A 111,414-nucleotide genomic window follows, 5' to 3' on the forward strand; every position below is an offset into this window, starting at 1 on the left:
CTCGGTCATGGCAGTCTTCCTACCTTCCTTCGTGGCTGCGACCGCCCGGCTGCCGGCTCTCGGCAGCTGCGGCGGACGATCAGGGGACCCGGACGGTCGTACCAGGTGCCCGAGGGGTGTGCGCGGTCGTGGGCGACCGGCGTGCGTGGTGCGGGGACGGGATGCGCCGTCCCCGGGAGGCGGGTCAGCGCTGCGGTTGCAGCGGCCCGATCTCGTAGAGGAACTCCGTGTCGTGCCCATCCGGATAGTCGGCTGGTGTGAACAGGGGAGAGGTGGTGAGCCGGGCGTCGTGGCGCTGTGCGAAGGCGCTGAACAGGCCGATGGAGGCGCTGTTGTCGTCCGTGATGGTGGTCTCCAGGCGGACGGCTCCGGTGCGCGCGGCGAGGTCGTCGAGCATCGAGGCGGCGATGCGGCGTCCGCGGAAGCGGGCGTCGACCGCCACCTGCCAGATCATGAGGGTCTCCGGCGCCTCGGGGCGCATGTACCCGGTGACGAAGCCGGCGGGAGCCCCGCCCACCTCGGCGACGACCGAGGTCCCGGCGAAGTCGCGGCACCACAGGAGGTACGCATAGGAGGAGTTCAGGTCGAGCACCTGCGTGTCACGGGCGAGCGTCCACATGCTCTTGCCGTCGGATAGTGCGGGGGTGCGGATGAGGACGGGTTCCTCGCCGGCCGTCCGGCCGGGGTCGATGGGGGTTGTCTGGGCCTCTGCTTGTGCATGAGTCACGCCATTCAACCTAACGAGCTGAGCGTCGATATCAACCGGGATACGGCGCAGAACCGCCCGGAGACACGCGGATCGCGGGTTCCGGGAGGGATGTCTCCGACCCTCCCGATCCCACAAGGAGACTGGCGAAACGGGGGTTGCGGCGAGTGGCGCAGGCCACCGTCTCCCATCGTTATGCGTTCGTAACATTTGCATGCGGAGCGCAGGTGTGCGGGGTCCGGAATGTGAGAAGCGGCCTGCACGGGATCCCGTGCAGGCCGCCTCTTCGAACTCCGGTGCGCCGTCCGCGGCGCGATCGGGCTCAGCGGTAGTTCGTGAACTGCAGGTCGATGTCCAGGTCCTTGCCCTTGAGGAGCGCGATGACCTCCTGCAGATCGTCGCGCTCCTTGGAGGTGACGCGCAGCTCGTCGCCCTGGATCTGCGGCTTGACGCCCTTGGGCCCCTCGTCGCGGATGATCTTGGAGATCTTCTTCGCGTTCTCCTGGTCGATCCCCTCCTTGAGACTCGCGTCGATCCGGTACTCCTTGCCGGAGGGGTAGGGCTCGCCGGCGTCCAGGGACTTCAGTGAGATCCCGCGGCGCACCAGCTTGGACTGGAACACGTCGAGGACGGCGTTCACGCGGTCCTCGGCCGAGGCGCGCATCTGGATGCCCTCGCCCTTCCACTCGATCACGGCGCCGGTGCCCTTGAAGTCGTAGCGGGAGCCGATCTCCTTGACTGCCTGGTTGAGCGCGTTGTCCGCCTCCTGGCGGTCGATCTTGCTGACGATGTCGAAGCTGGAGTCCGCTGCCATGTCTGCCTCCTGGGCTGTGCGTGCCGCCGTCGCGGCGGCGGGTGATCAGTGCCGGGTGCATCCGCGCGCAGGTGCCCGGATGCGGTGCGGCCATCGTATCGTTCAGTGCTGCGGCCCGATTTTGCACGGCCTCCGAGGACCGTGTATCGTTCTACGAGTGCTCAGCGAGCACAGAGGCAGGTTGCCCGAGCGGCCAAAGGGAGCTGACTGTAAATCAGCCGGCATTGCCTTCATAGGTTCGAATCCTATACCTGCCACCCCTGTGGGTGGAGGCCCCTTCATCGGCGGAAACGCGGATGAAGGGGCCTTCTTCGTGTGCGCCGGCGGCCGGCGCACGGGGTGTCCCCGCTCATCTGCCGTTCATCCCGAGTCCTGCTGCGGCAGGGCGGTGCCGGAGTAGGCTGGCACGCATGCGCTCACCCGTCCAGACGTATCTGAGCGGTCTGCACGCCCGAGTGCGCGCCGCAGATCCCTTCGCCGCCCATCCGACCCCCGGATTCCGCACCGCTTCCGCGGGCAGCCCGGCCGAGGGCCTCAGCGTCCTCTACGGCGGTGATCCGGACCACCTGGGCATCGCCATGACCACAGCGGACGGATTCTCCTACCGCGTGGGGGACGCGTGCGAGGAGTTCTCCATCCAGTCGATCTCCAAGGTGTTCGTCTATGCGCTCGCCCTCATGGACTCCGGGTTCGACCTGGTGGACGGCAAGATCGACGTGGAGCCCTCCGGCAGCGCCTACAACGACCTCTCCTCCGAGGCCGGCAGCGGGCGGCCCAAGAACGCGCTCATCAACATCGGCGCGATCGCCGCGACCTCGCTCGTGCGCCCGGTGGGGGAGGAGACCGCGTTCGAGAGGATCCTCGCAGTGTTCTCCGCGTGCGCGGGCCGGCAGCTGAGCCTCGACGAGGAGGTGCTCCGTGCGGACTACGAGACCGGTGCCCACAACCGCGGTCTGGCCTGGTTCCTGTCCTCCTGGGGCATCATCGAGGGTGATCCCAATCCGGCCTTCGATGACTACACGAAGCAGTGCGCGATCTCCGTGACGGCGGCGGATCTGTCGATGATGGCGGCCACGCTGGCCCACCTCGGCGTGAACCCGGCGACCGGTGAGCGGGTCTTCCCCGAGGACGTGGTGGAGAGGGTGCTCTCCGTCATGCTCACCTGCGGCATGTACGACGACTCCGGGGACTGGGTCACCACGGTGGGCCTGCCGGCCAAGAGCGGGGTGGGCGGCGGCATCATCGCGGTGCTGCCCGGGCAGCTGGGCATCGCGACCTACTCCCCGCCGCTGGACCGGCACGGCAACAGCGCCAAGGGGATCGTCGCCCACGAGGAGATGTCCGCGGACCTGGGCCTTCACATCGTGAGGGCCGGGAAGCCCGGGCGCGCGGTGATCCGCTCGCACACCACCGTGGACCGCGACCACTCCTCGCTGCGCAGGAGCCCTGAGGACGAGGCGGTGCTCGAGGAGCACGGTGACCGCGCGCACATCCTCGAACTGATCGGGGACGTGCACTTCAGCGGCTTCGAAGCGGTCTCCCGGCTCATCGAGGAGCTGGACGAGCCGCAGGTGGTGGTCCTCGACATCGGCAAGGTGGACGAGCTCTCCGGGTCTGCGCTCATGAGCCTCGCGCGGCTGGCGGCGACGATGGACGAGGAGGGGATCGCCGTCGGGGTCGTGGATCCGGATGCGCTGCTGCGCCGGCACGAGCTCAAGCGCGCACTGCTGCGGGAGGCCGCCGAGGCCGGGGTCGTGGACGGCGCGGTTGAGGCCGCGCCCACGGACGGTGCGGAGGGCCAGTCCCGCCTCCCCGTGAGGATCTTCGCCTCGCGTCATGCCGCGCTGGTGTGGGCCGAGGACGCGGTGCTGCTCTCCGAGGAGGATGCGGGAGCGCAGCCGGTCCGGCAGCAGGGCCCGGTGCTGGGCGGTCTGTCGCCGGCGGTGCGCGCGGTGGTGCGGGGTCTGCTCACCGCAGAGACGGCGGAGGAGGGCCAGGTGATCCGGGCGCCGGGTGACGACTTCGACGGGATCCGCTTCGTGGTCTCCGGCGAGGTGCACAGTGTGAGCCCGGACGGGGAGCTGATGGCGGTGCTGCGGGCGGGTGCCACGTTTGGGGAGTACGCGCTGGGCACGGGTGCGGGGCAGCCGTTCGCGGTGATCGCCGCACAGCGCAGCCGCTTCGAGCTGCTCTCCGCGGAGGCGCTGGAACGGATGGAGGCGGAGTCGCCTGCCGCGGCGGCCGCCCTGTGGCGGAGCATCGCCCATGACGGATATGCGCGGCTCGTGCAGGCAGTGCGAGGAGAGGAGCGGACGGAGTGACGGCGGAGCGGATCAGGAACGCGCAGTTCATGCGCGAAGGTGTGGATGAGGCTCCGGGTGAGGGCGACCGTCCCTGGGTGATCGCCCACCGGGGGTACTCGGCCGCGGTCCCGGAGAACACCCTGGCGGCGGTGGACGCCGCCCGGCTGGTGGGCTCGGACTGGATCGAGGTGGACCTCCACGTGACCGCGGACGGCACGCCGGTCGTCATCCATGACCCCACGGTGGATCGGACCACCAACGGCGGCGGGGCGCTGAGCCGCCTCGACGACGACTCCCTCTCCCGCCTGGACGCGGGGCTGTGGGCAGGCCGCGGCTTCGCCGGTCAGCGGGTTCCGCGGCTGGAGACCCTGCTGCGGGAGATCGTGGACTACGGCGGCCGCCTGCTGCTGGAGTTCAAGGGGGACTGGTCCGCGGGAGCCGTCGCGCAGGCGGCCGGTCTCGTCGTGGAGTACGGCGTGGCCGATCGCGTGGTGGCGCAGAGCTTCTCCGTGTCCACGCTGGCGTTGCTGCGGGATATCGCTCCCATGGTCGAGCGGTGCCTGCTGCGCACCATGCCGCGGGAGGACGATCTGCAGTACCTCGACGAGCTGGAGCTGCTGGGCTACAACCCCTCGCAGAAGGGAGTGGCTCTGCGCCGGGGTGTCGTGGACTCGTTCCTGGGCGCGGGGGCTGCGATGTTCGTGTGGACGGTGGACGAGCCGGCGGAGTGGGAGATGCTGCTGGGGGTGGGGGTGCACGGGCTCATCACCAATCAGCCGGGGCGTCTCCACGGCTACCTGGACGCCCGTTTCGCAGCCGTCTGAGGCGTCCGTCACAATGGCCGGATCCGGCTTTGCAATCGCTCCGGGGCCTGTGTAGAGTTACTTCTCGTTCGCCCCAATAGCTCAGTCGGCAGAGCGTTTCCATGGTAAGGAAAAGGTCAAGGGTTCGATTCCCTTTTGGGGCTCAGGTGAACCAGTGTTCGCCCGTGGCGGGGTAGCTCAGCTGGTTAGAGCGCACGACTCATAATCGTGAGGTCGCGGGATCGAGTCCCGCTCCCGCTACAGAAGCAGAAGCCCCCATCTTCGGATGGGGGCTTCTGTCATTCACCAGTTCGTCCCCGGGCAGCTGTGGGGCGGGTGCGCATTCGGGCTGCCGGCGGTGAACCCTGACGAACGTTGCAGGTGTTGCTGGGTTGACTGTGCTGGTATGCAATCACTTTGCGACAGCAGCCCTGGCGTGGTCCGGGCTCATACCGTGGTGGAGAACCTGAGGAGCTCTCTGACGGGCCTCGGGTCCCGTCAAAGGGCGGGACCGCAACCCTGACTTGTGATGGGCCGGGCGAGCTGAACTCGGTGTGCAAAGCCCAGACCATCCGCACCACGGCGACCTTCTGCTCCGCGCTGGAGCGACACGCCGTCGAGTTCTCAGCCTGTCGCTGCTCCCGCATGACCTCATCTTCGCTTCCTGGCTCAGGAGTCCTGACCGAACCCACGATGATGTGCCCATGAGTCCTTTCGGCGGTCGGGAGGGCTCAGCTCAGGGATTGCACACGCACGAGCACCTCGTGCTGCGCACCGCCGGCTGAGGCCACGGCCTCGTGCACCTCGCGCTGAACGTCTTCCACGACGGCGCGCACCGGGCGCGGGCCGGACAGTGCCAGCTCCACCGTAATCAGATGAGCATCGGGATCGATGGTCAGCCCGAACCTGGCACGCTCGGCGCGGCGGCGCAAGCGGGCATCCAGAGTGCGCAGAGTCGTGGCAATTCCCGGCTCCATGCCGCGGATCCCCGGCACGGCCTCCACAAGGCTCACCAGTTGGTCGGCCGGGAGTGCGGGGCCGCGCGGCGTGGATATGTCAGTGCTCATGGCGTTCCTCCTCGTGGAGGTCCTCAATGTGTACATCGATGGGCAGGTCGTCCAGGCCCAGGTGATCGTGGCAGGCTTGCGCCACGGAGCTGCGAACGCGTCGGGCCAGGCTCGGGAGGTCCGACGTGTCCAGCGCCGCGGAAATGCGCACGCGCAGTCGCTCGGGACGTCCGCGGGTGCGAGCACCCTGGGCGGAGACGGCGTGCTCGGCGGTGGTGCGCAGTGCAAGGGCTCCCGGGACGGCGTCGACGGCGGAGCGGACCACTCCGCGCAATGAGGCCTCGGAGACAGTGAACGGGCCAGCCGGCGTGGGAGGCATCTCCACATGAGCACCGTGCCGGGAGTCAGCTCGTACGGCTTCCCGGATGGTGTTCCGCGCTCGGGCGGAGAGCTGGACCCCAGCATCGCCGTCACCCTCGAGGGCTGACCATTCGCGATGCATGGTGCGGATCATATCCAGATACTTGGCCGTGGCGACGTCGTCGTTGGGGTCCGAACCAGATGTGATACTGCTCACCTCACTCACCTCCATTCTTCCATGTGCTCGACGATGTGCGCGCGGGCTCGCGCGATCCGCCCACGCACTGTCGATTCGGTGGCGTCAACGATGACGGCGATCTCCCGATAACTCATGTCGCCGACCTCGCGCAGTACCCAGCAACTGCGCACTGAGGCGTCCAGGGTCTGCAGGATGCCGGCCAGTGCCGTCATCTGAGCCTGCACCAGAGCGGAGCGCTCGGGATTCAGAGGATCCCCCGAGGTCGCCGTGCCGAGAGCCGGGGCCGGGGGCAGCCGTTCGAAGACCTCGCCATCGGTGGCATTCGTCGCACGTCGAGTCGCACGGCGCACCACATCGGTGGCCGCTCGGGTCGTGATCTTCGACACCCAGCCGGAAAATGCTGCCGGATCCTCCAGCAGTCCTAGACGGCGCCAGGCCAGAACCAGGGACTCTTGGACCACGTCCTCGGCGTCCATCCGGTCGTGCAGGATCATGTAAGCGATCCGGAAGAGCCGGCCCTGATAGCGATCGACCAGCATCTCGAACGCCGCTACGTCCCCATCCTGGGCTCGCAGTACGAGGGCGTGCTCGGGGATTGCCGGATTCGGGGTCATCAACGCAGAACCGCTTCGCGAACCGGCGCCCGCTCACCCGCCGAGAGGCCCAGAGCCGCGTTGCGGGACGACCTGCCGGTCCGCAGCCGCACCAGGAGGTCGACAGTCTCGGGGGCGGTGGCCAGAGTGGTCTCCGCATCCCGGACCAGGCGCGCGCGCAGGAGCTGGACCACCCACGCCATCTCGGCCTCCTCGGCCAGTGTGGTGGTCGCTTGCACCCAGGGACTCTGGGTGCTGCCCCCGAAGCGAACATCGACATCGAGGACGCCCGGGACCTTTGTCATGTTCTCGGCCAGGGCGCGCTCGAACACTTCGGGCTCCAAGGAGCCCAGGAGCTTGCCGTCTGCATCGGTGATCCGGAGGACGGCTCGCGCCGGTGGGCGCGGTACCTGGCTCACCAGCAGGCTGATTCCGGCGACCACCGCCACAGCGCCGATCGCCAGGAAAGTGGGCAGCAGCCAGGCCGCGTGGGCAGCAGCGATGCCCGAACCCGTGGATTCCCCGCTGAGCAGTTCGTCCCGGTGCGGTGGAAGCCAATCGCCCAGAGGCGTTGTGATGAGGGCGATCCATGCGGCTGGCAGCATCAGGAGTAGGCCGCCGATGGCCAGGATGACCCGGTTACGGGTGCCGGAAACGGTGCGCATGGCTGATTCCTCCTCGGATGGTGAGTTCGTGTCAGCGTGTCCGGCTGAGATGAACGCGGGAGCGGATGTGAATGACCGGAGTGAGCTCAGCGATGGTCTCCTGCACGGCGGTGCGTACCTGGCGGAGTATTGGCTCGGACTCATCGACCGGCGTGCGCACCTGGACGGAGAGCACGTGGCCGGAGAGTCGGGCCCGTACTGCGGATACGCCGTCCACCTGCTCCACCTGGCGTTCGACCCGGCGAGCGATGTCACGACGCGACATTGCAGTCTGCCCGGGCGTTTCACCGGCCAGGATGGCGAGGTGTCTGGCGGCCCCCGGAACCAGGGCACTGATCAGGAATGCCAGTCCGATGATCGCGAGGATTCCGACGATGATGCGCACCGGCATCCCGTCCAGGCGAAGGCCGCCGATCCGGTGTGCCGCTGAGGCCCCGACCCCGGACCAAGTGCCGTCCAGGAGGCGAGCGCCGATCGTCCAAACCAGCAGGCCGCCGACAGTGATGGCCATGAAGGCGAGGATGATGGCGGGCACCCTGCGGGCGGGGCGGCGCGTCAGAGCTTGGGGGTGAGTGCTCATCGAAGAATCCTCCGTCCGGTCGCGGTGCTGTTCAGCCAGGAGATCTGGACGTCGATGCGCCCTACCTCCAGGCCGCTGAGTTGCTCCACGCGTGCGGCAACGTGCTCGCGAAGCTCTTTCAGCGCATCGCGCAGGGTTGTGGGGAACGCGATGCCGACATTCAGGCGCAGGACCACGATGCTGCCGTAGATCTCCGCCTCGGCGCTCGGGCGTGTGGCGAAGTCGCGACGAGCACCGATTCCCAGCACGCCTCCGGCATTGGAACCGACGCTGGCGACCTCGAAGGCGCACTGCTCGGCGATCCGGGCGACTACCTTGGCCGGCACGGTCGTGCGTCCCCGGTCCTCGGGAGCGCAGGCAGTTGGTCGACGCTCATCCAGGGCGGTCATGGTCATCTCCTCCAGCGGTCGGTCAGACCCCGGATCTCGACGCGACCGTCGATCGTCATGCCCACTGCGAGGCCGATGACGCCGAATACCAGGACGAGGAAGAACTGGCCGAAGCTGCCGAAGGCCAGCACGGCTCCGAGGAAGAGGCCGACCAGAAGGGCGAAGTGGGTGATCTTCATGGATGCTCCTCAATGAGGGGGCGGCACCGGGAAGGTCTCAGACCTCCCCGGTGCCGCCCAGGGATGTCACTTCAGTTCATCGCCGCGCTGGCTGTTCACGGACTCGTCGTCTTCCTGCGGCAGGTGGACGTCGACGACGTTGACGTTGACCTCCACGACTTCCAGGCCGGTGGTGGACTCGACCTGGTCGATGATGTTGCGGCGGATGGCGTTGCCGACCTCGACGATTGAGGCGCCGTACTCCACCACGACCGTGACGTCGACCGCGGCCTGTGTCTCGCCCTTCTCGACACCGATGCCACCGGCGACATTCGTCTGTGAGTTGGGAATGCGATCGGTCACGGCGGAGAAGGCGCGGCGCGCGGCATTGCCCATGTCGTAGACTCCGGGAACCTCGCGGGCGGCCATGCCGGCCACCTTGGCCACGACGGTGTCCTCCAGAGTTGTGATGCCCCGGGTGGTTTGCAGGGGGCCGCGGGGGACCCTTTCCACGGTCTGCACGTTCCGCTCCTCGCGCTCGGACGCCTCGCGCTCCTGCTGACTGCCGGTCCGAGGAATTGACACGTTAGACATAGCCTCTCCTTCACCAGATGACCGGCGAATTCGCCGGTCATGTTTCATGCGGACACAAGGAAGACGTCATGAGTCCGGAGTTCGTCACGAGAGTTGACTGTGATCTGTATCACTATATGGAGTCGTACTGGGCGCTCAGCGTCGCATTGTGCAATGTAGGGGTCCTCCGGGACGCGCGTGCGAGGAAGGCTGCTGCCCTCTGCCGGGTGAGTGCGGCCTGCAGCTGCGGCGTTTCAGCATCACAGCGGGGCTGTCCGGCCGGCTTTGACGCGCGGTGCTGAGGAGCTGCGGACGAGGTGGGGCGGTGCGGCGTTTCGCGAGGAATCGAATGTGCGCACGACTCACAAGCGTGAGGTTGCGGGATCGAGTCCCACCCCCGCTGTAGAAGTCTCCATCTTCGGATGGGGGCTTCTGCGTTCGTCGGCCTGCCCGGAGAGCTCCCGTGAGGGGGCCGCTTCGTGTCCCGGTCGCGCACGGCCGCCGGGGTCCGCCTCCGGTGCCGTAGACTTTCAGTGGGTCCGCAGACGACGGCGACGAGGAGGGGGTGCGGCCGTGCTGGCGACCATCTGGGTCATGGTTCAGCTGCTCCTGTTCGCCCTCGCTCAGTTCGCGGGCTCGTATCCGCAGGTGGACATCCCTGCGGCAGTGCTCCTGGCCGTGGTCGGGATCCTCGCGGTCTCCGCCTTCACTCCGGTCGCGCTCCGCGTGATCGTGCGCGTCCTCGGGCTCGTTCCGCAGCCGAGGTCCCGGCCGGCCCGCGCCTGGGCCGCCCAGCTCCCGGCCCCGCCCTGTGCGCCGGGCTCCCGCGGCACCGTCCGGGTGCGCGCTCCCTCCGGTTCCCCCGCGTGAGCGCCTGAGACTCCTCTCTCCCCTTCCCGGGCGGACCCGCCGCTCCTGCGCGCGTGCAGGGCTGAGCTCCGCCTCCCTGTCGGCATAACTGGGGTTCCCGCCGCGGCGGGTATGACCGTGAGCCGAGGTCCCGCACCCTCCCCTCCTGGTCTCGAGCAGCTCACGCACGGCATCCTGCGCCCTCCGCGCACCTGTCACGCCGCTGCCGCACCCGCCTCCGCCGAGCCCGGACGCACGAACGTCCCCGGCCGGAGCGCGGCCTGCGTCCGAGTCCAAGGACCTCGCACATGAATATCTATGCCTTCCCGCCCATCGCCTTCCTCATCCACGCAGCGCAGTGGGCGCTCACCCACATCAGCGACCTGTTCGTCCCTCTCGCGGGCGGAGCGAGCACCGCCCTCGCCGTCGTGGCGCTGACCGTCCTGGTCCGCGTGCTCCTCCTCCCCGTCGGCATCTCGCAGGTGCGGGCCGCTCTCGCCCGTGAGCGCCTGGCACCGCGCATGCGCGAGCTCCAGCAGCGCCACAGGGGGCGGCCCGAGGAGCTGCAGAAGAGGATGATGGAGCTCTACGCGGAGGAGGGGACCTCGCCGGTGGCCGGCTGTCTTCCTGCGCTCGCGCAGATGCCGGTGCTCATGGCGATCTACGGCCTGTTCATCCTGCCCACCATCGACGGGCTGCCCAACACCCTGCTGAGCCAGACGTTCATGGGGATCGAGCTGGGCTCCGGTTTCGTCGGGCTGCTGCGCACTGGCGGTCTGACGGCCACCACCGTGCTCGTCTACCTCCTCGTCGTCGCCGCCATCGCAGTCGTGGCGCACTTCTCCCGCAGGGCGCTGGCTCCGCAGCTCGAATCGCAGACGGCGGAGCCGCAGCCGGGCATGCCGGACATGCGCGGCGTCATGCGCACCATGAGCTTCATGCCGTTCATGACCGCGGTCATCGCGCTCTTCGTGCCGCTGGCGGCGGCCCTCTACCTCATGACCACCACGGCCTGGAGTCTGGGGGAGCGTCTTCTCCTGCGTCGGTTCCTGACGGCCCGGCGGCCCGGATGACGAAGGTCACCCTCGCTTCCAAGTGCACTTTCAGCCGCAGGGTGCAGAATTGCACTCTGTGGGCGACAGTGCAATCGGTCCGCGTGAGAAGCGCAGACGCGAAACCATCCGGCAGATCGTCGAACTGGCCCGTGCGCGCACGGCCCGCGAGGGTCTGAGCGGGTACACGGTCGAGGAGCTGTGCGAGGCCGTCGGCATCTCCCGGCGGACCTTCTTCAACTACTTCGCCTCCAAGGAGGACGCGGTCCTCGGGATCCTCGTGGCTCCGGGGGAGGAGGAGCTGGAGGCGGCCTTCGTCGCCGGTGAGCGGCCGCATGCGGCCGGTGAGGCCTCTGCCGTCCGCCGGGAGGGAGGCGGTGAGGCGGTGTCGCCCGTGCACGCTGACCGTCCTGGCCCTGGCGGCCTCGGCGCGGGGCTGTTCGACGACTTCCTCGAGCTGCAGCTCGCCCGCTGGCGGCTGGCCGCGCCGCTGGTGACGAACCTCGACTCCCTGCGGGCGGCGGTGGAGCGCGAACCGCGTCTCCACACCCGGATCCTCGAACGCATCCGGTCGAACGAGCAGCGCGACACCGCGCTGATCGAGCGGCGGGAGGGGCTCGAGCCCGGTGACGCCCGTGCGGACACGCTGGTGCATCTCGTCGGCGGTCTCAGCCGTGCCGTCGCCGCCGAATACTTCAGGCGGACGGACCTGGTGGAGCTCGACCCCGACGACCTCGCAGAGAGATTCGCCGAACGGGCGGCGCTGGCCCGCGCACTCCTCGCAGCTCCCTGAGCGGGCGCGGCACCGGCCCGGCAGATTCGGACCGACAGCGCACCGCACGCGCGCCGGTGCCGACGAACTCGGCACGCCGCGCACACCCGCAGATCCGCACCACCCAGAACGGACCACCATGACAGACACCCACTCCGCGCCGTTCCTGCTGACGCAGCGGCGCATCTGGATCATCTTCTCCGCGCTCATCGCGGGCATGCTGCTCTCCAGCCTCGACCAGACCATCGTCTCCACCGCCATGCCCACCATCGTGGGCGAGCTGGGCGGGGTGGAGAACCAGGTCTGGATCGTCACCGCCTACCTGCTGGCGACCACCATCGTCATGCCCATCTACGGCAAGTTCGGCGACGTGCTCGGACGGCGCCGTCTCTTCCTCGTCGCGATCGCGCTCTTCACCCTGGCCTCCGTGGGCTGCGCCTTCGCCGGCGACTTCTGGACGTTCGTCGTCTTCCGGGCCATGCAGGGCCTGGGCGGCGGCGGTCTCATGATCCTCTCGCAGGCCATCATCGCGGACATCGTGCCGGCCAGCGAGCGCGGGAAGTACATGGGTCCGCTCGGCGCCATCTTCGGGCTCTCCGCCGTGGCCGGTCCGCTCCTGGGCGGCTACTTCGTCGACCACCACACCTGGCAGTGGGCCTTCTACATCAACATCCCGGTGGGCATCGCCGCATTCCTCGTCGCGTTCTTCGCCCTCCGGCTGCCGGACAAAAAGGCGGAGAAGCCCATCGACGTCCTCGGCGTCCTGTTCCTCTCCGCGGCGACCACGTGCCTCATCTTCTTCACCGACTTCGGCGGGGACGCAGAGCACGGCTGGTCCTCCGGCGCCACCTGGGCATGGGGTGCGGGCCTGGTGGTCGCAGCCGCCGCGTTCGTCCTCGCCGAGGCGCGTGCGGCCGACCCCATCATCCCGCTGAGCCTGTTCCGCAACCCCATCTTCATCAACGCCACCGCGATCGGCCTGGTCCTGGGCATCGGCATGTTCGCGGCGATCGGCTTCCTGCCGACCTTCCTGCAGATGGCCTCCGGCACCTCTGCGGCGGTCTCCGGGCTGCTCCTCATCCCCATGATGGTGGGACTCATGGGAACCTCCATCATCTCCGGCCTGGCGATCAGCAGGACCGGCAGGTACAAGGTCTACCCGATCCTCGGCACCGTCATCACCGCAGCCGCCATGCTCGCCTTCACCACCCTGAAGGCGGACACGCCCATCTGGCTCATCTGCGCATTCCTGTTCGTGTTCGGCGTGGGGCTGGGCTTCATCATGCAGGTGGTGGTCCTGGTGGTGCAGAACGCGGTGCCGGCGAGCCAGATCGGCACGGCGACCAGCACCAACAACTACTTCCGCGAAGTGGGCGCCTCCCTGGGCACCGCCGTGTTCGGCACGATCTTCACCACCCGGCTCACGGAGAACCTCGTGACCGTGTTCGCCGGCGCGGGCGCGGATCCCTCAGCCGCCTCCAGCGCGGCCGCCTCGATCGAGCCCGCCGCCATGAGCGAGCTGCCGGAAGCGGTGCGCGAGGGCATCGTCAGCGCCTACGCGGACGCCCTCGCCCCGGTGTTCTGGTACCTGCTGCCGTTCATCGGCGCGGCGTTCCTGCTCTCGCTGTTCCTCAAGGAGATCCCCCTGTCCGACACCGCCGGGCTGGTGGAGCGCGGCGAGGCGATCGGCGGCGAGGAGGCGGAGAGGCTGGAGGCGGACCTCCGCGCCGGGAAGCAGCGCGGACGGAGCAGCTCCGAAGCGCTGAGCGGACGGGACGGGGCGGATGTGCCGGCCACGTCCGCCGGCCGGCCCGTGCGGGGCACGGAGGACCCCGCACCCGAGGCCGTCTCCGGCTGAGCGGTCGCCCGCGCCGGCGGGAGCGGCGGAGTGTCGCAGGTGCCCGGCTTCCGGTGCCCTCAGCATGTCAGGTGTGCGCTGCGGGCGCCGTGTCCGTCACCCGGTCCCTCCCGCCCCTGTCCACCCGCCTGAGGATCTCAGGCACCGCGGTCGCGCGGGTGACGAGGCGGGCCTCGGGCCACTCCTCACCGGGTGAGAGCTCGCCACCGGCGAGCACGCGGGCACGCAGCTCCTGCCAGCGCCTCCAGTGGGCCTCGAACGCAGCGGGACGCACCACTCTGCCGCGTGCGTGCTGTCCGGCGAGCGCCTCCTCCCGCCCGATGTCGATGCAGAGAATTGCGGGCAGCAGGCCCCGCCGCAGAGCCAGCCGCAGAATGAGCCGCCGGCTCCATCTGCGCGTCCCCGGATCGTGGATCACCAGCGGGGTCCCGCTGGGTCTGAGGAGCTGTGTGAGCACCGCGAGGTGGGCGAGGGTGTGGACGATCGGCCTGGCCGCGGAATAGGGCAGTGCGGGTGCGAGGCGGGACAGCCGCAGGCGCATCCGGTCCGGGTCTGCGAGGCGGACCTCGGGACGTGCGCGTGCGATCACCCGCAGGGCGCGCGACTTCCCGGCGCCGGGGACGCCGGCGAGGAGGACCACGGGCGTGGCGGGCCTGGACATGGACCGATTGTGTCCGGCCCTGCCGTCAGAAGACTGCGGGCGGGCCCGGAGTTCGCCGTGAACGGCCGGCTCCGCGTCCCTCGGCCGCGCCCGGGGAAGCCGCCCGCGCGGTGGGTGTGCACGTGGGCGGCCGCCTCCGTTCCGTCCGCTTAGTGGGTGAGCACGGTGATGCCGAGCACGCAGAAGACGATGCCGAAGACGAGGTCCAGCGCTGCGGACCGGCGGGGATCTGCGAGCAGCCGCCCGATCCTCACCGCCAGCAGCGTCGTGAGGGACAGGACCAGGAGGGTCGCGACCGCGGGAGCCGCCGCCAACAGGGCGAAGTCCGCGGGCCCGGGCCGCGGCGGGACGAATCCCGGCAGGAGCGCGAGGAAGAAGAGGCCGGTCTTGGCGTTCGTGAGCGAGCTGATGACCCCCGTCCTGAAGACCGCGCCCGAGGCGGCCGCGCCTCGCCGGTCCCTCCGCACCCCGGGCGCCGTCGCGGAGGGCTCCCGCCGCGCGGATCGCAGCAGGAGGGCCGCCGGGACCGCGGCCCGGACGCCGAGGAAGCAGAGATACGCGCCCCCGGCGATCCTCACAGCGGCGAAGGCCGCGGGGGAGGCCTGCAGCGCCGCCGAGACCCCCGTCAGTGCCAGCACCGCCCACAGGAGGATGCCCAGGCAGACGGCCGCGGCGTAGACGAAGCCTGCGCGATTCCCTGCGAGCGCGAACCGGAGCGTGAGGAGGGTGTCCTGACCGGGGACGAGCGCGATGACCGCGCTCGCGAGAAGGAAGGGGCCGAGGGTGTCAGTCGTCACGGTGCATCTCCATGCATCCAGACTGTCCTGCTCATCCATCAAGGTAAAGCAATGAATCCTCCACAACCGTCCGCCTTAGCTTTACAGTGGATGCATGTGGGATCTCAGACGCCTGCGCGCGTGGCGGGCCGTGGTGGCGAGCGGCAGCGTGCAGGGCGCGGCGCGCAACCTGAACTTCTCGCCTGCCGCGGTGAGCCAGCAGATCATCGCCCTGCAGCGGGAGGTCGGGATCCCGCTCTACGAGCGCCGCGGTCGCGGCCTGGAGCCCACTGCGGCCGGGCTGCGGCTCGCGGAGGAGTCGGCTGAGCTGTTCGCCGGGGCACGGCGCCTCGATTCGGTCGTCGAGGACCTGCGCGGCGACCCGGCCCCGCATCTGGCGATCGGCTGCTTCTCCTCCGCGGCGCGGGAGTGGATGCCGACCGTGGTGCGCGAGGTCCGCGCCGGCTTCCCGGACATGCGGTTCGAGGTCAGCGTGAACGAGCCGTTCCCCGGGCCCGGCCGGCGGCCCAGCGACATCGAGATCCACAACGAGGTCCCCGCCGAGGGCCGCGTCCGCCTGCGCGGCTACCGGAGGTCCGCCTCTGCAGACGATCCCTGCGTGGTGGTGATGGGCGAGGCGCATCCGCTGGCCGCCGAGGCCGTCCTGCCCATGCGCGCGCTGGGCGAGGAGCCGTGGGTGGACCACGACATCTACGACAGTCCCACCGGCAGGGTGATCGCACAGGCCACCCGCGCCGCCGGGTTCGAGCCGCGCCACCTCGCGCGGTCCGATGACCACGATGCCGTGCTCGCGATGGTGCGGGCGGGGATCGGGGTCACGGTGCTGCCCGCGCTCGCCGCCCGGAGCCTCCCGGACGGCCTGCGCGCCGTCCCCCTGGAGAATCCCACCCCGGTGCGCCGTGTGGTGCTGCAGATCCGCGAGGCCGCCGAGCACCGACCGTTCGTGGCCGCGGCGGAGGAGGCGATCAGGACGGTGGCGGGCATGACGGCCGTGCGCACCGGGTCGTAGGCGCGTGAGTCGCGGCACAGTCCGTGCTTCGCCCCGTGTCCGCGGGCGCGGATACACTGGCCCCGCAACCGACCGACGCGGGGATCCGCACCTTCAGGAGGCGCACACATGGCCGTGAACACAGATCTGCAGGGAGCCGCGTACTCCCTGCCGCAGCCCTACGAGGTCAGCCGTGAGGCCATCGCGGAGTTCGCCCGCGCGGTGGGTGCGGAGAACCCCGCGCACTTCGACGCCGCGGCGGCCCGCGCGCTGGGCTACGACGACGTCGTGGCCCCGGCCACCTTCCCGGTGATCCCCTCGCAGCGCTGCGAGGCCCTCTACATCTCCAGCCCGGACGCGGGCATCGACTACTCCCGCGTGGTGCACGGACAGGAGCAGTTCGACTACGTGCGGCCCGTGGTCGCCGGTGACAGGCTCGCCGCCACCACGCACGTCGACGGCCTCCGCGAGGCCGGCGGCAACGCCATGATCACCACGCGCACGGAACTGTCAGACGCCGCGTCCGGTGACCTCGTCGTCACCGTGACATCGACCATCGTCGTCCGCGGCGAGAAGTGAGGGAGAGAGCCTTGACCGCAGAGAACACCGCCTCCGCACGCCCCGCCCTCGCGGACCTCGAGGTGGGGCAGACCGTCATCGAGACCGCGATCCCCGTCTCCCGTGCGGATCTCATCGCCTACGCGGCGGCCTCGGGGGACCACAACCACATCCACTGGAACGAGCGCTTCGCCCGGGAGGTGGGCCTGCCGGACGTCATCGCCCACGGCATGCTGACGATGGGCTCCGTCGTCGCGAAGATCACCGACTGGGCAGGCGACCCGGGCGCGGTGGCGGACGTCCGCACCCGCTTCACCAGCATGGTCGTCGTCCCGGACGCGGAGTCCGGGACGCCGGACCAGCCCACCGCGCAGCTCGACCTCACGGCGAAGGTCGGTGCCCTCGACCCGGAGAACGGGGTCGCCCGGCTGGACCTCGAGGTCGCGTCCGCCGGGGAGAAGGTCCTCGGCCGCACGCAGGTGAAGGTCCGCCTGCGGTGAGGCTTGCGGATCTCACCACCTTCCGCGTGGGCGGCCCGGCCGCAGACGTCACGGTGGCTGCCACGGCGGAGGAGCTGCGCGCGTTCGTGCGCAGCCACCCCCTCCGCGCGGCGCAATCACCCGCGGAGCTGGCACAAGGACCGGCTGGTCCGGACGTCCTGTTCGTGGCGGGCGGATCCAACCTCCTCGTCGCGGACGAGGGGTTCGCCGGCCCGGTCTGTGTCATCCGCACCTCCGGCCTCGAGTGGGAGGAGGCGGACGGCGGTGACCTCGTTCGCGTCACTGCGCAGGCGGGACACACCTGGGACGCCCTCGTGGCGGAGACGGTGGAGCGCGGGCTCGCGGGCCTCGAGGCCCTCTCCGGGATCCCCGGCTCCGTGGGCGCCTCGCCCGTGCAGAACGTGGGCGCCTACGGTGCGGAGGTGGCGGACACCCTCGTCTCCGTGCGCGTGCTGGACCGGATGACCGGGGAGGAGCGGGAGCTCGCCCCGGAGGAGCTGGGATTCGGGTACCGCACCTCCCTGCTCAAGCGTTCGGCCGCGCAGCTGGGCGCTGTCCGGTACGTCGTCCTCGCGGTGACCTTCGCCCTGCGGGCAGGCGGTGCTCAGGGAGGCGCGCCTGTGCGCTACGGCCAGCTCGCGGGCGCCCTCGGCGTGGAGCTGGGCGCGCGCGTGGAGGTCGCCGCTGTGCGCGAGGCCGTCCTCGCCCTGCGTGCGTCCAAGGGCATGGTGCTGGACCCCGCGGACCACGACACCTGGTCGGCGGGGAGCTTCTTCACCAATCCGATCCTGCCGCTGCCGGTGGACGAGGACGGCGGGCGCGCGGCGCCGGAGTCCGTGCTGCCGGCCGGGGCTCCCGCCTATCCGGCCCGCGACCCGCTCACCGGTGAGCCGGACCCGGCCGTCGTGAAGACCTCGGCGGCGTGGCTCATCGACCATGCGGGATTCACCAAGGGCTATGCACTGCCGGGCGGCCGCGCCGGCCTGTCCGCCAAGCACACCCTGGCGCTCACGAACCGCGGCGGGGCCGCGGCGGCGGACATCCTCGACCTCGCCGTGCACATCCGTGACGGCGTGGAGCGCGCGTACGGCATCCGCATGGAGCCGGAGCCCAATCTGGTGGGCCTCACCCTGTGAACGGAGGGGGCGTGCCCCGGCCGGCTCCCCGGACCCTCCCGCCCCTCGCGGCGGGTGGAGGGGCGCCCGCCTCACCTCGACCGAACCCTTGAACCCGCTCGCTCCGCCCTGCGAATGACGGGGCCGCACCCACTGGAGCCGCACTCACCGGAATGCAGACCTCGGACCACACCCGCACCGCAGCGAACACGACCACCCGCCCTGCCGCGGACGCGGCAGGGACCGCAGCCGGACGGGGGCCCTGGATGCCCCGCCTGCGCCGTGCGCTGCGCATGCTCGCCGCCCTCGTGCTCTGCTGTCTCGTCGCCGCGCCCGTCGCGGTGCTGACGGCGCGGGCGCAGTCGACCTTCGGCCCGCACGAGGCCGTCTACTCCGTGACCACGGACGGAGCGCTGGAGGCGGACTTCGGCCCTCTGGGGTCACTGGTGCTTCCCGCCGGAGATGTCCTCCCGGGCCGTCTCGGCGTGCACATCGAGGTGGGTGAGATACCCGCGGAGTACGGGATGGAGGACGCCACCGTCGATGCTCTGGGCGGGGACGCGGCCGCCTACGCGGCGCTGTTCGCGGACCCCGGGGCGCAGGGGCGCGTCGTCGCCGCCGCGCTGCTCCGGGACGCCGCTCTGCGGACTGCGGTGATGGGCGGTGCCCTGTTCGCGGTGGGAGCAGCCGTCCGTCTGCTCCTCGGGGGAAGCCGCCGCCGCGGCCTCCTCACGGCGATTCCGGCGGACGGCAGTGCGCTGTCCCGGCTGCCGTCCGGGGTGGTGGAGGCTTCGCCGCGGCTGCGGCTGGGGGCCGCCGCGACCGTGGCCGCCGTGGTCCTGGGCGGGGCGGTGCTGCCGATCGACCGCGACAGGGAGATCCGTCCGGATCCGGTGTTCGAGGACACCCCGCTCGCCGGAGCGCAGGTGACCGGGCGGCTCTCCGGCATCATCGACGAGGCCGCCAAGGCGGTCGCGGACATGCTGGGCGACACCGATGCCTTCTACTCGGAGGTGCGGGCCGGCCTCGCGGCCGCATGGCCGCAGAGACCGCTCAGTCCGCGCTGGCGCAGCGGGGAGGACGGCGTGCCGGGGCCGGCCGCGGCGGCCGGCCCCGCGGAGGGAGGGGCCGGGGGAGAGGACGCCCCTGCGGCACCGCCCGCAGCGCCGGAGGACACGGACGTCGCGACGCTCGTGTGGACGAGCGACATCCACTGCCAGACCGGCATGTCGCGAACCATCGGCGATGTCATCGCGTGGTCGGGTGCGGACCTCCACATCGACGGCGGGGACGTGACCATGACCGGTACGGAGGCGGAGAACGTCTGTGTGGACTCGGTGGCGCGCTCCGTCCCGGACGGTGTGCCCACGGTCTTCGTCAAGGGCAACCACGACTCCGAGGACACCGTCGCACGAGCCAAGGAGGTGGGCTGGACCGTGCTCGAGGGCGAGCCGGTGGAGGTCGCGGGACTCACACTGCTCGGCGACAGCGATCCGCGCCGCACCGTGTTCCCCTCGGGGGACGTGCTGGAGCGCGGAGAGACGGGCGAGGAGTTCGCGGCCCGGATGGCTGAGGCCGCGTGCGCTGCGGACGAGGACCTGTTCGTCATCCACGACCCGCGGCAGGCCGAGGACGCCCTGGGCCGAGGCTGCGCGGACCACGCGCTGAGCGGCCACTGGCATCGGCGCGTGGAGCCGGAGCAACTGGGACGCGGCGTCCGCACCGTGGGCTCGACGACGGGAGGGGCCCTCGCGGACGCGCTCACCCCGGGGCCGCTGAAGATGCCTGCGGAGATGTCGCTCATCCGGGTGGACCGGAGCACGGGCGCCCCCATCGACGTGCAGTACATCACGGTCGGCATGGACGCCGCCGTGGAGTTCTCCGAGTGGATCCCCTTCCCGTCGCCGCGTCCGCTGGTGGAGACGGAGCCGGAGGACGCGGACGGGAGCGAGGACTGAGCCCGGTCGGCGGGCGGGGCGCCGGCGGAGGATCGGTTCGACGTCCACCCGCACCTCGTGTATGCTCGTTCCTCGGCGGTGCTGATGTCACCGCTGAAGGGGTGTGGCGCAATTGGTAGCGCAACGGTCTCCAAAACCGTAGGTTGCAGGTTCGAGTCCTGTCACCCCTGCTCGTCCAGCCGGTCCGCACGGTCCGGGTGTGAAGCCGAGGAGTGAGTGAGGTTGCGTGGCTGAGTCCTCCGCCCCTGCAGAGGGCAAGAAGATCGGCGTCTTCGGCCGGATCCTCCGCTTCTTCCGCGAGATCATCGCGGAGCTGAGGAAGGTCATCACTCCCACGCGCAAGGAGCTGATCAACTACACGATCGTCGTCCTTGTCTTCGTGGTCATCATGATGCTGCTGGTGACGGGCCTCGACTTCGTCTTCGGCAGGCTCTCCGCCTGGGTCTTCGCGGGCACTCCGCTCTTCTGATCCCCGCGGCTGCTGCCCGCCCGTTCAGATCTCAACCGCCACCGCGCACAGCCCCAATCGCAAGAGGAGACCACGTGTCCGAATCCACCCCGGAAGAGCTGACCCCGGAGCTCGACGAGCTCAGTGCCGCCCCGGCCGAGGCCGATTCCGCCACTGATGAGCCCGCTGCGGTTGCCGATGCTCCCGAGGTCGAGGACGCGGCCGAGGAGACCCCCGCGCAGGCCGCGAGCACGGACGCGCCCGGTGACGGCGAGGCGGACGCGGAGGGTGCCTCCGAGGACTCCGCCGAAGACGACGAGGGTGAGCTCGATCCCGCCGCGGCCGCCGCGGAGGACTTCAAGTCCGAGCTGCGCATGCAGGACGGCGACTGGTACGTCATCCACTCCTACGCCGGCTACGAGAACCGTGTGAAGGCCAACATCGAGTCCCGCTCGGTGAGCCTCAACATGGAGGAGTTCATCTTCGAGGTCCAGGTCCCGATGGAGGACGTGGTCGAGATCAAGAACGGCCAGCGCAAGCAGGTCCGCCGCGTCCGCATCCCCGGCTACGTGCTGGTCCGCATGGAGCTCACGGACGAGAGCTGGGGCCTCGTGCGCCACACCCCGGGCGTCACCGGATTCGTGGGCAATGCCTACGACCCGGTCCCGCTCACGGTCGACGAGGTCTTCCAGATGCTCCAGCCGGTCTTCGAGGAGAAGCAGGCGGAGGCCGCGGAGCAGGGCCGCGCGGAGGCCACGGGTGCAGAGCAGTCCTCCTACGTGGTCGAGTGGGAGGTCGGCGAGTCCGTCCTCGTCAAGGAGGGCTCGTTCGAGGGCCACCCGGCGACCATCCAGGAGATCCGGCCGGAGACGCAGAAGCTCACGGTGCTCCTCTCGATCTTCGAGCGCGATGTGCCCGTGGAGCTGGGCTTCGATCAGGTCTCCAAGATCTGACACACGCTTCATCGCGGACCCGCGCAGGGCCGCCACGGATTCCCAGTCCGCGAACCCCGCAGCACCTGGTGCGCGATTCCTCACAGGATTCGCCTCCGGGTGCTCGTTCGTGGAATACTGGTGGGGTTTGGTCTGACTCCTCATCGGAGAGTCGGACCGGACCCGTCCCGCGCGAGATGCGCGCGGGTCACGGCAATACGGAAGAAAAGGACCGAACATGCCTCCCAAGAAGAAGGTCTCCGGTCTGATCAAGCTGCAGATCCAGGCAGGCGCCGCCAACCCGGCTCCTCCGATCGGCCCGGCGCTTGGTCAGCACGGCGTCAACATCATGGAGTTCTGCAAGGCGTACAACGCCGCGACGGAATCCCAGCGGGGAAACGTCATCCCCGTGGAGATCACCGTCTACGAGGACCGCTCCTTCACCTTCATCACGAAGACCCCGCCCGCTGCGGAGCTCATCAAGAAGGCCGCCGGCGTGAAGTCCGGCTCGGCCACCCCGCACACCAGCAAGGTGGGCCACCTGTCCGCTGACAAGGTGCGCGAGATCGCGGAGCAGAAGCGCCCCGACCTCAACGCCAACGACGTGGACGCGGCGATGAAGATCATCGCCGGCACCGCACGCTCGATGGGCATCACCGTCGACGTCGAGGGTTGAGTCCAACCCCACCTCAACCACTGTGGCAGGGTCCGCGCGACCCGCACCACTACTGCTAGGAGAATAAGCAGATGGCAAAGCGCTCAAAGGCCTACCGGGCCGCCGCTGAGAAGATCGCGGCAGACACGCAGTACGAGCCGGCACAGGCGATCGCCCTGGCCCAGGAGACCTCCGTGGCGAAGTTCGACGCCACCGTCGAGGTCGCCCTGCGCCTGAGCGTCGACCCGCGCAAGGCCGACCAGATGGTGCGCGGCACCGTCAACCTCCCCAACGGCACCGGCAAGACGGCCACGGTCCTCGTCTTCGCCGCAGGTGACAAGGCGGAGGCAGCTCGCGAGGCAGGTGCCGACTACGTCGGTTCCGATGACCTGCTGGAGAAGGTGGCCGGCGGCTTCACCGATTTCGATGCAGCCGTCGCGACCCCGGACATGATGGGCAAGGTCGGCCGTCTGGGCAAGGTGCTGGGTCCCCGTGGCCTCATGCCCAACCCCAAGACCGGCACGGTGACGATGGACGTGGCCAAGGCCGTCTCCGACATCAAGGGCGGAAAGATCGAGTTCCGCGTGGACAAGCACGCGAACCTGCACTTCATCATCGGGAAGACCTCCTTCTCGACCGAGCAGCTGCAGCAGAACTTCGATGCCGCCCTTGAGGAGATCAACCGTCTCAAGCCGTCGTCGGCGAAGGGCCGCTACATCTCGAAGGCGACGATCACCACCACGAACGGTCCCGGCATCCCGCTGGACGCCTCCGCTCTGCGCGCGTGATCCGCTGACCTGAGGCCTGTGAGCCTCGGTCGCACCGGCCCCTCCTGCCACCCGGCAGGAGGGGCCGGTGTCGTTCCAGAACCGTCACCGTCGTGAGCGCTTCGGCACGTGGGCCTTTGGAATACTGGACCGCATGAATCCCTCTGCGCCCTCCCCGTCCTTCGCGCCCGTGCCGGAGGACGACAGCCAGACCCCGGACCCAGCGCGGACCCAGGCCGCGGCGGCGGCGCTGCTGGAGCTCTACGGCGACGATCTGCGCCGCACGGGTCTCGCCGTGGATCCCGGCCTTGCCGCGTGGCTCCCGGAGGACTTCACGGCGAAGGTGCGGGCGGCGACGGGCGGCGGCCCGGTGCCCGTCGCCGTGCTCGTCCACTACGGGTTTCCGGCACCGGCCGTGAGACAGAACGTCACGTACCCGGTCGATGTCATGCAGCGCGTGGCCGCAGAGCTGTTCGCGGACGGTGAGGGCGTGCTCGCGGCCTTCGCCGTCGACGGCGGAACGCCCGACCCGGCGGTGCACGCCGTCGGCGCGCGCGGAGTGAGTGACCGGCTGTTCCGGCTGGGCGAGGCCCTCGAGGTCGAAGCGGACTTCAGAGTGCGTCCCGAGCCCTATGTCGAGTACGCGGCAGCCGCAGGGCGGGCCTGGCTGCGCAACGAGAGCCCGCCTGACCTGGGTGACTACGTGTCCCGGCGGATCGAGGCGGGCACGGGCCGCTTCTTCGAGACCCACACCCCTGGAGGCGCCGACGGTCTGGTGGCCAGTACGGCGGCGGTGGGCGGTGCCGCAGCGATCACGTGGGCCATCGCCCGGAGGACGCGCGCTGAGCGGGAGGCCTCCGGCTCAGCGCGGACCACCGCCGCGAGCAGCCTCGGCACCGGGCGGGCGAAGCGTCTGCTGTCCGCCCTGCACACGCCGCCGCGGCTGCCGGACCCTGATGCTGCGGACGGTCCCGAGGCTCTCGCTCCTGCCGAGCGCCTGCGGGAGCTGGGGAGAGCGCGGGAGCGGCTCGTCTCCCGCATCCTCGCGGCAGCGCCGTCTCTGGACGATCCTCAGCTGAGCCCGACCGAGGCCCGGCGGGTGTTCGCGGAGCGGGTGCCGGTCACGGACTCCGCCGCCCTCCATGCGCTGGACGCCCAGATCGCAGCGCAGCGGGGTGCGAAGACGCGGTCGGTGCTCTCGCCGCTGTGCTTCTTCGATCCCTTCCACGGTGAGGCCGTCGCGACGGTGCGGCTCGATGCCCGGGGCCGCCGCGTTGACGCTTTCGATGTACCCGCCTGCCGGGACTGCCGGCGGCGGGACGCCGTCGGTGAGCGTCCGCACGCTCTCACGGTGCCCGCTCGGGGCAGGCGGGCGGGCGCACCCGTCCCGTACTGGGAGCTTGACGATGCCTATGCCCGCTGCGGCCTCGGCACGCTGTCTCCCCTCACGGAGGTGGTCGCCGCCCAGCCGTCAGGAGGCGGAGCCTCACCGGCGGGTGCGGCGGCGCTCGCTGCCGGACGCACGGGGTCCTCCCATACGGCCGCGGGTGCCGAATCCCTCGGCCTGCGCGGGATGGAGAGGGGAGAAGCGGTCGTCCGGGGTCTCGCGGTCCTCGTCCTCACGGTCTTCGCGGCGGTCCTGGGCGGGGCCGCGTCCGTCGTCATCCACGAGTACGAGGAGCCGCAGCTGTTCGGCTATCAGCAGGGACCGGAGACGCGGGCCGACTACGACCGGACCCGGCCGCAGGAGATCGCGGCGGAGCTGGACGAGACGGGCTTCCACATCGACCCGATGCTTGCGCCTGCACTGGACTCGGAGCGGGTCGCCGCTCTCGCAGAGGCCGCAGGCGAGGCCGAGCACGTGTCCGTCGCGGTGCTGCAGTCCTCGGGGACGGACGCCTCCGATGCGCCGGAGGTCTTCGCCGCCCGCATCGCTGCGGAGCTGAGCGAGCCGGGCGCGGTCATCGCCGTCTTCGAGTCGGAGAACGCCGTGGCGGCCGCGGGCATGACCCTGCCCGAGTACGCGGACATGTGGCGGCCGTGGGACGAGTATCGGTATGAGCGGTACGAGCGGTTGGCAGGCGGAGACCTGAGCGGCTGGTCGACGTCGGGGGAGCACACGGGGCTTGAGGACACGCAGAGGGAGGTCGCGGAGCTCGATGCCCGGTTGGTCCCGGATCCCGAGGTCGTCCCTGACACGCACGAGGAGAGGAGTGCGGAGGAACCGGCGCTCGGTCCCGCCGTCCTGGGCTATCCCCTGGGCAACTGGGTGAGGGGAGCGCTCATCGGGGCCCTCGGTGCGGTGACGGTCGGTGGGATCACCGGTGCCCTGATCCGCGGCGTGCGCCACACCCGGAGCGAGAGAGGGAGCCGGTCATGACACCGCTGGAGTACGCCGGTGAGATCGCGGCCGGGCTGGAGGACGGCCAGGTGTGGATCGATCCGGGGGTGGAGTACCTCGTACCGCAGGCCGCCCGCGAGGAGCTCGAGGAGCAGGCCGAGGCCGTCGACTGGCCCGTGTACGCGATCGTCACGGGCAGGGACCAGCGCGACCTGGATCTTGCGACCCTCGTACACGGCCAGCTGGGCGCGGAGGAGGGCATCTATCTCGTCGTCGAGCCGGGCAGCTCCTTCGTCACGAGCAAGGTGGAGCTGGACGATGCGGCGCTCAGCCGCGAGGTCCACCAGCGCATCGAGGCCGGCGACCGGGGTTCCGGCACGGGCAACGAGGGCGTGAGCCGGCTGCAGGGCGTGCTCAATTCGCTTGCGGACGAGGACTTCGAGGTGACTCAGCGCGGCACGGGCCAGGAGCACGCTCCGGTGCCGGCACCGCGCACGGAGTACGTGGGGCTGGGCACGGACCTCGTCTACGCTCTCGTCATGGTGCCGCTCGTGCTCGCGGCTGCGATCGCCGTCGCCCTTGGGGCGCGGCGCCGCCGGCGGAAGCCGGTGCCCCGATATGAGCTGCCCGCCTCCCTCCTCCGCAGCGCCTCACGGGTCCGGCGGGAGGAGATGCGCCGGGAGCTCTCGGCCGACAGCCTCGACATCGCACGGCGGCTGTCCGAGCTCGACACCGTGAGCCTCGAACCGGAGCTGTCGGCCCGGGTGACCCACGGGCTCGACGCGTACGCGCTCGCGGGCCGGATCGTCGACGATCCGGAGGCGAGCCGTGCGGATCTCGCGGGCGCACTCGTGCTCCTGCGCACCGCGGCGCACGACATCGCCGAGGTCGAGGCGGCGGGAGGGAGGAGAACCCTCGGCAGCGGTCGCCGCAGGGCCGCGGACCCGCCCCGGCTGTGCGTGATCGATCCCGGTCACGGTCCGGCGGCGACCGTGGCCGAGGCACCTGTGGAGGGCCACCGCGGTGCGCGCATTCCGGTGTGCGCCGACTGCGCCGCCGCTCTGCGCGCGGGACGGGAGCCGGCCTGGCTGCTCGAGGACGGGGTGCCGTACGTGCGCGGGGACAGCGTCTGGGCGCGGACGCTCTTCGGCGCGGTGGGCGGGGACCTCGTCGAGCTCATCGGTACCGACAGGGGAGAGCGGGCGCGCTGAAGGACTGTGCGGCGACCTCGCGGATCCGCTCAGCGCCGGTGGACCAGCCGGTCGCTGAGGCGGGAGAGCAGCGGGCTCAGCAGCAGCGAACCCCCGATCGCGATCCCCACGGCCGCCCACATGGGCAGCGGCAGCCAGCGGGCGGAGAGCCAGCCGAAGCCGGCTGAGTAGGCCGTCCAGACGACCCCGGCGATGAGGGTCAGTCGCAGCCAGCGGGCAGGCTCCATCGACTCACCACCGGCGAGCAGGGCCAGCAGTGTGCGGCCCAGAGGGATGAAACGGGCGACGATGCTGATGAGGATGCCTCCCTCAGCCAGGCGCGCGGAGAGCGCGTCGAGGCGACGGGAGTTCGACGGCGAACCCACGACCGGCCACTGCCGGAAGTCGCGGTGCCTGCCCAGCAGGTAGACGACGTGGTCGCCCAGGACGGAGCCCACTGTGGCGAACGCCACGAGGAGGAGGAAGTGGGGGCTTCCCGTGTGTGCGTTCACGGCTCCCAGAGCCACGATGAGGGCACTCGAGGGAACCGGGGGAATGGCGGCGGACAGGGCGATGACCAGGGCGAACACCGGGTAGAGCCAGAGGGACCCCACCATGTTGAGGACCGTGTCCTGGATCTCGTGCATCCGACCACCCTAGCCCCGGCACCCTGCACCCCGCGCCCGGACCCCGTGTGCGGGGCTCCGGGACCGGCCTCGGCTTGCGCGGGCTCGTCGCGGATGCGTATAGTGAGTGCTTGCCCAAGACCGTCGGTCTCTGCGGGCGTGAGTCCTCTGGACGAACGCCGGTGGACGAAGACTCATGAGAGTGGCCCGCGCAGGTGAATGACATTCCGCTCGATGCCACGCATCGAATCGTGTGAGCGTCTCATGCCTGTGCGTGAGGCGCTTTTCTCATGCGTCCGGGGCGCCGACACAGACGAAAGGAATGCCATGGCGAGGCCTGACAAGGCAGCCGCGGTAGCGGAGATCAAGCAGGAGCTTGAGTCCGCCGACGCCGCCGTGCTGACCGAGTACCGCGGGCTCACCGTTGCGCAGATGAAGGATCTGCGCAATGCACTGGGCGACAACGCGACCTACGCCGTGGTGAAGAACACGCTGACCGCCATCGCTGCCAAGGAAGCAGGGATCGACGCCTTCGACGGACACCTCAATGGCCCCACCGCCATTGCGTACGTCAAGGGCGAGCCCTCCGAGGCCGCGAAGGCTCTGCGTGACTTCGCCAAGGCGAATCCTCAGCTCATCATCAAGGCCGGAGTCTTCGAGGGCTCCGCTCTGTCCGCTGAGGACATCAACAAGCTCGCCGATCTTGAGTCCCGCGAGGTGCTGCTTGCGAAGGCAGCCGGCGCCATGAAGGCAAGCCTCTACCAGGCTGCCTACATGTTCACCGCCCCGCTGGTCAAGGCCGTGCGAACCGTCGATGCTCTGCGCGAGAAGAACGGCGGCGCCGACGAGGCGCCGGCGTCCGACGCCTGAGTCTCCACACCCCATACCCCCTTTGGCCGCGCTCGCGTGAGCACGGCCACCAACGGAAGGACAGCCACTATGGCTAAGCTCACCCCGGCAGAGCTCATCGAGGCTTTCAAGGAGCTCTCGCTCATCGAGCTCTCTGACTTCGTCAAGCAGTTCGAGGAGACCTTCGAGGTCGAGGCCGCCGCTCCGGTCGCCGCCGTCGCCGCTCCCGCCGCAGGCGGAGGCGCAGGCGAGGCCGCCGCCGAGGAGAAGGACGAGTTCGACGTCATCCTCGAGTCGGCCGGCGAGAAGAAGGTCCCGGTCATCAAGGAGGTCCGCGGACTCACCTCGCTCGGCCTCAAGGAGGCCAAGGACCTCGTCGACAGCGCTCCGGCCGCTGTCCTCGAGGGCGCCAACAAGGAGACCGCGGAGAAGGCCAAGGAGGCCCTCGAGGGCGCCGGCGCCACCGTCACCCTCAAGTGATCTCCCCTGCGGGTACTGGAGGCCTCCAGGTTCCGGCCGCATGACATGAGCGGTGCCCGCAGGAGCGCTTCACGAGCGAAGGCCCCCGTCCCAGCAACTGGGACGGGGGCCTTCGCGCGTCTCCGCACGCGGCCGCGCGGCTCCGGGAGCGCTGCGCCGTGGGCCTGCGCAGCTGCGCAGGCGTGCCAGCGCGCATCCGCGACGAGTGCCCCCGGCGGTGAACCGAGCCGCGGGATCAGAGGAGCCGGGTGATCGCGATGCCGAAGACCTCGTGCGCGGACGCCTCGGCGGCGCCCACGGCGCGGACGGGCAGCTCCGCCTCCTCGTCCTCGCGGGCGGCGTAGGCGGCCAGGTCCGTGAGCTGGGTCCGCACGAAGGAGCGGGGGACGGGCCTTCCGTGGCCCGGGACGAAGACATCGGCGTCCGGCAGTGCGAGGAGGCGCTCGAGGGAGCGGGTCCAGGCCACGGGCGTGGAATCGGTTCCCACGGACGGCGGCGCCCCCTCCTCGAGCAGATCCCCGGCCACGACGACGGGGCCGGCGCGCACCGCCAGGTCCGTGTCCGTGTGCCCCGAGAGGACCAGGAACTCCGCCTCGAGTCCGCCGAGGTCGAGCGTCTCGCCGTCGCGCACGGCCGCGGCGTCCACCAGCAGCCGGTCCGGCGCGGGGAGCTCGAGCTCGTGCTCGGAGGCCTCGGCGTGCTGCAGCCAGGCGGAGCCCGCGGCGTCGCGGACGAAGGCGGGGGAGGCGAGGAACTCCGTGACCCCGGCCTCGGCGAACAGCGCGTTGCCGAAGAAGTGGTCCCAGTGGTCGTGGGTGTTGACCACGGTGAGGGGGAGGTCCGTGAGGCCACGGACGGCCGCGAGCAGACGGGTCGCCTGGGCGGGGCCGGCACCGGTGTCCACGAGGACGGCGCGGTCCGTGCCGGCGAGCAGCGTCGAGTTCACGCGGACGGGATCGGAGCTGAGCACGTGGACGGAGGGGGAGTGCGTGGAGTCTGCGGACATGGGCGCATTCTCGCATCCGGGAATCCGCGAGCCTATCACAGGGGCTTGCCAAGCGCGGTGCGCACCAGTACAGTAGAGATTTGCATTGCTCTGCCTTCGTGGTGCCTTCATATAGCGGTGGGCGTCGCCGGAGCTCCTTTGGTCCAGTCTGCACGTTCTTCCCGGGTTCGTCGACCTCAGCGTCGATCATAGCGCGTGGGGGTTCGTTTATGCAGGACCTGCCCTTCGAACACGGAACTGCGGCATCCTCGTCCGCGGGACCGCGCGGGGAGGGAGCGGGCAGCGGTGCCGGAGACAATTAGGTGATACCGGAAGGATCCAATTGGCCGCCGCCAACGAGAACATGAAGACCGCTAATCCGCCAGAGCGCATCTCCTTCGCGAAGATCCGCGAGCCCCTCGAGGTGCCCGACCTGCTCGGGCTCCAGACCGCCAGCTTCGACTGGCTGGTGGGCAACGAGCGCTGGCAGGACCGCGTCATCGAGGCCACGGAGAAGGGCGACGACTCGGTCGCCACCACCTCCGGCCTCGAGGACGTCTTCGAGGAGATCTCCCCGATCGAGGACTTCGCAGGCGCGATGTCCCTGTCCTTCCGCGAGCACCGGTTCGAGCCCCCCAAGTACTCGATCGACGAGTGCAAGGAGCGGGACATGACCTACTCGGCTCCGCTGTTCGTCACAGCGGAGTTCATGAACAACACCACGGGCGAGATCAAGTCCCAGACGGTCTTCATGGGCGACTTCCCGCTCATGACCCCGCAGGGCACGTTCGTCATCAACGGCACGGAGCGCGTCGTCGTCTCGCAGCTGGTGCGCTCTCCCGGCGCCTACTTCGAGTCCACTCCGGACCGCACCTCGGACAAGGACATCTTCACCGCGAAGATCATCCCCTCCCGCGGCGCATGGCTCGAGTTCGAGATCGACAAGCGCGATCAGGTCGGCGTCCGCCTCGACCGCAAGCGCAAGCAGTCCGTCACGGTGCTGCTCAAGGCCCTGGGCTGGTCCGAGTCGAAGATCCTCGAGGAGTTCGGCGAGTACGAGTCCATGCGGGAGACCCTGGCCAAGGACACCGTCCAGACCCAGGACGAGGCCCTGCTGGACATCTACCGCAAGCTGCGCCCCGCGGAGCCCGCGACCACCGAGGCCGCCCGCACCCTGCTCAACAACCTGTACTTCAACCCCAAGCGGTACAACCTCGACAAGGTCGGCCGGTACAAGATCAACCGCAAGCTGGGCCTCGAGGCCCCGCTGACGGACTCGGTCCTCTCCACCGAGGACATCGTGGCGACGATCCGCTACATCGTGGCGCTCCACGCCGGCACGGAGACCCTCAAGGGCGTCCGTGAGGGCGAGGAGTTCGACCTGCGCGTCGCCGTCGACGACATCGACCACTTCGGCAACCGCCGCATCCGCGCGGTGGGCGAGCTGATCGAGAACCAGGTCCGCACCGGCATGTCCCGCATGGAGCGCGTCGTCCGCGAGCGCATGACCACGCAGGACGTCGAGGCGATCACGCCGCAGTCGCTCATCAACATCCGTCCGGTCGTGGCAGCGATCAAGGAGTTCTTCGGAACCAGCCAGCTGTCGCAGTTCATGGACCAGAACAACCCGCTGGCGGGCCTCACGCACAAGCGCCGCCTGTCCGCGCTGGGTCCGGGCGGTCTCTCCCGCGACCGCGCCGGCATGGAGGTCCGCGACGTCCACCCGTCGCACTACGGCCGCATGTGCCCCATCGAGACCCCCGAGGGTCCGAACATCGGCCTGATCGGCTCGCTGGCGTCCTACGCCCGCATCAACCCCTTCGGCTTCATCGAGACCCCCTACCGCAGGGTCGTCGACGGCGTCGTCACGGACGAGACCGTCTACCTCACGGCGGACGACGAGCTGGACTACACGATCGCCCAGGCCAACGCTCCGCTGGACGACGACTCGCGGTTCGTCGAGGACTTCGTGCTCGCGCGCCCCAAGGGCGGCTCCGGCGAGGCGGATCTCATCCCGGTCTCGGACATCGACTTCATGGACGTGTCCGCACGCCAGATGGTGTCCGTCGCCACGGCCCTCATCCCGTTCCTCGAGCACGACGACGCCAACCGCGCGCTCATGGGTGCGAACATGCAGCGTCAGGCGGTCCCGCTCGTCATGAGCGAGGCGCCGTACGTGGGCACCGGCATGGAGTACCGTGCCGCGGTGGACGCCGGCGACGTCATCGTCGCGGAGAAGGCCGGTGTCGTCACCGAGGTCTCCGCGGACTACGTCACCGTCATGAACGACGACGGCACGCAGCAGGTCTACAAGGCGGAGAAGTTCCGCCGCTCCAACCACGGCACCTCGTACAACCAGCGCGTGGTCGTGGACGAGGGCGAGCGGGTCGAGGTCGGCTCCGTGCTCGCGGACGGCCCCGCCACGGAGAACGGCGAGATGGCCCTGGGCAAGAACCTGCTCGTGGCCTTCATGTCCTGGGAGGGCTACAACTTCGAGGACGCCATCATCCTGTCCCAGCGCATGGTGCAGGACGACGTCCTCTCCTCGATCCACATCGAGGAGCACGAGGTCGACGCCCGCGACACCAAGCTCGGTGCCGAGGAGATCACCCGCGACATCCCGAATATCGCCCCGGACGCCCTGGCGGACCTGGACGAGCGCGGCATCATCCGGATCGGCGCGGAGGTCACCGACGGCGACATCCTCGTCGGCAAGGTCACGCCCAAGGGCGAGACCGAGCTCACCCCGGAGGAGCGCCTGCTGCGCGCCATCTTCGGTGAGAAGTCGCGCGAGGTGCGCGACACCTCGCTCAAGGTGCCGCACGGCGAGTACGGCACGGTCATCGCCGTGAAGGTCTTCGACCGCGAGGACGACGACGAGCTCTCGCCCGGCGTCAACCAGATGGTCCGCGTCTACATCGCCCAGCGCCGCAAGATCACGGTGGGCGACAAGATGGCCGGCCGTCACGGCAACAAGGGCGTCATCTCCCGGATCCTGCCGGTGGAGGACATGCCGTTCCTCGAGGACGGCACCCCCGTGGACATCATCCTCAACCCCCACGGCGTGCCCCGCCGCATGAACATCGGCCAGGTCATGGAGACCCACCTCGGGTGGATCGCCAAGCAGGGCTGGAACATCGAGGGCCTGCCGGAGTGGGCGACGAAGATGCACGGCTTCAAGACGGACGCGGAGCCCGGCACCCGGGTGGCGACTCCGGTGTTCGACGGCGCCCACTGGGAGGAGCTGCGTGCGCTCATGGGCGCGACGAAGCCCAACCGCGACGGCGACCGCCTCATCGAGGAGTCCGGCAAGGCGCGTCTGTTCGACGGCCGCTCCGGCGAGCCGTTCCCGTACCCCATCTCCGTGGGCTACATCTACATGCTCAAGCTGCACCACCTGGTGGACGACAAGATCCACGCACGTTCGACCGGCCCCTACTCCATGATCACCCAGCAGCCGCTGGGCGGTAAGGCGCAGTTCGGCGGTCAGCGGTTCGGTGAGATGGAGGTCTGGGCACTGGAGGCGTACGGCGCCGCCTACACGCTCCAGGAGCTGCTGACCATCAAGTCGGACGACATCCCCGGCCGCGTCAAGGTCTACGAAGCGGTCGTCAAGGGCGAGAACCTCCCCGACCCGGGCATCCCGGAGTCGTTCAAGGTGCTCATCAAGGAGATGCAGTCCCTTTGCCTCGACATCGAGGTCCTCTCCTCCGACGGCATGCAGATCGAGATGCGCGACTCCGACGAGGAGGTCTTCCGCGCCGCCGAGGAGCTCGGCATCAATCTGTCCCGCCACGAGGCGAACACCGTCGAAGAAGTCTGACCCACCGAACGAGTCTTTGGGCGGTCCGCACGCGGACCGCTACGAAAACAGATAAGGAATCACGTGCCTGACGTCAATTTCTTTGATGAGCTGCGCATCGGCCTCGCCACTGCGGACGACATCCGCCGCTGGTCCCACGGTGAGGTCAAGAAGCCGGAGACGATCAACTACCGCACCCTGAAGCCGGAGAAGGACGGCCTCTTCTGCGAGCGCATCTTCGGTCCCACCCGGGACTGGGAGTGCGCCTGCGGCAAGTACAAGCGCGTCCGCTTCAAGGGCATCATCTGCGAGCGCTGCGGCGTCGAGGTGACCCGTGCCAAGGTGCGCCGTGAGCGCATGGGCCACATCGAACTCGCCGCCCCGGTCACCCACATCTGGTACTTCAAGGGCGTGCCCTCGCGCCTCGGGTACCTGCTCGATCTCGCTCCCAAGGACCTCGAGAAGGTCATCTACTTCGCCGCCTACATGATCACGTGGGTCGACGAGGAGTCGCGTCACAGGGATCTGCCCACCCTGCAGAACCAGATCGACGTGGAGCGGAAGCAGATCGAGAACCGCCGCGATGCGGACGTCGACCGCCGTGCCAAGAAGCTGGAGGAGGACCTCAAGGCCCTCGAGGCCGAGGGCGCGACCGCCGCCGCGAAGAAGAAGCTCGAGACGCAGGCGGAGAAGGAGATGGGCAATCTCCGCAAGTCCGCCGATCGCGAGCTCGACCGCCTCGAGAAGGTCTGGGACCGCTTCAAGTCCCTCAAGGTCTCCGACCTCGAGGGCGACGAGTCGCTCTACCGGGACATGGTGGCCCGCTTCGGCCTCTACTTCGCCGGTTCGATGGGAGCGCAGGCGATCCAGCAGCGTCTCCGCGACTTCGATCTGGAGTCCGAGTCCGAGATGCTGCGCGAGCTCATCAAGACCGGCAAGGGCCAGCGCAAGACCCGTGCCCTCAAGCGGCTCAAGGTCGTCAACGACTTCATGACGACGGACAACTCGCCGGAGGGCATGGTCCTCGACGCGATCCCGGTCATCCCGCCGGACCTGCGCCCGATGGTCCAGCTGGACGGCGGACGCTTCGCGACCTCCGACCTCAACGACCTCTACCGTCGTGTGATCAACCGCAACAACCGCCTCAAGCGCCTGCTCGACCTCGGCGCCCCTGAGATCATCGTGAACAACGAGAAGCGGATGCTGCAGGAGTCCGTCGACTCCCTCTTCGACAACGGCCGCCGCGGCCGTCCGGTCACCGGACCGGGCAACCGTCCGCTGAAGTCGCTCTCGGACATGCTCAAGGGCAAGCAGGGACGCTTCCGTCAGAACCTGCTGGGCAAGCGCGTCGACTACTCGGGCCGTTCCGTCATCGTGGTGGGCCCCACGCTCTCGCTGCACCAGTGCGGTCTGCCCAAGACCATGGCGCTCGAGCTGTTCAAGCCCTTCGTCATGAAGCGGCTCGTGGATCTCAACCACGCGCAGAACATCAAGTCCGCCAAGCGCATGGTGGAGCGCCAGCACGGCCAGGTGTGGGACGTCCTCGAAGAGGTCATCACCGAGCACCCGGTGCTGCTCAACCGCGCACCCACCCTGCACCGCCTGGGCATCCAGGCGTTCGAGCCGCAGCTCATCGAGGGCAAGGCCATCCAGATCCACCCGCTCGTCTGCTCCGCGTTCAACGCGGACTTCGACGGCGACCAGATGGCCGTCCACCTGCCGCTCTCCACGGAGGCGCAGGCGGAGGCCCGGATCCTGATGCTGTCCTCGAACAACATCCTCAAGCCCTCGGACGGCAAGCCCGTGACCATGCCCAGCCAGGACATGATCATCGGCATCTACCACCTCACCAGCGAGCGCACCGGCGTTCCCGGCGAGGGCCGCGTGTTCGGCAGCATGGGCGAGGCCCAGATGGCCTTCGACCTGGGCGAGCTCGACCTCGGCGCCCGCATCCGGCTCCGTCTCGAGGGGCTCGTCCCGAGCGCGGACCTCGAGCTGCCGGAGGACTGGGAGGAGGGCCAGCCGGCCGTCGTGGAGACGACGCTCGGCCGCGCCATCTTCAACGAGGCGCTCCCGGAGGGCTTCGAGTACGTGAACCGCACGGTGGACAAGAAGGGCCTCTCGCGGCTCGTCAACCACCTCGCGGAGGGCTTCCCCAAGGTCGTCACGGCGCAGACCCTGGACAACTTCAAGGCGGCCGGCTTCTACTGGGCCACGCGTTCCGGCATCACCGTCGCGATGAGCGACATCGTGGCGCCGGAGTCCAAGAAGGAACTGCTGGACTCCGCGGAGGAGCTCGCCGCGAAGGTCGAGGAGCAGTACGAGATCGGCGCGCTCACGGACGACGAGCGCCGTGCGGAGCTCGTCAAGGTGTGGGACGCGGCCACCGACCAGGTGTCGGCGGCCATGGAGCAGAACTTCCCCGAGGAGAACTCCGTCCTGCGCCTCGTGAACTCCGGCGCGTCCGGTAACTGGATGCAGGTCCGTCAGCTCGCCGGCATGCGCGGTCTGGTGACGAACCCCAAGGGTGAGATCATTCCGCGTCCCATCAAGTCGAACTACCGTGAGGGCCTCACCGTCCTCGAGTACTTCATCGCGAGCCACGGCGCCCGCAAGGGCCTCGCGGACACCGCGCTGAGGACCGCGGACTCCGGCTACCTCACGCGTCGACTGGTGGACGTCTCGCAGGACGTCATCGTCCGTGCGGAGGAGACGGACTCGAAGAAGGGCATCACCCTTCCGATCGCGCAGAAGGCGGCGGACGGCACGCTGGAGCCGCACGAGTTCGTGGAGACCAGCGTCTACGGCCGCCTCACCGTCGCGGACGTGGTCGGTGCGGACGGCGAGGTGCTCGTCCCGGCGAAGACGGACGTCACCGGCGAGGTGGTCGACCTCCTCATCGCCAACGGCATCGAGGAGCTCAAGGTCCACTCGGTCCTCACCGCGGACTCCGACGTGCAGATCTCCGCGATGCACTACGGCCGTTCGATGGCCACGGGCAAGGTCGTGGACGTGGGAGAGGCGATCGGCACGGTCGCCGCCCAGTCGATCGGCGAGCCCGGCACGCAGCTGACCATGCGCACGTTCCACACCGGCGGCGTGGCCGCCGGCGGCGGCGACATCACGCAGGGTCTGCCCCGTGTGACCGAGCTCTTCGAGGCACGCACCCCCAAGGGCTTCGCCCCCATCGCGGAGGCCGCGGGCCGGGTGAAGATCGACGACACGCGCAAGACGCGCTACGTCATCGTCGTCCCGGACGACGGGGCCGAGGAGATCGAGCACGCCGTGGGCCGCCGCACGCGCCTCCTGGTGGAGGACGGGCAGCGGATCGAGGCAGGTGCGCAGCTGGTGGAGGGTGCCATCGACCCCAAGCAGGTGCTCCGCATCCGCGGACGCCGCGAGGCCGAGCGCTTCCTCGTCGACCAGGTCCAGAAGGTGTACCGCTCGCAGGGCGTGGGCATCCACGACAAGCACATCGAGGTCATCGTGCGGCAGATGCTGCGCCGCGTGACGGTGATCGACTCCGGCGACACCAACCTGCTCCCGGGCGACCTCGTGGATCGCGGCCGCTACCAGGAGGAGAACAAGCGCGTGGTCGCGGAGGGCGGTCAGCCCGCCTCCGCACGTGATGAGCTCATGGGCATCACGAAGGCCTCGCTCGCGACCGAGTCCTGGCTGTCCGCTGCCTCGTTCCAGGAGACGACCCGCGTCCTCACGCAGGCCGCTCTCGAGGGCAAGTCGGACCCGCTGCTGGGCCTGAAGGAGAACGTGATCCTCGGCAAGCTGATCCCGGCGGGCACGGGCATGCACAAGTTCCGCGACATGATCGTGGAGCCCACGGAGGAGGCGAAGCAGGAGATGTTCGCCAACTCCTACGGTGACTTCTACCCGCCGCTGGGCGGGGACACGGGAGCCGCCATCCCGCTGGAGGACTACGACTTCGGTCCCTTCAGCTGACGGAGGTCTCTGCCGCCGGTTCTCCCCGGGCCGGTGGGCAGAGGCACCCCCGCGAGTCGGACGGCCCGCACACCGCACGGTGTGCGGGCCGTCCGCGTATCACCCCGCTGTTCGCTGCACCGCCGCCACGCGCCGCACCGCGCCTCCGCCTCGCGGCGTGGCCTCCGGGTTCGCACCTGTCCTCCGGCACGCCGCACCGCGCCTCCGTGTTCACCCGCTGCAGCGTGCAAACGCGGCGCCGGGGTGCAATGGGGTGCTGGCTGGCACCGACGGCGTGCGAACAAGTGCGGTCCGGCATGCGACCTCGGCGCATCCTCGTGCCGGGAGCCCGGTCAGATCAGCAGTCCCTGGGCGGCAAGAGCGAGCCGCAGGCACTGTGCGTCGACGACGTCACGCCACAGCAGGCGGATGACCGTGAATCCGGCCTTCTCCAGCGCGTGCTGACGGCGCTTCTCACGAACGAGCACCTCCCCGTCGCGAGCGAATCCTCCGGTTGCTGTAGAGGTCGTGCTGACGCGGGAAGGGCCCAGGTGCCTGCTGTGGATCCCGGGGTGCGGATCCACAGCCGAGTGTGCGCATGGTGAGTTGCCCGGAAGCGTTCGCTGTGACGCATACTGTGCCTCGCTGCCTCGCTGCCTCGCTGCCTCGCTACCGCACCGCTGCGCCGCCGGCTGAGCCACCGAACGCTCAGCCCAGCAGCACCTGCATCTCCTCCCAGCGGCTCAGCGGCACCCGCTTGAGCCGGTCGACGGCATCGGCCATCCGCACCCGCACGATGTCCGTGCCGTGCAGCGAGGCCATCTGGCCCCAGGCGCCTTCGACGGCGAGGTCCGAGGCGGCCATGCCCAGCCGGGTGGAGAGCACCCGGTCATAGGCGGTGGGGGAGCCGCCCCGCTGCAGGTGGCCCAGCACGGCGGAGCGCGTCTCCACACCGGTGCGCTCCTCGATGAGCGGAGCGATCTCGTCCGCGATGCCTCCCAGCCTGGGCCTGCCGTCCGCTCCGATGCCGTGCACGGCGACCGCCTCGTCCCTGTCCTCGGGCACGAAGCCCTCCGCCACCACGACGATGGGGGCGCGCCCCCGGTCACGTGCGGAGCGGACCCACTCACAGATCTTCTCGGTGCTCACGGGGAACTCCGGGATGAGGACGGCGTGGGCTCCGGCCGCCATACCCGCGTGGAGCGCGATCCACCCCACGTGGCGACCCATCACCTCGACGACCATGCACCTGTGGTGGGATTCGGCCGTGGTGCGCAGGCGGTCGATGGACTCCGTCGCGATCGCCGCCGCGGTGTCGAAGCCGAACGTGTAGTCCGTGCCGCCGAGGTCGTTGTCGATGGTCTTGGGCACGCCCACGACGGGAAGCCCCTCCTCCTCGGCCAGGCGGGCCGCGCCAGCGAGGGTCCCCTCCCCACCGATCGCGATGACGGCGTCGAGGCCGCGAGCCGCCATCACCTCGCGCATCCGCGCGGGCCCGCCACCGGAGTAGGGGTGCGTCCTGGAGGTGCCCAGGATGGTGCCGCCCCTGCCCGATATGCCCCTGACGGCGGTGGTGGGCAGGTCGAAGAGCTCGTCCTCGAGGAGCCCTCGCCAGCCGTCGCGGATGCCGGTGAACTCCGCGCCGTGCACGCGCACCCCCTTGCGCACGGCCCCGCGGATCACCGCGTTGAGGCCGGGGCCGTCCCCGCCCGAGGTCATGATTCCGATCCGCATACAGCCTCCTGAGTCGTCGTGCCGTGTGAGTGCTTCCGGGCTCGTGGGTGGGATCAGCGGCGTGCCGTCAGCGGCCCAGCTGCGCCGGCCCGGGCCGCCAGTCCGGGTCGAGTTTGACCTCGTTGCCCGCCATGAGGCTGAAGCCCCTGAGTACGAGGACGCCGTTGGACCCGTCGCCGCGGGCGTGCCTGCCGATCTCGTTGCCGGCCATGATGTTGATCGTCTCGTCCACGATCTTGACGCCCGGCGGCACGTAGATCTCGTTGCCCGCCCACATGGCATAGGTCTCCACCACCACCTGCACGCCCGGGGCCAGCACATCGCCCAGATAGATCTCGCTCCCGCCCATGAGCGCGTAGCTCAGCACCCGGGGCGTGCCCGGCTCGACGTGCACCTCGGAGCCGCTCATGATGTCGACGCGGGTGCGCTCCGGTCCGGTGCCCTGGTGCGCGGGAAGGATCTCGCCGCCGGGTCCCTTCCAGGCGGGAGCGAGGTCGCGCCCGGCCGGAGCGGGGCCGGACCGTGCCGTGCCGCCCGTCCCCGTGCCCGAGGCCGCGGCGGCCTGGCGAGAGAGCTCGGCCGCGAGTGCGGCGCCCTCCGGCAGATCGTCGATCTGCTCGGGCAGCTCGTCGACGAACTTGGCCCGCAGCACCGCGTTCTGCCGCTCGTCGATCTCGTCCGGGTCGAGGCGACCGGCGCCGTGTGCGGCGCCGAGGATCTGCAGCACCTGTTCGCGCTCCGCGTCGCCGGCACGCAGACGCCGGCTGCGGGGAGCATCCGGGGACGGCGACGAACCCGCCGTGCCGTCTGCGCCGCGGGGGAGTCCCTCCGGCCGATCCGTGTGCGGGCCCGGACGGCCGGCGTGGGCGTCCTGGGGGCCGCCGTGCTCGTCCGGCCGGTCACCGCGGTCGCTGGGCTGCGTGCTGCTCATGGCTCCCAGCCTACCGAGTGCGCTCCGGTGGGGATCACGCGTTCCCCGGGTGCGTCCGCCGGAGCGCCTCGGCGGGTGCCGGGCGGACGCGGAGGCAGCTCCCCGTGCGCAGTTCCCGCGACGGGGCGCGCGCCGTCGCGGGAAGGATGTGAGGCATGCACCACATCGCTTTGACCGCATGCCGAGGGCCGGGATAACCTGGTACGCGACTGTCTCAGGCGAGACGGTCGTGCCCGCGCATCGCGCACCCGCCCTCTCGCTCTGCACGCAGGGGGAGTCACGGGTCCGGATGCCGGGGCGTATGAGCACCCGTCCGGGTGCAGTGTGCGCAGTCTGCAGTTCCGACACGCCCGACCTCGGGGACCGTCGCCCCTGCAGACGCCGGGATCAGGCGGCAGCTTCACCTGATCCCGGAGGGACATGCTCGGGCAGTGCGGCGTCGGAGGATCTCCGGCGGTCCGGGATTAGCAACAGCGAGAAGCATCGGAGACCATCTCAGTGCCCACAATTCAGCAGCTCGTCCGCAAGGGACGACAGGACAAGGCCGCGAAGAACGCGACGCCTGCCCTCAAGGGCAGCCCGCAGCGGCGCGGCGTGTGCACCCGCGTGTACACGACCACTCCCAAGAAGCCCAACTCGGCGCTCCGCAAGGTCGCACGTGTGAAGCTCTCCAGCCAGATCGAGGTCTCGGCCTACATCCCCGGCGAGGGCCACAACCTGCAGGAGCACTCGATCGTGCTCGTCCGCGGCGGTCGTGTGAAGGACCTCCCCGGTGTGCGCTACAAGATCGTGCGCGGCTCCCTCGACACGCAGGGAGTCAAGGGCCGTCAGCAGGCCCGCAGCCGCTACGGAGCCAAGAGGGAGAAGAAGTAATGCCGCGCAAGGGCCCCGCACCCAAGCGACCGGTCGTCATCGACCCGGTCTACAGCTCGCCGATCGTCACGCAGCTCATCAACAAGGTGCTGCTCGACGGCAAGCGCTCCACCGCTGAGCGCATCGTCTACGCCGCGCTCGAGGGCAGCCGCGAGAAGCTGAACGGCCAGGATCCGGTCGTCACGCTCAAGAAGGCGCTCGACAACATCCGTCCCTCGCTGGAGGTCCGCTCCCGCCGCGTCGGCGGTGCGACCTACCAGGTCCCGGTCGAGGTGCGCGCGAACCGCTCCACCACGCTGGCTCTGCGCTGGCTCGTGGGCTACGCCCGCCAGCGTCGTGAGAAGACCATGACCGAGCGCCTCCAGAACGAGATCATGGACGCCGCGAACGGTCTCGGTGCCGCCGTGAAGCGCCGTGAGGACACCCACAAGATGGCCGAGTCCAACAAGGCATTCGCACACTACCGCTGGTGAACCAGTCGCTGAGTCCCGCGGCGGGCCACCGCCCGCCGCGGGACAGGGCGATCGACGCGATCGATACGAGAGAGAGACACCGTGGCACTTGACGTGCTCAGCGACCTCAAGAAGGTCCGCAACATCGGCATCATGGCCCACATCGATGCCGGCAAGACGACGACGACGGAACGCATCCTCTACTACACCGGTGTGAACTACAAGCTCGGCGAGACGCACGACGGCGCCTCGACGATGGACTGGATGGAGCAGGAGCAGGAGCGCGGCATCACGATCACGTCCGCCGCGACGACCTGCTACTGGGAAGACAACCAGATCAACATCATCGACACCCCGGGTCACGTCGACTTCACCGTCGAGGTGGAGCGCTCGCTCCGCGTGCTCGACGGCGCAGTTGCGGTCTTCGACGGCAAGGAGGGCGTTGAGCCCCAGTCCGAGACCGTGTGGCGTCAGGCCGACAAGTACGACGTCCCGCGCGTGTGCTTCGTCAACAAGATGGACAAGCTCGGTGCGGACTTCTACTACACCGTCGACACCATCAAGAACCGCCTCGGTGCCAAGCCCCTCGTGATCCAGCTGCCGATCGGCGCGGAGAACGACTTCGCGGGCGTCGTCGACCTCATCGAGGAAGTGGCCTACATCTGGCCGGACGAGTCCAAGAAGGGTCAGGACATGACCACCGTCGAGATCCCCGAGGATCTCAAGGAGCGCGCCGAGGAGTATCGTGCGCAGCTCATCGAGGACGTCGCCGAGGCCAGTGACGAGCTCATGGAGAAGTACCTCGAGGAGGGCGAGCTCACGAAGGACGAGATCAAGTCCGGCATCCGGAAGCTCGTCATCGCCTCCGAGGCCTTCCCCGTCATGTGCGGCTCTGCGTTCAAGAACAAGGGCGTGCAGCCCATGCTCAACGCCGTCATCGACTACCTCCCCTCCCCGCTGGACGTGCCGGCCGTCGAAGGCCACGTCCCGGGCAAGGAGGACGAGATCATCACCCGCGAGCCCAAGAAGGACGGACCCTTCGCGGCGCTGGCCTTCAAGGTCGCGACGCACCCGTTCTTCGGTTCGCTCACCTACGTCCGCGTTTACTCGGGCACGGTGAAGACGGGCGACCAGCTCGTCAACACCACGAGCGGGAAGAAGGAGCGCGTCGGCAAGCTCTTCCAGATGCACTCCAACAAGGAGAACCCCGTCGATGAGGCCTTCGCCGGCCACATCTACGCGTTCATCGGGCTCAAGGAGACCACGACCGGCGACACCCTGTGCACCCCGCAGGATCCGATCGTCCTCGAGTCCATGTCCTTCCCGGAGCCGGTCATCTTCGTCTCGATCGAGCCGAAGACCAAGGGTGACCAGGAGAAGCTCGGCACCGCCATCCAGAAGCTGGTGAAGGAGGATCCCACCTTCACGGTCAACCTCAACGAGGAGACCGGGCAGACGGAGATCGGCGGCATGGGCGAGCTGCACCTCGACGTGTTCGTGGACCGCATGAAGCGCGAGTTCAAGGTCGAGGCGAACATCGGCAAGCCGCAGGTGGCCTACCGCGAGACCATCCGCCGCGCGGTGGAGAAGGTCGACTACACGCACAAGAAGCAGACCGGCGGCTCCGGCCAGTTCGCCAAGGTGCAGATCTCCATCGAGCCGATGGAGGTCGAGGGCGACAAGATCTACGAGTTCCACGATGCGGTCACGGGCGGCCGCGTGCCGCGCGAGTACATCCCGAGCGTGGACGCGGGCATCCAGGACGCGATGCAGCTCGGCGTGCTCGCCGGCTACCCGCTGGTGGGCATCAAGGCCACGCTGCTCGACGGCCAGTACCACGACGTGGACTCGTCGGAGATGGCGTTCAAGATCGCCGGTTCGATGGTGCTCAAGGAGGCTGTGCCGAAGGCCAACCCCGTGCTCCTCGAGCCCGTCGTGGACGTCGAGGTCCGCACTCCCGAGGAGTACATGGGCGACGTCATCGGCGACCTGAACTCGCGGCGCGGACAGATCCAGTCGATGGAGGACGCGACCGGCATCAAGGTCGTGAAGGCCGACGTGCCGCTCTCGGAGATGTTCGGCTACATCGGCGACCTGCGGTCCAAGACCCAGGGACGTGCCGTGTACTCGATGGTCTTCAAGGGCTACGGCGAGGTTCCCAAGAACGTCGCCGACGAGATCATCCAGAAGACCCGCGGCGGAGAGTGACGCTCTCCCGTCCGTGACGGCGGCGGGCGAGCAGGGTCACACTCCTGCGCGCCCGCGGCCGTCGACAAACCACCCAAGTCAGGTCCTAGGATATGAACCGCATATCCAGAACCAATCACCAGGAGGAACCCAGTGGCAAAGGCCGAATTCGACAGGACCAAGCCTCACGTCAACATCGGCACCATCGGTCACGTCGACCACGGTAAGACGACCCTTACCGCGGCGATCACCAAGGTGCTGGCCGACAAGTACCCGGACCTCAACGAGGCCAAGGCCTTCGACCAGGTGGACAACGCACCTGAGGAGAAGCAGCGCGGCATCACGATCAACGTCTCGCACGTCGAGTACCAGACGGAGAAGCGTCACTACGCTCACGTCGACGCCCCGGGTCACGCCGACTACATCAAGAACATGATCACCGGCGCGGCGCAGATGGACGGCGCGATCCTCGTGGTCGCCGCCACCGACGGCCCCATGCCGCAGACACGCGAGCACGTGCTGCTCGCCCGCCAGGTGGGCGTGCCCTACATCGTCGTGGCTCTCAACAAGTCCGACATGGTCGAGGACGAGGAGCTCCTCGAGCTCGTCGAGTTCGAGGTCCGCGACCTCCTCTCCTCGCAGGAGTTCGACGGCGACAACGCTCCCGTCGTCCAGGTGTCCGCTCTCAAGGCGCTCGAGGGCGACGAGAAGTGGGTCAAGTCCGTCGAGGACCTCATGGAGGCCGTCGACGAGAACGTTCCGGAGCCGGAGCGCGAGATCGACAAGCCGTTCCTCATGCCCGTCGAGGACGTCTTCACCATCACCGGCCGCGGCACCGTCGTGACCGGTCGCGTGGAGCGCGGCATCCTCCTCCCCAACGAGGAGATCGAGATCGTCGGCATCAAGGAGAACTCCTCCAAGACCACGGTCACCGCGATCGAGATGTTCCGCAAGACCCTCCCCGACGCGCGCGCCGGTGAGAACGTCGGCCTGCTCCTCCGCGGCACCAAGCGTGACGAGGTCGAGCGCGGCCAGGTCATCGTGAAGCCCGGTTCGATCACGCCGCACAAGAGCTTCGAGGGCCAGGTCTACATCCTGTCCAAGGACGAGGGCGGCCGTCACAACCCGTTCTACTCGAACTACCGTCCGCAGTTCTACTTCCGGACCACGGACGTCACCGGCGTCATCACGCTGCCCGAGGGCACCGAGATGGTCATGCCCGGCGACAACACCGACATGTCGGTCGAGCTGATCCAGCCCGTCGCCATGGAGGACGGCCTCCGCTTCGCCATCCGCGAGGGTGGCCGCACGGTGGGCGCCGGTCGTGTGACGAAGATCAACGACTGATCGCTCCTCGTTCGCGCACAGAGCGCGGCCGAATCGCTGAACAGCAGCGCTGACCAGCGATGATGCACAGAGGGCCCTGGGAGATCTCCCAGGGCCCTCTGCTGTGCCCGGCGGTTCCCGATGGCGTGGGTCACCTTGGCGGAGGGGCGCAGCTCACGTGCACTGCCGGTGTGCGGCTCCCGGGTTTGCAGGCGCTGTCCAGCCTGTGCCAAGATGGACGGGTTGCGTTCCGGGGCCCACACCCCTGCACTGCGGTCCTCGGGCCGCGAACAGCCCCGGAGCCGTGCCGGCCGTGGAATCTGCTCAGCGGGTTCGGCCGGGCAGCCGTTGCACGAGTGCGCCCAGCCGCAAGGCGAGGGCGACACGCCCGACCTCGGGGGCGGTCACGTAAAGCCGGCACAGACGCTCATCCGTCACAGGAGTGCGTTGATGGCCGGGAAGAACAAAAGGAAGAGACTTTCGCCATGGCGGGACAGAAGATCCGCATCCGGCTCAAGTCATACGACCACGCTGTCATCGACAGCGCCGCACGCAAGATCGTCGACACGGTCACGCGCGCGGGTGCCACGGTCGTGGGCCCGGTGCCGCTGCCTACGGAGAAGAACGTGTACTGCGTCATCCGTTCGCCGCACAAGTACAAGGACAGCCGCGAGCACTTCGAGATGCGCACGCACAAGCGCCTCATCGACATCGTGGATCCGACGCCGAAGGCCGTCGACTCGCTCATGCGACTCGATCTGGCCGACGACGTCAACATCGAGATCAAGCTCTGAGGGGGAGGACATGGCTAACACTCGCTCCAAGGCTCTCCCCACGACCCGCACCGTCAAGGGCATCCTGGGCACCAAGCTCGGCATGACCCAGGTGTGGGACGAGAACAGCAACTTCGTTCCGGTCACGGTTGTGCAGGCCGCGCCGAACGTCGTGACGCAGGTCCGCAGCGAAGAGGTCGACGGCTACACCGCCGTGCAGATCGCCGCCGGCGAGATCGATCCCCGCAAGGTGAATAAGCCCTCCGCCGGCCACTTCGAGAAGGCGGGCGTCGCACCCCGTCGCCACCTCGTGGAGCTCCGCACCGCGGACGCGGCGGAGTACGAGCTGGGTCAGGAGATCACCGCCGAGGTGTTCGCCGCGGGCACCAAGGTCGACGTCACCGCGAAGACCAAGGGCAAGGGCACCGCAGGTGTCATGAAGCGCCACGGCTTCAAGGGCGTGGGCGCCTCCCACGGCCAGCACCGCAACCACCGCAAGCCCGGTTCGATCGGCGGGGCCGCAACGCCCGGCCGCGTCTTCAAGGGCATGCGCATGGCCGGTCGCATGGGTGCTGTCAAGCACACGACCCAGAACCTCACGGTTCACGCTGTCGACGCTGAGAACGGCCTGCTGCTCATCAAGGGCGCCGTTCCCGGCCCCAAGGGCGGAGTCGTTCTCGTTCGCTCCGCAGCGAAGGAGGCCTGATCATGGCTGACACGAAGACCATCGACGTCGTGGACGCAGCGGGCAAGAAGTCCGGCTCGGCGGAGCTCCCCGGCTCCGTGTTCGATGTGCCGACGAACATCCCGCTCATTCACCAGGTCGTCATCGCGCAGCTCGCCGCCGCGCGCCAGGGCACGCACAAGACCAAGACCCGCGCCGAGGTGTCCGGCGGCGGCAAGAAGCCGTACCGCCAGAAGGGCACCGGCAACGCGCGTCAGGGCTCCATCCGCGCTCCGCAGTACGCGGGCGGCGGCGTGGTGCACGGCCCGGTCCCGCGCGACTACTCGCAGCGCACGCCCAAGAAGATGAAGGCCGCCGCCCTCCGCGGTGCCCTCTCCGATCGCGCGCGGCTCGACCGCGTGCACGTCGTGACCACCCTGGTCGAGGGCGAGAAGCCGTCGACCAAGGCCGCACGTGCTGCGCTGTCGGCGCTGAGCGACCGGAAGAACAAGCTCGTCGTGCTCACCCGCGAGGACGACGTGAACTACCTGAGCGCGCGCAATCTGTCGCACGTCCACGTCCTGTTCGTCGAGAACCTCAACACGTACGACGTGCTGATGTCCGACGACGTGGTCTTCACGGCTGCAGCGCTCGAAGCCTTCCTCGCCCGTAACGCCGGCAAGGCTGCGGCGAGCTCTGAGGAGGACGCACAGTGAGCACCGTGACCATCAAGGACCCGCGCGACATCATCATCGCTCCCGTGGTCTCCGAGAAGACCTACGCCCTCATGGACGAAGGCAAGTACACCTTCCTCGTCGATCCCCGTGCGAACAAGACGGAGATCAAGTACGCGATCGAGTCGATCTTCTCCGTGAAGGTCGCGAAGGTGAACACCCTCAACCGTCAGGGAAAGACTCGCCGCACCCGCTTCGGGATCGGCAAGCGCAACGACACGAAGCGTGCGATCGTCAGCCTCAAGGAAGGCGACATCGACATCTTCGGCGGCGCTCTCTGAGTCGTCCGAGCGAACGTAAGGATTGAAAGACAATGGGAATCCGTAAGCACAAGCCGACGACACCGGGGCGCCGCGGTGCCTCCGTCGCCGACTTCGTCGAAGTGACCCGCTCCACCCCGGAGAAGTCGCTTCTTCGTCCCCTCCCGAAAAAAGGCGGACGCAACTCAGCCGGTCGTGTGACGACCCGTCACCAGGGCGGCGGCCACAAGCGCCAGTACCGCGTCATCGACTTCCGTCGCCATGACAAGGACGGCATCGAGGCCCGCGTCGCACACATCGAGTACGACCCGAACCGCACCGCGCGCATCGCGCTGCTGCACTACGCTGACGGAGCGAAGCGCTACATCATCGCCCCGAACAAGCTGAAGCAGGGCGACAAGGTGGAAGCCGGCCCGGGTGCGGACATCAAGCCCGGCAACAGCCTGCAGCTGAAGAACATCCCTGTCGGCACCGTGGTGCACGCAGTGGAGCTCCGCCCCGGCGGGGGAGCGAAGATCGCCCGGTCCGCCGGCGCTTCGGTCCAGCTGGTGGCGAAGGACGGCCCGTACGCGCAGCTGCGCATGCCGTCCGGTGAGATCCGCAACGTGGACGCACGCTGCCGCGCGACGGTGGGCGAGGTCGGCAACGCCGAGCAGTCCAACATCAACTGGGGCAAGGCAGGCCGCATGCGCTGGAAGGGCAAGCGCCCGACCGTGCGCGGTGTCGTGATGAACCCGATCGACCACCCGCACGGCGGTGGCGAGGGACGCACGTCCGGCGGCCGTCACCCGGTGAGCCCCTGGGGCCAGCCGGAGGGCCGCACGCGCCGTCCCAACAAGGAAAGCGACAAGTACATCGTGCGTCGCCGTCGCACCGGCAAGAAGCGCTGATAGGGAGCCTGAACTATGCCTCGCAGTCTCAAGAAGGGCCCCTTCGTCGACGAGCACCTCTACAAGAAGGTTGCTGCTCAGAACGAGAAGGGCTCCAAGAACGTCATCAAGACCTGGTCCCGCCGCTCGATGATCGTCCCGGACTTCCTGGGTCACACGATCGCCGTGCACGACGGACGCAAGCATGTGCCGGTGTTCATCACCGAGTCCATGGTCGGGCACAAGCTCGGCGAATTCGCACCGACGCGGACGTTCCGCGGCCACGACAAGGACGACCGGAAGGGCCGCCGCCGCTGAGGCGGGCGCCCCTGAACGTCTCCTCATCAGAAGGAAGAAGGAAACGATGGAAGCCAAGGCGAAGGCGCGCTACCTGCGCGTGACGCCCCAGAAGGCTCGCCGTGTCGTCGACCTCGTTCGTGGTCAGCAGGCAACGGAAGCCCTCGCAGTGCTCAAGTTCGCGGAGCAGTCCGCATCAGAGCCGATCTACAAGCTCGTCGCCTCCGGCATCGCGAATGCCCGGCAGCAGGCCGACAAGCTCGGCGAGTCGTTCGACGAGGACGAGCTCGTCATCACCCAGGCGTTCGTGGACGAAGGGCCGACCATGCGTCGGTTCCGTCCCCGTGCGCAGGGTCGTGCCGGACGTATCAACAAGCGCACCAGCCACATCACGGTGGTGCTGGGGTCCGGCGACGACATCCCGGCCGGCCGGAAGGGGAACCGCTGATGGGTCAGAAGATCAACCCGAACGGATTCCGTCTCGGAATCACGACGGATCACCGCTCCAAGTGGTTCGCTGACTCCCACAAGGAGGGCCAGCGCTACAAGGACTACCTGGGCGAGGACATCAAGATCCGTCAGCTGCTCAGTGCGGGGCTGGAGCGCGCGGGCATCTCCCGCGTGAACATCGAGCGCACCCGCGACCGCGTCCGCGTCGACATCCACACGGCCCGCCCGGGCATCGTGATCGGTCGTCGCGGTGCGGAGGCCGACCGCATCCGCGGTCAGCTCGAGAAGCTCACCGGCAAGCAGATCCAGCTGAACATCCTCGAGGTCAAGAACCCCGAGGTCGACGCCCAGCTGGTGGCGCAGGGCGTCGCGGAGCAGCTCGCGAGCCGCGTGGCGTTCCGCCGCGCGATGCGCAAAGCGATCCAGAGCGCTCAGCGCGCAGGTGCCAAGGGCATCCGCGTGCAGTGCGCCGGCCGCCTCGGCGGTGCCGAGATGAGCCGGTCGGAGTTCTACCGCGAGGGCCGTGTGCCGCTGCACACGCTCCGCGCGAACATCGACTACGGCTTCTTCGAGGCCCACACCACCTTCGGCCGCATCGGCGTGAAGGTGTGGATCTACAAGGGCGACCTCACCGACAAGGAGCTCGCGGCGCAGGAGGCGGCGCAGCCGTCGGGCCGCGGACCCCGCGGCGGCGGTGCGGCTCGTGGTCGCGGCCGCGGCGGACGCGGACGCGGACGCGGCGAGGGCCAGCCCAGGAACACTGAGAACGCAGCCGAGGCCGCGGCCGCGGCCGGATCGGAGGGCTGACACATGCTGATCCCACGTCGTGTCAAGCACCGCAAGCAGCACCACCCCAAGCGTCGGGGTCTTGCCAAGGGCGGTACCGAGGTCACGTTCGGCGAGTGGGGCATCCAGGCCCTCGACCCGGCATACGTGACGAACCGCCAGATCGAGGCGGCGCGTATCGCGATGACCCGTCACATCAAGCGCGGCGGAAAGGTCTGGATCAACATCTACCCGGACCGCCCGCTGACCAAGAAGCCCGCCGAGACCCGCATGGGCTCCGGCAAGGGTTCGCCCGAGTGGTGGGTCGCGAACGTCAAGCCCGGTCGAGTCATGTTCGAGCTCGCCGGTGTGTCCGAGGAAGTCGCTCGCGAGGCCCTGCGCCTGGCGATCCACAAGCTTCCGCTCAAGGCCCGCATCGTGCGGCGCGAAGGTGGTGAATGAGAATGGCAATCGGTTCCAAGGACCTCTCCATGGACGCCCTCGACGGCTTCGACAACGAACGCCTCGCCGAGGAGCTGAAGAAGGCTAAGGCCGAGCTGTTCAACCTCCGGTTCCAGACGGCCACCGGCCAGCTGGAGAACCACGGCCGGCTCAAGGCCGTCCGCCGCGACATCGCACGGATCTACACGGTGCTGAACGAGCGCAAGCTCGCGATCCGCCAGGATCCGTCCGCAGCGAAGGAAGAGGAGAACTGATGTCCGAGCAGGCTCAGACACCGGTCGAGCGCGCGACCCGCAAGAGCGCACGCGGCTACGTCGTCTCCGACAAGATGGACAAGACCATCGTCGTCGAGGTCGAGGACCGCAAGAAGCACCGCCTCTACGGCAAGGTCCTTCGCACGTCCAGTAAGATCAAGGTGCACGACGAGGAGAACACCGCCGGCATCGGCGACCTCGTGAGCGTGTCCGAGACTCGTCCGCTCTCGGCGTCGAAGCGCTGGCGGCTCGTGGAGATCATCGAGCGCGCCAAGTGATCCGGCGCCGCTGAACCCCGGTCCAGCCCGGTCCCGCCCTCTCCGAAGGCGGCTACCGGGACTCCGGGGCAGGCGGAGCGAATCAAGCCCATATCCGTTCCGTCAGGCTCGCCCCGGCAGCCTCGTGCTGCCGGGGCGAGAACCGACGTGACGACAGGAGAGAAGAAGTGATCCAGCAGGAGTCGCGACTGAAGATCGCCGACAACACGGGTGCCAAGGAGATCCTGGCCATCCGTATCCTCGGCGGCTCCGGTCGACGCTACGCCGGCATCGGCGACACGATCGTGGCAACGGTCAAGGACGCCATCCCCGGCGGCAACGTGAAGAAGGGCGACGTGGTCAAGGCCGTCGTCGTCCGCACCAAGAAGGAGCGCCGTCGTCCGGACGGTTCCTACATCCGCTTCGACGAGAACGCAGCGGTCATCCTCAAGAACGACGGCGAGCCCCGTGGCACGCGCATCTTCGGGCCCGTGGGCCGCGAGCTGCGCGACAAGAAGTTCATGCGGATCGTCTCGCTCGCACCGGAGGTGATCTGATCATGGCGAAGCTCAAGATCAAGAAGGGCGATCTGGTCCAGGTGATCGCCGGAGCCCGCGCCGAGCGCGGTGGCGACCGGGGCAAGCAGGGCAAGGTCCTCGAGGTCTACCCGGAGCGCAACCGCGTCCTCGTCGAGGGCGTCAACCGCGTGTCGAAGCACCGGAAGCCCACGCAGACCGCCTCCGGCGCGACCGCCGGCGGCATCGAGATCCACGAGGCTCCCATCCACATCTCGAATGTGATGCTCGTGGATCCGAAGGACAACAAGCCCACCCGCGTGGGCTACCGCGAGGAGACCGTTGAGCGCAACGGCCGCACCCGCAAGGTCCGCGTGCGCGTCTCGCGTCGTACCGGGGAGGACATCTGATGACCGAGAACACCCAGTCCCGCCCGGTGCCGCGGCTCAAGGCGGTCTACCGCGAGGAGATCGTGGCCAAGCTGCAGGAGGAGTTCGCCTACGCGAATCCCATGCAGATCCCCGGCCTCACCAAGGTCGTCGTGAACATGGGCGTGGGTGACGCGGCGCGTGACTCCAAGCTCATCGAGGGCGCGATCCGCGACCTCACCCTCATCACGGGCCAGAAGCCCGTCGTCACCAAGGCCCGGAAGTCCATCGCGCAGTTCAAGCTGCGCGAGGGCCAGCCGATCGGCGCACACGTGACGATGCGCGGAGCCCGGATGTGGGAGTTCCTCGACCGCGTCGTCTCCCTGGCGCTGCCCCGCATCCGCGACTTCCGCGGACTGTCGGACCGCCAGTTCGACGGCAACGGGAACTACACGTTCGGTCTGACCGAGCAGTCGATGTTCCACGAGATCGACCAGGACTCCATCGACCGCGTCCGCGGCATGGACATCACGGTCGTGACCACCGCGAAGACGGACGACGAGGGACGCGCCCTGCTGCGCCACCTCGGCTTCCCCTTCAAGACCAACTGATACCTCTACGCCGCAGGTCCGCTCCGCCCCCGCCCGGCGGGGGCGGATCACGGAAACCGCGACGAGGAAGGGCACGTGCCCAATGACTATGACCGATCCCGTCGCAGACATGCTCACGCGTCTGCGCAACGCGAACTCGGCGTACCACGAGGATGTGAGCATGCCCTACAGCAAGCTCAAGTCCTCGATCGCCGAGATCCTCAAGAGCGAGGGCTACATCGCCGACTGGCGCGTCTCCGACGCCGAGGTGGGCAAGACCCTCGAGCTCGATCTGAAGTTCGGCCCCAACCGCGAGCGCTCGATCGCCGGCATCCGCCGTGTGTCGAAGCCCGGCCTCCGCGTCTACGCGAAGTCGAACAACCTCCCGAAGGTGCTCGGCGGCCTCGGCATCGCCATCATCTCGAGCTCCTCGGGTCTGCTCACCGACAAGCAAGCGGCACAGAAGGGCGTGGGCGGCGAAGTCCTCGCCTACGTCTGGTAAGGGAAGGAGAAGACACATGTCACGCATCGGCAAGCTGCCCGTCTCCGTTCCCTCCGGCGTCGACGTCACGATCGACGGCCAGAACGTGAAGGTCAAGGGGCCCAAGGGCGAGCTGTCCGTGGACGTCAAGGAGCCGATCTCGGTCGCGCTCGAGGACGGCCAGGTGCTCGTCACCCGCCCCGACGACTCCCGTGAGTCCCGCTCCCTGCACGGACTCTCCCGCACCCTGGTGAACAACATGGTGATCGGCGTGACCGAGGGCTACTCCAAGGCCCTCGAGATCGTCGGCACCGGCTACCGTGTGCAGGCCAAGGGCCAGAGCCTGGAGTTCGCCCTCGGCTACAGCCACACGATCACGGTCGACCCCCCGGCCGGCATCACCTTCGCGGTCGACGGCCAGACGAAGCTCACCGTCAACGGCATCGACAAGCAGCAGGTGGGCGAGGTCGCGGCGAACATCCGCAAGCTGCGGAAGCCCGAGCCCTACAAGGGCAAGGGTGTGCGCTACGCCGGCGAGAACGTCCGTCGCAAGGTCGGAAAGGCTGGTAAGTGACCATGGCATCAGCAATCAAGCAGAGCCGCGGCAAGGGCAAGGCGGCTGCACGCGCACGGCGCCACAACCGCCTGCGCAAGCACCTGTCCGGCACCGCCGAACGTCCCCGTCTCGTGGTCACGCGTTCCAGCCGCCACGTCTTCGTGCAGGTCATCGACGACACCGTCGGCCGCACGCTGGCATCGGCTTCGACCATGGAGGCAGACCTCCGGGTCGACTCCGAGGACAAGACCGGCAAGGCACGCAAGGTCGGTGAGCGCATCGCCGAGCGCGCCAAGGCGGCGGGCATCGAAGCGGTCGTGTTCGACCGCGGCGGCAACGCCTACCACGGCCGTGTGGCCGCAGTCGCAGACGGCGCCCGCGAAGGAGGACTCGCACTGTGAGCACGGAAGAGAACAAGGACACCCCGGTGCAGAACGACGCCCAGGGCGAGTCGCAGCAGTCCACCGAGGCCGGCGATCGCGGCCGAGGCCGCGGCCGTGGCCGCGGTGAGGGCGGCGGACGTCGCGGCAACCGTCAGGACCGGGACGAGAAGAACCAGTTCATCGAGCACGTCATCACCATCAACCGCGTGTCGAAGGTGGTGAAGGGCGGCCGTCGCTTCTCCTTCACCGCACTCGTGGTCGTGGGCGACGGCGAGGGCCTGGTGGGCATGGGCTACGGCAAGGCCAAGGAAGTTCCCGCGGCCATCGCCAAGGGTGTCGAGGAGGCGAAGAAGAACTTCTTCCGCGTCCCGCGCATCCAGAAGACCATCCCGCACCCCATCCAGGGTGAGGCGGCTGCGGGCGTCGTCCTGCTCCGTCCGGCCTCCCCGGGCACCGGCGTGATCGCCGGCGGTCCGGTGCGCGCCGTGCTGGACGCCGCGGGCGTCCACGACATCCTGTCGAAGTCGCTGGGCTCCGCGAACGCGATCAACATCGTGCACGCCACGATCGCCGCGCTCAAGGGCCTCGAGCGTCCCGAGGAGGTTGCGGCGCGCCGCGGCCTGTCCGTGGACGAGGTGGCGCCGGCGGCGCTCCTGCGAGCAGCTGAAAGCGGGGCGAAGGCCTGATGGCGAAGCTCAAGATCACCCAGCTCAAGTCTGAAATCGGTGGCAAGCAGAATCAGCGTGAGACCCTGCGTACGCTCGGCCTCAAGCGGATCAATGACGTCGTGGTGAAGGATGACCGTCCTGAGATCCGCGGAATGATCAACGTCGTGCGCCACCTCGTCACCTGGGAAGAGGTGGACTGACATGGCAGAGGAGCAGGCACTCAAGCTGCACCACCTGCGCCCGGCAGCGGGCGCGAACACCCCCAAGACCCGCGTGGGTCGCGGTGAGGGCGGCAAGGGCGGCAAGACCGCCGGCCGTGGAACCAAGGGCACGAAGGCCCGTTACCAGGTTCCCCACGGCTTCGAGGGCGGACAGACGCCGCTGCACATGCGTCTGCCCAAGCTTCGCGGTTTCAAGAACCCGAACAAGGTGACCTACCAGGTCGTCAACCTCGAGAAGCTGTCCGCACTGTTCCCCGAGGGCGGGGACGTCACCGTCGCCGATCTCGTGGCGAAGGGTGCTGTCCGCGCCAACCAGCCCGTCAAGGTGCTGGGCACCGGTGAGATCACGGTCGCCGTCAACGTGACGGCCGACAAGTTCTCCGGTGCGGCGGAGCAGAAGATCACCGCCGCGGGAGGGACGGTCACCACGACCGCCTGATCGCGCGCTGTGCGCTCATGGAGGGGCGTCGTCCATCACGGACGGCGCCCCTCCGGCGTGCTCGGACCTGCATGCCCGGCGGGAACCGCCGGATGCGCTCCGACGGCATGGTGCCGGTCCGGTTCTCCACGACCGCCGGGAATCGCGGACATGCCTCCGGCGATTCGGTCGCGTAGTGGGCGGCTGATAGAGTGCACGAGGTAATTTGTCGTATCGTCGTACCTCCGTGCGCAGCCGTGACCGACTGCGTGCGCCCATTGCGGGAAGCACAGCAGCGAAGCCCTGTGCGCTGGGTTCTCCCCATGTTCCCGCATTGGAGTGCAGGGGCCGGCGGAATCTCAACAGGAGGACGAGTGCTCGGAGCTGTAGGGCGCGCCTTCAGGACGCCTGACCTGCGCAATAAGCTGCTCTTCACCCTCGGCATTGTGGTGCTGTACCGGCTGGGCGTCTCCATCCCCTCTCCCGGCATCGATTCGGCACAGGTCCAGCAGTGCGTGGCCTCCCCGGCTCTCTCGCAGGGCGGATTCGGCCTCATCAACCTGTTCTCGGGCGGAGCGCTGTTCCAGCTGTCCATCTTCGCCCTGGGGATCATGCCGTACATCACGGCGAGCATCATCACGCAGCTCCTGCGCGTGGTCATTCCCCGCTTCGAGGCGCTGCACAAGGAGGGCGCGTCCGGGCAGGCCACGCTCACGCAGTACACCCGCTACATGACGCTGGGGCTCGCGGTCCTCAACGCCACGACGCTGGTGTCCACGGTGCGCACCGGCGCGCTGTTCGGCAATGTCGAGGGGTGCGACGACCTGCTGGTCAACGACACGTGGTGGGGCGTGGCCCTCATCGTCGTGACGATGACGGCGGGCACGGGCCTCATCATGTGGATGGGCGAGCAGATCACCGAGCGGGGCGTGGGCAACGGCATGTCGCTCATGATCTTCACCTCGATCGCCGCCGGCTTCCCGGCGTCGTTCGGCTCGATCCTCGCCTCTCAGGGCATCGACGTCTTCCTCATCGTGATCCTCGTGGGCCTCGTGATCATGGCGCTCGTCGTGTTCGTGGAGCAGTCCCAGCGCCGGATCCCCGTGCAGTACGCCAAGCGGATGGTGGGGCGCCGCATGTTCGGCGGCACCTCGACCTACATCCCCATCAAGGTCAACCAGGCCGGCGTCATCCCGGTGATCTTCGCCTCCTCGGTGCTCTACCTGCCGTCGCTCATCGCGCAGTTCGGCTCACCGGACGACAGGTGGGTCGAGGTCATCAACCGGTACTTCACTGCCGGCGACCACCCCGTGTACATGGTGGTGTACTTCCTCCTCACCATCTTCTTCGCCTTCTTCTACGTGTCGATCACGTTCAACCCGGACGAGGTGGCGGACAACATGAAGCGCTACGGCGGCTTCATCCCCGGCATCCGCGCGGGGAGCCCGACCGCGCAGTACCTCAGCTTCGTGCTCACGCGGATCACATGGCCAGGTTCGATCTATCTGGGCACCGTCGCCCTCATCCCGCTCGTGGCACTCGTGCTCATCGGAGCGAACCAGGACTTCCCGTTCGGCGGCACCTCGCTGCTGATCATCGTGGGCGTGGGCCTCGAGACGGTGAAGCAGATCAACTCGCAGATGCAGCAGCGCCACTACGAGGGCCTGCTCCGCTGAGAGCGTCGCAGGGTGCCGCGGGGCGGTTCCCGCACGCCTCACCGGGCATGCCCGGTGAGGCGTTCCGGGAACGGCCGCCGGCCCCGGTACGGAAAATGAAGAGGAAAGGAACCTCATGAGCACTCGCATCATCCTCATCGGCCCTCCGGGAGCCGGCAAGGGCACCCAGGCCGCACGCCTCAGCGAGGCCCTGCAGATCCCGGCGATCTCCACGGGTGACATCTTCCGCGCCAACGTGAAGGGCGAGACCGAGCTGGGCCGGACGGCCAAGCGGTACATGGACGCGGGGGAGTACGTGCCGGACGAGGTGACCAACTCGATGGTCGCCGATCGTCTGGCCAAGGACGACGCCGCCGAGGGATTCCTGCTCGACGGGTACCCGCGCACCGCTGCGCAGGTCGCCGAACTCGATGCCATGCTCGAGGCGAAGGGGGCGACGCTCGATCACGTGGTCGAGCTCACCGCGGACACCGACGAGGTCGTGGGACGGCTCCTGGCCCGGGCCTCGCTGCAGGGCCGCTCCGACGACACGGAGGACGTCATCCGCCATCGCCTCGACGTGTACGCGGAGCAGACGCAGCCGCTCACCGAGCTCTACGCGGAGCGCGGTCTGCTGCGGCAGGTGGACGGCCTTGGCGACGTGGACGCGATCACCGACCGCATCCTCGCGGTGATCGGCCGCTGATGGGCCCTGCCGTCGAACTGAAGTCCGACGACCAGATCCGCACGATGCGCCGCGCCGGCCTGGTCACGCGTGCCGCGCTGGAGGCCGCCCGGGCCGCATGCGTGCCCGGGGCGACGACGGCGGATGTCGATGCCGCCGGAGCGAAGGTCATCGCGGAGATGGGTGCCAGGTCGAACTTCTTGGGGTACTACGGCTACCCTGCGACGCTCTGCGTCTCGGTCAACGAGGTGGTGGTCCACGGGATCCCCGGCGACCGCGTGCTCGAGGCCGGCGACATGGTGTCGATCGACGGCGGTGCGATCGTGGACGGCCTCCACGGCGACTCCGCGCTCACCGTGTTCGTGGGCGGACGCGAAGCGGCGGATCCCGCGCTGCTCAGGGTCTCGGACACGACGGAGGAGATCATGTGGGCGGGGATCGCCCGTATGGCCACCGCGAGGAAGGTCGGAGAGATCGGCGAGGCGATCGAGGAGCGCGCGACCGAGCTCGCGCCCGAACTCGGTCTGATCGAGGAGTTCACCGGGCACGGGATCGGCTCGCAGATGCACATGGAGCCGGAGGTGCTCAACTATCGGGCGCGGCGGATGGGGCCCAGGCTCCGGCCCGGCATGTGCCTGTGCATCGAGCCCATGCTCGTCACCGGCGACATCGCGACCCGCACACTGTCGGACGACTGGACCGTCGTGACCGAGGACGGGGGCAGCGCGAGCCACTGGGAGCACACCGTCGCGCGTCATGCCGGCGGCATCTGGGTGCTCACGGCACCGGACGGCGGTGCGGAGCGTCTGCGTCCGTACGGCGTGGCCCCGGTGCCGCTGGACTGACGCCGCTCGTCCCGTGCGTGCCCCGCCTCCTCCAGGAGGCGGGGCACGCACGCGTCTGCGCGTTCTCCTGGGGAACGGCCAGAGATCTGGGCTAGCGTAGACGGCGCGGCCCCTGGCGCTCCACCGGCGCTTGCGTCCCCGGCCGCACCAGGGGAGGAACCATGAAGATCCTGACTCAGTTCGCGACGATTCTCGCCGCGGCGGGCACCTTGGCGCTAGCCGGCTGCGGGGGCGGGACCGTGAGTCCCGGCGAGCCTGGGGGAGAGGAGCAGCCACAGATCGCCGGCACCTGGCAGGCAGCGGACCCCGAGGACGCGTTCCTCGAGTTCGCCGAGCCCGATGAGGAAGGGGCCGGGCACGTCAGCGGCTCGGACGGCTGCAATGGAGTGCAGGGTGAGTACACGCTGGAGGAGGACACCGCGACGATCGAACGCGGGTTCGGCACTCTCAAGGGATGCATGGGAGTGGACGCCTGGCTCGGTGACGCCAGCAGCGTGGTCATCAGCGGAGACGAGATGACCGTGCTCGACGCGGACGGCGAGGAGATCGGCACTCTCAGCAGGGAGGCCTGACTTCTCGCGAGGCTCGGACGGAAGGAGTCTCGGACCGCTGCAGTCTCGAACCGTTCGAATGTGACCTGAGCGTGATCAAAACGCACACAAATGTTATCCAGCTGTGACTCTTGGCAGAGTGAGCGGAGTGCATGGCGGGCCGTTCCCGGCAAGCCGTGCCGCACCAGTTCTCCACTCCGTTAGGAAGAATCAATGGGTAACCCGATCAAGGGCAACCGGTTCGTCGCTCTGAGCGCAGCCGTTGCGCTGGGCTTCGGCACCGTGGCTCTCACCGCCCCCGCGGCCATGGCTGCGACGTCCGGGCCGGACAAGGCCGCCGATGCCGCCCCGGCGACGCCGGGCGGTCCGCAGGCGCTGGCCCCTGCCGCTGCCAAGGCCTTCGGCGCGAGCGACAAGATCGCCGCGATCGGCTACGACAAGGACGGCAAGCTCGTCGCGCAGGTCGTCAAGGACTCCGTCGAGAAGGATGCGGACGGCGTCTACGCCGCGAAGGGTGCGGTGAAGACCGCTCTCAAGTCTGCCGCCGAGTTCGCGAAGAAGACCACCGGCGACGACCTCGTCGTCTCTCCGGTCTCCGCCACCTACAAGGCGACGGCTGCAGACACCGACCTCGTGGGCGGTGCCGGCTACATGACCCTCGACGGCCAGGGTGCTCCGCAGGGCCTGTGCTCCTTCGGATTCCCGGCCACCGGTCCGGACGGCGAAGAGGCCATCATCTCCGCGGGTCACTGCGGCGAGGAGGGCACGCAGACCGCCGTGGAGAAGCCGTCCGCGTCGAATGCCGGCACCGGTGACATCCACGGTGAGGCGACGACGGACTTCCTCCACCCGGGCAAGGCCCTCGGTGAGATGACCTACTCGCAGTTCGGTCCCGCCACCTACCAGCCGGGTGACGACCTCGGCCAGTACACGCCGGAGAACTCTCAGGACTTCTCGGTCATCACCGTGGACCCGGCGAGCGGCTACACGGGCAAGGGTGAGGTCACCGACTGGACCACTGCGGATTCCGACGTGCTCGCCGACTCGACGGTCGACGTCACCGGCGTCAGGGACGTCACCCAGGACGACGTGGGCAAGACTGCGGTCCGCTCCGGCCGCACCTCCGGCCAGCAGGAGGGGCCGGTCGAGCTGACGAACGACGGCGCGACGGCCATCGTCGACGGCTTCGCCCCCATCGGCGACGGCGAGACCAACTACATGGTCTACGGCTTCGCGATCAATGCCCTCGGCATCCCCGGCGACTCCGGCGGAGCCGTGACGATCGACGGCGAGGCCGCAGGCATCGTCTCCGGCTCGAACTATGCCGGTGAGGGCACGGGCGACTTCGTCTGGGCCGCTGAGCTCTACCAGGGCCTGCAGAACGAGGGTCTCCAGGGCTACGAGATCAAGACCGCGGGCGAGGAGCCGACGGAGGATCCGACTGAGGACCCGACCGAGGATCCCACGGACGATCCGACTGAGGACCCGACCGAGGATCCCACGGACGATCCGACCGAGGACCCGACCGAGGATCCCACGGACGATCCCACTGAGGACCCGACCGAGGACCCCACGGACGATCCCACCGATGAGCCGACGGACGCACCGGACGAGCTGGCGCTGAGCACCTCGGAGATCGCCGCCTCGAAGTTCGTGGCGGACGACGAGGAGCAGGCCGAGGCCGAGGACCGCGGCGTGACCTACACGGTCACCAACGCGGAGCCCGGCTCGGAGGTCACCTTCGACACCTTCTCCGGGATCAGCAGCGCTGACTCCGAGCAGGAGCCCACCAAGTCCGTGACGGTCACCGCGGACGAGAACGGCACCGCGTCCTCGCGTATCTGGGGCATGACCTCGGCGGAGGCCGAGGCCTACATCGGCGACTACCAGGTCGTCGCGACGACGACCGAGGGCGAGCTCTCCGGTGAGTTCAGCGTGGTCGCGGACGACGACGGCGGCAACGGCGGCGAGGACGGCGGCGACGGAGACGGAAACGGTGGGGACGACGGCAACGATCTGCCGCGCACCGGTTCCACCACCGGGCCGCTGCTGGCCGGCGCTGCCGGGCTCGTGGCGATCGGCGGCGCGCTGGTCTACATCGCTCGGCGTCGCCACACCGCAGGCGAGTGAAGACGTCCCTCGGCTCGGGCATGAGGTCCTGAGGGCGAGCGACTGAGAGAAGTGGGGCATCCGCATGAGGCGGATGCCCCACTTCTGTGTTTCGTCACGAGGGCAGGGGCGCGGCGGCCGCGTGTGCCGAAAGCACTGTTCTCCAGTTTGTCAACTCTGCGACCTTTCCGTGACCAAAACGTTCTTAACGCGGCCGATCGCCGTGCCATGCGTCAGGATGTCTCAGGAGTGTCCGGCTCTCTGCGTCTGCGTGGAGCGGCGGGACCCCTACATGTGAGATGAGACAAAGGACTGTGACAATGGCACGACCCACCATGGGTAAGCGCACCGTCGCCCTGAGCGCCGCAGTGGCGCTGGGCCTCGGCGGCGCACTGGTCGCCGCTCCGGCCGCCTTCGCGGCACCGGCAGCGGGCGACCTCGGCGCGGTGGCCGCGCAGGCGTTCGCGCAGAGCAGCAAGCTCGCGGCGATCGGCTACGGCGAGAAGGACGAGAACGGCGAGAAGCGCATCGTCGCCCAGGTGGTCAAGGGCGCGCCCGAGGCCGAGGTCGAGGAAGCGCTCGCGCCGGTGACCGCCTTCGCCGCCAAGGCCGCCAAGACCAGCGACGTAGTGGAGACGCAGGAAGTCGCAGCCCTCTACTCTGTCGATCCGCTCGCCAACCCGTTCGAGGGCTGGGGCCCGCAGGCGGAGTGGCCCTCGAAGGATGAGATCGTGGCCGGTTCGGGCTACATCGGGGATGCCGGCGGAGGGTACGTCTGGTTCTGCTCGGTGGGCTTCCCTGCGACGGGACCCTCCGGCGAGGACGCGATCCTCACCGCCGGTCACTGCTTCGACGGTGAGGACGGTGTGGGAACCAACGTCTACCCGGAGCGCCCTTCGACGGCGAGTGAGGATTACCAGTCTGCTGAGTGGGACGGCAACCGCCGCCTCGGCACGGTGTCGCACGCACAGTTCGGCCCCAACACGTTCGACTTCGACACCCAGCAGCCTGAGTCGGAACTCGTCCCGGCAACCGCCCAGGATTATGCGGTCATCGACGTCGATCCCGCGTCCGGCTTCACGCTGCTCGGTGAAGTCGCCAATTGGAGCGAGGGGGCGAAAGCCGCTGATGACCTCGCAACGGATTCCACTCCGATCACCGGAGTGAAGGACGTGACCCCGGACGACATCGGCTCTCCGATGTGGCGGTCGGGACGCACCACCGGCAAGAAGACCGGTGAGGTCGGCTGGGACACATCCGACGGTGACGTCTCGCTCGGCGGCATCGTCGACGGCTACGCGCCGGTGGACGGCCACCTCGTCTACGGCTTCGCCGCAGAGGCCGAGTCTATCGAGGGTGACTCCGGCGGTGCCGTGATGATGGGTGACCAGGGCGTGGGTGTGGTCTCCGGCGGCATCGACGCGACCTCCACCTCCCCGGCCATGCTCTGGACCGCTGAGCTCCACGAGGGCCTCAAGCACCTCCCCGGTGGCTACACGGTGAAGACGGGCGGCGAGGAGCCCAGCCCGACGCCTTCCCCGACCGAGACCCCCGAGCCGACGCCGACGGCTGAGCCGACCGAGACTCCGGAGCCGACTCCCTCAGAGACCGAGACCGCTGAGCCCACGGAAACGGCTGAGCCGACCGAGACCGCTTCGCCCACCGAGGAGCCCACCGCGACGGAGACCCCGTCCGAGACGCCTTCGGAGACGCCCTCCGCGACTCCCACCGAGGAGCCCGAGGAGCTCACGATCAGCGCCACCGAGGTGGAGGCCTCGAAGTTCGTCGCCGACAGCGAGGAGCAGGCGGAGGCGGAGAACCGCGGCGTCGTCTACACCGTCACGGGTGCCGAGCCGAACAGCTCCGTCACCTTCGAGACCTTCATCGACGGCGAGTCCGAGTCCGCGAAGACCGTCACCGTCGAGGCCGACGCGAACGGCGTGGCCGGCTCCCGCATCTGGGGTCTGACGACCGCCGCGCCCGAGGCCTACATCGGTGACTACGAGGTCGTCGCCACCACGTCCGAGGACGTGCATTCGGCGGAGTTCTCGGTGGTCGCCGATTCCGAGGGCGGCAACGGCGGTGAGGACGACGGCAACGATGACGGCAAGGACCTGCCCCGCACCGGTTCCACCACCGGTCCGCTGGTCGCCGGTGCCGCCGGTCTGCTCGCACTGGGCGGTGCGCTCGTCTACATCGCCCGTCGCCGCCTGAGCTGAGAACGACGGTCAGTCGCGGGCGCCGCTCGGATGAGCGCGCCCGGCGACTGGGCAGTCCCGATCGGCCGCGCATGAGAGCCGGCTGAGAGGCGCCGCCCGAATGGGGCATCCGCACGGAGCGGATGCCCCATTCGGCGTCCTGGGATGAGACGATCGGGGCGCACAGCAGGGCACAGCAGAAGCAGCGCACAGCAGAGCGGTGCAGAAGGCGAGGCATCATGAGTGAGTATCAGCCGGGCGGACGGCCCCGTCTCCAGGCCTCCGCGGTCGGTCCCGCGGCTCAGGCGCCTGCGGCCATCGCCGGCACCTGGCGCGCGGAGGATCCTGCCACCGCGTTCCTCACGTTCAGCACTCCTGCCGCCGGAGCCGGACACATGACGGGCTCCGACGGATGCAACGGGGTCCAGGGCCGGTACACGCTGCAGGGGGACACGGCCACCATCACGCGCGGATTCTCCACGCTGAAGGCGTGCCTCGGTGTGGACACCTGGCTCGCGGGCACCACCGCCGTGACCGTCGCCGGTGACACACTCCGTGTCTTCGACAGCCACGGGGAGGAGATCGGCACGCTCAGGCGGGAGAGGTGACGGTCCGGGGCGAGCCCGTGAGCCCGAGGCCGCCGGCGCCCGCGGCCTCGGCCTCCGGCTCCGTTCCCACCGCCGGACCACCGTGGGCGGCACTCTCCCTCAGCGCAGCCGTGGCCCTGCGTTCACGCTGATGAACGCCCGCCGGAACTGCCGCACGGAGAGGTAGAGGTCCTTCCGCCGCATAGGCGGCCGCCGGCACTCCGGCGCTCCGCCGCCGGAGCCGCTCCGGGGATCCGGCCCGCCCACGGGATTGCGGAGGTGGACGCGCAGGACGGAGCGCGCGGACGGCACTCCGTCCTCGTCGCAGCGGAGGACTCCGCGGACGGAGTACACGTGGCCGTCCATCACTGCGACCACGCGTTCCGGGTCGTCCTCGCGCGGCAGAGTGAACGAGCCGCCCGGCCGCACCAGCGTGGAGGCCACCACCGGGCGACCTGCCTGCAGCCATCGGGCCACCGTCTCCAGCCGCTGCGGAACGGGCCGGGCGAGTGCCCAGCCGCCGGTGAGGAGGGCGAAGCCGATGCCCGCGAAGTCGCGCGCCAGGCGCCTGTACGAGCCCTGCGCCCACACGATGACGGCGGCCTTCTCCACGAGCGACGCCGCGTTGGGACTCAGCCCGTGACCACCGGCGCGCCGATCACGGGGGACCGCGGTGGAGAGCGGCACATCGAGGCGGCGGAGGGGGAGCCCCGGCAGGCGGCGGAGCAGCGGGACGGTGACCACGGGGGAGTGGAGCCGTACGGTGGCGAGCCGGAGTCGCGCACCGTGCTGCCGGCGGCCGGGGCCGCGTACCGTGCCCTCGCGCAGGCCCGCCGCCGCATCGGGACCGCCCGGCGCGCCGGATTCGCCCGCCTCCGTCCGTACGCGCACGAGCCCGCGCAGGTACCCCGGCCGAGCGACCTCGCAGGCGTCCATCACCGCGACCAGCCAGCAGTCGCCCAGGCGGCCCTGGCGGACCGGCGTGCGGGCATCGGAATCGCGCAGCAGGCCCGGAGGGACGACCCGGCGGCGCGGCGCCCCGGCGGTCAGCGGCTCGAGGCACGGGGCCGCGGCCACCGCGCGGCCGGCCGCGGCGGTCCCGGCGGTGACGAACATCCGTGTGAGGAGCGCGGAGCCGGGCGCGGGACGCAGGAAGCGGCGCAGACGAGCGACGACGGCCGGAAGCAGCGGCAGGGTCGTGAGGGACGTGGACTGCATCCGGTCCAGCACACGGGCAGCCGTCCGCAGATCGGCCTCGGCCGTGCCGGGGTCCGCCAGGACGCCGCCGACGGCGTCAAGAGGCGCGGTCAGGCCTGGAGGCGGACGGTTGGGCCGGCCCTGCGGTGTGTCCCGCTTGCGCACTCGGGCCCGCTTGGCGTAGAAGAGCGCGGTCATGTACAGTTTCCTATTGGCCTGTGACCAAGGGGCGTCAGTGTGTCCGGTTCATCCGGGAGATCGCTGACGCTGCGCACGCGGAGAGTATATCCGCGTCTGCGGTCCGGATCCACGGATCCGCGCACCGGGGATGGGCTGCCGGTCCACGCGGGGTCCGCTCCGCATGAACGAAACGCGATACCGACTCGCGGGAAGAAGAGGTTACGGACGATATGGCCAAAAAAGAAGGGGTCATCGAGATCGAGGGATCCGTGGTCGAGGCTCTGCCGAACGCTACATTCCGCGTCGAGCTGACCAACGGCCATAAGGTTCTCGCCCACATCTCCGGCAAGATGCGCCAGCACTACATCCGCATCCTGCCCGAGGACCGTGTGGTCGTCGAGCTGTCGCCGTACGATCTCTCGCGCGGACGCATCGTGTACCGGTACAAGTAAGCAGAGGATCGCTTCGACGATTTCGCGCTGTACTGCCCCGGGGAGTACCTCGGGGCATTCGCGGTGAGAAGAAGGAACAGCTATGAAGGTGAAGCCAAGCGTCAAGCCGATCTGCGAGAAGTGCAAGGTCATCCGTCGTCACTCCCGTGTGATGGTGATCTGCGAGAACCCGCGCCACAAGCAGCGCCAGGGCTGATCTCCCAAGCATCCGCAGATCTGGTGTCGGTCCGGGAGCCGAACTCCCGGGTCCGAGCCGCACACCCACGCAGACCTCGCCCCCTCGCCACCGTCGCCCCTGCGGGCGGCAGGTGAGGACGACACCCCCAGTCGGAGGCTGGGGACCCGCCGGACGCAGCGCCGACGGGACCAGGACTGCACCAGCACCTCCGAAGAACCAGAAGGAAAGAACTGATGGCACGTCTTGCCGGAGTCGACATCCCTCGCGAGAAGCGCGTGGAAGTCGCCCTGACATACATCTACGGTGTGGGCCGCACTCGTGCGCGCCAGACCCTGACGGAGACCGGGATCAACCCGGACACCCGCGTCAAAGACCTGACCGATGCTGAGCTCGTTCAGCTGCGTGACTTCATCGAGGGCACGTTCAAGGTGGAGGGCGACCTCCGCCGCGAGGTCGCCGCTGACATCCGCCGCAAGGTGGAGATCGGCTCCTACGAGGGCCTCCGCCACCGCCGCGGTCTCCCCGTCCGCGGACAGCGGACGAAGACCAATGCGCGCACCCGCAAGGGACCCAAGCGCACCGTGGCCGGTAAGAAGAAGTAAGCAGCACCTCGAACGCATCGATCAGGAGTTTGTGAAGAATGCCTCCCAAGTCACGCGCAGCAGCGCGCAAGCCTCGCCGCGGGCAGAAGAAGAACATCGTCGCCGGCCAGGCACACATCAAGTCCACGTTCAACAACACCATCGTCTCCATCACGGATCCCTCCGGCGCCGTGATCTCGTGGGCGTCTTCGGGTGAGGTGGGCTTCAAGGGTTCGCGCAAGTCGACCCCCTACGCAGCGCAGATGGCGGCGGAGTCCGCAGCCCGCCGCGCGCAGGAGCACGGCCTCAAGAAGGTCGACGTCTTCGTCAAGGGCCCCGGCTCCGGCCGCGAGACCGCGATCCGCTCGCTCCAGGCCGCGGGCCTCGAGCTGGGCACGATCCAGGACGTGACCCCCACCCCGCACAACGGCTGCCGTCCGCCCAAGCGTCGTCGCGGCTGAGCCGCTGCCCGGGGACGATTCGGTGCCCGGCCGTCCTGCCCTCACGGGCGGGCGACCGGCGTCGGGTCTGATCCGGACCGTCTACCGCTAGCGTTTCGAGTCAGGTCCCATTGGCCCTGCGCTCACGACTTCGCGGACGTCATATAGCGGATGTCCGCTGAAAGGAAGCCCACGTGCTCATTGCACAGCGCCCCACGCTCACGGAAGAGGTCGTCTCCGATCGCCGCTCCAGGTTCACCTTCGAGCCCCTGGAGCCCGGATTCGGATACACCCTCGGCAACTCGCTGCGACGCACCCTGCTCTCGTCCATCCCCGGCGCCTCGGTCACGAGCGTCAGGATCGACGGAGTGCTCCATGAGTTCTCGACGGTTCCCGGGGTCAAGGAGGACGTCACCGAGTTCCTCCTCAACCTGAAGTCCCTCGTCGTCTCCTCCGAGTTCGACGAGCCGGTCGTCGCCTACCTGCGCAAGCAGGGCCCGGACACCGTCACCGCCGCAGACATCTCCGCGCCCGCCGGCGTGGAGATCCACAACCCTGAGCTGTACATCGCCAGCCTCAACGACACCGGACGCCTCGACATCGAGCTCACGATCGAGCGCGGACGCGGCTACGTCTCGTCCACGCAGAACAAGAACGTGGACGCGGAGATCGGCCGCATCCCCGTCGACTCGATCTACTCGCCCGTGCTCAAGGTGACCTACAAGGTGGAGGCCACCCGCGTCGAGCAGCGCACCGACTTCGACCGCCTCATCGTCGATGTCGAGACCAAGCCGTCGATCGCCCCGCGGGATGCCCTGGCATCCGCGGGCAAGACGCTGGTCGAGCTGTTCGGACTCGCCCGCGAGCTCAACGTCGAGGCCGAAGGCATCGAGATCGGCCCCTCGCCGGTCGACGCCGCCATGGCCGCAGACCTCGCGCTCGCGATCGAGGATCTCGATCTCACCGTCCGCTCGTACAACTGCCTCAAGCGCGAGGGCATCCACACCGTGGGTGAGCTCGTCGCTCGGAGCGAGGCCGACCTCATGGACATCCGCAACTTCGGCTCGAAGTCCATCGACGAGGTCCGGCAGAAGCTGGGCGAGCTGGGGCTGAGCCTCAAGGACAGCCCCGCCGGCTACGGCGAGAACGCCGATCCGGAGGACGAGTCCTTCGTCGAGGACGAGCAGTACTGAGCTGCGCGGTTCCGTCCGCGGTACACAGGAATTTCCAAGGAGACTGAACAATGCCCACCCCCACCAAGGGTCCCCGCCTCGGAGGCTCGCCGGCGCACGAGCGCAAGATGCTCAACAACCTCGCCGCGCAGCTCTTCGAGCACAAGTCCATCACCACGACCGTGACGAAGGCCAAGCGCCTGCGCCCGGTGGCTGAGCGCCTCGTGACCTTCGCCAAGCGCGGAGACCTCGCTGCCCGCCGTCGCGTGCTCCAGCAGATCACGGACAAGGGAATCGTCCACGAGCTCTTCACCTCGATCGCTCCGGCGGTCGCCGAGCGTCCGGGCGGTTACACCCGCATCACCAAGATCGGCCCCCGCAAGGGCGACAACGCCCCCATGGCGGTCATCGAGCTCGTGCTCGAGCCCTACTCGCCCAAGCAGGCAACGGTGAAGGAGGCAGAGGTCGCGACCGCTGCCGCCGCCGAGGCCGCTCCGGCGGAGGAGGCTCCGGCGGAGGAGACCCCGGCCGTCGAGCCGGACGTCGAGTCCGGTCCGCAGGAGGACGAGGCTCAGGCCGCAGCCGACGACAAGTGATCGTCTGAGTGACTGATCGGAGGGGCTGTTCCCGCGTGAGCGGGAGCAGCCCCTCCGTTGTGTCCGAGGGTATGGGCGCGGCGTGGGAAGCGAGCCGCTGTCCGGGTGCTCCGCGCCCGGTGGAGTTCAGGTGCCGGGACGGTCCATCGTCTGCGCGGCGTGGGTGATCTCCTCCCAGGTGAGGACGCTCCACGCAGCCTCGGGCAGGAGGGTCTCGAGCGCATGCGAGAGGGTCGTGCGGGCCAGGGCGGTGTCGATCCGGTCGACGAAGATCACGGCGTGCGGCCTGGCGAGTCCGCCGAGCTCGGTGCGCACGGTGCTGGCGAGTTCATGGGCCGTGGTTCCGCTGGGCTCCACGGTTGTCACCACGCATGCCACGATCCGGTTGCCGTGCTGGTGGTGGGGCAGCCGCACTGCGGTGGCCTCCGCCACGTAGGGATGCTCACGCAGCGCACGGGCCACCGCTTCGAGGGAGACGAGCTGCCCGGCGACGGAGACCACGGCGTCGACTCTGCCGTGGAACCGGAACCCGCCGTCGGCTGAGACCTCGACGACGTCGCCTGTGGGGGAGACCTCACCGTGCGCCGTGAAGACCGGCGGCGGAGAGGTTCCCACGACGCGGCCCGGCAGGGGGCGTGTGAGTACGAGCTGCCCGCTGCCGCCTTCCGGAACAGGAACCCCGCCTTCGCCCAGGGCCATCGCTCCGCCGGGGTTGTAGTCCGTGCGCGGACCGGTGGCGTAGACGATCCCACCGAGTTCGATCTGCCCCCACGCGTCCGAGACGGTGCATTCGTCGTCCGTGAATGTGGCGTGCATCCAGGAGCGCAGCGCGGGCTCGACGGGTTCGCCGGCCGTGATGACGTGGCGCAGGGCCGTATCGCGGGCTCGGAGGTCCGTCTCGATCCTCCACGAGCGGAGGGTGCGCATGACCGCGGGATTCGTCAGGAGCGTGGAGACTCGGTACCGTTCGGCGATGTCGAGCAGCCGGGTGTGATCGGGGACGTCGAGGGTTCCTTCGTACACGACGACGGTGTCACCGGACAGGAGCGGTCCCAGCAGCCCGTGCCATGAGGAGACCGCCCATGAGACATCGCCCGCGCACCAGAAGGTGTCACCGCTGCGGGCAGTGGTGTGGAAGGCCGCCGCGTTCAGGAGGATGCCGCCCAGTGTGTGCTCCAGGTGCTGCGCGGCGGTGCTGGAGGCGAGCTGCCGGATGCAGAGGAGGTCCTGCAGCGAGCTGCCGGGGCCCGGCTCTGCCGGCCCCGACTCCGGACGTCGGACCCGGGCCCGGACATCGCTGAACCATTCGTCTCCGTGGAACCACTGGACATCCATGCCGGTTCGTCTGACCACAACTGTGTGCTCGACGCTGTCCGCGCTGGCCAACGCTTCATCCGCTCGCGCTTTCAGGGGAATGACTGTACCGCGGCGCCATGCTCCGTCCTGGGTGAGGACGAGGGCGGGGGCGAGTTCGGAGATCCGCGTGCTCAGAGCCTCTGCCGGGAGCGAGACGGGCACGGTGGCCCACGGTGCGCCGATCCGCATGCAGGCGAGCATCATCACGATCGTCTCCGGCAGCCAGCTGGTGTGGACGGCCACGACGTCACCCGTGCGGAGCCCGAGGTCTCGCAGGGCGACGGCCATGGTCTCGACCTCGGCGGAGAGCTCGGAATAGGTGAGGGAGCGGCGATCGCCGGGTTCGCCCTCCCAGTGGACCGCTATGCGCGATCCGTGGGTGACGGCGTGGCGATGGACGAGGTTCCAGACCGTGTCCAGACGACCGCCGGGAAACCAGGTGCCGTCGGCGCCGATGACGTCCGACGGGGCCTGGGACCAGTCCAGGCTCGAGGCAGCGGCCACCCATTCGGGGGCAGGCGCGGGTGCGTGCTCGTCCGGACGCTCAGGCATGGGGGATGCTCCTTCCACCGGAGACCGCGGTGCGGGTGAGAAGCGGGACGAAACGGGCCGCGTCCGCATCGGAAGGGAGGTCTGCGCTGAGCGCGGCGACAACGGTCCCGTCGACGGCACGGACCGGCACCGCCACTTCGTCCAAGGCGCCGGGCGCAGCAGAGCGGTGCACGAGATGGTCCGCTGCGCGCCACTCCGCGCGGAGCGGCGCGCACTCGGCCGCGGTGTCCGGGGCGGCTGCCGCGTGGACGTCCTGCCAGGTGGTCTCCGGCGCGTGCGCCGCGAGCAGCCTGCCGGGAGCGCTCTCCAGCGCGGGTCCCGCGTGCAGCGGACGGCGGAAGGGCCCCCGATCCGTGGCCTCGACCTGATCGATGCAGACGGCGTCCCCTGCGACCAGCACGTGCACGCCCACGGTCGCGTCGAGCTGATCCCGCAGCGAGGAGAGGAAGGGACTCAGTGCGCTGAGCACCGGACTGTTCTCCATCTGGCGCACAGCCAGCCGCGTGAGGGCCCGGCCCAGTCCGTACCTCGAGGTGGTGGGGTCCTGCTCCGCGTACTCGGCATGGACGAGCGAGCGGAGCAGCCGGTGGACGGTGGGCACGGTCATCCCGGAGCGCTGCGCCAGATCGGAGAGCTGGTGCATGTACGGAGCCTGTGCCAGGAGGTCCATGAGGAGCGTGGCATTCCTGATCGTGCCCAGTCCGCCTTTGGGGGTGCCGGCGTCCGTAGGCATGCGCGCTCCTTGCTGGGTGTCCGGGAAACCTGTCTGGAAGGAACGATACGAGCCGAGAACGTCTACCGCAATCTGCGTCCTGGTTTCTCATGAAGGTATTGCATTCAGCATAGTGGAACTCTATTCTGGAAAAAGTTCAGTGATGACGGTCACACCTGCGTATGGGCGAAGACGTCCTCGCCGCGGAAAGCAAAGGAGCACCCGTGAGAACTCGCGCGTACCGCCATTCCCTCAACGGCAGTTCGATGCCGCCGGGGCAGTCCCTGCTCCGCGTCACGGATCTGACGCTGCGGTTCGGGGGAGTCACGGCGCTTAAGGATGTGGGGATGGAGGTGGAATCGGGCCGGATCCACTCCGTCATCGGTCCGAACGGCGCAGGGAAGTCCTCCCTGCTCAACTGCATCTCCGGCCTCTACCGGCCCACCAGTGGAGAGATCGTGCTGCGGACCGTCGCCGGTGAGTCCGTCACCGGCCCGGACAGTGGTGCGGGCGCAGGTCTGCACTATGAGAACCGCAGACTCACCAGCCTGCCTCCCAACCGCGTCGCCCGGCTCGGTGTGGCGCGCAGCTTCCAGAACATCGAACTGTTCGACCATCTCACCGTGCTGGAGAACATGATGCTGGGCCGGCACATCCACATGAAGCAGAACGTGCTCGCAGCGATGCTGTGGCTGGGCCCGGCGCGGAGGCAGGAGATCGAACACCGCGAGATCGTGGAGGAGGTCATCGACCTGCTCAAGCTCCAGGCGCATCGGCAGAAGCCGGTGGGCACGCTGGCCTACGGCATCCAGAAGCGGGTGGAACTGGGGCGTGCGCTCGCTCTCCAGCCGTCTCTCCTCCTCCTCGACGAGCCCATGGCCGGTATGAACGCGGAGGAGAAGGAGGACATGGCGCGCTACATCCTCGACGTCCATGAGCTCGCGGGCGTCTCCATCGTGCTCATCGAACACGACATGAACGTCGTCATGGACATCTCGGACCGGGTGACGGTCCTCGACTTCGGCCGGGTGATCGCGGACGGCACCCCGGCGGAGGTCATGGTCCACCCGCAGGTCATCGAGGCCTACCTGGGAGTGGGGGCAGCCTCATGAGCGCCGTGTCCCCGCACGAGGCAGCGGGCATGTTCGTCGCAGACCGGCCGCCGCACGGCGTGGCGCACACGATGCCCCAGCTCCTCGACAGGCTGGCGGCGGAGCATCCGGACCGGCTCGCCATGCAGGAGAAGCGGTACGGGATCTGGCAGCCCACCTCCTGGAAGCTGTACCGCGAGCGCGTGCGGGACTTCGCTCACGGGCTGGCCCAGCTGGGGGTGCGGCGTGGGGAGATCGTCGCGGTCCTGGGCGACAACCGCCCGGAGTGGCTCATCGCGGAGCTCGCGGCGCAGTCCCTGGGGGCGAGCGTGGTGGGCATCTACCCCACGTCGATCGGCGCGGAGGTCACGCACGTCCTCGAGGTCTCTCAGGCACGCATCGTCGTGGCGGAGGACCAGGAGCAGGTGGACAAGCTGCTCGCGCTCCACGCGGAGGCCCCGCCGGAGGTGCGGATGGAGAAGGTGGTGTACTACGACCCGCACGGGCTCGAGCAGTACACGGACGAGATCCTCCTCGACTTCACCGCGGTGGAGGACAGCGGCCGCGCCTGGGGAGAGGACCGGCACGGCTGGCTGGACGCGCAGGTGGCCGCCGGCTCCCCGGACGACCTCGCCGTCGTCTGCACGACGTCCGGCACCACCTCCAAGCCCAAGCTCGCGGAGCTCTCCCACGCCAATCTCCTCTCCATGGCGCGTCAGCTCACGGAGGCCGATCCCATCGACCATCGCTTCCGGTACGTGTCGACGCTGCCCTTCGCCTGGATCGGGGAGCAGATGCTGGCGGTGGCCTGCGGACTGCATGCGGGCTTCACCGTCTCCTTCCCCGAGGACGCCTCCACCCAGAAGGCGGACCTGCGGGAGATCGGTCCGGACGTCATGTTCGCCCCGCCGCGCATCTGGGAGTCGATGCTCTCCGAGGTGCAGGTGCGGATCGACGAGGCCGGGGCGCTCAAACGGGGCCTGTTCGGCTGGGGGTACTCCGTCATGGACAGGCTCGCACAGGCACGCAACGGGGGCCGGACCCCCTCGGCGGGGCTGCGCCTCGTCGCCGTCCTCGCGGATCTGGTGGCGACCCGGCCTGTCCGTGAGCAGCTGGGCCTCACCCGGATCCGTCGCTGCTACACGGGCGGTGCCCCGCTGGGACCGGACGTCTTCCGCTTCTTCCATGCCGTGGGGGTCAACCTCAAGCAGATCTACGGCCAGACGGAGATCTGCGGCATATCCGTCCTGCACCGGGACGGTGCGGTGTCCTTCACCTCGGTGGGGCAGCCCCTGCCCGGCACGGAGCTGCAGTTCGGTCAGAGACAGGAGATCATGCTCCGCTCCTCGGCGGTGTTCCGCGGCTACCACCGCAACCCGGAGGCCACCGCCGAGGTCGTCACTCCCCAGGGCTGGCTGCACACCGGGGACGCGGGGTACCTGGACGACGACGGCCACCTGGTCGTGGTGGACCGGCTCAAGGACGTGGTCTTCGCCTCCGACGGCACCATGTACTCCCATGCGTTCATCGAGAACAAGCTGAAGTTCTCCCCGTACGTGGAGGAGGCCGTCGTGTTCTCCGGCGGCAGCCTGGAGCCGGGCGCGGACGGCGGTGGGAGCGATGACGTGATGTGCGGCCTCCTCACGCTGGATCCCGCCACGGTGGGTGCGTGGGCGGAGGCACAGAAGCTGTCGTTCACCACCTACACCGATCTCGCCTCGAAGCCGGAGGTCCACGCCCTCATCGCGGAGGAGATCGCGGAGGCGAACGAGGACCTGCTGGAGAGGATCCGGGTGGGACGGTTCGTCCTCATGCACAAGCAGTTCGATCCGGACGACGATGAGATCACCCGGACCCGGAAGGTCCGTCGGAACGTGATCGCACAGAGGTATGCGGACATCATCGCCGCGCTCTCGGCAGGTGAGGAGTCCGTGACGATCCGCTCCGCCGTCACCTATCAGGACGGCACGGTCACGGAGCGTTCGCTGCCCCTGCGCATCTTCGACCTCGCGGGGTTCACCGTGCCCGCCGGCCGTGCACGCAGACAGGTTTGGAGTGGTCGCAAGTGAGCACATTCGTCACACTGCTCGTCATCGGGCTGTCAGAGGGCGCGATCCTGGCGCTCGCCGCACTGGGCTTCGTGCTCATCTACAAGGCCACCGGGGTGATCAACTTCGCCCAGGGGGAGTTCCTCCTCATCGGCGCGTACTCCTTCTACACGGCGTTCGCGGTCCTGCGGCTGCCGCTGGTGCTCGCGCTGCTGGTGGGCGTGGTGGTCGCCGTGGTGGTGGGCGCTGTGGTGGAGAGGCTCATCCTCAGACCCATGGTGGGGCAGAGCCACATCTCCATCATCATGGTGACCATCGGCCTCTCCGGGCTCCTGGGCGCCATCGTCCAGATGTTCTTCGGCACGCAGCCGCGCTCGATGGACCCGATCCTGCCGACGGGGTCCGTGGGCATTCTCGGCGGCACCGTCCCGGTCAACCGCCTGTGGGTGATCGTGATCTGCGGACTGGTCCTCGGGCTGCTCACCTGGTTCTTCCAGAAGTCCCGTCACGGTGTCGCCATGCGCGCGGTCGCCGACGACCAGCAGGCGGCCATGACGGTGGGCATCTCCGTGCGCCGGGTGTTCGCACTGTCCTGGGCTCTCGCGGCGGTCTCCGCGCTCATCGCCGGCGTGCTGCTGGCGGACGTCACGGCGGTGGAGATGAACATCGTGAGCTTCGGCCTGCTCGTCTTCCCCGTCGTCATCATGGGCGGCCTCGACTCCGTCCCCGGCACCATCGTGGGCGGTCTGACGATCGGCCTCATCACCCAGTTCGTCTCCGGGTACATGGACCCGGGCCTGGCGGAGGTCATCCCGTACATCGTGCTCGTCCTGGTCCTCCTCGTGCGGCCCTACGGCGTGTTCGGCGAGAAGCGAATCGAAAGGGTCTGAACTGATGCCTGCTGCAGAGACCGGCCTCCACCACGCTTCCTACCGATCCGAGCTGCGGCTGTTGCACACCCGGCCGCAGATCGTGCGGATGGCGGTGCTCGCCCTGGTGGCCTGCGCGCTCCCGTTCGTCCTCGACAACTACTGGCTGGCGCTTGCCAACACCGCGCTCATCGCGTCGATAGGAGCCATCGGCCTCAACATCCTGGTGGGCTTCACGGGGCAGATCTCCCTGGGACAGGGCGGATTCCTGGCGGTGGGGGCGTTCACCACCGCGATCCTCACCGACCGCATGGGTCTCCCGGCGCCCGTGTCCATCCTCTGCGCGGTCATGCTCACCTCTGCGGTGGGAGTGATCGTGGGGCTGCCCGCCCTGCGGCTCAAGGGCCTCTACCTGGCCATTGCCACGCTGGCATCACAGATGCTCATCATCTTCGTGGTGCGGCGCTGGGAGTTCCTCACGGATGGGCAGGGGTTCGTGGACGTGGCGCGGCTGGAGGTGTTCGGCCTCAGGATCGAGCGGGCCGCGTTCGAGCAGCAGTGGTACGTGATCCTGCTGATCCTCACGGTGCTCGCGGCGCTGACCGCCACCAACCTCTTCCGCACCGGGGTGGGCCGTTCGTTCATGGCAGTGCGCGACCAGGACATCGCGGCCTCGGCGATGGGGGTCAACCTCACCCGCACCAAGCTCACGGCCTTCGCGGTGTCCAATGCCTATGTGGGGCTGGCCGGTGCGCTCCTGGCCCACTACACGGAGATCATCTCCTGGGAGAAGTTCACCATCGACGTCTCCATCAGCTACCTCGCCATGATCATCGTGGGCGGTATGGGCTCCGTGGCCGGGGCGGTCTACGGCGCGGTGTTCATCACGCTTCTGCCCGTTCTCGTCCGCATGCTGGCAGGAGCGCTGGGAGGGATCGCCCCGGTCCTCACCCGCCAGCTGCCGGCGGTCGAACACGCGGCCTTCGGACTCGTCATCATCGTCTTCCTCATCTTCGAACCGAGGGGGCTCAACCGCATCTGGCAGCGCATCAAGGACTTCTTCGGCTTCTGGCCGTTCCGCTACTGAACCCCGCAGGCCCTCGCGGCCGCCGTCACCCGCAGCCGGGAGCTCTCAGCCACCGGCACAGCACACACCAGGAGAAGCAATGAAGCACTCACGTTTCCTCATCTCAGCGGCTGCCGCCTCCGCCTCGCTCATGGTCCTGAGCGCCTGCGGCGGATCCGGGGCCTCCAGCGCGGACTCGGACGAACCCATCCCCATCGGCGTGATCGCGGACCTCTCCGGTGCGACAGGCGACGTGGGCAGCAACTACAACGAGGGCATGCTCGCCTACGTCGCGCACCGGAACGCGGACGGCGGGATCAACGGCCGGGAGATCAACGCGATCTCCAACGACTACGCCTACGAGATCCCGCAGGCGGAGGAGCTCTACCGCAGGTATCTCAATGACGAGGTCGTGGCCATCCAGGGCTGGGGCACCGGCGACACCGAGGCGCTGCGCACGCGCGTGGCCAACGACGAGCTCCCGTTCATCTCGGGTTCGTTCTCCGAGGAGCTCACGGATCCTGAGGAGTCGCCCTACAACTTCCTCATCGCACCCACCTATTCGGACCAGATGCGTGTGGCGCTGAACTGGATCGCCGAGGACGCCGGCGGGCCCACCAGCGTGGCCGTGCTGCATCACGACTCCCCGTTCGGCACCTCACCGGTGGGCGACGGCGAAGCGTGGGTGGACGAACAGGGCCTGGACATCGACTACGTCTCCCACGCCATGCCGGCGGGAACCACCAACTTCGCCGGGGTGCTCAGCCAGGTGGACGCCGCCGGGGCGGAGTACATCGTCATCCAGAACGTGGCGAGCCCTGCGGCGCAGCTGGCCCGCGACCTCGCCGCCCAGGGCGGCGACCAGAAGATCGTCTGCCTCAACTGGTGCGGCAATGAGCTGTTCGCCACCTCGGCCGGAGACGCGGCTGAGGGGCACATGGCGGTGCAGCCCATCGCTCCGCTCTCCGCGGAGAAGCCGGGGCACGCGGAGATCACGGCCTATCTCGAGGAGAACGGCACGGACCCCTCCGCCGCGGGCGTGAGCTTCGTACAGGGCTGGTACGCCATGCACGTCATGGCCGAGGGCATCGCCCACACCCTCGAGGCGGGCGAGGACCTCACGGGTGCGGCGATCCGCGAATCGCTGGAGAGCATGGGGGCCATCGACACCGGCGGAGTGCTGGGCGACGGCACCGTGGAGTTCTCGGCGGACTCCCATCGCGGCACGGTGGCCTCGAACATCTACGAGATCAAGGACGGCGTGCTCAGCGAGGTGGAAGCAGGCGCGACGCCATGACCCCGGCGACAGCGGAGCATGCACCGGCGAGCGCGGCCAGGGGAACTCCTGATCCGCTCCTGAGCGTCAACAACATCGAGGTCATCTACGACGAGGTCATCCTAGTGCTCCGCGGGCTCTCGCTCACGGTGCCGGAAGGCAGCATCGTGGCTCTCCTGGGCTCCAACGGCGCAGGCAAGTCGACCACCCTCAAGGCGCTCTCCGGCCTGCTGCCCAGCGAACAGGGCGAGGTCACGAGCGGTTCGGTGGTCTTCGGAGGGCAGGACATCACGCGCATGGACGCGCCGGAGCGGGTGCGCAACGGCATGAGCCTCTGCATGGAGGGCCGGCATGTGTTCCCGCATCTCACCGTCGCGGACAATCTGCTGGCGGGAGGGTACACGAAGGCGGGGGAGGCCAAGCAGACCCTGGACTTCGTCTACGACTTCTTCCCCAAGCTGGCGGACATGCGCACCCGCACCGCCGGGTTCCTCTCCGGCGGCGAGCAGCAGATGCTGGCGATAGGCCGTGCGCTCATGGCCGGCCCCAGACTGCTCATGCTGGACGAGCCCTCGCTGGGCCTCGCCCCGCTGCTGGTCGAGGAGATCTTCGCGACCATCGCCCGGCTCAATGCGGAGACCGGGCTGACGGTGCTGGTGATCGAGCAGAACGCCCGGACAGCACTGTCCGTGGCCCACCACGGCTACATCATGGAGCAGGGCCGCATCATGCTCGAGGACTCGGCTGCCGCCCTGGCGGAGAATCCGGACGTCAAGGAGTTCTACCTGGGGATCGGCGGCGGCGACTCCACGAAGAGCTACCGCGATGTGAAGCACTACAAGCGCCGCAAGCGCTGGCTGTGAGAAGGAGGAGCGATGCACGTCGATCATGCTGCAGCGACCACGGGGGACTTCGCATCTGCGTTCGCCCGAGCGGCCGCCGATCCCGGCCTGCGCGCGCGCCTGGACGCGGCGGGTGTGCGCACGGAGGAGGTCCGCAGTCCTGCCGACCTCGACGCATTGCCGGTGCAGAGCAAGGACGAGATGGTGGCCCAACGCTCCCACGTCCTCTCCGGCCCCGCACCCGCGCGGATCTTCCAGTCGCCGGGCCCCATCTACGAGGCCCAGCCGGCAGGGGAGGATCCCTGGCGCTGGGGCGAGGCTCTGGCCTCGGCCGGCATGCGAGCAGGAGACGTGGTCATCAACTGCTTCGGCTATCATCTGTCGCCGGCGGGGGCCATGTTCGACGAGGCGATCACTGCGTTCGGGGCCACCGTCGTGCCCGCAGGCATCGGCAGCCAGCAGCTGCAGGTGGACGCGATCCGTGATCTGCAGGTGCGCGGCTACGTGGGTCTGCCCAGCTATCTCAAGGCGCTCATCGACCTGCATCTGTCCACCGGTGGGACGGAGGAGGACTTCCCGGTGGAGTTCGCACTGGTCACCGCGGAACCGCTGCCACCCAGCCTGCGTGCGGAGCTCGAACGCTGCGTGCCCATCGTCCGCATGGCGTACGGCTCCGCCGAGGCCGGGCTGATCTCCTACGAGGACGGCGAGGGCCCGGGGATGGTGCAGGGCGCGGGGATCGTCGTCGCCGTCTGCGGGATCGGCACCGGCGAGCCGCTGGATGCGGGGGAGGGGGAAGTGGTCGTCAGCCTCGTGCGGGAGATGGCACCCCTCGTGAGATTCGGAACGGGGGATCTCTCGGCGTGGGTGCTCGATGACTCGGGTGCGCCGATGACGGACTCCGCCGGGAGGCGACGGCTGGTCGGGGTGCTGGGTCGTGTGGGGCAGGCCGTGAAGGTGCGCGGCATGTTCCTGCACCCCGCGCAGATCAGGACCGTGGTGAGCAGCCTGCCGAGGGTGGCGGCCCTGCGGTTCGTCATCGACCGGGAGCAGCACAGGGATGCCGTGGTCTGTGAGGCCGTGCCGGCCGCGGGAGACGCGGAGTCCGCCGAGGCCGTGCTGGCGGAGGTCGCGGAGCGCATCCGGACGCAGCTGCGGTTCCGGGCCGAGGTGCGTGCAGTCGAGGCGTGGGAGGGCGACGAGCTCATCGTCGACCGCCGCACCTGGGACTGAGCGGGAGCAGCCCCTCCGTCGTGTCCGAGGGTATGGGCGCGGCGTGGGAAGCGGGCCGCTGTCCGGGTGCTCCGCGCCCGGTGGAGGCACTGCGCCTGATGGAAGCCGCCTGTGCGAGGTGGGGAAAACCCCCATGCGGTTTCTGGACGTCTCCAGTGAGCGAGCCGCATGCTCGCTCATAGCGTGGAGCCATGAGCACAGCAGCCGAGCTTCCGTCCACCGCAGGCCGGGCCCCGCACCTCGCCTCCGCGCTCCCCGCCGCGGGCGGCCTCGGCGTGCGGGCCACGGCTGCGCTGCTCCTGGCCGGGGGCTCGCTCGCCGGGCTCGGACTGGTCTGCGTGGGGTTCGTCCTCACGGATACGCCCGTGCCGACGGGCGCGGTCCTGTTCGGTCGCTGGATACCCGCCCTCGTCTCGCTCGGAGTGATCGCCCTCCTGTGCGGCCCGCAGAGGCCGAGGGGTATGGGCGACGCGGTCGCGGACGCGGGTGGCGCGAACGCCGGATTCCGGGATCCGCGGGCCTCTGCACCGCCGGCGAGGCCTGAACCCGGTGGCGGCCGGCGGTTCGGTGCGGCCGGCCTCGGACGGGAACTCGTGCGCTGGTGGGGGCTGTGGCCGGCTCGCAGGCGACCGCTGCTCCACATCGTCGGGACGAGTGTGCTGGCGATGCTGCTGCTCACCGGCGTCTATCTCCTCGCCGCCGCCCTCAGCCAGTCCCTGGGCGCCATCCGGGTCCAGCCGGCGGCCGCGCTCGTGCCCGCGCTGCTCATGATGGTCCCCGTCTCCGTGGTCTTCGCCATGAGCACGCTGGGGGAGGAGGTCGTCTGGCGCTGGCATCTGCCCGCCGTGCTCTCACCGCTGGGGTTCTGGGGCTCGGCCGTCCTCGTCGCAGTCGCATGGACGGCGTTCCACATCCCGCTCCACTGGGCCTATGCGGCGGAGGGCTCCGTCGAACCCTCCACCGCGGTCGCCCTCACAGCGGCCCTGCCGCCGCTGAGCCTGTTCCTCTCCGCTCTCGCCGCACGGTGGGCGTGCGTCTGGCCGGCCGTGTTCGCGCACGCTCTGCCGTTCACCGCCGTCAACCTTGCGGCGAACGGCGCGGAGCTCGGTCCGGAGGCGCTCTGGGCCGTCACCGGCATCACCGCCGTGCTCCTCGTGAGCGCCGCCCTCGTCATCGCACCCGTCGGCGGGCAGGAGGCCGGCGGGCCGGCTCGCTCTCAACCGGGAACGACGACGCCGGGACCCACCAGGTGATCGCGGGAACCCTTCCACGGTTTGACCCAGATCATCTCCTCGCTCGCCATGGCCTCCCCGCAGGTGCTGCAGATCTGACCCTGCCGGGTCTCGCTCCCGCAGGTCTCGTGGACCATCGCCATGTGCGCCCCCGCGGCGGGCAGGGGAGTGTGCTTCTCACCCCACAGGGCGAGCTGCTGCAGGATGGGCAGGAGCTCGGCGGCGGCCTCGGTCGCGGCATAGCCCCACCGCGTGCGGTTGCCGATGGAGTACTCCGCCCGCGTGAGCAGGCCTGCCTCCACCATGCCGTGCAGGCGCCGGCTCAGCACCGCCTCGGAGATCCCCAGGCTCGCGCGCAGCGCCTCGAAGCGCCCGTTGCCGTGGAGCACGTTGCGGACGATGAGCAGGACCCACGGGTCCCCCACGACCTCCAGGGCGCGCTGGACGGGGCACAGCGCCTCGGACCAGTCGGATCGCAGCGGCATGGCTTCCCTTCCGCCTCGGTTCCACGTACTCTCCCAGGGTAATACTTTCTTGAAGAAAGCGACGGCGATGCGCACCTCCTCCGGCATTCCCGCTTCAGCAGGCGCCCCGCGCGGGAGTCGCATCCACCCCGCATGGTGGGTGGCGGCGGTGGCGTTCCTCGCGCTCATCGGAGCGGCCGGCTTCCGTGCGGCACCCGGTGCGCTCATGGTGCCGCTCCACGAGGAGTTCGGCTGGTCGATGGGGACCATGTCCCTGGCGGTGAGCATCAACCTGCTCCTCTTCGGACTCGTCGCCCCCTTCGCCGCAGCGCTCATGGACCGCTTCGGCATCCGCCAGGTCATCTCCGCGGCACTGGGTCTGGTGGCGCTGGGGGCGGGCGGCAGCGTCGTCATGACGGCCTCGTGGCAGCTCATCGTGTTCTGGGGCCTGCTCATCGGGTTCGGCACGGGTGCGATGGCCCTGGTGCTCGCCGCCACTGTCGCCCACCGCTGGTTCGTCCGCCGCCGAGGCCTGGTCATGGGGATCCTCACCGCCGGCTCCGCGACCGGACAGCTGGTGATCCTGCCGCCGGTGGCGGCCCTCGCGGAGAACGTGGGCTGGAGGCCCGCCTCCTTCGTCATCGCCGGCGCCGCGCTCCTCGTCATCCCCTTCGTCTGGCTGGTGATGCGCGACTACCCGGAGGACCGCGGAGTTCTCCCGTACGGTGCGGAGCCGGCGAGCTATGAGGCGCTCGAACGCGCGGCGGGCGGCGCGGTCGGACGGGCGCTGGAGGGCCTGGCCTTCGCCGTGAGGCATCGCGCGTTCTGGGCGCTGGCGCTCGCCTTCGCCATCTGCGGCGCCACGACGAACGGCCTCATCGGCATCCACTTCATCCCCTCCGCCCACGACCACGGGATGTCCACCACTGCGGCGGCGAGCCTGCTGGCGGCCGTGGGCGTCTTCGACATCGCCGGCACCGTGGTGTCCGGGTGGCTCACGGACAGGTTCGACTCCCGGAAGCTGCTGGCGATCTACTACACCTTCCGCGGACTCAGCCTGCTTCTGCTGCCGTGGCTGCTCTCGCACGAGGTCAGCCCCAGCATCGTCGTCTTCGTCGTCATCTACGGCCTCGACTGGGTCGCGACGGTCCCGCCCACCGCGGCGCTGTGCCGGCAGGTCTTCGGCGATCGCGGCACCATCGTGTTCGGCTGGGTGTTCGCCGCACATCAGATCGGTGCGGCGGTGGCCGCTCTGGGGGCGGGAGTGATCCGTGACGTGTTCGGCACCTACTCCTACGCGTTCTGGGGAGGAGCCGCACTGTGCGTGGTCGCGGCGGTGCTGTCCGTCCTCGCGCGCTCCCGTCCCGCGGCGGGAGTGGCCGACCCCGTGCAGATGCGCTGAGCGGACTGAGCACGCGCTCGCGCCACGAGCGCGAGCGTGCGCGGCAGGCTCAGCGTGCACGTGACGCGCGTCCGCAGCGGGGGCCGGGCGTGCCCGCGGCAGGACCGGGCGTGCTGCCGCCGGGGAGGTCGGCCTTCTCAGCACATAACATCTGGGGAATAGACTGATATATCAGGGCGATTCGCTGTTAACCTAGCCACAGGCGGAGTACGGGCCGCCACGCTCACCGATTCCACTGCTCACCCCAGGAGAGTGCCCATATGACCGACGCTCCGTCTGCGCTGAACGCAGGCCTCGCCGACATCGATCCGGAGATCGCACAGGTCCTCGACCAGGAGCTGGGACGCCAGCGCGGCACGCTCGAGATGATCGCCTCGGAGAACTTCGTGCCCCGCTCCGTCCTGCAGGTGCAGGGCTCCGTGCTGACCAACAAGTACGCGGAGGGCTACCCCGGTCGCCGCTACTACGGCGGCTGCGAGTACGTCGACGTCGCGGAGAACCTCGCGATCGAGCGCGCCAAGAGCCTGTTCGGGGCCGCCTATGCGAACGTGCAGCCCCATTCCGGTGCCTCCGCGAACGCTGCCGTCATGCACGCCTTCGCGCGCGCCGGGGACAAGATGCTCGGACTCGAGCTGGCGCACGGCGGCCACCTCACGCACGGCATGAAGATCAACTTCTCCGGACGCCTCTACGACGTGGCCTCCTACGAGGTGGACCCCGCCACCCACCGGATCGACATGGACGTGGTCCGCAAGCGCGCACTCGAGCACCGCCCCAAGGTCATCGTGGCCGGCTGGTCCGCGTACCCCCGCCAGCTGGACTTCGAGGCGTTCCGCTCCATCGCGGACGAGGTGGGCGCGACCCTGTGGGTCGACATGGCGCACTTCGCGGGTCTCGTGGCCGCCGGCCTGCACCCCAACCCCGTCCCGATCGCAGACGTGGTCTCCTCCACGGTGCACAAGACGATCGGCGGACCCCGCTCCGGCTTCATCCTCTCGCGTGACGAGGCGAACGCGAAGAAGCTCAACTCCGCGGTGTTCCCCGGCCAGCAGGGCGGACCGCTCATGCACGTGGTCGCGGCCAAGGCCGTGGCCTTCAAGCTCGCGGCGGAGGCGGAGTTCAGGGCCAAGCAGGAGCGCACGCTCGAGGGCGCCCGCATCCTCGCGGACAGGCTCCAGGAGGCCGACGTCGCCGAGGCCGGTGTCCAGGTGCTCACCGGCGGCACCGACGTGCACCTCGTCCTCGTGGACCTGCGCAACTCGCCGCTCGACGGCCAGCAGGCCGAGGACCTCCTCCACGAGGTGGGCATCACCGTCAACCGGAACTCCGTCCCGTTCGATCCCCGGCCGCCGATGGTCACCTCCGGGCTGCGGATCGGCACCCCGGCGCTCGCCTCCCGCGGGTTCGGGCCGGAGGAGTTCACCGAGGTCGCGGACATCATCGCCCAGGCGCTCAAGCCCGGTGCCGACGCGCAGGCGCTGCGCGCCCGGGTCCTCACGCTCACGGACGGCTTCCCGCTCTACGAAGGTCTGGAGCAGTACTGATGGCGCAGGAGCAGAACGTGCCCGAGGCGCCGGCTGCGGCCTCGGCGGAGGGAGCCGCAGCGGACGGCGGCGCCGTGAAGCTCGACGGCAAGGCCACCGCCGCCGCGATCAAGACCGAGCTCGCCGCGCGCGTGCAGGCGCTCGGGGAGAAGGGCGTGCGCGCGGGGCTGGGCACGCTGCTGGTGGGGGAGGACCCCGGCTCGCAGTGGTATGTGGCGGGCAAGCACCGCGACTGCGCGGAGATCGGCATCGCCTCCATCCGTGAGGACCTGCCGGCCACGGCCACGCAGGAGGACATCGAGGCGGCTGTGCAGCGCCTCAACGAGAACCCCGAGTGCACCGGCTACATCGTCCAGCTGCCGCTTCCCAAGGGCATCGACGAGAACCGCGTGCTGGGTCTCATCGATCCGGCCAAGGACGCGGACGGCCTCCACCCGCAGAACCTGGGCAGCCTGGTGCTGCGGATCCGCGAGGAGATCGACACCCCGCTGCCGTGCACGCCGCACGGGATCGTCGAGCTGCTCTCGCGCCACGGCGTGGAGCTCGACGGCAAGCACGTCGTCGTCCTCGGCCGCGGCGTGACCGTGGGCCGGCCCATCGGCCTGCTGCTCACGCGCAAGGACGTCAACGCCACCGTCACGCTCACGCACACCGGCACGCAGAACCTGCCGGAGCTGGTGAAGCAGGCCGATGTCATCGTCGCGGCGGCCGGTCAGGCGGGCATCGTCACGGCGGACATGGTGAAGCCCGGAGCGGTCCTCGTGGACGTGGGCGTCTCCCGGGAGACGGATCCGGAGACGGGGAAGTCCAAGGTCGTGGGCGACATCGACAGGGCCGCTCGTGCACACGCCGCGTACTACACCCCGAACCCGGGAGGCGTGGGACCCATGACGCGCGCCATGCTGCTGGTCAACGTCGTGGAGATCGCGGAGAGGCAGGCCGCAGCGCAGTCCTGACCAAGCACGAAGGCTCGGGCGCCTCACGCAATTGCGTGAGGCGCCCGAGCCTTTGCGATGCGGAGGGGCTCAGTAGGAGCGGGGCAGCCCGAGCACCTTGGTGCCGAGGAAGTTGAGCACCATCTCCTGGCTCACCGGCGCGATCTTCATGAGGCGCACCTCCCGGAGGTAGCGGCCCACGTGGTACTCCTCCGAGTAGCCCATGCCGCCGTGCACCTGGAGTGCGCGGTCCGCGGCGTCCACCCCGGCCTCGGCGCAGAGGTACTTGGCCGTGTTGGCCTCACGGCCGCTGGGCAGGCCCTGGTCATAGGTCCAGGTCGCCTTCCGCAGGGCCAGCTCCGCCGCATCCAGCTTGGCGAGCGAGTCCGCGAGCGGGAACTGCAGTCCCTGGTTCATGCCGATGGGCCGGTCGAACACCACGCGCTCCTTCGCATAGGCCGTGGCCTTCGCCAGCGCCGCCCGGCCGATCCCCAGCGCCTCCGCCGCGATGAGCATGCGCTCCGGGTTGAGCCCGTCGAGGATGTACTTGAAGCCCTTGCCCTCCTCGCCCACGCGGTGCGCGGCGGGGACCACGAGGTCGTCGATGACGAGTTCGTTGGAGGTGACGGCGTTGCGGCCGATCTTGCGGATGGGGCGGATGTCGACGTGCTTCCGGTCGAGATCCGTGAAGAACAGGGTGAGGCCGTCGGTGGGCCGCTCCACCTCCTCGCGCGGCGTGGTGCGGGTGAGCAGCAGGATCTTCTCCGACTCCACCGCCTTGGAGATCCAGACCTTGCGGCCGCTGACCACGTAGTCGTCCCCGCGGCGACGGGCGAAGGTGGAGATCCGCGTGGTGTCCAGGCCCGCGTCCGGCTCCGTCACGCCGAAGCACACGTGGAGGTCGCCCGAGGTCACCCGGGGGAGGTTCTCCTTCCGCAGCTCCTCCGAGCCGTGGACGATCACCGGATGCATGCCGAAGATCGTCATGTGCACCGAGCTGGCGGCATTCATCGCACCGCCGCCGGCGGCGATCGCCTCCAGCAGCAGGGTGGCCTCGGTGATGCCCATGCCCCCGCCGCCGTACTCCTCGGGGGTCGTGATGCCCAGCCAGCCGTGCGCGGCGAGGTGGTCGTAGAACTCCCGCGGGAACTCCTTGGACGCGTCCTTGTCCGACCAGTACTCGTCATCGAACGGCGCCACGATCTCCCGGGCCGCCTGCGCGATCTCCTCCTGGGCCTCTGTCAGTCCGAATCCCACGTGTCTCCTCCTGCTCATCGGTCGCCGGCCGGCCGCGTCGCGCGTTCCGTGCTGCTTCGGCTCCCCGGGCTTCCGTGTCTCTGCACTTCCGTCACTTAAGGTACTACCATTGAAGGAAAACGGAAAGGGGTGGTGATGCGCGGTTCCGAGATCGGCGCCGAGGCCGGGCGGTCGCTCGGGTCCCAACGGGTGGCGGACGACCTCCGGAGCGCAGTCCTCCGCGGTGTGCTTCACGTGGGTTCGCGACTGCCGTCCGAGCGCGAGCTGGCCGAGGAGCGGGGAGTCAGCCGCACGACCGTGCGCGCCGCGCTCGCCGCGCTCGAGGCCGAGGGGTTCGTGGAGCGCCGGGTGGGCCGGGGCGGGGGGACCTTCGTCACCGGGCCGGGCTCGCGCGGCGTCACTGAGGCCCTGCGCAATGCGGTCGGGACCGCGGGCTTCCCCTCCGGGGACCTCGCGGAGGCGCGGCTGGAGGTGGAGCCCCGGTGTGCGGCCCTGGCCGCGGTCCGCATGGCCCCGGAGGCACTGGACGAACTGCGGGACCTGCAGCGGGTGATGGCGAGGGCGCGGCGCCGGCGTGAGTTCTTCGACGCGAACGCGCGCTTCCACGCGCTGATCGCGCAGAGCTCCGGCAACGCCGTGCTCGCGGCGGTCATCGGCGGACTGACGGCCCCCATCCGGGAGCTCACCGACGATCCGCTCCGGATCCGCGAGGACGAGCTCCGGCTGACGGTGCGTGCGCACGAGGCGGTGTTCGGCGCGCTCGCCGCGGGCGACGCCGAGGCCGCGGAGGCCGCGATGCGCGTCCACCTCGCCGCGCACCGCGACGTGGTCTGCGGAGTGGGCCGCAGGGATTGACGCGGCGGTCGCCCCTCACTACGCTCGTCCGGGATAGTGAACAGATCATTCGCAAATACCAACGGAGGTATTTCGGTGCCAGAGAACGACGGAGTTCCACCGCGCCGCCGCGGCCCCGGCGGGCCGAGCAGCACACACGGCCCCGGCCGGCGAGCCTGCGTCCGCCGCCCCGCGCGTGCGGCCCTCGCCGGAGCCGCGGCCGCGGTCGCGGTGCTCTCCGGCTGTGCCGGGAGCGGACCCGGGGCCGCTCCCCTCACGCTCGCCGACAGCTACGCCACGACCCACATGTTCGCCCGCTACGGAGTGGAGGGCTTCCTCGAGGACGTCGCCGCGCAGGGTCCGGGGGAGACGGAGATCGACTACTTCCCCTCCGGTCAGCTCGGCGGACCGCGCGACATCGCGGACCTCACGCAGGCCGGCGCGATCGACATCGCCCCTGCCGCTCCCGCCTACCTCTCCGATCAGCTGCCGCTGTCCAGCGTGACCGACCTGCCGGGCCTGGCGGAGGACTCGTGCACCGCCTCGGCGGCGTTCTGGGACCTGCTGGACGAGGACGGGATCCTCTACCGCGAGGAGTACGAACCCCGCGGGCTCCGGCCGCTGTGGGTGGCGGTCATCCCGAGCTACGAGATCATGACGGTGTCGACGCCGGTGAGGAAGCCGGCTGACCTGGACGGTCTCACCATCCGCTCCTCCGGCGGGGCGATGGACACCAATGTGGAGGGACTGGGCGGCGCTCCGGTGAGCATGCCTGCCGCCGATGCCTACGAGGCGCTCTCCCGCCACACCGTCGACGGGATCTCCTTCCCGTACGCGAGCGTCACGCCGTATCGGCTCGAGGAGGTCCTCGGGTACTCCACCAAGGGCCTCAACGCGGGCAGCTTCGCGATCCCCTATGTGATCGCGGAGGACGCATGGCAGCAGCTCCCGGCGGAGCAGCAGGAGAGGATCCGGACAGCCGGGGAACAGGCCTCGGACCGCCTGTGCGCGGGCATCGAGGAGGAGAACCCCGCGTCCGAGCAGCTCATGCGGGACGCCGGGGTGGAGTTCACGGAGCTCACCCCCGAGGAGCAGGAGGAGTTCGCCGCCCGGCTGGATCCTCTGCGGGCGGAGTGGGCGGACGCGATGGACGCGGCCGGCCGCCCCGGCACGGAGGTCCTGACCGCCTATGAATCGGCCGTTCAGGCCCACTCCGCGGACGCGGACACGCCCGCGGACGAGAGGAGCGGAGAGAAGTGAGCGCACAGCAGGAACTCCTGCCGGAGCCGGCGGACGCCACCGCCGCCGGACCGCAGTTCAAGGACCTCCACCCGGCGGTGCGGGTGATCGCGGCGGGCAGTGTGACCGCCGCGGCCGTCGCCCTCGCCGTCCTCTTCGCACTCATGCTCGCCGAGGCCGCGGCGCGGTACCTCTTCGCCTCGCCTCTGGGCTGGAACGTGAGCCTGGTGGAGCGCGTGCTCATGCCGGGCGCGGTGTTCCTCGCCCTGCCGTGGATGTACGCCTGCGCGGGGCACGTGAGCGCAGGCCTCGTGTACTCGCGGCTCCCGTCCTCGGTCCAGACGGCGGCCCGCGTCGTCACCCTGATCGCCGTGCTGGGATCCGCGATCGTCCTCCTCGTCGCGGGGGTGAACGGGGCGGCCTCGGCGTTCGCGCTCGGCGATGCCCCGCCTCCCGGTTCCTCGGACATCGGACTGCCCACCTGGGTGTGGCTCTCGCTGCAGCCGGTGGGAGCGCTGGGACTCCTCGCGGTCGCGCTCATCGACGCACCGCGCTTCCTGCGCAGCGGGGAGGTCGAGTCGTGATCGTCGTACTCATCACCCTTCTCCTGCTCGTCCTCATCCTCCTGCGGGTGCCGGTCGCCTTCGCGATCTTCGTCTCCGGCCTCCTCGGCCTCATCGCGGTGGACGGCGTCTCCGGAGCGTTCGCGGTCTTCGAGGTCATCCCCGTGAGCGCCTCCGGGAAGTTCTCGCTCTCCGCCATCCCGCTCTTCATCCTCATGGCGCACTTCGTCCTCGCCAGCGGTGCGCTGAACTCGCTCTTCGTCAGCGCCCGGGTGCTGGTGGGCCGGGTGCGCGGAGGCACGGGGATCGCCGCCGTGCTCGCCGGCGCAGGGTTCGCCTCGGTCTCCGGCTCCTCGACGGCGGCCGCTGCGACCCTGGCCCACACCTCGACGGGGGAGATGGTCAGACAGGGCTACTCGAAGGAGCTCGCCACGGGCTCGGTCGCGAGCGCGGGCACGCTCGCGGCGATGATCCCGCCCTCGATCCTGCTCATCTTCTACGCCATCACCGCGGAGACCAGCGTCGGGCAGACCCTGCTCGCCGGCCTCGTGCCGGGGCTCCTCATGGCGATCGTCCTGTGCATCGTCGTCTACGTGCAGGCGCTGCGCGGCCAGGCGCCGGCGGCGAAGGCCAGCAGCATGGGGGAGAAGCTGCGTGCCGTGGTGGGACTGCTGCCGGTGGGCATCCTCTTCCTGCTGGTGGTGGGCGCGGTCTTCTTCGGCATCACCACGGCGACCGAGGCCGCCGCGGTGGGTGCCCTGGGTGCCCTCGGGATCATGATCGTCAACCGGAAGGCGAGCTGGCAGGCGCTGCGGGAGTCCTTCGTGGGCACCGTGACCAGCAGCGTCATGATCATGGCCATCATCGTCGCCGCACACGTGTTCGGGCACTTCCTCGCGGAGACGCGGGTCACCCCCGCCGTCGTGGACGCAGTGGGCGCCTGGGACGTGCCGCCCGCGCTCATCATGGTGGGCCTCGTGCTCGTCTACCTGGTGCTCGGCTTCTTCATGGACCAGATGGCGATCATCGCCCTCACCGTCCCGGTGACGCTGCCGCTGGTCGAGGCCCTCGGCTACGACCCCATCTGGTTCGGCATCGTCGTCATCCTCGTCGCGGAGATCGGTCTGGTGACCCCGCCGCTGGGGCTCAACGCCTTCGTCACGGCCAGGGCGAGCCGCATACCCCTGGAGACGGTCTTCCTCGGAGCGGTGCCGTTCATCGTCGGCATGCTCCTCGTCGTGGTGCTCGTGTTCGTCTTCCCGCAGCTCGCGCTCTTCGTCCCGACCCTCATGGGCGGGTGAGGACATGGACCCACGAGAGCAGAGCGCCACGCCCCCCGGTCCGCTCGCCGGTGTGAGGGTGCTCGAGGTCGGCTCGGTGATCATGGCCCCCTACGCGGGGAAGATCCTCCGCGACATGGGAGCCGAGGTCGTGAAGGCCGAGCCTCCGGGCGGCGACATCGGCAGGCGGATCGGGCTGCTGGGACCCGGCGGGACGAGCGTCCTCTCGCTGAACCTCAACGCGGGGAAGAAGAGCATCGTCGTCGACGCCGCGACGCAGCAGGGGGCGGAGGAGATGCGGAGGCTCATCGGCTGGGCGGACATCGTCCTCACCAATGTCCTTCCGCACAGGCGGCGGCGGTTCGGCCTCTCCTGGGAGCAGGTCGAGGCCGTCAACCCCCGTGCCGTCCTCGTCACGGGGCAGGGCTTCGCGAGCGACTCCGCACACGCGGACGCTCCGGCCTACGACGACGTGGTGCAGGCGGCCTCGGGACTGGCGGACTCCTATCGCCTGCGGGACGGGGTGCCCCGCTACTCCCCGTACGTCGTGGCGGACAAGGTCTGCGGGATGTCCATGGCCCAGGCCGCGCTCGCCGGACTGCACAGCCGCGGCGCGACGGGGACGGGGTGCTGGGCGGATGTGCCGATGGTGGACACGATGGCGGCGTTCACTCTGGTGGAGCACATGGGCGGGCAGACGCTCACCCCGCCGGAGGGCGAGGTCGGGTGGTCCCGCGTCCTCGCTCCGGAGCACCGACCGCACCGCGCGCTCGACGGCTGGGTGTGCGTCATGCCCTACTCGGACGCGAACTGGGCGCAGTTCTGCGAGCTCCTGGAGCGTCCTGACCTCCTCACGCACACCCACCTCGTCGACAACCGCGCCCGCAGCGCGGCTCCTGCGACCTACGAGGCCGTCCTCGCGGACTACGCGGCCGGACGCACCTGCGCGCAGATCGAGGCGGAGTGCGGCGAACGGGGGATCCCCGCGCACCGGGTCACCCGGATCGACGCGGTGCGCGAGGACCCCTATCTGTCCTCGCGCCCGCTGCTCGAGCACGCCGTGCACGCAGAGGAGGGCGAATACGTCCACGTGGGCTCACCGGTGGTCTTCAGCGGGATGGACCGCCCCGGGCCGGCGGACTGCGGCCGGGAGGACGCTGACCGCGCGGAGGTGCTGCGGATGCTCGACACCGGTGGGGAGGAAGCGGGGCGGACAGTGGGATCATCGTCCCATGAATGCTGAACATCGCACGGTCTCGCGCATCGTCGCGATCCTGGAGACAGTCGCCGCCGCCGATTCCCCGGTGACCCTGTCTGCTCTCGCTGCCTCGCTGGAGGCACCCAAGAGCAGCGTGCACGGGTTCGTGCGCGGCCTGCTGCACACCGGGTACCTGGTCGAGGACGGCCGCGGGTACGCCCTGGGCGCCGGGGTGCACGCACTCCTCGGACCCACGGGGACCACCCTGCCGCTCCTGCTGGGCGAGACCTGCGAGGAGATCGCCGTGCGCACCGGCGAGACCGTCACCCTCGCGCTCCGGGTGGGGGAGAGGTCCGTCGTCTACGTGCACGCAGAGCCCTCCGCCTTCGAGGTCTGCTACTCGCCCCGGCTGCGGCAGCGGAGACCGCTGCTCCCCACCAGCTCCGGCAAGGTGTTCCTCGCGGCGGCGGGTGCGGAGGACCGTGCGCGCACCCTGGAGCACTTCTCCCCGCCGGTGGCGGAGGCGTTCCTCGCGGAGGTCGAGGGCATCCGCGAGACGGGCCTCGCCTTCAACCGCGGGGAGACGGTCCCGGACGTGGGCGCGGTGGCGACGGGAGTCCACATCGACGGTGCGCTGGTCGCCGGGCTCACCGTCGCAGGTCCTCTCAGCCGGGTCTCCTCACAGCTGGAGCGCCACGGTCGGCTCGCGCAGGAGGTCGTCCGGGCCGAGGGATTCGGTCCGTCCTGAGGAGGCTCCCGCGGTGTCGTGTGTGGGAGTCGCGGGTGCGCTGGACGCCGCTCATGCGCACGGGAAGCACCGAGGCCCTGGACATGCGGAACTGCGTGTCCAGGGCCTCGGTGCGTCAGTGCCGCCCGGCGGCCGGCGATCGCGCTGACCGGACGACCACGCCGGCCGCAGCGGTCAGGTAGGGCTCACTCGTCCGTGAGGCGGAGGGTGAAGAAGACCCTGTCCTCTCCGGGGCCCGCGTAGTCCTCGAGACGGGAGCCCTCGAAGCCCAGCGAGGAGTGGAAGGCGATGGCGTTGGCATTGTCCGGCAGAGCGGTCGCCTGCACCTCGTCCTCCCCGTTCGCCTTGGCCCGGGCGATGAACGCCTCGTAGAGGCGGCGGCCGATCCCCAGATGACGGAAGTCCTGACGCGCGGACACGAGGTGGATGTAGGAGGGACCCTCCTTGGGGAACACCCCCAGGAGATATCCCACGATCTCGTTCTTGTACCGGGCGATCAGACCACCGGCCGCGAACTGCCGGAACCAGTAGGGTTCGTGGTGTGCGGACAGGTCGCGCTCTCCCCAGAACTTCTCCTGCGCACCGATGATCTCCTCACGGAGCTCCAGCGGATCGAGTTCATCGAGGGGGCTGATGATGAGGCTGTCGGCTTCGAAGCTCTGGTTCTCGGTCATGACCTTCTCCTCTTATCGGTATGGGCCCAGCATACGCGCGGACCAGGCGGCACCAGCGGCGACGTCGTCATGGACGGCCACGGGAGATGCCTCGCATCGGTGCCATTCTGACATGGTTCCCGGGGTGAGCGGTACGCGTGAGGGCTCCCCCGGCGTCTGCGTTCCCTCCGGTCCGCGGCTCTGCGAGAATGCGCACATGCTGAGAATCGCGACTGTGAATGTGAACGGAATCCGTGCTGCGCTCCGCAAGGGGATCGGCCCCTGGATGGAGGAGGTCGCGCCGGACCTGCTCACGCTGCAGGAGGTGAGGGCGGCCAACGACATCGTGTTCGACGTCCTCGCGGACTGCGGGTACACCGTCCACAGCGCGGACGCGGAGGCCAAGGGGCGCGCCGGGGTGGCGGTGCTCTCGAAGGACGCGCCCGAGGCCGTCCGCGTGGGCAACGGCGACGACTACTTCGACACGGCGGGCCGCTGGCTGGAGACGGATCATCGCCTGGCCGACGGTTCCCTCCTCACGCTCGTGAGCGCGTACGTGCACTCCGGTGAGGCGGACACGCCCAAGCAGGCGGACAAGTACCGCTTCCTCGACCGGATGCTCGTGCGGCTGCCCGAGCTCGCCGCGCACGCGGACCACGCGCTCATCACCGGGGACATGAATGTGGGCCACACCGAACTCGACATCAAGAACTGGCGGGGCAACCGCAAGAAGGCGGGCTTCCTGCCGGAGGAGAGGGCCTACTTCGACAAGTTCTTCGGTGAGACCGGCTACGTGGACGTGGCCCGCAGCCTCGCCGGCGAGGTCGAGGGGCCGTACACCTGGTGGTCGATGCGCGGGCAGGCGTTCGACAACGACACCGGCTGGCGGATCGACTACCACATGGCGACGCCGGGTCTCGCGGCCGCCGCGAAGGAGGCCACGGTCCACCGTGCCGCGAGCTATGCGGAGCGCTGGTCGGATCACGCTCCCCTCGTCGTCGACTACGATCTGCCCGCGCTCGCGGGCTGACTTCCTCGGGACCCCTGTCCCCTCGGCGCCCGTCCCTCAGGAGCCCCGGGCCGCTCCGCCGGGCCCGCGCCTCGGGCGCACCCGGCGGGACCAGCGGCACGGACGAACAGGGCGAAGGGTCATGCGGAATCCGCCCCGTGAGGCGAGCGGGCATGCGTGGCACCCCCGCCCCGGCATCGAGTCCGCGCGGACACACAGATATGCAGAGCCCCGTGAGGACTCGATGACGGCACACGCAGAGGGGGCTCCGCAGAGATGATCTCTGCGGAGCCCCCTCTGCGCTCCCTGTCAGGAGCGGGCCCCACCCTGGCGGCACCGGCCCTCGGCGTCCCCGGAGCTCAGCAGCACCGGACCTTCGGGTTCCTGTCCTGTTCGTCCGTGAGATCGCGCCAGAACTCGCGCTCGCCCATCGCGCCCTCGCGGGTGCCGTGCCTGCGCTCGTAGGACTCGAGGTAGTGCACATAGGCGTTCTCGCCCATGACCTCCTTGAGGTACCAGTGGACCGCGCGCAGCGGCCGCAGCACCCGGCTGAGCGTGCTCTGCCGCACGGAGGCGGCCCCGGTGCAGGCCGCAGACCGGGCGTGAGTCCCAGACCGTGCAGCCGGGGCAGCCATCAGTGACCGCCTCCGGACTTCACGAGCCCGTGCTTCTCCCGGTACTCGTCCCACTGGGCCTCGACCTCCTTCTCCTCCTTGGTGGCGAGGAGGCCCGCGGGGGCGAACAGCCTGGTGGGCTCGAACGGCTCCTCGGCCGTGACGACCTTGCCGGTGGTGAGCGCCTTGTACGCCTGCCACAGGGCCATGACGACCACCATGACGACGATGACCGCGAAGACCACGGACAGCGTGCCCTGGATGAGGGTGTTGCGGACGACCGCCTCCATGGCCGGCACTCCCTCGGTGTTGCCCAGGGAGGTCTCTCCGGCGGCCAGGGCGTTGCGGTAGGCCATGTGCTGCGCCCAGTAGCCCACGAGCGGATCCGCGGAGAAGATCTTCTGGTACGAGGCCGTCATCGTGACGGCGAGGTCCCAGACCAGCGGGATGCCGGGGATCCAGGCGAACTTGGCGTAGCCGGACTTGATGACGATCGCGAAGACGATGGCGAGAGCGATCGCAGCCAGGAGCTGGTTGGAGATGCCGAAGAGCGGGAACAGCGTGTTGATGCCGCCCAGCGGGTCCGTCACGCCCATGAGGAGGATGGAGCCCCAGGCCGCCACCATGACCGCCGTGGTGACCCACGCGCCCACGGTCCAGGACGGGTCGCGGAACCTCTTCGCGAAGTTCCCCAGCAGGTCCGAGAGCATGAAGCGGGCGACGCGGGTGCCGGCGTCGATGGTGGTGAGGATGAACAGGGCCTCGAACATCACGGCGAAGTGGTACCAGAAGCTCAGCATGTTGGTCCCGCCGATCAGCGGGATCTGGTGGAGGATCTGCGCCATGCCCATCGCCAGCGTGGGCGCGCCGCCCGTGCGGGAGACGATCGAGTTCTCGCCCACGTCCTTCGCCACCTGCGTGAGGTCCTCGGCGGTGGTCGAGACGCCGTTCATGCCGAGCACGTTGTTGACGAAGTCCGCCGCGCCCTCAGGAGTGCCTCCCGTGAGGGGCTCCGCGGCGTTCATCGAGAAGTAGATGCCCTTGTCCAGGCTCACCGCGGCGACGAGCGCCATGATCGCCACGAAGGACTCCATGAGCATGCCGCCGTAGCCGATCAGGCGGATCTGCGACTCCTTCTCCACCATCTTGGGCGTGGTGCCCGAGGAGATGAGCGCGTGGAACCCGGAGAGGGCGCCGCAGGCGATCGTGATGAAGAGGAACGGGAACAGCGCTCCCGCGAAGGCGGGGCCCTCGGTGTTGGAGGCGAAGGGCGTGATCGCCGGCATCTGCACCGTGGGGTTGACGAAGATGATGCCGACCGCGAGCAGACCGATCGTGCCGATCTTCATGAAGGTCGAGAGGTAGTCGCGCGGGGCGAGCAGGACCCACACCGGCAGCACGGCGGCGAGGAAGCCGTAGATCATCAGGCACCACACCAGGGTGGTCTTCTCCAGGTGGAACACCTCGGACCAGAACGGATCGTGGTGCACCCAGCCGCCGGCGATGATGGCGAAGAGAAGCAGCACCACGCCGATCACGGAGGTCTCGATGACCTTGCCGGGGCGGAGGTAGCGCAGGTAGATGCCCATGAAGACCGCGATCGGGATGGTCATCGCGATGGAGAAGACGCCCCACGGCGACTCGCCCAGGGCGTTGATGATGACCAGGCCCAGCACGGCGACGAGGATCGTCATGATGAGGATGATGCCGATGGAGGCGATGACGCCGCCCACCTTGCCCAGCTCGTCCCGCGCCATCTGGCCGAGCGAGCGGCCGTTCCGCCGGGTGGAGAAGTAGAGGACCATGTAGTCCTGCACGCCGCCGGCGAAAATCACGCCGAAGACGATCCACAGGGTACCGGGGAGGTAGCCCATCTGCGCGGCCATGACGGGGCCCACGAGGGGCCCGGCGCCGGAGATCGCGGCGAAGTGGTGGCCGAACAGGACGCGGCGGTCCGTGGGGGCGAAGTCGCGGCCGTTGTCGTTGCGCTCGGCGGGAGTCGCGCGTCTGAGGTCCGGCCGGCAGACCTTCCATTCGATGAACTTGGCGTAGAAGCGGTAGGCGATGAGGTAGCTGCCGACCGCGGCGGCGACGAACCAGCTCGCGCTGGTCTCCTCGCCGCGGACGACCGCGATCATCACCCAGCCGAGCCCCGCGATGAGCGCGATGGCGACCCAGAGGGCGATCTTCGCCGGGGTCCACCGCGGCTTCTGGACGACGGCTACGGGAGGCGCGTCCTCATCCGTGCGTACGTATTCGACGGACATTGTGCTCCTTTGCATGTGCTGCTCGCTGCCTCGGCGTGCGGGTGCTCCCACGACGGGCTCAGAGGCCGCATGGAGGCTTGGTACAGGATTCTGACAGACTGAGTGTCCGCGTGGTCAGGTGGCTTGTCCAGTCGCAGAGACCGTGTCTTAAGATCCGGTCCCGATTCGTGACCTGGGACGGGTGCCGGGCGCGTCCGCCCCCAGTGGCAGAATGAGGGGCATGACTGAACCCGCAGCGCACCGTCCCCGCTCCCTCTCCGGCATCCAGGCCACCTCGGACTCCCTCCACCTGGGCAACTACATCGGGGCGCTGCAGCAGTTTGTGGAGCAGCAGGACACGCACGACGCCTTCTTCTTCATCGCCAACCAGCACGCGATCACGGTCGACCAGGATCCCGCGGAGCTGCGTGCGCGCACCCTGCGCACGGCCGCGCAGTTCATCGGCGCGGGCCTGGACCCGGCGCGCTCCACGATCTTCGTCCAGTCGCACATCCCCGCCCACAACCAGCTGGGCTGGGTCCTCGAGTGCACCACGGGGCTGGGCGAGGCGCAGCGGATGACCCAGTTCAAGGACAAGTCCGCGAAGAACGAGCACGTCTCCCTGGGCCTGCTCACGTACCCGGCGCTCATGGCCGCGGACATCCTGCTGTACCAGACGGATGTGGTCCCGGTGGGGGAGGACCAGCGCCAGCACCTGGAGCTCACCCGCAATCTGGCCGAGCGGTTCAACCACCGCTACGGGAAGGCCTTCACCGTGCCGGAGCCGCAGATCCTCAAGGCGACCGCCAAGATCTACGATCTGCAGGATCCCACGGCGAAGATGTCCAAGTCCGCCAAGACGCCCGCGGGACGGATCGACATCCTCGATGAGCCCAAGGCACTCGCCAAGAAGATCAAGTCGGCCGTGACGGATGCCGGCACGGAGATCGCGTTCGACCGCGAGGCGAAGCCGGGGGTGTCGAACCTGCTCACCATCTACTCCTCGCTCTCCGGCAGGCCGGTCGAGGAGATCGTGGCCGAGTTCGAGGGCCGGATGTACGGCCACCTCAAGGTCGCCCTCGCGGAGCTCGCGGTCGAGGCGCTCACCCCGCTGCGGGAGCGCACGCTCGAGCTGCTCGACGACCCGGCGGAGCTCGAGCGCGTGCTCCACCGGGGCGCTGACGCCGCCGAGGCCGTGGCCGGCACGACCATCGCGGACGTCTACGACAAGGTGGGCTTCCTGCGCCGCTGATGCGCAGAACCGCACACACGCCTCCCCGACCACGCGAGCGGGCCTCCTGCGCCGTTAGGGTAGTGGGACGAGCCGGAGCCCACCGAGGAGCACAGTGATCCGCAGCAGAGGACGTACCCGCAGTCGCCGCACCCGGCCGCCGGCGCCCGTCAACCTCGCGCCCGAGGTCCGTCACACGGCGGCCCGCATGGAGGACTCCTTCAACTCGTGGCTGCGGGAGAAAGCGGAGAAGCACGGCTGGAAGCGGACCGCCATCTGCTACGACTCCTACGGCACGGAGACGAGCGTGCGCGTGCTCGCGCGGCTCGTGCTGACGAAGTCCGGACAGCCCGCAGCGGACATCCACCAGAGCATCCGCGGGTTCCGCTCATTCGGGGCCGTCACGCTCGCGGACGAGACCGCATGGGTGCGCATCGCCGGCCAGGAGCACATGGTGACCTGTGACCGCGGCGGGGTGGTGGACGCCGTCATCCCGGGGGAGTTCGAGCCGGGCACGGTGGAGATCGAGATCTGGACCGGCAACTCTCTCGTGGACCGCTCGCAGGTGACCATCATCGGGCAGGACCAGACGTTCGGCATCATCTCGGACATCGACGACACGGTCATGGTCACCGCCCTGCCGCGTCCGTTCCTCGCCGCGTGGAACACCTTCGTGCTCGACGAGCACGCGCGCACCCCGGTCTCCGGCATGGCGGTCCTCTACGACCGGCTCACCTACCTGCGGCCGGACTCGCCCATCATCTACCTCTCCACCGGCGCCTGGAACGTGGCGCTCACCCTCAAGCGCTTCCTCAGCCGCAACCTCTATCCCGACGGGCCGCTGCTGCTCACGGACTGGGGACCCACGGCCACCCGGGCCTTCCGCAGCGGGGTGGAGCACAAGCGGAACTCACTGGAGCGCCTGGCGCGGGAGTTCCCGCACATGCGCTGGCTCCTGATCGGCGACGACGGTCAGCACGACGAGGAGATCTACGGGGAGTTCGTGGACAATCACCCGGAGAACGTCGCGGCGGTGGCGATCCGCCAGCTCACCTCCGGTGAGGCGGTCTGGGCGGGCGGACGCTCGCGGCGCACAGGCCGAGGCCAGGGCGTGCCGTGGATCTACGCCTCGGACGGCGCCGGGCTCGCCTCCAAGCTCACCGAGCGGGGGATCCTCTCCGGCTTCTGAGCGTGCGGAGGGAGCGAGGACGGACGCAGCCCAAGGATTCCGCGGCGGGACGCAGGACTTCCCGGCCGCAGAATGCCTCAGTGGCGCGGCGTGCGGCGTCTGGCCGCCGCGCGCCGGCGCAGCAGCACGGCGAGGGCGATCAGCAGCACGAGAGCGGCACCGAGCCCCGCGGGACCCAGCCACGCCGGAGCGGAGGACGTGAGATCCGCGTCGGCGGCCTCGGCGTCCGCCTGCACGGGCCTCTCCGGCGGAGCGGACGAGCGCTCCGCAGCGGCTGATGCCGCTTCCTCCTCGATCTCCGCAGGCGTGCGCAGCTCGATGCTGTCCACGGCCTCGGGAGAGGACTGCGCGAAGCCCCATTCGAGGAGGTCCACGGCACCCTCGCGTGTGGACCCCTGCGAGCCCAGCACCGCGGAGGCCAGCTGTCGTCCGTCCCTTTCCACGACGGCGACGAAGGAGCCGCCGGCCTTGCTGGTGTAGCCGTTCTTCAGGCCCAGGCCGCCTTCGACCTCGCCCACGACCCGCGTGTGGTTCTGGATGGGGAAGCCCTTCAGCTTCTCGTCGGTGTCCGGATTCACGGCACCGGGGAAGCTGTACTCCGTCGTGCCGATGACGTCCATGAGGTAGTCCTGGCCGAGCACGGCCCGGCCCACGCGGATCAGATCGGAGACGGTGGTGACCTGCGAGGTGTCGTTGAGCCCGGAGGTGTCCTTGGGGACCGTGCCGGTGAGGCCGAGCTCCGCGGCCTTGCCCGTCATGAGCTCGACGGCGCGCTCCTGGCCGCCTACCGCCTCGCCCAGCGCGTGTGCGGCGTCGTTGGCGCTGGACATGAGGAGCGCGTGGAAGAGGTCGTCGATCGTGTAGTCGTTCTTCTGCACCAGGCCCACCTTGGTGCCGTCGACCCGCATGTCCTCGTACACGGCTTCCTGCTTCGCCTCGGGATCGTCGAGCTCGTCCACCAGGGCGAGAGCGGAGAGCAGCTTGATGGTGGAGGCCGGGGCGTGCGGGAGGTCCGGTTCGTGCTCGGTGAGCACCTCGCCCGTCTCCAGATCGACGAGGATCCACGACTCCGCCGGCAGCTGCGGGGGAGCGGAGCCGTCCGTGAGCGGGCCGGGGTCGTAGACCGGAGTCTCGCTGCTCTCCGGCGCCGGCTGTGCCTCGACGTTCAGGGCAGGCGCGGCGGCGGCTGCGGGATGTGCTGCGGGGTCGGTGAACGCGGCGGAGCCGGCGTCTGCGGGGCTCGCCGGGGCTGCGCCGGATGCGGGGGCGCCCACGGCTGCGGCACCGGCGGCGAGGGTGAACGCTGCGGCTGCCGCGGCGAAGCGGTGGAGATGACGAACGTGGAACACGGGGTCACCCTACCTGGCTCCGGGTTCCTACGCTGGAGCCTGGGAAGCCGGAGCTGAGGTGAGCGGAGGTGCGTACGTGTTCCGGCGCCGAGGTGCCGATCCGGGCCCGGGCGAGACGCGAGAGGGCCGCGGAGCCCGCCACTGCTGTGACGGGCTCCGCGGCCCTCTCGCGTGCTGGTGCTCTCAGGCGAGGGTGCGGGTGAGCAGCGCCTGCTTCACCTCGGCGATCGCCTTCGTCACCTGGATGCCGCGGGGGCAGGCATCCGTGCAGTTGAAGGTGGTGCGGCAGCGCCACACGCCCTCACGGTCGTTGAGGACCTCGAGGCGCATGTCACCGCCCTCGTCGCGGCTGTCGAAGATGAAGCGGTGCGCGTTCACGATCGCGGCCGGGCCGAAGTACTGGCCGTCCGTCCAGAACACCGGGCAGGAGGAGGTGCAGGAGGCGCACAGGATGCACTTGGTGGTGTCATCGAAGATCGCGCGGTCGGCCTGCGACTGGTAGCGCTCCTTCGTGGGCTCCTGGCCGGAGGTGATGAGGAACGGCATGATCTCGCGGTACGACTGGAAGAAGGGCTCCATGTCGACGATGAGGTCCTTCTCCAGCGGCAGACCCTTGATGGCCTCGACCGTGATCTCCACCGGGTCGGTGGCGCTCTTCTGGAAGTCCTTGAGCAGCGTCTTGCACGCGAGGCGGTTGCGGCCGTTGATGCGCATGGCATCCGAACCGCACACACCGTGCGCGCAGGAGCGGCGGAAGGACAGGGAGCCGTCGATCTCCCACTTGATCTTGTGCAGGACGTCGAGCACACGGTCGGTGCCGTGCATCTGGACCCGGTACTCCTCCCAGTGCGGCTCGGAGTCGTTCTCCGGGTCGAACCGGGCGATCTTCGCCGTGACCTCGAACGAGGGGATCGCTCCGCCTCCGCCGCCCTGGCCGGCCGGCAGATCGATCTTGGATGCCGGTTCTGCGGTCTGCGTGTTGTCTGCCATCAGTACTTGCGCTCCATCGGCTGGTAACGGGTGACGACCACCGGCTTCCATTCGAGCCGCATGCCGGGGATGCCCTCGGTCTCCGAGCTCTGGTCGCGGTAGGTCATCGTGTGCTGCATGAAGTTCGCGTCGTCACGGTCAGGGAAGTCCTCGCGGAAGTGCCCGCCGCGGGACTCCTTGCGGTGGATGGCCGCGACGGTGACGACCTCGGCGATCTCGAGGAGGAAGCCCAGCTCCATCGCCTCGAGCAGATCGAGGTTGAAGCGCCTGCCGCGGTCCTGGATGCCGATGTTCTTGTACCGCTCGCGCAGCGCCTCGATGTCATTCAGGGCCTTGCGCATCGTCTCGTCCGTGCGGAACACCTGGACGTTGGCGTCCATGGTCTCCTGCAGGTCCGCGCGGATGGCGGCGACGCGCTCCGGACCGTCGGAGGTCCGCAGACGCTCGATCTCGCCGGCCACGAAGGCCTCGGGGTTCTCCGGCAGCTCCGGCATGGGCGCGGTCTTCGCGTACTCTGCCGCGGCACGGCCGGCGCGCTTGCCGAACACGTTGATGTCCAGCAGGGAGTTGGTGCCCAGGCGGTTGGAGCCGTGGACGGAGACGCAGGCGCACTCACCGGCGGCGTAGAGGCCCGGGACCACGTCCGTGTTGTCGCGCAGCACCTCGGACTCGATGTTCGTGGGGATGCCGCCCATGCCGTAGTGCGCGGTGGGGAACACCGGCACCGGCTCCGTGTACGGCTCCACGCCCAGGTAGGTGCGCGCGAACTCGGTGATGTCCGGGAGCTTCGCATCGATGTGCGCGGGCTCGAGGTGGGTGAGGTCGAGGAGGACGTAGTCCTTGTTGGGACCGCAGCCGCGGCCCTCGCGCACCTCGTTGGCCATCGAGCGGGCGACGATGTCACGGGGAGCGAGGTCCTTGATGGTGGGCGCATAGCGCTCCATGAACCGCTCGCCGTCCGCGTTGCGGAGGATGCCGCCCTCACCGCGGGCCGCCTCGGAGAGCAGGATGCCCAGGCCGGCGAGGCCCGTGGGGTGGAACTGGAAGAACTCCATGTCCTCGAGCGGAAGGCCGCGGCGGTAGGTGACCGCCACGCCGTCGCCCGTGAGGGTGTGGGCGTTCGAGGTGGTCTTGAAGATCTTGCCGAACCCGCCGGTGGCGAACACGACGGACTTGGACCGGAACACGTGGATCTCACCGGTGGCGAGCTCGTAGGCGACGACGCCGGCGGGCTGCTCCTTGCCGTCGACCTCCGTCATCACGAGGTCGAGGACGTAGAACTCGTTGAAGAACTCCACGCCGTGCTTGACGCAGTTCTGGTACAGCGTCTGGAGGATCATGTGGCCGGTGCGGTCCGCCGCGTAGCAGGCACGGCGCACGGGCGCCTTGCCGTGGTCGCGGGTGTGACCGCCGAAGCGGCGCTGGTCGATCTTGCCCTCTTCCGTGCGGTTGAAGGGCAGGCCCATCTTCTCGAGGTCGAGGACCGCGTCGATGGCCTCCTTCGCCATGACCTCGGCGGCGTCCTGGTCGACCAGGTAGTCGCCGCCCTTGATCGTGTCGAAGGTGTGCCACTCCCAGTTGTCCTCCTCGACGTTGGCGAGGGCCGCGCACATGCCGCCCTGCGCCGCGCCGGTGTGGGAGCGGGTGGGGTAGATCTTCGTCAGCACGGCCGTGCGCGCGCGCTGACCGGATTCGATCGCCGCGCGCATGCCGGCGCCGCCCGCGCCGACGATCACGACGTCGTACTCATGTACCTGCATAGGTGTCAGTTCTCCTTATGACCGGGCTCAGGCCGGGCAGAACTCGTAGGTGTTGCCGGCGATGCAGGGATCGAACGTGAAGATCACGAGCGTGCCCAGGACGACGACGACGAGGGATGCGATGTAGAGGACGACCTGGAGCGTCAGGCGCGTGGCGGGACGCTCCGCGTAGTCGAGGATCACGGTGCGGACGCCGTTGGTGCCGTGCAGCATGGCGAGCCACAGCATGAGGAGATCCCAGATCTGCCAGAACGGGCTGGCCCACTTGCCGGCGACGAAGCCGAAGTCGATCTGGTGCACACCGTCGCCGAGCCACATGTTCACGATGAGGTGGCCGAAGATGAGGATCACGAGGAGCACGCCGGACAGCCGCATGAACAGCCACGCGCCGAGTTCGAAGGAGGAGCCCTTCGCCTTGGAACGCTGGTAGCCGGTGCGGGGCGTGGGGATGGCGGGGGCGCTCATCAGAATGCTCCTCCCAGCGAATTGGGGATGTGCCTCCACAGGAAGCCGACCATGACGACGAGCCATACGACCATGACCGCCCAGAAGAGCTTCTTGTGGTTCTTGGGACCGCTCTTGAAGAAGTCCACGGCGATGACGCGCAGTCCGTTGAATGCGTGGAAGGCGATCGCAGCGACGAGGATGACCTCACCGAACGCCATGAACGGCGTCTTGTAGGTGTCGATGACTGCGTTGTACGCCTCTGGCGAGACGCGGACGAGTGCGGTGTCGAGCACGTGCACGAGCAGGAAGAAGAAGATGCCGACGCCGGTCACGCGATGCGCGACCCACGACCACATGCCTTCTCTTCCGCGGTACAGAGTGCCGGTTGAGGCCTTGGCCACGGGCATCCTCCATAGGGGAACGAGCAGATGTGTACCTGTGAAAAGTACGCCCCGGACGGTCGCAGTGCCAATCAGCGACACGTGCGGAGTCAGTTCATCCTCCCTGTTCCCTGTGAAAACGCACAATCGCCGTCCCGGTGACCGAGAGGATCCGTATCACATCACATTTACGTCACCCCTGAGTGACGGAAATGTGCGCGGCTTCGCGCCGTGCGGCGGCCGCGCGCCTGGTCACGGCCGTCACGGCGGCCTGCGCCCGGGCGCCCCTCCCGCTCGCACGTTCGAGGCCGCACCTGCAGGATCGCCGGTTCCGGCCGCAGATCCCATGGTCGCGCCACGGCGGCCGCGTGTGCGTTTTGTGAACTTCCGTCCCGGTTCGAGAATAATGTCGCAGATGATCGAGAACTTCCACGCCGTCATCCCCGCCGGCGGCTCCGGCACCCGGCTCTGGCCGCTGTCCCGCCGTGACCGGCCCAAGTTCCTGCATGACGTGCTGGGGATCGGGTCCACCCTGCTGCAGGCGACCTGGACGCGGGCGGCCAGGCTCGCCGATCCCTCCCACACCTGGGTGGTGACGGGGGAGGCGCACGTCGAGGCGGTCTCCGCCCAGCTCCCCGCGCTGCGTGAGGACCGCATCGTGGCGGAGCCCTCGCCCAAGGACTCCGCCGCCGCGATCGGGCTGGCGGCGATGCTCATCAGCGATGCGGACCCGGACGCTGTGATCGGCTCGTTCTCCGCGGATCACTCGATCACCAACGAGGGGGAGTTCGTGGCGGTGGTGGAGCAGGCCGCTGCCGCGGCCGCCTCCACCGGAGACATCGTCACGATCGGCATCACCCCGACCTATCCCGCGACCGCCTACGGCTACATCAAGACCGGCGCACTGCTGGGCATCCCCGGTGCGCCGACCGCCCGCCGGGCCGCGGAGTTCGTGGAGAAGCCGGACGCGGTGACCGCGCGCACCTATGCCTACTCCGGCGGCTACCGGTGGAACGCGGGCATGTTCATCATGCGGGCGACCGCGCTGCTGGAGCTCATCCGTCAGGAGGCACCCGCGCTGCACGGCGGGCTACGGAGGATCGCGGACGCGGCGGGTTCGGACCGCTGGTCGGAGGTCATGGCCCGCGAATGGCCGCTGCTGGAGAAGAAGGCGATCGACTACGTCGTGGCGGAGCCCGCCGCGGCCGCGGGCCGGGTCATCGTGGTGCCCGGGGACTTCGGCTGGGACGACGTGGGCGACTTCGACTCCGTCGCCAAGCTGCGGCAGCCCGTGCCGGGGGAGCGCACCGCGGTCTCCGTGGTGGGCGAGGCGGACGTCATCGACGTGTCCTCCCGCGGGGTCGTGGTCTCGGAGACCGGACGTGCGGTGGCGCTGGTCGGCGTCCACGACGTCGTGGTGGTGGACACGGACGACGTCGTGCTCGTGACCTCGCGCACGCACGCGCAGCAGGTCAAGCAGGCCGTCGCCGAGGCCGAGGCCCGGGGCCGCGACGACCTGCTCTGAGTGCCGCGGGAGCCCGCGAGTGTGACGGTGCGGGTCATCCGCTCAGCGCCGGTGCAGGAGCCCGTCGTAGGATCGAGGGTCGCACTCGTCTCGTACGACGGGGACCCGCAGGGCCCGCGGACGCGGCCGTGCGGAGCAGCAACGAAGAGGAAGTGGGCGGACGTGGCAGCTGAGGGCATCGCGCAGCGGGGGACGGCGGTTCCGGGGGCGGCGACGCCGGTGGAGTCGCCGGAGGCCGCGGAACAGACCGGGCCGGAGCGCCCTCGGGAGCCGGCCGGTCCGCCGGAGAGCGCCGCCCAGGCGCCGGAGACGCCCCTCACCCGCGCGTTCGCACCCTTCCACGCAGAGCTGCTCGAGTTCCGCCGTGACATCCACATGCATCCGGAGCTCTCCTTCCAGGAGCACCGCACCACGGAGAGGGTGGCCCGCCGTCTCCGCGCGGCGGGTCTGGAGCCGCGCCTCCTCGAGGGCACCGGCCTCGTGTGCGACGTGGGCGAGGGGCCCGCGCGCACCGCGCTCCGTGCGGACATCGACGCCCTCCCGCTTGAGGACCGCACCGGCCTGCCCTGGGCCTCGACCGTTCCCGAGGCCGCCCACGCCTGCGGCCACGACGTCCACCTCACGGCGCTCATGGGCGCGGGCCTCGTCCTCGACCGGCTGCACCGCACGCGGCCGGGCGGCCTCGGCGGCGCCGTCCGCCTGGTGTTCCAGCCCGCGGAGGAGGTCACTCCCGGCGGTGCGCTCTCCACGATCGCGCAGGGGGCCCTCGACGGGGTGGAGCGTGCCTTCGCCCTGCACTGCGACCCGAATGTGGACGTGGGCCGGGTGGGCTCGCGGATCGGGCCGATCACGGCCGCGGGCGACACCGTCGTCATCCGGCTCTCCGGCCACGGCGGCCACACCTCGCGGCCGCATCTCACGGAGGACCTCGTCTACGCACTCGGCCGTCTCGCCACGGACCTGCCGGCCACCCTCAGCCGCCTCATCGACCCGCGGCACGCGATCTCCCTCGTCTGGGGCCACATCGAGGCCGGTCACGCTCCCAACGCCATCCCGGGCGAGGGCCTGCTCACCGGCACCCTGCGCTGCCTCGACGTGGACGGCTGGAACCAGGTCGCCGAGGTGCTCCCGGACCTCGTGGACCGGATCGCCGGACCATACGGCGTGGAGGTCGACCTCGACCACCGCCGCGGCGTGCCGCCGGTCGTCAACACCGAGGACGAGGTGACGCTGGCGGAGGCCGCGATCCGCGGCGAGCTGGGGCCGGACACCGTGCAGCTCACCCCGCAGTCGATGGGGGGAGAGGACTTCGCCTGGTACCTCACCTCACGGCCGGGCGCGCTCATCCGGCTGGGCACCCGCACCCCGGGCGGCACCACGTACGACCTCCACCAGGGCGACTTCACCGTCGACGAACGCGCGCTGGAGTCCGGCGTGCGGGTGTTCACCTCCATCGCGCTGCGCGCACTGGCTGCCGACGCGGCACGGGAGCAGGCCGGTCCCGCGGACGATGCCGCGGCCACGGGGTCTGCGGGCGGATGAGGCGCGTCCCGGGACCGCAGCCTGCCGGCCCTGCGTGCGCTCCGGCGGAGCCGCGGCGGCACGGCCGCGGACGTGTGCCGGTCCTCCGCTCCGCGGCAGCCGCCGCCGCGGCTCTCCTCGTGCTGAGCGGCTGCGGGGGCTCCGGGCTCGGGAAGAAGGACGATCTGGTGCGGACCTCCGTGTGCGCCGTCTCCTCCCCGTCCGGCTTCAGCGATCACAGCCTGGGCCAGGCGGTGTTCGACCAGGTGCGGCAGGCGATGGCCGACGGTGCGATCGACTCGACGAGCTCCCAGCGGGTGAGCACTCCCGCCCAGACCCGCACGGTCCTCGAACGCTACGCCGGGCAGGCCTGCACCCTCACCGTCCTGGTGGGACCGGGCGGAGGCGAGGAGCTCGCGGAGGTGGCCCGCGAATCGCCGGCACAGGCCTTCCTCGCCGTGAGCGCCTCGGCGCAGTCGCAGATGCCCGACAACGTGCTCACCCTCGACTTCGAACTCGAGGACCCGGGCTATCTCGCGGGCTTCGCGGCGGCCTCGGCGACGGAGACCGGCACGGTGGCCGCAGTCGTGGGACAGGGTTTCCCGAGCGGGGCGGAGGTGCTGGCCGCCTTCGACGAGGGCGCGCGCGCCTACGGGAAACTCCACGACGAGGAGATCGTGGTCCTCGGGGAGGCCGGCGTCGCGGAGCGGACGCTGAGCGACACCGTCAGCGCGGGCAGGGCATGGGCGGCCGGCGCCGAGGAGGCCGGTGCGGACGTGCTCGCGCCCTTCGGCTCCGCCGCGCCGCAGGGAGTGGTCGCACACCTGGCGGAGCGGGTGGAGGACGCGGAGGCCGCTCCTGCGGAGGACGGGGACACCCCTGCCGCGGAGGATGCCCAGGGCGGCGGAGAGGCGGAGGCCGATGCGGCCGAGGACGCCGAGGACGCGCCCCCGTCGCTGATCTGGTATGGCGCCGACGGTGCCAAGGTGCTTCCCCGTGCCCTCCGGCAGCAGGTGCTGCTGTCCGTGGTCCCGGAGCCCGGCCTCGGCCTGCGTGCGCTCCTGGCGAGCTGGCCGGGGGAGGGCGGCGACCCCGAGCTGCTGGTGACGGACGCGGACTCCGCGGAGGGCGCCCAGCCGGCGGAGCCGCAGCTGGTGGCCGGGCTGGAGGTGCGCTCCCGCCGGGCCGTCGGCACGCTCGGCAACGAAGGCGTGCGGGTGGTCCCCAGCGACGGTGCGCTGAGCTCCGTGACGGGGCTGGGCCGCGAGCTCGCGGATGAGCTGGCGCGCATGGAGGACGAGGCCGAGGAGGGCTAGGCTGGGAGGGTGGATGCACAACTCTTCCCGACTCCCGCCGGAGTCGACCCAGATGACCCGATCCTCGCCCTCCCCAAGGTGTCGCTGCACGATCACCTCGACGGGGGGCTGAGGCCGCAGACGATCGTGGAGCTCGCCGCCGAGGTGGGCCACACGCTCCCCGCAGAGGATCCGGAGGCGCTCCGGGCGTGGTTCTCCGAGTCCGCGGACTCCGGGGACCTCGTGCGCTACCTCCAGACCTTCGACCAGACGCTCGCGGTCATGCAGACCGCCCCGGCGCTCACCCGGGTGGCCCGGGAGTGGGTGCTGGACCAGGTGGCCGACGGCGTCGTCGTCGCCGAGGCCCGCTGGGCTCCCGAACAGCACCTCGCCAAGGGCCTCACGCTCGACGAGGCGGTCGAGGCCGTGCAGGCGGGCCTGGACGAGGGTGTGGCCCTGGCCGCGCAGGAGGGTCGCTCCATCCGCGTGGGCCAGCTCATCACCGCGATGCGCCATGCGGACAGGGCCACCGAGATCGCCCAGCTCGCCCTGCGGCACCGCGATGCGGGCGTGGTGGGCTTCGACATCGCCGGGGCGGAGGACGGCTTCCCGCCGGAGAACCACCTCGAGGCGTTCGACCTCCTCCACCGCGCCAGCTTCCCCGTGACCATCCACGCCGGCGAGGCCGTGGGCGTGGAGTCCATCCGGTCCGCCGTGCACGTCTGCCACACCCAGCGCGTGGGTCACGGCGTGCGCATCACGGAGGACATCCCGGGCTGGTCCGAGGCCGCCTCGGTCGAGGGCGTGATGGGCGACGCGGACGGCGACGGCGTGGAGACCGCTCCGGCCTACGGCCGCCTGGCCGCCTGGGTCCTCGACCAGCAGGTGCCCCTGGAGGTCTGCCCCTCGTCCAATCTGCAGACCGGCGCGGCGGAGTCCATCGCGACGCACCCCGTCACGCGTCTCAAGGAACTGGGGTTCGCCGTCACCGTGAACCCGGACAACCGCCTCATGTCGGACACGAGCGTGACGAAGGAGATGCGCCGCCTCGTCGACCAGGCGGGGTGGACGCTCGACGACCTCGAATGGGTCACCGTCACCGCGCTCGGCTGTGCGTTCCTGCCCTACAGCGTGCGGGAGTCCATCATCGACGAGCAGCTGGTCCCCGGCTTCGCCCGGGCGAGCCTCTGACGCAGATGGCGGGTACCGGAAGCGGCACGGGCGGCGGGGCGCCGGAGGCTCTGCCGCCGCGTCCAGCCAGCCTCGTCATCGCCGTGGGCGTCGTGGCTCTCGAGGCGGTGGCCCTCGTCGTCGCGACGGTCGCGTTCGTGGTCGTGGGCGCGGGCGCGGGGGCCACGTCCGTGCTCGCGCTCGCCGGCATGTTCGCCGTGCTGGCGCTGGGGCTCGTCGCCGTGGCGCTCTCGCTCTGGCGGCTGCACCGGTGGGGGAGGCCCGCGGGCATCGCCTGGCAGGTCCTCCTGGTGCTCGTCGGCCTCTCCATGTTCAGCACGGAGCCGCTCAACGCCGTGGGGGTGATCGCACCGGCGGCCGTCTTCCTCGTCGCGATCCTCATGCCGGCTTCGCTGCGTGCCTACGAGCTCGGGGCGGAGTACCATGCGGCGCATCCCTCCGCGCCCGCCCCTCCGCCCAAGCGCTGGTGAGCGAGGCCTCGCGACGACGTGCCCCCGTGGACGAGCCGAGGTGCGGGTCCTCGCTCCGCTGAGCGGGGTCCCGCGGACGGGGCGGGAGAGAACGGGGAGAACGACGGAGTGATGCGCGCGAACGGGAGGTGAGTGAGACGGACGGATTCGTGGGCCTCCTGCACGGGACGAGTCTCGTCGAGGCGCAGCTCATGCTGGCGGCCTTCGTGCTGTGCTCGCTGCTGGGCCTCGAACGGCAGCTGCGGCAGAAGGCCGCGGGCTTCCGCACCCACGTGCTGGTGGGCATGGGCTCGTGCGCCTTCACCCTGGTGTCCGCCTACGGCTTCGCGATGGTGCTGGCCGACGACGTGACGCTCGATCCCTCCCGGATCGCCGCCCAGGTGGTCTCGGGGATCGGCTTCCTGGGAGCCGGCGTGATCTTCAAGGGCAGGAACATGGTCCGCGGCCTCACCACGGCAGCCACCGTCTGGGTCTCCGCGGCGGTGGGCATGGCCTGCGGTGCCGGCATGCTCTCGCTGGCCGCACTCCTCACCGCGCTCACGCTGCTGACCCTCTTCGTCATCGCACCGCTGATCCGCCGGCTCCCGGATCCGAACAGCAGGAGACTCGTGCGGGTGACCTACCGCGACGGGGCCGGCATCCTCCGGGAGGTCCTGGCCGCGGCGACCGGGCTCGGGTTCGCCACCTCGATCGAGCACAGCCGCAGGTTCTCCGGCGAGGACGGCGAGCCGCTCGTGGAGCTGGACATCCGCTTCCTCGGCCGGCGGCCGCTGCGGATGCTGCTGCCGGAGCTGCTGGACATCGAGGGTGTGGAGGGCGTGACGCTGCGCGTGAGCCGGGAGCACTCCGTCGACGCGGACGGCGACAGCATCTGAGGGCTCATCCCTGCAGGTACGGTTCGCAGGCCTCGAGCAGGAAATCGCCTGCGAACTCCTGCTCCGAACCGGCGAGGTCGATCGCCGTGCGCTGAATGCCCCACCAGACCGCGGGTGCCGCCGCCCACTGGAGGCGCATCTCCTCGCGTGCGGCGTCATCCCCGGACTGCAGCGCCTCCGCGAGGTTCTGGGAGGCGGCCTGGATGCGCTCGTTGCCGTCCTCGGCCGTGCACCGCTGGGCGTCGTCCGGCCCCTGCGGGTGCAGGTCTTCCTGAGGCTCGGTGTCCTCCGTGGTGAGGGCGAACGCACTCGTGCCCAGCTGCTCCACCGTGAATGTGCCTTCGATGAGGCGCATCGCGGGATCGGCCTCGGAGACGGTCACGGCCTCGGCGTCCACCGTGATGCTCACGCTGTCGGGGAACTCCGGTGTGAGGGTGATCTCTCCTTCGTTCGGGAGCTCCGCGTAGCTGCGCACCCAGGCGTGCACGTAGGTCTCCTCACCGGCGTCCGCGGCGCGGGCGAGGCCCTGCCACACGAAGTCCGAGGACTCCTCACCTCCGGGACTCACATCCACGACGGCCGCGGTGCCCTCGGGCGTGGGCACGGGTGTGATCGTCTCCGGCTCCACGGAGGGCACCTCGGCGGGCCGTTCCGAGTCCACGGTCGCGCAGCCGCTGAGCAGGAGTGCGAGGGCGGAAGCTGCGGAGCCGCCGATTGCCGCCGCACGAGCGGTGCGGGTCATGGC

Annotated in this window: 116 protein-coding genes and 4 tRNA genes (1 of these 120 cut by a window edge); 89 read left to right on the forward strand and 31 right to left on the reverse strand. The window is 69.5% G+C overall.

The genetic code is table 11. From position 1 onward, the window contains the following. From ectB to ABD240_RS11205, 3 genes are all read right to left on the reverse strand, one after another. On the reverse strand, nt 1–9 hold the 5' end (the start) of the coding sequence (ectB, locus tag ABD240_RS11195) for a diaminobutyrate--2-oxoglutarate transaminase (protein ID WP_344337276.1). The gene continues 1,275 nt to the left of window position 1, outside the view; the window shows 9 of its 1,284 coding nt (coding positions 1–9); its start codon is at nt 7–9; its stop codon lies off the left edge, out of view. A gap of 175 nt (nt 10–184) precedes the next feature. After that, the gene (gene ectA, locus ABD240_RS11200) at nt 185–727 is read right to left on the reverse strand and encodes a diaminobutyrate acetyltransferase (RefSeq protein ID WP_344337278.1); all 543 of its coding nucleotides are present in this window, start codon (nt 725–727) and stop codon (nt 185–187) included. A gap of 301 nt (nt 728–1,028) precedes the next feature. Then, a complete protein-coding gene (locus ABD240_RS11205; protein ID WP_344337280.1) occupies nt 1,029–1,520 on the reverse strand; it encodes a YajQ family cyclic di-GMP-binding protein in 492 nt (163 codons plus the stop codon). Between the two features lie 175 nt (nt 1,521–1,695). Between ABD240_RS11205 and ABD240_RS11210 the strand changes: the two genes are divergently transcribed. From ABD240_RS11210 to ABD240_RS11230, 5 genes are all read left to right on the forward strand, one after another. Beyond that, nucleotides 1,696–1,777 (forward strand) — tRNA-Tyr (locus ABD240_RS11210). Between the two features lie 153 nt (nt 1,778–1,930). Beyond that, complete coding sequence (gene glsA / locus ABD240_RS11215; protein WP_344337282.1) at nt 1,931–3,841, forward strand: glutaminase A; 1,911 nt, start codon at nt 1,931–1,933, stop codon at nt 3,839–3,841. Next, entirely contained in the window at nt 3,838–4,647 is an 810-nt protein-coding gene (locus tag ABD240_RS11220; protein ID WP_344337284.1) for a glycerophosphodiester phosphodiesterase, read from the forward strand. Before glsA ends, ABD240_RS11220 begins: the two co-directional genes overlap by 4 nt. Nucleotides 4,648–4,717: 70 nt before the next feature. After that, nucleotides 4,718–4,790, forward strand: a tRNA-Thr gene (locus ABD240_RS11225). Between the two features lie 23 nt (nt 4,791–4,813). Next, nucleotides 4,814–4,887: transfer RNA gene (locus tag ABD240_RS11230), tRNA-Met, on the forward strand. 470 nt (nt 4,888–5,357) lie between these two features. On the opposite strand, the gene ABD240_RS11235 is transcribed toward ABD240_RS11230, so the two are convergent. Next, a complete protein-coding gene (locus tag ABD240_RS11235; RefSeq protein WP_291791931.1) occupies nt 5,358–5,693 on the reverse strand; it encodes a hypothetical protein in 336 nt (111 codons plus the stop codon). On the opposite strand from ABD240_RS11235, the gene ABD240_RS11240 reads away from it, so the two are divergent. Next, entirely contained in the window at nt 5,680–5,970 is a 291-nt protein-coding gene (locus tag ABD240_RS11240; protein ID WP_291791930.1) for a hypothetical protein, read from the forward strand. The genes ABD240_RS11235 and ABD240_RS11240 overlap by 14 nt on opposite strands. A 245-nt stretch (nt 5,971–6,215) precedes the next feature. Here the strand turns inward: ABD240_RS11240 and ABD240_RS11245 are convergent, their stop codons facing one another. The 6 genes from ABD240_RS11245 to ABD240_RS11270 form a co-directional block, all read right to left on the reverse strand. Then, nucleotides 6,216–6,731: an RNA polymerase sigma factor gene (locus tag ABD240_RS11245; RefSeq protein ID WP_344337287.1), complete on the reverse strand. Its 516-nt coding sequence runs from the start codon at nt 6,729–6,731 to the stop codon at nt 6,216–6,218. A 74-nt stretch (nt 6,732–6,805) separates the two neighbouring features. Continuing rightward, entirely contained in the window at nt 6,806–7,450 is a 645-nt protein-coding gene (locus tag ABD240_RS11250) for an Asp23/Gls24 family envelope stress response protein (RefSeq protein ID WP_344337290.1), read from the reverse strand. A gap of 31 nt (nt 7,451–7,481) precedes the next feature. Next, complete coding sequence (locus ABD240_RS11255) at nt 7,482–8,030, reverse strand: DUF6286 domain-containing protein (protein WP_344337292.1); 549 nt, start codon at nt 8,028–8,030, stop codon at nt 7,482–7,484. Continuing rightward, nucleotides 8,027–8,419, reverse strand: a complete 393-nt coding sequence (locus tag ABD240_RS11260) for an Asp23/Gls24 family envelope stress response protein (RefSeq protein WP_291791916.1) — start codon at nt 8,417–8,419, stop codon at nt 8,027–8,029. The genes ABD240_RS11255 and ABD240_RS11260 overlap by 4 nt, the downstream gene beginning before the upstream one ends. A 2-nt stretch (nt 8,420–8,421) precedes the next feature. Further along, a complete protein-coding gene (locus ABD240_RS11265; RefSeq protein WP_291791913.1) occupies nt 8,422–8,598 on the reverse strand; it encodes a hypothetical protein in 177 nt (58 codons plus the stop codon). A 66-nt stretch (nt 8,599–8,664) separates the two neighbouring features. Next, entirely contained in the window at nt 8,665–9,171 is a 507-nt protein-coding gene (locus ABD240_RS11270; protein ID WP_291791911.1) for an Asp23/Gls24 family envelope stress response protein, read from the reverse strand. A 573-nt stretch (nt 9,172–9,744) separates the two neighbouring features. Here ABD240_RS11270 and ABD240_RS11275 point away from each other — a divergent pair. The 4 genes from ABD240_RS11275 to ABD240_RS11290 all read left to right on the forward strand — a co-directional run bounded on the left by ABD240_RS11275 (nt 9,745) and on the right by ABD240_RS11290 (nt 13,681). Further along, nucleotides 9,745–10,020: a hypothetical protein gene (locus ABD240_RS11275; RefSeq protein WP_344337295.1), complete on the forward strand. Its 276-nt coding sequence runs from the start codon at nt 9,745–9,747 to the stop codon at nt 10,018–10,020. A gap of 287 nt (nt 10,021–10,307) precedes the next feature. Beyond that, on the forward strand, nt 10,308–11,072 hold the full coding sequence (locus ABD240_RS11280) for a YidC/Oxa1 family membrane protein insertase (RefSeq protein ID WP_291791905.1): 765 nt from the start codon (nt 10,308–10,310) through the stop codon (nt 11,070–11,072). Nucleotides 11,073–11,130: 58 nt separating this feature from the next. Next, on the forward strand, nt 11,131–11,844 hold the full coding sequence (locus ABD240_RS11285; RefSeq protein WP_344337297.1) for a TetR/AcrR family transcriptional regulator: 714 nt from the start codon (nt 11,131–11,133) through the stop codon (nt 11,842–11,844). 118 nt (nt 11,845–11,962) lie between these two features. Continuing rightward, on the forward strand, nt 11,963–13,681 hold the full coding sequence (locus ABD240_RS11290) for an MDR family MFS transporter (RefSeq protein ID WP_344337299.1): 1,719 nt from the start codon (nt 11,963–11,965) through the stop codon (nt 13,679–13,681). A gap of 67 nt (nt 13,682–13,748) precedes the next feature. On the opposite strand, the gene ABD240_RS11295 is transcribed toward ABD240_RS11290, so the two are convergent. Together ABD240_RS11295 and ABD240_RS11300 are read right to left on the reverse strand one after the other, a co-directional pair. Next, nucleotides 13,749–14,342 (reverse strand): AAA family ATPase, encoded by a 594-nt coding sequence (locus ABD240_RS11295; protein ID WP_344337301.1) that lies wholly within the window; start codon nt 14,340–14,342, stop codon nt 13,749–13,751. Between the two features lie 149 nt (nt 14,343–14,491). Beyond that, on the reverse strand, nt 14,492–15,139 hold the full coding sequence (locus ABD240_RS11300) for a LysE family translocator (RefSeq protein WP_291792639.1): 648 nt from the start codon (nt 15,137–15,139) through the stop codon (nt 14,492–14,494). Between the two features lie 94 nt (nt 15,140–15,233). On the opposite strand from ABD240_RS11300, the gene ABD240_RS11305 reads away from it, so the two are divergent. The 12 genes from ABD240_RS11305 (at nt 15,234) to ABD240_RS11360 (ending at nt 26,612) form a co-directional block, all read left to right on the forward strand. Next, the gene (locus ABD240_RS11305; protein ID WP_291792641.1) at nt 15,234–16,148 is read left to right on the forward strand and encodes a LysR family transcriptional regulator; all 915 of its coding nucleotides are present in this window, start codon (nt 15,234–15,236) and stop codon (nt 16,146–16,148) included. A 108-nt stretch (nt 16,149–16,256) separates the two neighbouring features. After that, nucleotides 16,257–16,706, forward strand: coding sequence for an FAS1-like dehydratase domain-containing protein (locus tag ABD240_RS11310; protein ID WP_291792644.1), 450 nt, complete (start codon nt 16,257–16,259; stop codon nt 16,704–16,706). Nucleotides 16,707–16,717: 11 nt separating this feature from the next. Beyond that, nucleotides 16,718–17,185 carry a MaoC/PaaZ C-terminal domain-containing protein gene (locus ABD240_RS11315; RefSeq protein ID WP_291792647.1) on the forward strand — a complete coding sequence of 156 codons (468 nt, stop codon included), beginning with the start codon at nt 16,718–16,720 and terminating at the stop codon, nt 17,183–17,185. Beyond that, on the forward strand, nt 17,182–18,321 hold the full coding sequence (locus ABD240_RS11320; protein ID WP_344337305.1) for a UDP-N-acetylmuramate dehydrogenase: 1,140 nt from the start codon (nt 17,182–17,184) through the stop codon (nt 18,319–18,321). Before ABD240_RS11315 ends, ABD240_RS11320 begins: the two co-directional genes overlap by 4 nt. Nucleotides 18,322–18,473: 152 nt before the next feature. Beyond that, nucleotides 18,474–20,258, forward strand: a complete 1,785-nt coding sequence (locus ABD240_RS11325) for a metallophosphoesterase family protein (RefSeq protein ID WP_344337307.1) — start codon at nt 18,474–18,476, stop codon at nt 20,256–20,258. A 97-nt stretch (nt 20,259–20,355) separates the two neighbouring features. Beyond that, nucleotides 20,356–20,428, forward strand: a tRNA-Trp gene (locus ABD240_RS11330). A gap of 56 nt (nt 20,429–20,484) precedes the next feature. Further along, nucleotides 20,485–20,727, forward strand: coding sequence for a preprotein translocase subunit SecE (gene secE / locus ABD240_RS11335; protein WP_291796726.1), 243 nt, complete (start codon nt 20,485–20,487; stop codon nt 20,725–20,727). 74 nt (nt 20,728–20,801) lie between these two features. After that, complete coding sequence (gene nusG / locus ABD240_RS11340) at nt 20,802–21,659, forward strand: transcription termination/antitermination protein NusG (RefSeq protein WP_291796729.1); 858 nt, start codon at nt 20,802–20,804, stop codon at nt 21,657–21,659. Nucleotides 21,660–21,876: 217 nt separating this feature from the next. Further along, a complete protein-coding gene (gene rplK / locus ABD240_RS11345) occupies nt 21,877–22,314 on the forward strand; it encodes a 50S ribosomal protein L11 (RefSeq protein WP_291796732.1) in 438 nt (145 codons plus the stop codon). 71 nt (nt 22,315–22,385) lie between these two features. Further along, a complete protein-coding gene (gene rplA / locus ABD240_RS11350; protein ID WP_291796735.1) occupies nt 22,386–23,081 on the forward strand; it encodes a 50S ribosomal protein L1 in 696 nt (231 codons plus the stop codon). A 133-nt stretch (nt 23,082–23,214) separates the two neighbouring features. Then, complete coding sequence (locus ABD240_RS11355) at nt 23,215–25,440, forward strand: hypothetical protein (protein ID WP_344337311.1); 2,226 nt, start codon at nt 23,215–23,217, stop codon at nt 25,438–25,440. Further along, entirely contained in the window at nt 25,437–26,612 is a 1,176-nt protein-coding gene (locus ABD240_RS11360) for a hypothetical protein (protein ID WP_344337313.1), read from the forward strand. Before ABD240_RS11355 ends, ABD240_RS11360 begins: the two co-directional genes overlap by 4 nt. A gap of 29 nt (nt 26,613–26,641) precedes the next feature. Here ABD240_RS11360 and ABD240_RS11365 read toward each other — a convergent pair whose 3' ends face one another. Beyond that, nucleotides 26,642–27,238, reverse strand: coding sequence for a DedA family protein (locus tag ABD240_RS11365; protein WP_344337315.1), 597 nt, complete (start codon nt 27,236–27,238; stop codon nt 26,642–26,644). Nucleotides 27,239–27,544: 306 nt separating this feature from the next. Between ABD240_RS11365 and rplJ the strand changes: the two genes are divergently transcribed. Beyond that, nucleotides 27,545–28,087 (forward strand): 50S ribosomal protein L10, encoded by a 543-nt coding sequence (rplJ, locus tag ABD240_RS11370; RefSeq protein WP_291796747.1) that lies wholly within the window; start codon nt 27,545–27,547, stop codon nt 28,085–28,087. A 69-nt stretch (nt 28,088–28,156) separates the two neighbouring features. Further along, nucleotides 28,157–28,546 (forward strand): 50S ribosomal protein L7/L12, encoded by a 390-nt coding sequence (gene rplL, locus ABD240_RS11375; RefSeq protein WP_291796750.1) that lies wholly within the window; start codon nt 28,157–28,159, stop codon nt 28,544–28,546. Between the two features lie 235 nt (nt 28,547–28,781). On the opposite strand, the gene ABD240_RS11380 is transcribed toward rplL, so the two are convergent. Then, nucleotides 28,782–29,552, reverse strand: coding sequence for an MBL fold metallo-hydrolase (locus ABD240_RS11380; protein ID WP_291796753.1), 771 nt, complete (start codon nt 29,550–29,552; stop codon nt 28,782–28,784). Between the two features lie 343 nt (nt 29,553–29,895). Here ABD240_RS11380 and rpoB point away from each other — a divergent pair, with 343 nt between their 5' ends. After that, nucleotides 29,896–33,354 (forward strand): DNA-directed RNA polymerase subunit beta, encoded by a 3,459-nt coding sequence (gene rpoB, locus ABD240_RS11385; RefSeq protein WP_291796847.1) that lies wholly within the window; start codon nt 29,896–29,898, stop codon nt 33,352–33,354. A gap of 63 nt (nt 33,355–33,417) precedes the next feature. Beyond that, nucleotides 33,418–37,290, forward strand: a complete 3,873-nt coding sequence (locus ABD240_RS11390; protein ID WP_291796756.1) for a DNA-directed RNA polymerase subunit beta' — start codon at nt 33,418–33,420, stop codon at nt 37,288–37,290. A gap of 332 nt (nt 37,291–37,622) precedes the next feature. Here ABD240_RS11390 and ABD240_RS11395 read toward each other — a convergent pair whose 3' ends face one another. The 3 genes from ABD240_RS11395 to ABD240_RS11405 all read right to left on the reverse strand — a co-directional run bounded on the left by ABD240_RS11395 (nt 37,623) and on the right by ABD240_RS11405 (nt 39,934). Beyond that, nucleotides 37,623–37,757, reverse strand: a complete 135-nt coding sequence (locus ABD240_RS11395) for a hypothetical protein (protein ID WP_291796759.1) — start codon at nt 37,755–37,757, stop codon at nt 37,623–37,625. A 220-nt stretch (nt 37,758–37,977) separates the two neighbouring features. After that, nucleotides 37,978–39,003: a 6-phosphofructokinase gene (locus tag ABD240_RS11400; protein WP_291796762.1), complete on the reverse strand. Its 1,026-nt coding sequence runs from the start codon at nt 39,001–39,003 to the stop codon at nt 37,978–37,980. Nucleotides 39,004–39,070: 67 nt separating this feature from the next. Next, nucleotides 39,071–39,934 carry a DUF1707 SHOCT-like domain-containing protein gene (locus tag ABD240_RS11405; protein ID WP_344337319.1) on the reverse strand — a complete coding sequence of 288 codons (864 nt, stop codon included), beginning with the start codon at nt 39,932–39,934 and terminating at the stop codon, nt 39,071–39,073. A gap of 498 nt (nt 39,935–40,432) precedes the next feature. Between ABD240_RS11405 and rpsL the strand changes: the two genes are divergently transcribed. From rpsL to ABD240_RS11560, 31 genes are all read left to right on the forward strand, one after another. Beyond that, nucleotides 40,433–40,807, forward strand: a complete 375-nt coding sequence (rpsL, locus tag ABD240_RS11410; RefSeq protein ID WP_291796768.1) for a 30S ribosomal protein S12 — start codon at nt 40,433–40,435, stop codon at nt 40,805–40,807. Then, entirely contained in the window at nt 40,807–41,280 is a 474-nt protein-coding gene (gene rpsG, locus ABD240_RS11415) for a 30S ribosomal protein S7 (protein WP_291796772.1), read from the forward strand. Before rpsL ends, rpsG begins: the two co-directional genes overlap by 1 nt. Before the next feature lie 81 nt (nt 41,281–41,361). Beyond that, complete coding sequence (gene fusA / locus ABD240_RS11420; RefSeq protein WP_344337321.1) at nt 41,362–43,467, forward strand: elongation factor G; 2,106 nt, start codon at nt 41,362–41,364, stop codon at nt 43,465–43,467. Nucleotides 43,468–43,599: 132 nt separating this feature from the next. Next, a complete protein-coding gene (tuf, locus tag ABD240_RS11425; protein WP_291796778.1) occupies nt 43,600–44,793 on the forward strand; it encodes an elongation factor Tu in 1,194 nt (397 codons plus the stop codon). A 464-nt stretch (nt 44,794–45,257) separates the two neighbouring features. Beyond that, complete coding sequence (gene rpsJ / locus ABD240_RS11430; protein WP_009379191.1) at nt 45,258–45,566, forward strand: 30S ribosomal protein S10; 309 nt, start codon at nt 45,258–45,260, stop codon at nt 45,564–45,566. A 10-nt stretch (nt 45,567–45,576) separates the two neighbouring features. Beyond that, nucleotides 45,577–46,251, forward strand: a complete 675-nt coding sequence (gene rplC, locus ABD240_RS11435) for a 50S ribosomal protein L3 (protein ID WP_344337324.1) — start codon at nt 45,577–45,579, stop codon at nt 46,249–46,251. A gap of 2 nt (nt 46,252–46,253) precedes the next feature. Beyond that, the gene (gene rplD / locus ABD240_RS11440; RefSeq protein ID WP_291796784.1) at nt 46,254–46,925 is read left to right on the forward strand and encodes a 50S ribosomal protein L4; all 672 of its coding nucleotides are present in this window, start codon (nt 46,254–46,256) and stop codon (nt 46,923–46,925) included. Further along, nucleotides 46,922–47,224, forward strand: a complete 303-nt coding sequence (rplW, locus tag ABD240_RS11445) for a 50S ribosomal protein L23 (protein ID WP_291796786.1) — start codon at nt 46,922–46,924, stop codon at nt 47,222–47,224. The genes rplD and rplW overlap by 4 nt, the downstream gene beginning before the upstream one ends. A 32-nt stretch (nt 47,225–47,256) precedes the next feature. Further along, nucleotides 47,257–48,093: a 50S ribosomal protein L2 gene (rplB, locus tag ABD240_RS11450; RefSeq protein WP_291796789.1), complete on the forward strand. Its 837-nt coding sequence runs from the start codon at nt 47,257–47,259 to the stop codon at nt 48,091–48,093. Nucleotides 48,094–48,108: 15 nt separating this feature from the next. After that, nucleotides 48,109–48,390 (forward strand): 30S ribosomal protein S19, encoded by a 282-nt coding sequence (rpsS, locus tag ABD240_RS11455; protein WP_291796792.1) that lies wholly within the window; start codon nt 48,109–48,111, stop codon nt 48,388–48,390. A gap of 46 nt (nt 48,391–48,436) precedes the next feature. Continuing rightward, a complete protein-coding gene (rplV, locus tag ABD240_RS11460) occupies nt 48,437–48,817 on the forward strand; it encodes a 50S ribosomal protein L22 (RefSeq protein WP_291796795.1) in 381 nt (126 codons plus the stop codon). Then, entirely contained in the window at nt 48,817–49,626 is an 810-nt protein-coding gene (rpsC, locus tag ABD240_RS11465; protein WP_344337330.1) for a 30S ribosomal protein S3, read from the forward strand. Before rplV ends, rpsC begins: the two co-directional genes overlap by 1 nt. A 3-nt stretch (nt 49,627–49,629) precedes the next feature. Continuing rightward, nucleotides 49,630–50,046 carry a 50S ribosomal protein L16 gene (rplP, locus tag ABD240_RS11470; protein WP_291796801.1) on the forward strand — a complete coding sequence of 139 codons (417 nt, stop codon included), beginning with the start codon at nt 49,630–49,632 and terminating at the stop codon, nt 50,044–50,046. A 2-nt stretch (nt 50,047–50,048) separates the two neighbouring features. Beyond that, nucleotides 50,049–50,300, forward strand: coding sequence for a 50S ribosomal protein L29 (gene rpmC, locus ABD240_RS11475; protein ID WP_291796804.1), 252 nt, complete (start codon nt 50,049–50,051; stop codon nt 50,298–50,300). Continuing rightward, nucleotides 50,300–50,578, forward strand: a complete 279-nt coding sequence (gene rpsQ, locus ABD240_RS11480) for a 30S ribosomal protein S17 (protein WP_291796806.1) — start codon at nt 50,300–50,302, stop codon at nt 50,576–50,578. The genes rpmC and rpsQ overlap by 1 nt, the downstream gene beginning before the upstream one ends. 167 nt (nt 50,579–50,745) lie before the next feature. Continuing rightward, nucleotides 50,746–51,114 (forward strand): 50S ribosomal protein L14, encoded by a 369-nt coding sequence (gene rplN / locus ABD240_RS11485; protein ID WP_291796809.1) that lies wholly within the window; start codon nt 50,746–50,748, stop codon nt 51,112–51,114. A gap of 2 nt (nt 51,115–51,116) precedes the next feature. Beyond that, complete coding sequence (gene rplX, locus ABD240_RS11490) at nt 51,117–51,482, forward strand: 50S ribosomal protein L24 (RefSeq protein ID WP_291796812.1); 366 nt, start codon at nt 51,117–51,119, stop codon at nt 51,480–51,482. Continuing rightward, complete coding sequence (gene rplE / locus ABD240_RS11495) at nt 51,482–52,051, forward strand: 50S ribosomal protein L5 (protein ID WP_291796815.1); 570 nt, start codon at nt 51,482–51,484, stop codon at nt 52,049–52,051. Before rplX ends, rplE begins: the two co-directional genes overlap by 1 nt. An 82-nt stretch (nt 52,052–52,133) precedes the next feature. After that, on the forward strand, nt 52,134–52,532 hold the full coding sequence (rpsH, locus tag ABD240_RS11500; RefSeq protein WP_291796818.1) for a 30S ribosomal protein S8: 399 nt from the start codon (nt 52,134–52,136) through the stop codon (nt 52,530–52,532). A gap of 16 nt (nt 52,533–52,548) precedes the next feature. Then, entirely contained in the window at nt 52,549–53,085 is a 537-nt protein-coding gene (rplF, locus tag ABD240_RS11505; protein WP_291796820.1) for a 50S ribosomal protein L6, read from the forward strand. A gap of 2 nt (nt 53,086–53,087) precedes the next feature. Then, the gene (gene rplR / locus ABD240_RS11510) at nt 53,088–53,468 is read left to right on the forward strand and encodes a 50S ribosomal protein L18 (protein WP_291796823.1); all 381 of its coding nucleotides are present in this window, start codon (nt 53,088–53,090) and stop codon (nt 53,466–53,468) included. Between the two features lie 26 nt (nt 53,469–53,494). Further along, complete coding sequence (gene rpsE, locus ABD240_RS11515) at nt 53,495–54,136, forward strand: 30S ribosomal protein S5 (RefSeq protein WP_291796850.1); 642 nt, start codon at nt 53,495–53,497, stop codon at nt 54,134–54,136. Next, the gene (gene rpmD, locus ABD240_RS11520; protein WP_291796828.1) at nt 54,136–54,318 is read left to right on the forward strand and encodes a 50S ribosomal protein L30; all 183 of its coding nucleotides are present in this window, start codon (nt 54,136–54,138) and stop codon (nt 54,316–54,318) included. Before rpsE ends, rpmD begins: the two co-directional genes overlap by 1 nt. Before the next feature lies 1 nt (nt 54,319). After that, on the forward strand, nt 54,320–54,778 hold the full coding sequence (gene rplO / locus ABD240_RS11525; RefSeq protein ID WP_291796831.1) for a 50S ribosomal protein L15: 459 nt from the start codon (nt 54,320–54,322) through the stop codon (nt 54,776–54,778). A 353-nt stretch (nt 54,779–55,131) separates the two neighbouring features. Then, complete coding sequence (secY, locus tag ABD240_RS11530; protein WP_344337337.1) at nt 55,132–56,433, forward strand: preprotein translocase subunit SecY; 1,302 nt, start codon at nt 55,132–55,134, stop codon at nt 56,431–56,433. A gap of 115 nt (nt 56,434–56,548) precedes the next feature. Continuing rightward, nucleotides 56,549–57,118 (forward strand): adenylate kinase, encoded by a 570-nt coding sequence (locus ABD240_RS11535; protein WP_344337339.1) that lies wholly within the window; start codon nt 56,549–56,551, stop codon nt 57,116–57,118. Next, on the forward strand, nt 57,118–57,942 hold the full coding sequence (gene map / locus ABD240_RS11540; protein ID WP_291796840.1) for a type I methionyl aminopeptidase: 825 nt from the start codon (nt 57,118–57,120) through the stop codon (nt 57,940–57,942). The genes ABD240_RS11535 and map overlap by 1 nt, the downstream gene beginning before the upstream one ends. 161 nt (nt 57,943–58,103) lie before the next feature. Beyond that, nucleotides 58,104–58,514: an META domain-containing protein gene (locus ABD240_RS11545; RefSeq protein ID WP_344337341.1), complete on the forward strand. Its 411-nt coding sequence runs from the start codon at nt 58,104–58,106 to the stop codon at nt 58,512–58,514. A 192-nt stretch (nt 58,515–58,706) separates the two neighbouring features. Continuing rightward, nucleotides 58,707–60,623 (forward strand): LPXTG cell wall anchor domain-containing protein, encoded by a 1,917-nt coding sequence (locus ABD240_RS11550; protein WP_344337343.1) that lies wholly within the window; start codon nt 58,707–58,709, stop codon nt 60,621–60,623. A gap of 299 nt (nt 60,624–60,922) precedes the next feature. Continuing rightward, nucleotides 60,923–62,821 carry a S1 family peptidase gene (locus ABD240_RS11555; RefSeq protein WP_344337345.1) on the forward strand — a complete coding sequence of 633 codons (1,899 nt, stop codon included), beginning with the start codon at nt 60,923–60,925 and terminating at the stop codon, nt 62,819–62,821. Nucleotides 62,822–63,039: 218 nt separating this feature from the next. Next, entirely contained in the window at nt 63,040–63,408 is a 369-nt protein-coding gene (locus ABD240_RS11560; protein ID WP_291794992.1) for an META domain-containing protein, read from the forward strand. A 99-nt stretch (nt 63,409–63,507) separates the two neighbouring features. Here ABD240_RS11560 and ABD240_RS11565 read toward each other — a convergent pair whose 3' ends face one another. Then, complete coding sequence (locus ABD240_RS11565) at nt 63,508–64,782, reverse strand: hypothetical protein (RefSeq protein WP_344337347.1); 1,275 nt, start codon at nt 64,780–64,782, stop codon at nt 63,508–63,510. 212 nt (nt 64,783–64,994) lie between these two features. Between ABD240_RS11565 and infA the strand changes: the two genes are divergently transcribed. The 6 genes from infA (at nt 64,995) to rplQ (ending at nt 68,183) form a co-directional block, all read left to right on the forward strand. Continuing rightward, nucleotides 64,995–65,216 carry a translation initiation factor IF-1 gene (infA, locus tag ABD240_RS11570; protein WP_029090239.1) on the forward strand — a complete coding sequence of 74 codons (222 nt, stop codon included), beginning with the start codon at nt 64,995–64,997 and terminating at the stop codon, nt 65,214–65,216. An 82-nt stretch (nt 65,217–65,298) separates the two neighbouring features. Then, nucleotides 65,299–65,412 carry a 50S ribosomal protein L36 gene (gene rpmJ, locus ABD240_RS11575; protein ID WP_019159373.1) on the forward strand — a complete coding sequence of 38 codons (114 nt, stop codon included), beginning with the start codon at nt 65,299–65,301 and terminating at the stop codon, nt 65,410–65,412. 215 nt (nt 65,413–65,627) lie between these two features. Further along, the gene (gene rpsM, locus ABD240_RS11580) at nt 65,628–65,996 is read left to right on the forward strand and encodes a 30S ribosomal protein S13 (RefSeq protein ID WP_291794981.1); all 369 of its coding nucleotides are present in this window, start codon (nt 65,628–65,630) and stop codon (nt 65,994–65,996) included. Nucleotides 65,997–66,034: 38 nt separating this feature from the next. Next, complete coding sequence (gene rpsK / locus ABD240_RS11585) at nt 66,035–66,436, forward strand: 30S ribosomal protein S11 (protein ID WP_291794979.1); 402 nt, start codon at nt 66,035–66,037, stop codon at nt 66,434–66,436. 173 nt (nt 66,437–66,609) lie between these two features. Further along, a complete protein-coding gene (locus ABD240_RS11590) occupies nt 66,610–67,608 on the forward strand; it encodes a DNA-directed RNA polymerase subunit alpha (protein ID WP_291794977.1) in 999 nt (332 codons plus the stop codon). A gap of 50 nt (nt 67,609–67,658) precedes the next feature. Next, nucleotides 67,659–68,183 (forward strand): 50S ribosomal protein L17, encoded by a 525-nt coding sequence (gene rplQ, locus ABD240_RS11595; RefSeq protein ID WP_344337353.1) that lies wholly within the window; start codon nt 67,659–67,661, stop codon nt 68,181–68,183. A gap of 126 nt (nt 68,184–68,309) precedes the next feature. On the opposite strand, the gene ABD240_RS11600 is transcribed toward rplQ, so the two are convergent. Both ABD240_RS11600 and ABD240_RS11605 read right to left on the reverse strand, forming a co-directional pair. Beyond that, a complete protein-coding gene (locus tag ABD240_RS11600) occupies nt 68,310–70,091 on the reverse strand; it encodes an AMP-binding protein (RefSeq protein WP_344337355.1) in 1,782 nt (593 codons plus the stop codon). Beyond that, nucleotides 70,084–70,824 (reverse strand): IclR family transcriptional regulator, encoded by a 741-nt coding sequence (locus ABD240_RS11605; protein WP_344337357.1) that lies wholly within the window; start codon nt 70,822–70,824, stop codon nt 70,084–70,086. The genes ABD240_RS11600 and ABD240_RS11605 overlap by 8 nt, the downstream gene beginning before the upstream one ends. A 203-nt stretch (nt 70,825–71,027) precedes the next feature. On the opposite strand from ABD240_RS11605, the gene ABD240_RS11610 reads away from it, so the two are divergent. From ABD240_RS11610 to ABD240_RS11645, 8 genes are all read left to right on the forward strand, one after another. Further along, nucleotides 71,028–71,915 (forward strand): ABC transporter ATP-binding protein, encoded by an 888-nt coding sequence (locus ABD240_RS11610; RefSeq protein WP_291794969.1) that lies wholly within the window; start codon nt 71,028–71,030, stop codon nt 71,913–71,915. Continuing rightward, entirely contained in the window at nt 71,912–73,963 is a 2,052-nt protein-coding gene (locus ABD240_RS11615; protein WP_344337360.1) for an AMP-binding protein, read from the forward strand. Before ABD240_RS11610 ends, ABD240_RS11615 begins: the two co-directional genes overlap by 4 nt. Then, nucleotides 73,960–74,832 (forward strand): branched-chain amino acid ABC transporter permease, encoded by an 873-nt coding sequence (locus ABD240_RS11620; protein WP_291794965.1) that lies wholly within the window; start codon nt 73,960–73,962, stop codon nt 74,830–74,832. Before ABD240_RS11615 ends, ABD240_RS11620 begins: the two co-directional genes overlap by 4 nt. A gap of 4 nt (nt 74,833–74,836) precedes the next feature. Further along, nucleotides 74,837–75,898 (forward strand): branched-chain amino acid ABC transporter permease, encoded by a 1,062-nt coding sequence (locus tag ABD240_RS11625; protein ID WP_291794962.1) that lies wholly within the window; start codon nt 74,837–74,839, stop codon nt 75,896–75,898. 79 nt (nt 75,899–75,977) lie between these two features. Beyond that, the gene (locus ABD240_RS11630; protein ID WP_344337363.1) at nt 75,978–77,174 is read left to right on the forward strand and encodes an ABC transporter substrate-binding protein; all 1,197 of its coding nucleotides are present in this window, start codon (nt 75,978–75,980) and stop codon (nt 77,172–77,174) included. Continuing rightward, nucleotides 77,171–78,016, forward strand: coding sequence for an ABC transporter ATP-binding protein (locus ABD240_RS11635; protein WP_291794958.1), 846 nt, complete (start codon nt 77,171–77,173; stop codon nt 78,014–78,016). Before ABD240_RS11630 ends, ABD240_RS11635 begins: the two co-directional genes overlap by 4 nt. Nucleotides 78,017–78,028: 12 nt before the next feature. Further along, a complete protein-coding gene (locus ABD240_RS11640; protein WP_344337365.1) occupies nt 78,029–79,228 on the forward strand; it encodes a phenylacetate--CoA ligase family protein in 1,200 nt (399 codons plus the stop codon). 191 nt (nt 79,229–79,419) lie between these two features. After that, a complete protein-coding gene (locus tag ABD240_RS11645) occupies nt 79,420–80,481 on the forward strand; it encodes a CPBP family glutamic-type intramembrane protease (protein WP_291794954.1) in 1,062 nt (353 codons plus the stop codon). Here ABD240_RS11645 and ABD240_RS11650 read toward each other — a convergent pair. After that, nucleotides 80,445–80,945, reverse strand: coding sequence for a winged helix-turn-helix transcriptional regulator (locus ABD240_RS11650; protein ID WP_344337368.1), 501 nt, complete (start codon nt 80,943–80,945; stop codon nt 80,445–80,447). The two genes, ABD240_RS11645 and ABD240_RS11650, sit on opposite strands and share 37 nt — an antisense overlap. Nucleotides 80,946–81,012: 67 nt before the next feature. On the opposite strand from ABD240_RS11650, the gene ABD240_RS11655 reads away from it, so the two are divergent. From ABD240_RS11655 to ABD240_RS11665, 3 genes are all read left to right on the forward strand, one after another. Continuing rightward, nucleotides 81,013–82,326: an MFS transporter gene (locus ABD240_RS11655; protein WP_291794995.1), complete on the forward strand. Its 1,314-nt coding sequence runs from the start codon at nt 81,013–81,015 to the stop codon at nt 82,324–82,326. Between the two features lie 260 nt (nt 82,327–82,586). Next, nucleotides 82,587–83,870, forward strand: a complete 1,284-nt coding sequence (glyA, locus tag ABD240_RS11660; protein WP_291794950.1) for a serine hydroxymethyltransferase — start codon at nt 82,587–82,589, stop codon at nt 83,868–83,870. Continuing rightward, nucleotides 83,870–84,826, forward strand: a complete 957-nt coding sequence (locus ABD240_RS11665) for a bifunctional methylenetetrahydrofolate dehydrogenase/methenyltetrahydrofolate cyclohydrolase (protein ID WP_344337370.1) — start codon at nt 83,870–83,872, stop codon at nt 84,824–84,826. Before glyA ends, ABD240_RS11665 begins: the two co-directional genes overlap by 1 nt. A 69-nt stretch (nt 84,827–84,895) precedes the next feature. On the opposite strand, the gene ABD240_RS11670 is transcribed toward ABD240_RS11665, so the two are convergent. Then, the gene (locus tag ABD240_RS11670) at nt 84,896–86,062 is read right to left on the reverse strand and encodes an acyl-CoA dehydrogenase family protein (RefSeq protein WP_291794945.1); all 1,167 of its coding nucleotides are present in this window, start codon (nt 86,060–86,062) and stop codon (nt 84,896–84,898) included. A gap of 135 nt (nt 86,063–86,197) precedes the next feature. Here ABD240_RS11670 and ABD240_RS11675 point away from each other — a divergent pair, with 135 nt between their 5' ends. From ABD240_RS11675 to ABD240_RS11700, 6 genes are all read left to right on the forward strand, one after another. Beyond that, nucleotides 86,198–86,917: a FadR/GntR family transcriptional regulator gene (locus ABD240_RS11675; RefSeq protein ID WP_344337373.1), complete on the forward strand. Its 720-nt coding sequence runs from the start codon at nt 86,198–86,200 to the stop codon at nt 86,915–86,917. 75 nt (nt 86,918–86,992) lie between these two features. Next, nucleotides 86,993–88,156 (forward strand): TRAP transporter substrate-binding protein, encoded by a 1,164-nt coding sequence (locus ABD240_RS11680; RefSeq protein ID WP_291799435.1) that lies wholly within the window; start codon nt 86,993–86,995, stop codon nt 88,154–88,156. Continuing rightward, nucleotides 88,153–88,719, forward strand: coding sequence for a TRAP transporter small permease (locus ABD240_RS11685; RefSeq protein ID WP_291799432.1), 567 nt, complete (start codon nt 88,153–88,155; stop codon nt 88,717–88,719). Before ABD240_RS11680 ends, ABD240_RS11685 begins: the two co-directional genes overlap by 4 nt. Then, nucleotides 88,716–89,999, forward strand: coding sequence for a TRAP transporter large permease (locus ABD240_RS11690; protein ID WP_344337376.1), 1,284 nt, complete (start codon nt 88,716–88,718; stop codon nt 89,997–89,999). Before ABD240_RS11685 ends, ABD240_RS11690 begins: the two co-directional genes overlap by 4 nt. 4 nt (nt 90,000–90,003) lie before the next feature. After that, entirely contained in the window at nt 90,004–91,221 is a 1,218-nt protein-coding gene (locus ABD240_RS11695; RefSeq protein ID WP_291799426.1) for a CaiB/BaiF CoA transferase family protein, read from the forward strand. Beyond that, the gene (locus ABD240_RS11700) at nt 91,211–91,924 is read left to right on the forward strand and encodes an IclR family transcriptional regulator (RefSeq protein WP_291799423.1); all 714 of its coding nucleotides are present in this window, start codon (nt 91,211–91,213) and stop codon (nt 91,922–91,924) included. Before ABD240_RS11695 ends, ABD240_RS11700 begins: the two co-directional genes overlap by 11 nt. A 185-nt stretch (nt 91,925–92,109) precedes the next feature. Here ABD240_RS11700 and ABD240_RS11705 read toward each other — a convergent pair whose 3' ends face one another. Beyond that, nucleotides 92,110–92,598 carry a GNAT family N-acetyltransferase gene (locus ABD240_RS11705; RefSeq protein ID WP_291799420.1) on the reverse strand — a complete coding sequence of 163 codons (489 nt, stop codon included), beginning with the start codon at nt 92,596–92,598 and terminating at the stop codon, nt 92,110–92,112. Nucleotides 92,599–92,794: 196 nt separating this feature from the next. Here ABD240_RS11705 and ABD240_RS11710 point away from each other — a divergent pair, with 196 nt between their 5' ends. Next, nucleotides 92,795–93,607, forward strand: a complete 813-nt coding sequence (locus ABD240_RS11710; RefSeq protein ID WP_291799417.1) for an exodeoxyribonuclease III — start codon at nt 92,795–92,797, stop codon at nt 93,605–93,607. A gap of 338 nt (nt 93,608–93,945) precedes the next feature. Here ABD240_RS11710 and ABD240_RS11715 read toward each other — a convergent pair whose 3' ends face one another. Together ABD240_RS11715 and ABD240_RS11720 are read right to left on the reverse strand one after the other, a co-directional pair. Beyond that, the gene (locus ABD240_RS11715; RefSeq protein WP_291794780.1) at nt 93,946–94,155 is read right to left on the reverse strand and encodes a CstA-like transporter-associated (seleno)protein; all 210 of its coding nucleotides are present in this window, start codon (nt 94,153–94,155) and stop codon (nt 93,946–93,948) included. Between the two features lie 65 nt (nt 94,156–94,220). Continuing rightward, nucleotides 94,221–96,467: a carbon starvation CstA family protein gene (locus ABD240_RS11720; RefSeq protein WP_291794779.1), complete on the reverse strand. Its 2,247-nt coding sequence runs from the start codon at nt 96,465–96,467 to the stop codon at nt 94,221–94,223. A gap of 220 nt (nt 96,468–96,687) precedes the next feature. On the opposite strand from ABD240_RS11720, the gene trpS reads away from it, so the two are divergent. Next, nucleotides 96,688–97,698 (forward strand): tryptophan--tRNA ligase, encoded by a 1,011-nt coding sequence (gene trpS / locus ABD240_RS11725; protein ID WP_344337381.1) that lies wholly within the window; start codon nt 96,688–96,690, stop codon nt 97,696–97,698. A gap of 187 nt (nt 97,699–97,885) precedes the next feature. Continuing rightward, the gene (locus ABD240_RS11730; protein WP_291794781.1) at nt 97,886–98,866 is read left to right on the forward strand and encodes an App1 family protein phosphatidate phosphatase; all 981 of its coding nucleotides are present in this window, start codon (nt 97,886–97,888) and stop codon (nt 98,864–98,866) included. Nucleotides 98,867–98,943: 77 nt separating this feature from the next. Here ABD240_RS11730 and ABD240_RS11735 read toward each other — a convergent pair whose 3' ends face one another. The 5 genes from ABD240_RS11735 to sdhC form a co-directional block, all read right to left on the reverse strand. Then, nucleotides 98,944–100,215, reverse strand: coding sequence for a D-alanyl-D-alanine carboxypeptidase family protein (locus ABD240_RS11735; protein WP_344337383.1), 1,272 nt, complete (start codon nt 100,213–100,215; stop codon nt 98,944–98,946). Between the two features lie 183 nt (nt 100,216–100,398). Then, nucleotides 100,399–101,205 (reverse strand): succinate dehydrogenase iron-sulfur subunit, encoded by an 807-nt coding sequence (locus ABD240_RS11740; RefSeq protein ID WP_291798668.1) that lies wholly within the window; start codon nt 101,203–101,205, stop codon nt 100,399–100,401. Further along, entirely contained in the window at nt 101,205–102,965 is a 1,761-nt protein-coding gene (sdhA, locus tag ABD240_RS11745; protein ID WP_291798671.1) for a succinate dehydrogenase flavoprotein subunit, read from the reverse strand. Before sdhA ends, ABD240_RS11740 begins: the two co-directional genes overlap by 1 nt. Before the next feature lie 27 nt (nt 102,966–102,992). Beyond that, nucleotides 102,993–103,430, reverse strand: coding sequence for a succinate dehydrogenase hydrophobic membrane anchor subunit (locus ABD240_RS11750; protein ID WP_291798676.1), 438 nt, complete (start codon nt 103,428–103,430; stop codon nt 102,993–102,995). After that, on the reverse strand, nt 103,430–103,813 hold the full coding sequence (sdhC, locus tag ABD240_RS11755; RefSeq protein ID WP_291798679.1) for a succinate dehydrogenase, cytochrome b556 subunit: 384 nt from the start codon (nt 103,811–103,813) through the stop codon (nt 103,430–103,432). Before sdhC ends, ABD240_RS11750 begins: the two co-directional genes overlap by 1 nt. A gap of 394 nt (nt 103,814–104,207) precedes the next feature. Here sdhC and ABD240_RS11760 point away from each other — a divergent pair, with 394 nt between their 5' ends. The 6 genes from ABD240_RS11760 (at nt 104,208) to ABD240_RS11785 (ending at nt 110,669) form a co-directional block, all read left to right on the forward strand. Continuing rightward, a complete protein-coding gene (locus ABD240_RS11760) occupies nt 104,208–105,317 on the forward strand; it encodes a mannose-1-phosphate guanylyltransferase (protein ID WP_291798682.1) in 1,110 nt (369 codons plus the stop codon). A gap of 348 nt (nt 105,318–105,665) precedes the next feature. Beyond that, on the forward strand, nt 105,666–106,859 hold the full coding sequence (locus ABD240_RS11765; protein WP_344337426.1) for an amidohydrolase: 1,194 nt from the start codon (nt 105,666–105,668) through the stop codon (nt 106,857–106,859). A 74-nt stretch (nt 106,860–106,933) separates the two neighbouring features. Continuing rightward, entirely contained in the window at nt 106,934–108,154 is a 1,221-nt protein-coding gene (locus ABD240_RS11770; protein ID WP_344337387.1) for a BMP family ABC transporter substrate-binding protein, read from the forward strand. Between the two features lie 9 nt (nt 108,155–108,163). Beyond that, nucleotides 108,164–109,324, forward strand: a complete 1,161-nt coding sequence (locus ABD240_RS11775; protein ID WP_344337389.1) for an adenosine deaminase — start codon at nt 108,164–108,166, stop codon at nt 109,322–109,324. A 5-nt stretch (nt 109,325–109,329) separates the two neighbouring features. Next, on the forward strand, nt 109,330–109,794 hold the full coding sequence (locus tag ABD240_RS11780) for a hypothetical protein (RefSeq protein ID WP_344337391.1): 465 nt from the start codon (nt 109,330–109,332) through the stop codon (nt 109,792–109,794). A 191-nt stretch (nt 109,795–109,985) separates the two neighbouring features. After that, a complete protein-coding gene (locus ABD240_RS11785) occupies nt 109,986–110,669 on the forward strand; it encodes an MgtC/SapB family protein (RefSeq protein ID WP_291798700.1) in 684 nt (227 codons plus the stop codon). Nucleotides 110,670–110,673: 4 nt separating this feature from the next. Here ABD240_RS11785 and ABD240_RS11790 read toward each other — a convergent pair whose 3' ends face one another. Then, on the reverse strand, nt 110,674–111,411 hold the full coding sequence (locus tag ABD240_RS11790) for a hypothetical protein (RefSeq protein ID WP_344337392.1): 738 nt from the start codon (nt 111,409–111,411) through the stop codon (nt 110,674–110,676). Between the last annotated feature and the right edge of the window lie 3 nt (nt 111,412–111,414).

The organism is Brevibacterium salitolerans, assembly GCF_039531405.1.
Lineage (GTDB): Bacteria > Actinomycetota > Actinomycetes > Actinomycetales > Brevibacteriaceae > Brevibacterium > Brevibacterium salitolerans.

Bases quoted from the DNA above. Each gene is read 5' to 3' on its own strand.
- ABD240_RS11205 (WP_344337280.1), bottom strand. From the start codon at position 1,520: ATGGCAGCGGACTCCAGCTTCGACATCGTCAGCAAGATCGACCGCCAG.
- glsA (WP_344337282.1), top strand. From the start codon at position 1,931: ATGCGCTCACCCGTCCAGACGTATCTGAGCGGTCTGCACGCCCGAGTG.
- ABD240_RS11240 (WP_291791930.1), top strand. From the start codon at position 5,680: ATGTCAGTGCTCATGGCGTTCCTCCTCGTGGAGGTCCTCAATGTGTAC.
- ABD240_RS11235 (WP_291791931.1), bottom strand. From the start codon at position 5,693: ATGAGCACTGACATATCCACGCCGCGCGGCCCCGCACTCCCGGCCGAC.
- ABD240_RS11245 (WP_344337287.1), bottom strand. From the start codon at position 6,731: ATGCTGGTCGATCGCTATCAGGGCCGGCTCTTCCGGATCGCTTACATG.
- ABD240_RS11250 (WP_344337290.1), bottom strand. From the start codon at position 7,450: ATGCGCACCGTTTCCGGCACCCGTAACCGGGTCATCCTGGCCATCGGC.
- ABD240_RS11255 (WP_344337292.1), bottom strand. From the start codon at position 8,030: ATGAGCACTCACCCCCAAGCTCTGACGCGCCGCCCCGCCCGCAGGGTG.
- ABD240_RS11260 (WP_291791916.1), bottom strand. From the start codon at position 8,419: ATGACCGCCCTGGATGAGCGTCGACCAACTGCCTGCGCTCCCGAGGAC.
- ABD240_RS11265 (WP_291791913.1), bottom strand. From the start codon at position 8,598: ATGAAGATCACCCACTTCGCCCTTCTGGTCGGCCTCTTCCTCGGAGCC.
- ABD240_RS11270 (WP_291791911.1), bottom strand. From the start codon at position 9,171: ATGTCTAACGTGTCAATTCCTCGGACCGGCAGTCAGCAGGAGCGCGAG.
- ABD240_RS11275 (WP_344337295.1), top strand. From the start codon at position 9,745: ATGGTTCAGCTGCTCCTGTTCGCCCTCGCTCAGTTCGCGGGCTCGTAT.
- ABD240_RS11280 (WP_291791905.1), top strand. From the start codon at position 10,308: ATGAATATCTATGCCTTCCCGCCCATCGCCTTCCTCATCCACGCAGCG.
- ABD240_RS11290 (WP_344337299.1), top strand. From the start codon at position 11,963: ATGACAGACACCCACTCCGCGCCGTTCCTGCTGACGCAGCGGCGCATC.
- ABD240_RS11295 (WP_344337301.1), bottom strand. From the start codon at position 14,342: ATGTCCAGGCCCGCCACGCCCGTGGTCCTCCTCGCCGGCGTCCCCGGC.
- ABD240_RS11305 (WP_291792641.1), top strand. From the start codon at position 15,234: ATGTGGGATCTCAGACGCCTGCGCGCGTGGCGGGCCGTGGTGGCGAGC.
- ABD240_RS11310 (WP_291792644.1), top strand. From the start codon at position 16,257: ATGGCCGTGAACACAGATCTGCAGGGAGCCGCGTACTCCCTGCCGCAG.
- ABD240_RS11325 (WP_344337307.1), top strand. From the start codon at position 18,474: ATGCAGACCTCGGACCACACCCGCACCGCAGCGAACACGACCACCCGC.
- rplK (WP_291796732.1), top strand. From the start codon at position 21,877: ATGCCTCCCAAGAAGAAGGTCTCCGGTCTGATCAAGCTGCAGATCCAG.
- rplA (WP_291796735.1), top strand. From the start codon at position 22,386: ATGGCAAAGCGCTCAAAGGCCTACCGGGCCGCCGCTGAGAAGATCGCG.
- ABD240_RS11355 (WP_344337311.1), top strand. From the start codon at position 23,215: ATGAATCCCTCTGCGCCCTCCCCGTCCTTCGCGCCCGTGCCGGAGGAC.
- ABD240_RS11360 (WP_344337313.1), top strand. From the start codon at position 25,437: ATGACACCGCTGGAGTACGCCGGTGAGATCGCGGCCGGGCTGGAGGAC.
- ABD240_RS11365 (WP_344337315.1), bottom strand. From the start codon at position 27,238: ATGCACGAGATCCAGGACACGGTCCTCAACATGGTGGGGTCCCTCTGG.
- rplJ (WP_291796747.1), top strand. From the start codon at position 27,545: ATGGCGAGGCCTGACAAGGCAGCCGCGGTAGCGGAGATCAAGCAGGAG.
- rplL (WP_291796750.1), top strand. From the start codon at position 28,157: ATGGCTAAGCTCACCCCGGCAGAGCTCATCGAGGCTTTCAAGGAGCTC.
- ABD240_RS11380 (WP_291796753.1), bottom strand. From the start codon at position 29,552: ATGTCCGCAGACTCCACGCACTCCCCCTCCGTCCACGTGCTCAGCTCC.
- rpoB (WP_291796847.1), top strand. From the start codon at position 29,896: ATGAAGACCGCTAATCCGCCAGAGCGCATCTCCTTCGCGAAGATCCGC.
- ABD240_RS11400 (WP_291796762.1), bottom strand. From the start codon at position 39,003: ATGCGGATCGGAATCATGACCTCGGGCGGGGACGGCCCCGGCCTCAAC.
- ABD240_RS11405 (WP_344337319.1), bottom strand. From the start codon at position 39,934: ATGAGCAGCACGCAGCCCAGCGACCGCGGTGACCGGCCGGACGAGCAC.
- rpsG (WP_291796772.1), top strand. From the start codon at position 40,807: ATGCCGCGCAAGGGCCCCGCACCCAAGCGACCGGTCGTCATCGACCCG.
- rpsJ (WP_009379191.1), top strand. From the start codon at position 45,258: ATGGCGGGACAGAAGATCCGCATCCGGCTCAAGTCATACGACCACGCT.
- rplC (WP_344337324.1), top strand. From the start codon at position 45,577: ATGGCTAACACTCGCTCCAAGGCTCTCCCCACGACCCGCACCGTCAAG.
- rplD (WP_291796784.1), top strand. From the start codon at position 46,254: ATGGCTGACACGAAGACCATCGACGTCGTGGACGCAGCGGGCAAGAAG.
- rplB (WP_291796789.1), top strand. From the start codon at position 47,257: ATGGGAATCCGTAAGCACAAGCCGACGACACCGGGGCGCCGCGGTGCC.
- rpsS (WP_291796792.1), top strand. From the start codon at position 48,109: ATGCCTCGCAGTCTCAAGAAGGGCCCCTTCGTCGACGAGCACCTCTAC.
- rplV (WP_291796795.1), top strand. From the start codon at position 48,437: ATGGAAGCCAAGGCGAAGGCGCGCTACCTGCGCGTGACGCCCCAGAAG.
- rpsC (WP_344337330.1), top strand. From the start codon at position 48,817: ATGGGTCAGAAGATCAACCCGAACGGATTCCGTCTCGGAATCACGACG.
- rplP (WP_291796801.1), top strand. From the start codon at position 49,630: ATGCTGATCCCACGTCGTGTCAAGCACCGCAAGCAGCACCACCCCAAG.
- rpmC (WP_291796804.1), top strand. From the start codon at position 50,049: ATGGCAATCGGTTCCAAGGACCTCTCCATGGACGCCCTCGACGGCTTC.
- rpsQ (WP_291796806.1), top strand. From the start codon at position 50,300: ATGTCCGAGCAGGCTCAGACACCGGTCGAGCGCGCGACCCGCAAGAGC.
- rplX (WP_291796812.1), top strand. From the start codon at position 51,117: ATGGCGAAGCTCAAGATCAAGAAGGGCGATCTGGTCCAGGTGATCGCC.
- rplE (WP_291796815.1), top strand. From the start codon at position 51,482: ATGACCGAGAACACCCAGTCCCGCCCGGTGCCGCGGCTCAAGGCGGTC.
- rpsH (WP_291796818.1), top strand. From the start codon at position 52,134: ATGACTATGACCGATCCCGTCGCAGACATGCTCACGCGTCTGCGCAAC.
- rplF (WP_291796820.1), top strand. From the start codon at position 52,549: ATGTCACGCATCGGCAAGCTGCCCGTCTCCGTTCCCTCCGGCGTCGAC.
- rplR (WP_291796823.1), top strand. From the start codon at position 53,088: ATGGCATCAGCAATCAAGCAGAGCCGCGGCAAGGGCAAGGCGGCTGCA.
- rpmD (WP_291796828.1), top strand. From the start codon at position 54,136: ATGGCGAAGCTCAAGATCACCCAGCTCAAGTCTGAAATCGGTGGCAAG.
- rplO (WP_291796831.1), top strand. From the start codon at position 54,320: ATGGCAGAGGAGCAGGCACTCAAGCTGCACCACCTGCGCCCGGCAGCG.
- ABD240_RS11535 (WP_344337339.1), top strand. From the start codon at position 56,549: ATGAGCACTCGCATCATCCTCATCGGCCCTCCGGGAGCCGGCAAGGGC.
- map (WP_291796840.1), top strand. From the start codon at position 57,118: ATGGGCCCTGCCGTCGAACTGAAGTCCGACGACCAGATCCGCACGATG.
- ABD240_RS11545 (WP_344337341.1), top strand. From the start codon at position 58,104: ATGAAGATCCTGACTCAGTTCGCGACGATTCTCGCCGCGGCGGGCACC.
- ABD240_RS11550 (WP_344337343.1), top strand. From the start codon at position 58,707: ATGGGTAACCCGATCAAGGGCAACCGGTTCGTCGCTCTGAGCGCAGCC.
- ABD240_RS11555 (WP_344337345.1), top strand. From the start codon at position 60,923: ATGGCACGACCCACCATGGGTAAGCGCACCGTCGCCCTGAGCGCCGCA.
- ABD240_RS11560 (WP_291794992.1), top strand. From the start codon at position 63,040: ATGAGTGAGTATCAGCCGGGCGGACGGCCCCGTCTCCAGGCCTCCGCG.
- ABD240_RS11565 (WP_344337347.1), bottom strand. From the start codon at position 64,782: ATGACCGCGCTCTTCTACGCCAAGCGGGCCCGAGTGCGCAAGCGGGAC.
- infA (WP_029090239.1), top strand. From the start codon at position 64,995: ATGGCCAAAAAAGAAGGGGTCATCGAGATCGAGGGATCCGTGGTCGAG.
- rpmJ (WP_019159373.1), top strand. From the start codon at position 65,299: ATGAAGGTGAAGCCAAGCGTCAAGCCGATCTGCGAGAAGTGCAAGGTC.
- rpsM (WP_291794981.1), top strand. From the start codon at position 65,628: ATGGCACGTCTTGCCGGAGTCGACATCCCTCGCGAGAAGCGCGTGGAA.
- rpsK (WP_291794979.1), top strand. From the start codon at position 66,035: ATGCCTCCCAAGTCACGCGCAGCAGCGCGCAAGCCTCGCCGCGGGCAG.
- rplQ (WP_344337353.1), top strand. From the start codon at position 67,659: ATGCCCACCCCCACCAAGGGTCCCCGCCTCGGAGGCTCGCCGGCGCAC.
- ABD240_RS11600 (WP_344337355.1), bottom strand. From the start codon at position 70,091: ATGCCTGAGCGTCCGGACGAGCACGCACCCGCGCCTGCCCCCGAATGG.
- ABD240_RS11605 (WP_344337357.1), bottom strand. From the start codon at position 70,824: ATGCCTACGGACGCCGGCACCCCCAAAGGCGGACTGGGCACGATCAGG.
- ABD240_RS11615 (WP_344337360.1), top strand. From the start codon at position 71,912: ATGAGCGCCGTGTCCCCGCACGAGGCAGCGGGCATGTTCGTCGCAGAC.
- ABD240_RS11625 (WP_291794962.1), top strand. From the start codon at position 74,837: ATGCCTGCTGCAGAGACCGGCCTCCACCACGCTTCCTACCGATCCGAG.
- ABD240_RS11630 (WP_344337363.1), top strand. From the start codon at position 75,978: ATGAAGCACTCACGTTTCCTCATCTCAGCGGCTGCCGCCTCCGCCTCG.
- ABD240_RS11635 (WP_291794958.1), top strand. From the start codon at position 77,171: ATGACCCCGGCGACAGCGGAGCATGCACCGGCGAGCGCGGCCAGGGGA.
- ABD240_RS11640 (WP_344337365.1), top strand. From the start codon at position 78,029: ATGCACGTCGATCATGCTGCAGCGACCACGGGGGACTTCGCATCTGCG.
- ABD240_RS11645 (WP_291794954.1), top strand. From the start codon at position 79,420: ATGAGCACAGCAGCCGAGCTTCCGTCCACCGCAGGCCGGGCCCCGCAC.
- ABD240_RS11650 (WP_344337368.1), bottom strand. From the start codon at position 80,945: ATGCCGCTGCGATCCGACTGGTCCGAGGCGCTGTGCCCCGTCCAGCGC.
- ABD240_RS11655 (WP_291794995.1), top strand. From the start codon at position 81,013: ATGCGCACCTCCTCCGGCATTCCCGCTTCAGCAGGCGCCCCGCGCGGG.
- glyA (WP_291794950.1), top strand. From the start codon at position 82,587: ATGACCGACGCTCCGTCTGCGCTGAACGCAGGCCTCGCCGACATCGAT.
- ABD240_RS11665 (WP_344337370.1), top strand. From the start codon at position 83,870: ATGGCGCAGGAGCAGAACGTGCCCGAGGCGCCGGCTGCGGCCTCGGCG.
- ABD240_RS11675 (WP_344337373.1), top strand. From the start codon at position 86,198: ATGCGCGGTTCCGAGATCGGCGCCGAGGCCGGGCGGTCGCTCGGGTCC.
- ABD240_RS11695 (WP_291799426.1), top strand. From the start codon at position 90,004: ATGGACCCACGAGAGCAGAGCGCCACGCCCCCCGGTCCGCTCGCCGGT.
- ABD240_RS11700 (WP_291799423.1), top strand. From the start codon at position 91,211: ATGAATGCTGAACATCGCACGGTCTCGCGCATCGTCGCGATCCTGGAG.
- ABD240_RS11705 (WP_291799420.1), bottom strand. From the start codon at position 92,598: ATGACCGAGAACCAGAGCTTCGAAGCCGACAGCCTCATCATCAGCCCC.
- ABD240_RS11710 (WP_291799417.1), top strand. From the start codon at position 92,795: ATGCTGAGAATCGCGACTGTGAATGTGAACGGAATCCGTGCTGCGCTC.
- ABD240_RS11720 (WP_291794779.1), bottom strand. From the start codon at position 96,467: ATGTCCGTCGAATACGTACGCACGGATGAGGACGCGCCTCCCGTAGCC.
- trpS (WP_344337381.1), top strand. From the start codon at position 96,688: ATGACTGAACCCGCAGCGCACCGTCCCCGCTCCCTCTCCGGCATCCAG.
- ABD240_RS11730 (WP_291794781.1), top strand. From the start codon at position 97,886: ATGGAGGACTCCTTCAACTCGTGGCTGCGGGAGAAAGCGGAGAAGCAC.
- ABD240_RS11740 (WP_291798668.1), bottom strand. From the start codon at position 101,205: ATGGCAGACAACACGCAGACCGCAGAACCGGCATCCAAGATCGATCTG.
- sdhA (WP_291798671.1), bottom strand. From the start codon at position 102,965: ATGCAGGTACATGAGTACGACGTCGTGATCGTCGGCGCGGGCGGCGCC.
- ABD240_RS11750 (WP_291798676.1), bottom strand. From the start codon at position 103,430: ATGAGCGCCCCCGCCATCCCCACGCCCCGCACCGGCTACCAGCGTTCC.
- ABD240_RS11760 (WP_291798682.1), top strand. From the start codon at position 104,208: ATGATCGAGAACTTCCACGCCGTCATCCCCGCCGGCGGCTCCGGCACC.
- ABD240_RS11780 (WP_344337391.1), top strand. From the start codon at position 109,330: ATGGCGGGTACCGGAAGCGGCACGGGCGGCGGGGCGCCGGAGGCTCTG.
- ABD240_RS11785 (WP_291798700.1), top strand. From the start codon at position 109,986: ATGCTGGCGGCCTTCGTGCTGTGCTCGCTGCTGGGCCTCGAACGGCAG.
- ABD240_RS11790 (WP_344337392.1), bottom strand. From the start codon at position 111,411: ATGACCCGCACCGCTCGTGCGGCGGCAATCGGCGGCTCCGCAGCTTCC.